Raw genomic sequence first — 115,343 nt, 5'->3', positions numbered from 1 at the left:
TTCGGCGACGCTCTGCTGGACCGCGCACGCGAGTCGGCGCCCGGTTCTGACCACCAGCTGGCGTTCGTCAATGCGCTGTGCGCATCGGTGCTCTCCCCCAACCACATCGCTGTGCTCTCGACGCTGTTGGACAACGAACCCGACGCGGTGAACATGCCGGGCCTGGTGATCGACACGGACTTGCGCTGGCGCATCGTCACCGCGTTGGCCACTGCAGGCGTCATCGACGCGGACGGCCCCGAATCACCGTTCATCGACGCGGAGGCCGAACGCGATCCGACGGCTGCGGGTGGGCGGCATGCCGCGCAGGCCGCGGCGGCGCGGCCCCAGTTGGCGGTGAAGGAAGCCGACTGGCAGGAGGTCATGGAGGACGACACCCTTGCCAACGTCACCGCTCGGTCGATCACCATCGGCTTCGTGCGTCCGGGGCAGGAAGAACTGCTGAAGCCGTTCCGCGACAAGTACTTCAGCGCCATCTCCGGTGTCTGGCAACGGCGGTCGAGCGAGGTGGCGCAGACCGTCGTCGTCGGGCTGTATCCGTCATGGGACATCAGCCAGGAGGGGTTGGACGCCGCCGACAGGTTCCTGTCCGACCCAGACGTGCCGCCGCCGCTACGCCGGCTGGTGCTGGAAGGCCGCGCCGGGGTCGAGCGGTCCCTGCGCGCACGGGGTTTCGACGCCAGCTGACCTTCGCGACAGACCGTGTTTGTACGGCGACACGCCGCAGACCGTGAGCACTTTGCGGTCACTCGCGCGGCATTCTTTGTGGATGGCGGTCAGTCGGACGAGGCGAGCGCGGGCTGCGCGCAAGCGCAAGAAGCGGATGGCCGCCGTCGACCATGACCTGACCGCCGAGCAGTGGGCAGCCATCAAGGATGCATGGGCAGGTTGCGCTTACTGCGGGGCGACCGGCGCTGCGCTACAGCGCGATTGCGTCATGGCGATATCCCGCGGCGGGCGCTACACCATCGACAACGTCGTGCCCGCATGCGCCAAGTGCAACACCAGCAAGTGCAACGACGAAGTCACCGGGTGGATGCGCCGAAAGCGCCTCGACGAACGCAGATTCCTACAGCGATACGTCGAGATCCGTGCGGCGCTGTTGGCCGACGCCGGCTAGTGAGCGGCTGGTGAGACGCCGGCGCTCATCACCTGGACGGCCTTGATCAGGCCGGGGATGAGCTTGCCGTCTTTGAACAGCTCCGCCGCGGCGGTCACACCCTTGGGTGCGGACTCCTCAATGCCGCGGCCGCTGACTTCGCTGCCGTAGACCACCTCGATCGCGCGCTGGTCCGGCGACACCGCGAGTAGCACGGCGTTGTCCGGTGTCGGCACCTTCGCCAGGATCTGGCGAGCGGTCGCCGCGGTGTCGGCACCGAGGTCCCCGAGGTACACCGCGAAGCGTGCCTTGGCGGCGCGCGAACCGTATTTCAGCGCGTCGTCGAGAAAGACCAGATCGTTGACCGGGAACGGGTAGTGCACCGACAGCTCGCCGGGCTCGGTGACCCCGGAGATCCGGCCGCTGTTCGTGACGACCGACCCGCGGGGCAGCTCGGCGAGTTCGGTGGAACGAGCAGTTACGACGTCACCACTTGCCACTTGCGCCGCCTCCTACCGTGACGGGGTGCGAACCATGACCAGCTCCGTGACCGTGGTCCGCGGGTTCATCGGCTGCCCACAGGATCGGGTCGTGCGTCCACTTGTCGGACATCTTGTAGGTAGCCGGATGCGGGCCCTTCCGCTTTGGACCGACGACGTAGATCAAGAACATCAACACCAGCAGCACGGCCAGTGGAACCCCGCCAAGGAGGGAATGAGTAAGTGCTGTGCTCACGCGCAAACCGTATCAGTCATGCGTCAGGCCGCACCTTCGCCCAGATACCTAACCCATGCCGGGTCGAGTTCCTTGACGCTCGACAGCAGTCGCCAATGCTGGCCCTTCGGCGGCACCGGCACCGAACGCAGCGACCAGCCGAGTTCGGAGAGCAAACGGTCGGCCTTGCGGTGGTTGCACGTCGAGCAGGCCGCCACACAGTTCTCCCATGAATGTTCGCCGCCGCGACTGCGTGGCACCACATGGTCGACGGTGGCGGCCTTGCCGCCGCAATAGGCGCACCGGAACCGGTCGCGGTGCATCAGCGCTGCCCTGGTCATCGGGATGCGCGCACGGTAAGGCACTCGGACGTAGGACCGCAGCCGGATGACCGAGGGCACCACGATGGAGCGACTGGCGGAGTGGATGACGGGGCCGCCCGGATCGTCGTGGACCACGTCGGCTTTTCCGCACATCAGCATGATGACCGCCCGCCGCATGGGCAGAGCGGTCAACGGTTCGTACGTGGAGTTCAGCAGGAGTACCCGCCGCCGGCCCCACAGCGAGCCTTCCCTGGTACTGGGCGGATGGGTTTCGACACTGTGCAGAACGCGCGACTGCGAATGCGGCACGGCGGGCCCGGACAAGCCCGCTGCGGCGTCGTGAAGCCGGTGGCCAGCCCTCTTGGACGGGCCTTTCTTGCGATGCGCCATACGTCCTCCGTCGGACAGTCCACCACGGATTCCTGTCAATCGCACGACAATTCTGCACGTGTTCGCTGGTCAGTCCAATGAACATCGGGTGACGCGACCGGCTGGGCAGCGCTTTGTGGCGGCAGGACACAATGGTGGAGTGACTCAGCCCCAGCGGTCGTTCTACGACGAAGTCGGTGGCCATGACACGTTCCGAACCCTCGTGTCGCGGTTCTACCAGTTGGTGCGCGAGGACGAGATCCTGCTTCCGCTGTATCCCGAAGAAGACCTCGACGGCGCCGAGGTGCGGCTGAGGATGTTCCTCGAGCAGTATTGGGGCGGGCCGCGGACCTACTCCGATCAGCGCGGTCATCCGAGGCTGCGCATGCGGCACGCGCCGTTTCAAATCGGCTACCTCGAGCGCGACGCATGGCTGCGCTGCATGCACACCGCCGTCGCGGAGATCGACTCACAGACGCTGGACGACGAGCATCGCGCCGAGCTGCTGGCCTACCTGGAGATGGCCGCGCACTCGATGGTCAACTCACCCTTCTGACGAGCGGGCCAAGCTGCGGTGAACGCGCCGTTCCTTCGACGGTGCGACCGCGCCGCTGACGTAGATTGGCGGCGATGAGTCAGGACGTAAGCGCCCGTGATCCTTGGTGGTCGCACGCGCTGTTTTATCAGGTCTATCCGCGGTCGTTCTACGACAGCAACGGTGACGGTCTCGGTGATCTCGACGGTGTGATCGCCAAACTGGACTACCTCGAGGCACTCGGCATCGACGCGATCTGGCTGAACCCGGTCATGGTGTCGCCGATGGCCGACAACGGCTATGACGTGGCCGACCCCCGCGACGTCGACCCGATGTTCGGCGGCATCGGAGCGCTGGACCGGCTGACAGAAGCCGCGCACGCCGCGGGAATCAAGGTGACGATGGATCTGGTGCCGAACCACACCAGCTCGGCGCACCCCTGGTTCCAGGCGGCGTTGGCCGCCAGCCCCGGCAGCGATCAGCGCGAGCGCTACATCTTCCGCGACGGCACCGGCCCCGGCGGTGTTCATCCCCCGAACAACTGGGTGTCGATCTTCGGGGGGCCGGCGTGGACGCGCGTCGTCGAAGCCGACGGCAATCCCGGGCAGTGGTACCTGCACCTCTTCGACGCCGAACAGCCGGACCTGAATTGGGACAACCCGGAGGTCTTCGATGATCTCGAGAAGACGCTGAGGTTCTGGCTCGAGCGTGGCATCGACGGGTTCCGCATCGATGTCGCACACGGGATGGCCAAGCCACCGGGACTGCCCGACATGGAGCACCTCAAGGCCGAAGTGCTGCTGGCCGACATGGACGACGACCCGCGGTTCAACAACGACGGCGTGCACGACATCCACCGGCAGATCCGCGGGGTGTTCGACGATTACGACAACTCGGTCGCCATCGGCGAGGTCTGGGTGTACGACAACGAACAGTTCTCGCAGTACGTGCGGGCCGATGAGCTGCATCTGGCCTTCAACTTCCGGTTGCTTCGCGCGGAGTTCGATGCCACCGACATCCGTCACGCCATCGAGAACTCGCTTGCCGCAGCGCATCTCGTGGATGCGACGCCGAGCTGGACGCTGGCCAATCACGATGTCGACCGTGAACCGACCCGCTACGGCGGCGGCGCTGTCGGTCTGGACCGTGCCAAGGCGATGACGCTGGCGATGCTGGCACTACCCGGTGCGGTGTTCATCTACAACGGCGAAGAGCTGGGCCTGCCCAACGTCGACCTGCCCGACGAGGCGCTGCGCGATCCGGTGTGGGAGCGCTCAGGTCACACGCGGCGCGGCCGCGACGCCAGCCGGGTGCCGATGCCGTGGGAGGGCGACGCACCGCCGTTCGGCTTTTCGGGCAGTTCTGACACTTGGCTGCCGCTGCCCGAGGATTGGGCGACGTTGACGGTCGAGAAGCAGGACGGTGATCCGGCGTCGACGCTGACGTTGTACCGGCGAGCGATCGAATTGCGACGGGATCGAGCCGAATTCGACGGTCCGACGATCGAATGGCTCGACTCCCCCGCCGACACGTTGGCGTTCCGGAACAGCGGGGGCTTGGTATGCGTGCTCAATGCCGGCGCCGACGCGATAGCGCTGCCCGACGATGAGGTGTTGTTGTCGAGTGCTGAACTGGTGGGAGGCAAGCTGCCGCCGAACGCCGCCGCTTGGCTGGTCTAGTTTTCTGCGAAGAGGCTGTTACCGCAGGACCAATGCTGGGTCGCCACGCCGCCGAAAAACCGAACCGAAGCGTGCGTCGACGCGCAACCATGTCGGAAGCGCACGCACTCGCACGATCTCGTCGCCCCCGACGGCATCACCCGATTGCGGCAGGAAACCCATTGCGGTCAAGGCAAATACACAGCGCATCGGTATACCGACGCTGGCGTCGCCGGCGATGACCGCGACTACCTCCTGGTCCAGCAGCGACACGGGTGGACCATGCGAGCTGGAATGCTCCTTGGCGAGCGCCATTCCTCGCTGCGCCAGATCGAGCATGACACCGGCGGGCACGTCGTCGAGGTGCTCGAAGCCCGATTCCGGCGGCAACGCACCGCGCCACGCGGAGTCCATCGCGAAGCCCGTCTCGACATATCCGTTGGCATCCATCGCGATCAGACCCGCGGCCAACGCGTCGGCGCCCACGGACAGGTCGGCAGGCTTGACTTCACCGGCCACCACACGACTGGCCAGCACGTCGAATCCGGTCGACACCCAGGCCGTGACCAGCCCGCCTTCGCGCTCACGCAACCGGATCACCGCCGCGTCGTCCAGCCGCAGGGCGCGCTCGACGAACGTCGCGAGGTCGTCGCGATCAGAGGTGTTGTCGAGCCAAATACCGCGCTCGGGTCGAGTCATCTCAACCATTGCTGCAAATACGCCTTCTGACCATCCGAAAGTCGTTGCAGTCTCTGTTCTTTGATATGTACGGCGGCCAGCTGGGTATCGGCGATCACTGCGGGTTTCGAGTCGGGCGACGCCCCGAACGGCCGCACTTCGTACCCGATGGTGAAATCGACGGACCGCACCTTCTTCGTCCACATCGTCACCTGCAAGGGCGAATCGATCAATCGCACCTGCGCCTTGTAGGAGATGTGCACGTCCGCGATCAGCAGGCCGATGGTGTCGATTTCAGGGCCGAACGGCTCACGCAGAAACGGGATCCGGGCCTCTTCGAGAAGGGTGACCATAGTCGCGTGGTTGACGTGCTGATACATGTCGATGTCCGACCAACGGACGTGCACGGGCGCTACAAAGCCATGTGTCACCCGGACGTCCCCGTCCCACTCGTCCGAGTCATGCTGCGAATCTGGCGGGCGGCCACCGACAGGGTGGCCAGGTCGAGTTCTCCGCCCTCGTAGATCTCGGCGAGCGTGCGCCGCGCACGGCCGACGCGCGAACTGTTGGTCGACTCCCACTCGGCGATCTTCTCCTCGCCGGTCTCGTCGGGCTCGCCCACGGCCAGCACATCGAAGCACAACGCGCGTAGCGAACCGTAGATATCGTCGCGAATCGCCAACCGCGCCAGAGAATGCCAGCGGTCATCGCGTTCGAGCCGTGACACCGCCGTCAGCAGGCTGTCGGTGTTGAAGTGATCCATCAACGCGAAGTACGTGTCCGCGACCTCGGCCGGTTCGCGGTCGACTATGTCCGCGATGTCGATGACGTCGAGCAGGCTGTACTGGTACAGCCCCGTCGCGATCATGTACGCCAGGTCGGAAGGCACTCCCTGCGAACTGAACTCGCCGGCCTCCTTGGTCACGATCGCCTGGTCGTCGCCGCGGAGCCACTCCGACATGCGCGGAGTCAACGCGGCGACTTTGGCCGCGAACCGATTGATCTCGGCGCCGACCGCCAGCGGTTGCGGCCGATAATTGAGCAGCCAGCGCCCGCCCCGGTCGATGAGCCGCCGCAGATCCAGTGTCATCCGGTCCGATACCACCACCGACACCCCGTTTTCGCTGGCGGCGCGGATCTCACGCAACACCTTGCCGATCCGGAAGATGGCGTCGGTCGCCGCATAGCTTCGGACCGCGTCCACCGGCCCCACACCGACGTCTTCGGCGACCCGGTAGGCGTAGCTGATGCCGCTGGTGTCGACGAGGTCGTTCACCAGCATCGTGGTGACGATCTCCCGACGCAGCTGGTGCGTACGGATGTCGGCGCCGAACTCCTCGCGAAGCCTGACCGGGAAGTACAGCGGCAGGCGGGCAGCGAATGCGTCCTGATCGGGCAGGTCGCTGGCGAGCACGTCGTCCTTGAGAGCGAGTTTGACGTGAGCCATCAGCGTCGCGAGTTCCGGTGAAGTCAAGCCGATTCCGATTTCGGAGCGGCGACTGATCTCCTTCTCGGATGGCAGCGCCTCGAGTTCCCGGTTCAGCCCGCGATCGTGGGCGAAGTCCTTGATCATGCGTGCGTGGACGGGGAGCAGACTGGCCGAGTTCGCGCGGCTGGTGCCCAACAGATCGTTCTGATCGACGTTGTCCTTGAGCACCAGACGACCGACCTCGTCCGTCATCGACAGCAGCAGTTCAGTGCGGTCCTCGGGACTGACCTTGCCCGCGGTGACGAGTGAATCGATCAGGATTTTGATGTTGACCTCGTGGTCGGAGCAGTCGACGCCCGCCGAGTTGTCCAACGCGTCGGTGTTGATCCGGCCACCTGCGAGATCGAATTCGACCCGCCCCAGTGATGTCACGCCGAGGTTGCCACCTTCGCCGATCACCTTGGCGCGCACCTGATTTCCGTTGACCCGCACGGGATCGTTGGCGCGATCGCCGACGTCGGCATCGGACTCCGTTTCGGCCTTGATGTAAGTGCCGATGCCGCCGTTGAACAGCAGATCCGCAGGCGCCATCAGGATCGCCTTCATCAGCGCCGGCGGCGTGAGTTCCTCCACGCCGTCCTCGATGCCCAGTGCCGTGCGGGCCTGCGGGCTGATCGGGATGGCCTTCTGTTCCCTGCTGTACACGCCGCCGCCCTCGCTGATCAGCGAGGCGTTGTAGTCCTCCCAGCTGGACCGCGGCAGTTCAAAGAGCCGCTTGCGCTCGTCCCACGACGTCGCCGCGTCGGGGTTCGGGTCGATGAAGATGTGCCGATGGTCAAACGCGGCGAGCAGTCGAATGTGCTTGGACAGCAGCATCCCGTTACCGAAGACGTCGCCGCTCATGTCTCCGACGCCGACGACGGTGAAATCCTCGGACTGGGTGTCGACGCCCATCTCTTTGAAATGCCGTTTGACCGATTCCCACGCACCTTTGGCGGTGATACCCATCGCCTTATGGTCGTAGCCCACCGAGCCGCCCGACGCGAAGGCGTCGCCGAGCCAGAATCCGTAGGACAGAGCCACCTCGTTGGCGATGTCCGAGAACGTCGCGGTGCCCTTGTCGGCGGCGACTACGAGATAGGCGTCGTCACCGTCCCTGCGCACCACGTCGGCCGGCGTCACGACCGCCCCGGTGACCTTGTCGACGTTGTCGGTGACGTCGAGCAGACCGGAGATGAAGAGTCGGTAGCACGCCACGCCCTCGTTGCGCTGAGCGTCACGGTCGGCGGCGGCGTCGCCGGTGGCCGGGGGCGGGTTCTTGACGACGAACCCCCCCTTGGCGCCGACCGGCACGATGACGGCGTTCTTCACCGCCTGAGCCTTTACGAGACCGAGGATCTCGGTGCGGAAGTCCTCCCTGCGATCCGACCAGCGCAGTCCGCCGCGGGCCACATGCCCGAAGCGGAGATGCACGCCCTCGACGCGCGGCGAGTACACGAAGATCTCGAATCTGGGTCGCGGCAGCGGCAGTTCGTCGATAAGGCCGGGGTTCAGCTTGAAGGACAGGACGTTTCGTGCGCGTGCCGACTCCTGCCGCGTGACGAAGTAGTTGGTTCGCAGCGTGGCCTGAATCATCGACGCGAACGCGCGCAGGACGCGGTCGGTGTCGAGGCTGACCAAGGCGTCGATGTCGGCGGCGACTGCTGCTGCGGCGGCCTGGGCGTCGCGTCGTCGCGGCGCGTCGTCCGTCGGGGAGATCGGACTGAACAGCGCCTCGAACAGCTCGACCAGCGACCGCGCCGTCGCGGCGTTGTCGTTGATGACGCTCTCGATGTGCGACTGGCTGTACGGAAAACCCGCCTGCTTCAAATACTTTGCATAGCTGCGCACAACGGCTACCTGCTGCCAGGTGAGGCCGGCCCGCAGGACGAGCTCGTTGAACCGGTCGATCTCGGCGCGGCCGTGCCAGATCGCGGTCACCGCATCGGCGAAGCGCATCTGGGCGGCATCGCGTTCAGGGCCCGGCGGCACCTCCGGCACGGAACTGTGCGGCGACATCTTGAATTGATAGATCCAGACCGGCAAGCCGTCGGGTCGGGTCACGGTGAACGGCCGCTCCTCGAGCACCACGACACCCATTGACTGCAACATCGGCAGTAGGGCACTCAGGGACGCGGACTGCCCACCGAGATACAGGGTGAGCTGCGCGATGTGTTCCTCGACGGCGTCCAGGAGAACTGGCTTGATCGAATTATCCTGCAACTCTTCGATGATGGCGATGTCGTTGATCGCTTCATGCGGCGCAAAGGCCTGTCTGTAGGACTCCGAGAACGCCGACGCATAGTGCGCTGCCTTGGCTTGGTCGATGGAACCGGTCTTGACCGCACCGGTCAGCAGGTCACCCCACGTGCGAGCCGCCTCGGTCAGCAGACCCTGAATGCGGGTTTCGTTCTCCAGCGAGGCGTCGATGTCCGCCGGACGCGAGCCATCGGGCATGCGTACCGTGAAATGTACAACGGCCCAGGGGGATTCGCTGACACGCGCGGTGTATTCGATGCTTACCCCGCCGAGCTCGCGGACCAGGATGTTCTGCATCTCCAGCCGCACGTCGGTGGTGTAGCGGTCACGGGGCAGGTACACCAGACACGAGACGAAATGGGCGAGCGAATCGGCCCGCATGAACAGCAGGGTGCGGCGCCGCGACCCGAGGTCGACGACCGCCTTGACCATGTCGAGCAGTGCCCGTGCCGACAGCGCGAACAACTCCGAGCGGGGGATGGTCTGGATGATGTCGAGCAGCAACTGGCCCGGATGACTCGGATCGCGCTGCGACAACGCCAACGCCTCGCGCACTCGGCCGGAAATCAGCGGTATTTCAAGCACGTTGGCATTGGTCGCCGCGACGGTGAACAGGCCGACGAAACGGTGTTCTATCACCGACGGACCCAACTGCTCGCGTACGACGACGATGTAGGGGTACGCGCCGTAGCGAAGGTAGCTGGGGATGGTCGCCTGGGCCAGCGCAAGCAGCTCGTCGCTGTGCGTCAGCTGCGGCAGCACATCTTGGCGCAGCCGGAGCACGCCGAGCCGGCTCGCCGGGTCCACCGCAGAGCGACCATTGTCAACGGAGCAGCGTTGGTAGCCGAGCAGCACGAAGTGCCCGTCGGCGAGCCAACGCAGTAGCGCTGCAACGTCTTTGCGATCCCGCCCGGGGAATCGGCCGTTGTGGTCGTTGTCGAGTTCGAACGCCAGCTGGTGCATCGAGGCACCCATCGCGCTGGAGTCCAGCGCGACCTGTCGTGCATCGGCCAGGACGCCGGGCAGCAACTGGGCGACCTGGGTGAGCGCGCCGCTGTCCGCGGCTTGGCCGAGTTGAACATGGATCCAAGACTCATCGACGCCTTCACGAGACGCCGCCGGGTCGGCGGACGGCCGGACGTCCAGCAGTTCGCCGTGCGGGCTTCGGCGCACTCGGAAGACGGGGTTCATGATCGCCGTGTACGAGACGCCGAATCGGTGTAGCAGCACTGCCACCGAATCCATCACCATCGGGCTGAAATCAGTGACGACCTGCATCGCCGGACCGAATCCCGTCGGGTCATCCCCGCCGTACACCGCGACCCGGGTTTCGCCGGCCGCCCGACGCTGCCCCAGGCGATGATGCGCGGTCACCAGCGCCGGGCCCATCATCTGGCGCGACGACATGTCTACCGGCAGGGTCAGCGACGCGTCGGATGCGGGGGCATCGTGGGGTCCGCGGTAGGTGTCGAGATAGGCGTGCGCGAGCCGCGCGACGTCTTCCGGGCTCAGCGCGTGAGGTGCTGAAGGTCCGGCGCGACCGGGACCAGAATCAGCTGGCCCGCCGATGGCTCCCGGATTCACCGACATGCCACGCTCCTCGCCTGTACCCGTGGACCGCCCGTCATTGGACGTCGTCGCCGGCTCGACGAGCAGGCGACCACGTGGTCCGCACGATGGACACTAGTCTCGCGTGAGGCGGCGGTGGGTCACCCTGTGCGGACGTGCCGCGTCGGCACCGAGCCGCTCGACCTTGTTCTCCTCGTAGCCGCCGAAGTTGCCCTCGAACCAGAACCACTTGGCTTCGTTGTCGTCGTCGCCCTCCCACGCCAGGATGTGCGTGCAGGTGCGGTCGAGGAACCAACGATCGTGCGAGATCACGACTGCACAGCCGGGGAAATTCTCCAGCGCGTTCTCGAGCGAGGACAGCGTTTCGACGTCGAGATCGTTGGTCGGCTCGTCGAGCAGGATCAGGTTGCCGCCCTCTTTCAGGGTGAGCGCGAGGTTGAGCCGGTTGCGTTCACCGCCCGACAGCACGCCGGCGGGTTTCTGCTGATCCGGACCCTTGAAACCGAACGCCGAGACATACGCCCTGGACGGGATCTCGTTCTGCCCGACCTCGATGTAGTCCAGCTTGTCGGAAACCACTTCCCACACGGTCTTCTTTGGGTCGATGCCGCCACGGCTCTGGTCGACGTAGCTGAGCTTGACCGTCTCGCCGACCTTCACGGTGCCGCTGTCCGGCTGCTCGAGACCGACGATGGTCTTGAACAGCGTGGTCTTCCCGACCCCGTTGGGGCCGATGACGCCCACGATTCCGTTGCGCGGAAGAGTGAACGACAGGTCCTTGATGAGGGTGCGTCCCTCGAACCCCTTGTCGAGATGCTCCACCTCGACGACCACGTTGCCGAGGCGCGGGCCAACCGGGATCTGAATTTCCTCGAAGTCGAGCTTGCGGGTCTTCTCAGCCTCGGTGACCATCTCTTCGTAGCGCCCGAGGCGGGCCTTGTTCTTGGCCTGCCGCGCCTTGGCGCCAGACCGGACCCAGGCCAGCTCCTCCTGCAGTCGCTTCTGGAGCTTGGCATCCTTGCGACCCTGAACTGCGACGCGCTCAGCCTTCTTCTCCAGATAAGTGGAGTAGTTGCCCTCGTACGGGTAAGCGCGTCCGCGGTCGAGCTCGAGGATCCACTCCGCGACGTTGTCCAGGAAGTAACGGTCGTGGGTGACGGCCAGGATGGCGCCCTTGTAGCTGGCGAGGTGCTGTTCGAGCCACAGAACGCTCTCGGCGTCGAGGTGGTTGGTCGGCTCGTCGAGCAGCAGCAGGTCGGGCTTTGACAGCAGCAGCTTGCACAGCGCCACCCGTCGCTTCTCGCCACCGGACAGGTGGGTGACGGGCTCGTCGGCCGGCGGGCAGCGCAGCGCGTCCATCGCCTGTTCAAGCTGGGAGTCGATGTCCCACGCGTCGGCGGCGTCGAGCTCCTCCTGGAGCTTGCCCATCTCCTCCATCAGCTCATCGCTGTAGTCGGTGGCCATCAGCTCGGCGACCTCGTTGTAGCGGTTGAGCTTGGCCTTGATCGCAACGCCTTCTTCGACGTTCTCGCGGACCGTCTTGGTCTCGTCGAGTTCCGGCTCCTGCATCAGGATGCCGACCGTCGCACCCGGTTGTAGCAGCGCGTCGCCGTTGTTGGGGGTGTCGAGCCCGGCCATGATCCGCAAGACGCTCGACTTGCCAGCCCCGTTAGGACCGACAACGCCGATCTTCGCGCCTGGAAGGAAGTTCAGACTGACGTCGTCAAGGATGACCTTGTCGCCGTGCGCCTTGCGGACCTTCCGCATCGAATAGATGAATTCGGCCATGCCGTGGTGTTGCCTTTCAAAAGAGGGTCGAGTCGTTCTCGATACTTCAAGCCGCCGACCATCCTAGGCGTGGCCCCTACGGTCGAGCCGACCGTGTGCCTGCGGCTACGCCGACAGTGGCAGCTCCCGGCCTGACTCGTCGGCGGCGCCATCATCGCTGGCGTCGGAGGTTTCGTCGGCAAGTTCGGTGACCTGCGCGTCGGCCGGTTGTCTGGCCCGGTCGATGCGGGCGGTGCAGCGGGCCAGATCTGGACCGACGGATGTCGCCCGTACCTCGACCGACGAGCGCCGGTTGCCGTCACGGTCCTCGTACTCGCTGGTGTAGACGTGTCCGACGACGATCACCGGATCGCCCTTCACGAGACCGGCGCTGGCACCGGCGACCGCGCGCCCCCAGCAGGTCACCGTCACGAACAACGAGTTACCCGGCTCCCATGTTCCTTCGGCGGTGCGGCGGCGGGAATTGCTGGCGACGCGGAACCTGACCATCTCCTGCTCGCCGACCTGGCGGTGGATCGGATCGGTGACGATATTGCCGACGATGTGAAACGGCGTCTCGAACATGTTGCTTCCTTTCATTACGTGCGACGGCCGGCGACCCGGCGCGTCGGTGACACCCCCATTGACCGTCGGGCCGCCGACATCGAGGCTGCGGAAGCGTTGACGCCGCCAAGCGGCTGTGGATGAGTCCGTGGTTGTGGATAGCCGGCGCCTCAGCCGCGGATGAAGCCCTTGTTGCGCATCAAAAAGTCGGCGAGAAACCCGTCATGCGGGATGTGCGGGGCACTGAACCACGTGGGAAACCGACCGCTGTAGACATTCGGGATCGTCGGCTCGTCGACAAGGTCGCTCACCAGCTGCTCGTCCTCGGTGATCGCGGTGACCACCAGCGATCGGCGCAGCGGTTCGAGTCCATCGTCGCGCGCCCACGTCGACACCCACACGCACGGGAACGCCAGTTCGGTGTTCAACCTGACAACATCGGGGCGCGGGAGCAGGTGAACAGCAGGGCGCAGGGCGGCGGTCCCGTCACCGAGATCGGCGACCACCTGGTCGGCGCCCAGCAGGGCCGTCGTCCCGGCGGCGCGAACGCCGAGGAACTGCGCGATCCTTCGCGCGGCGGCCGTCGACATCACCGGGAGCACAGCCGCCTCGTCGCTGATCGACAGCGGAACCAGCGTCGAGAGCCGTTCCGCAATCGCGTCGGCCACCGCCGCGGCGTCACCCTCGACCAACACCGCGGTGGCGTTGACGCACGCCGTTCCGCCGAATGTGCAAATCGACTCGACGATCATCTCGAGGTGTTCGCGCCAGTCCTGATCGGCGGTCACCAGGATCTTCGCCCGCCCGGGTCCGTTCACCAAGACCGACGGATCCAAGGCGTACTTGTCGACCACGTCCTGGTCGCCGTAGACCATCGCAAGGTCCGCCGCCCGAATGATCTCGTCGGCACCCGCGTAGTCGGTAGGCAGATAACAGACGTCTTCCGCGCGAAATCCACTCTCGCGCAAAGCGGCGATCAATCGCTGTCCGGTGAAAGGTTCGCGACGCGATGGTCGCACCGCCACTCGGTATCCCAACGCAAGCGCCTGTGGCCAAAGTCCGTGCACCCCTGGGGCGTTGCCCGACGCGTGCACCGCGAACACCTCGCCGCGGCGAGCCCACACTGCGCCGCCGCCGTGGATCGCATGCTGGTCACGTTCGGCGCCACGTGGCTGGGCCGCGCGCACCGATTCGTCCACGGCGGTCACCTGGTCCGCCACGCTGCGCGCGCCCGCACGCGTCACCGCGATCGGCAGACCCGACACCCGGCTGGCCATGTCGACGTAGCCCTCGAAGTCAAGCCCGGCGATCTCATCGGACAGGAACATCGTCGCCGCGCGAGCCAGTGCCGCATCGCGCGCGGCGGCGGTCAGCGGCCGCGTCTTGCGTAGTGCGTTGACGGTGCGCGCCACATAGAGCGGTGGCGCGACGGTGATCTCGGCGACCGGGGAGCCGGAGATGTCGGTGATCAATTCGCGCTTGCGGGTTCGGTATTCGCCGCCGGGCCCCAGGGCGTCGAGGACGGTCACGGTCAGTACACGCCCTCGACGACCACTTCTCCTTCGAAGGTCGCCACCGGCGCGACCTCGCTCAGCGAATCCCCGATCTGGCCGGACAATCCCGGCATGCGAGTCGCGGTGTCGCGTTCGAGATTGTTCGGGATGAACATGCCCTTGCTGACGTGGTTCATCACCACCTGACCGCGCTGCCCCTTCCCCACCCGTTCGCCGGTGTCGGGGTCGACCACCCAGAACACGATGTAGGGCGCACGGGGGTGGAACACGAACTGGCCATCCGGTGCCGAGCGGGTGAGCGCCTGCGACAGGATCATCGTGCTGCCGAACGCCATCGTGATCGTGGTCTGCGGGAAGATGTCTCGCAGCAACTCCAGTGTGTCGACGTCGACATGCGCGCCACTGAGCAGTACATAGCGGATGCGCTCGTTGACCAGATCCACGAGACGGTCGTTGCGCGCGATGGCGTCGAACAGCGGCGGCGACGTGTGCAGATTGGCGACGTTCTGGGTCTGCAGGATGAACTTCGCCTGTTCGAGGACATGGTCGACGTACATCGACACCTCGGCGACGGCACCCCGTGCGGCGAGCTTCTTCACCCAGCGCGGATCAAGGTCGACGCCGTGAAATGCCGCTCCCAACCGCCGCGAAACCTCACGCGAGAAGTAGCCGACGCCGTGCGGACCGCTCGGCATCAGGCAAGCCAATCCTCTGCCGGCCACGAAGCCGCCCGTCGCGAAATCCTGGACCTGCCAACGGGTTACCTGCTCAACCCAGTCGGGCAGCTGCGCGGTGCGCTTCGGCGCCCCGGTGGTTCCGCCCGATTCGAAGATCAGCGGGACCGGCGCCGGGTCGCCATACCCGCGCGGGATCAGATCCTCCACAGGGGCATCGCGGAGTTCAGGGAGCAGGTTCGGAAACCTGCGAAGATCGCCGAAGGTCGTGACCTCGGTCAGCGGGTCGAAGTCCAGGTCCTTCGCCGCCCTTAGCCAGAACGCGCAGCCGGTGTCGTCACCGAAATGCCATGCGATCGCGGCGCGCAAAAACGCGTCCGGGTCCTCGACGGGTCGGTCGCGCGGAACGTCCAGCAACGAGAAGTCGACACCGGTCACGGCATCAATAGTGTCACCGCTGGGCGGCATGCAGCGTGAGCATCTCGCGAATATGCGTGCGTTAACTTCCTATTCGGCAAGCGTTTACCGCGCGCGGCGGCGACGATGCCCCGTACATTGAAGCCCCATGAGCGAGGACCTGGAGTTGGTGGTGTTCGGCGCGCACCTGCGTGGTGGACCGCTGTCGCACGAACTCACGGATTTGGGCGCGCGGTGGGCCGGCGAGATCACGACGGTCCCCAGGTACCGGATGTCGGTGCTCCCGACTGACCCGCCCAAGCCCGCCGTCACCCGCGTGCCCGACGGCGCTGCGGGCGCCTCGATCATGGGTCACCGCTGGCTGCTCTCCCCGCGCTTACTCGGCTTGTTCCTCGCGGCGCTGCCCGCGCCCATGCAGCTCGGCAAGGTCGAGTTCGACGACGGCACATGGCGAACCGGATTCAGTTGCGATGCTTCTGCTGACACCGGCCCCGACATCAGTCACTATGGCAGCTGGCCCGCCGCCGTTGCGGCACGGGCCGTCTAGCGACCGCTACTGGGACGGCTCCTCGCGACGGGCAAGCTCGGCGAGCATCCTGTTGTAGGCGGCGAGGTCGGCCTCGTCGTCCCGATCGGCGGCGCGGTCCAGCCTCTTCGCGGTGCGCTCGTCGCTGCGGCGCCACTGGATCAGCAGTGCGGCCATCACGATGACGAGCGGTAACTCGCCTGCGGCCCAGGCGATTCCACCACCCAGCCGCTGATCACCGAGCAGGTCATTGTGCCAGTACAGCTGCAACGACTTGTAGAACGGCTCTCCCAGAACCGTGTTCGTGCTCATCAACACGACCCCGAAGAACGCGTGGAACGGCAGCGAGGCGAACACCATCCCGACCTTGCCCAGCGGCGGGATCGGCCGCGGGGTCGGGTCGACACCGATCACCACCCAATAGAACAGATAGCCGGTCAGAAGGAAGTGCAGATTCATCGCGAGGTGGGCGGGGTGGCTGTCCACCGCCGCGTCGAAGATGCCGCCGAAGTAGAGCCCGTAGAACCCCGCGACGAACAGGAAGGTCGCGACAAAAGGATTGGTGAGCACCCGAGACACCCGAGAGTGCAGCGCGGCGAGCAGCCACTCCCTCGGCCCCGGCGGATCATCGCGGCCAGCGGCGGGTAGCGCCCGCAACGCGAGCGTGACGGGAGCCCCGAGCACGAGCAGGATCGGCGCGAGCATCGACAGCAGCATGTGCGCGGCCATGTGCATGCTGAACATGGCCGGCATATACCTGCCGACGCCTGATGACGTGGCGAACAGGAGCACCAGGCAACCCAGGAGCCATGCCACCGTACGGCCGATCGGCCACGTGTCGCCGCGGCGCCGCAGCCTGATGACGGCGGCCACGTACACGACCGCGAACACGATGGCGGCCGTGCCGAATACCAGGTCGAAGCGCCAGTCGAACAGGATGCGGGCCAGGGTCGGTGGACCTGCGAGGTCATAGCCGATTTCGATCACCGGGATAGAGGGATTGAAGATCGGGGGCGCAGGAGGCGGTGTCCGCCCCAGCGCGACGGCGATACCGAATGTCAGGCCGAACACCACCGCTTCGGCGAGCGCGAACCTGATCAACGGAGTGCGCGCCAAAGGGTCCGCCCCGAGCGTGGCAACACCGCGACGGCGTTGCAACCAACCGAGCGCACCGAGTACGCACAGCGCCGTCGCCTTGGCCAGGATCAGCCAGCCGTACGTGGTGTCGAATAGGTCTGAGGGCTGCACCCGGACGAGAGCGTTGACGACACCGCTGAACGCCATGGCGACGAAGCACCAGAGTGCGACCGCCGAAAATCGACGCGCCGCCAGGTAGGCATGCTCGCCACCGCGCAGCGCGTGCACCAGCAGCGCCAGCAATCCGCCGGCCCAGATCGCGCCGGCCACGAGGTGGATGAGCAGGCTGTTGGTGGCCAGATCGTGAGAACCGCCAGCGGCCGAGTGACCGGTCAACCCCAACGGCAGCAGGGTGGTCAGGGCCCCGGCGAACAGCAGCGGGGTCGGCGACCAGCGCAGGACCGGGATGCTGGCGATGGTCACGCCAGCGGCGATGAAGGCGGTCCACCGCCACGCCCCGGCGGTTTCGACCAGACTTGCTACCGACCAGATCGCGGACGGATCCAAACGCGAGGAGATGGGCTGCCCGGTGACGTCGGACACGGTCAGCGGGACCAGCAACGCGGCGCAGACGGTCCACACGCCGGAGGCGAAAGTGCCGATCCGCAGCGCACGGTAGCCGCCCGCGTCGAGCACCCCGTTGGCCTGCGGGGGCACCAGGAACGCGGCGAACAGGAACGACCCGACCGCGATCACGGCGGCGATCTCCCCCGCTGCGCGGACAAACGGCAGGCCATAGGTGGTCACCGGACCCGGATCGGGCAACCCCGTCGCCGTCAGCGCATCCGTGAGGGACAGCGCGGCCAGACCCGCCGCGACCGCGCCGGCCAGCACGGCGACACCGACCAGCACCGGCCACACCGGGCCGGTGCGCACGCGGGATGCGACCGTGGTCATCTGTTCAGCGTATGGCGTGACCGTTCGCCGCCCCGCAGGCGATATCCGGATTGCGTGGTGGGCGAGCCGCTAGGCCGGTTCGGTGCGGAGGTTGCGGCGCGCGACCTCGCGCGCATAGAACTGCTCGCGGGAGAACTGCTCGACCTTGTCCATGTCGCGCAGAATGCCGCGCAACTCGTAGGCGAACGCTGTGCGTCGCTCGTCCAGATCAGCGGCCGGTGTCAGCAGATCCTGGTCGGCGACCACCTGACGAGCTGTCGCGAACAACAGGGCGGATACCGACTCATTGCTCTGTACCCGGTGCTGCGCGCTGTATTGATTGCCGAGCCCCAGCGCGCGCTTGGTCAGCGCCTTCTCGTCGATGTCGGGGGGCGACTCACGTAACACGTCCGCCACGATCTCGTACGCCTCGAAGAACGGTCGCAGCATCGCGCCGGCGATGAGTGGACGCTTGGCGCGTAGCACGCTGTCGACGTCTCCCGACGCGACGTGCGACTCCCAGTCCTGGTGCCAGGACATCTCTTCGGCCACATGCTCGCGGAACGCGGCGGAGTCGGCGAAGTAGAAGTCGAACTTCAGCAGAGCGCGCAGCCGCATCGCCTGGCTCCAAAACGCTTCCAGGCGGTCACCTTCGGCGCGCGCCGAGTACGCCAGCGCCAAGTCGACGATCGACGTTTCGAGGAACGCGTCGATGAGCGTGTTGCGGTAGAACGCCGCTTCGTGCTCGTCCTCGGGCGCGATCCGCCACACCGGCTCGCGGCCACCGTCGACACACGTGACCGGATGTCCGTTGGACAGTGCGTCGAGTGCGGCGCGCACCCCGTCGGAAGTGCGCAATCGCAACGCGCTGTTGGTCATCGGAGTTTGCTTGCGCTCCAGATAATCCAGCGCGTCCTGCAACGTGTGGTGCAGCTGATCGAGGGTCAGGGCGACACCGCGGGTGGTCAGCAGCAGCGCCGACACCAACGCGGTTGCATTGACCGGCGTTGCCCGCAGGATCCGCCACGACACCTCGAAGGCCATCTTCTGCATGGCCAGGCGTTTGGCGGCCTCGTCGGTGGCCATCGGACCGTGTGGGGCGCCGAGGTATTCACGCATCGACACCGCCGCGGGAAATCGGACGTAGATCTTGCCGTAGTTGCGTTCGCCCTGCGCCTTGATGAAGTTGTACATCCAGGACAGACCCTCGGGCGTCTTCTCGCCTCCTCGCGCGTACGCGGCGTATTCGGCGGTTTCGTGCAACTGGTCAAAGCTGATCGATACCGGCTGTAGCAGGATGTCGTCGCTGCGGCCGTCGAGATACGCGTCAGCGACGTAGGCGAGCAGACCGAGCTTGGGGGGCAACATCTTTCCAGTGCGTGAGCGGGTGCCCTCGATAGACCAGCTCAGGTTGAAGCGCTTCTCGACGATGTAGCCGACGAATTGGCGCAGCACGTATTTGTACAGCGGGTCGTCGAGCTTGCGGCGCAGGAAGATCACGCCCGAATGACGCATCAGCGGCCCCATGAACCCGAAGGACAGGTTGATGCCCGCGAAGGTGTGAACCGGTGGCAGTCGATTCTCCTGCATTGCCACCGGCACGATCACACCGTCGAGGTAAGACCGGTGGGAGAACAGCAGCACCGCGGGATGATTCTCCAGGTTGTCTCGCATCGCCTCGACTTCGGCGCGGTCGTAGTCGACGTTGGGATCGAACCCGCGGCTGAAGATGGCGCGGCCCAGCGACGGGATCAGATCGACCGAAAAGCGACTCCAGCCGGTGGAGAGCTCGTCGAGCATCTCCCCCGCCTTTTCGACGGTCGCATCCGGGATCTGTTCCAGGCCTTCGCGAAACCGAGATGAGGCCAGGATCTCCGGTTTCATCAGGCGCGGGGACTTGTATTCCGGCCCCAACAGGCGCAGCTCGACGCGTTCGATCGCCAACGCTGCGCGGCGCATCACGAATCGCGCGAATTCACGAGAGTTCTCGGCGACCGTGGTGTCGGCCCACTGCTGCCGAAGCTCTGAGACCTTCGCCGGCTCACCGGCGACCACCCGCGCGCGAGACGGATCCTTGCGCAGGATGCGGCGCTGGATAAGCTCCGGCGGCCGATAGGTGTCGCGACCCGACAGCAGCGACACCACCTTCGACCGGGTCGGTAGGCCGCCCGGCACCCAGAACACCCGCACGGGGACAACGGACCGATCCTCGTCGGCCTCGAGCTCGGCGACGAGCTGAGCGAGCACGCCAGGGGGCGGATCGTCGTGCGGCAGCCGTAACACGTCGACCTTGGCATCGGGATGCTCGCGGCGCTGCTGTTCCAGCCAGTCGTTGAGCAGTTCCTGCTCGGCCGGCGACGACACCGACGCCAGCACCAGCGAGTCGTCGGTTGCGGTGAACGGTGCGGCCTGGTCCGCGCTGAACTTCACGGCCGGCCTTTCGGCGCAGCCTTTTTCGTCGCCGCCTTCTTCACGGGGGTCTTCTTCGCCTCCGCCTTCTTGGCCGTCGATTTGGCGGCCGCTTTCTTGGCAGGGGCTTTCTTGGCGGGGGTTTTGTTCGCCGCCTTCTTCGCTGCCTTCTTGGGAGCCGCGCGACGGTACAGCTCCGGAGTGGGCAGCTCGTCCCGCGGCCAGTCCCTCAGCGTGTCGAGGTAGAGGTCGCGTACCTCGGCGATGCGCTCGGACAGGTTGTCATGAGTCCAATCGTCGACGGGGATCGGCGGATACACGACGACGTCGACGATGCCGGGATTGAACGTGCTCGAATCGCGGGCGGCGATCACCTCGGCGTTGCGAATCACGATGGGCACGATGGGGATTCCCGCCGACATCGCGATACGGAACGGGCCCTTCTTGAACGGGCCGACCTCGGTGGTGTCCAGCCGGGTGCCCTCGGGTGCGATGAGGATCGACAGCCCCTTGCGCGCGAGCTCCTCGACCTTTTTCAGTCCCTCGATCGCCTTCTGCGGATCGTCACGATCGATGAACGCCGCGTCCATGATCCTGCCCATCGTGCCGACGATGGGGTCCTTCTCGAGTTCCTTCTTGCCGACCGACGTGAAGTTGGATTCGACGAGTCTCCCGGCGATCAGCGGGTCGGCCTGGTTTCGGTGATTGAAGATGAACACCGCGGGCCGTTCGGCGGTCAGGTTCTCCCTGCCGAGCACATTGAGATCGACACCGATGGTCGTGAGAAGTGTCCGGCCGAACGTCGACGTGAAGAAGTTGACGCCGGTGCGCCGATTGCGGGTGAGCAGGCCGAGTCCGATAGCGCCTGCGGCGATCGGCATCATCGTCGCGATGCCCGCGGCGGTGCGCAGCTGCGACACCGGGCTGCTGCCACTGCGGCTGGAGAATCTCAGCACCGGCCAGCCACGTTTGGCGGCGACCGCCGCGAGCTTGCCCGCCGGGTTGGTGGGCCGCGGATTGCCGACCAGATACATCAACGCGACGTCTTCGTCACCGTCGGCGTAGAAATAGCTCTTCGCCAGGTCGACGCTGTTCTTGGCGGCGAACGCCTGCACCGCCCTGGCCTTACCCGGCCCCCAGATGATGGGCCTGAGCACCTCGCCGGTCAGCAGGCCTTGCTCGTCGGTCTCGAACTTGTTGCTCAACACGTTTTTGATGCCGAGGAACCGCGCGACCGGCTCGACCTGCACCGTCAACGCCGACGAACTGAGCACCACGGTGTGACCGCGGGCCATGTGCGCTCGGACGAGCTCACGCATCTCGGGATAGATGCGGCTCACGATCTTCTGGACGAACAGACGCTCGGCCAACTCGTCGATGTCGTCGAGGGAATTGCCACGCAGCATGCGAGCGCCCTTGCCGATGAGGTCCTCGAATTCGGAACGCCCAAGCTGGTGGTTGAGCCCGGCCTGCACCATGCCGATGAACTCCCCGACCGACATCTGGCGGCGACGAAGCCGGTCCTGCGTCATGACCACACCGGTGAAGCCGGCGACGAGCGTGCCGTCGAGATCGAAGAACGCGCCGACCTCGGGTCCGGCCGGGCTCGCCTCGATCTCGGCGACCGAGCCGGGCAGTCGCATGGTCTTGCGGATGGCCGACGATCCTTGACCGTTTCCCGAAGTCATTGCAGCGCACTTCCGTTCGGTGAGATTTGGGCAGTGTCGGGCGAGTCCGCGGAGAACGACGCCGGCTCTGCACGGCCGTCGCCGCCCAGAGCGAGGACTTCGTCGAACCCCGACAACACGCAGCGAGCCCATAGGTCCGGGTCGTTGATCGCGGCGCGATCGTAGCGCGTGGTGATGGTGCAGTACCCCGCCCGCGAGATCAGCACCACCATCATCGCCACGCCGGGCAGCGGGCCAATTCCATACTGCCGCAGGATCTTTGCTCCGGCGATGAAAGTGTCGCCCGCATAAACGGGCACGTTGCTGGCCTGCACATCGGAGTTGACGATCGAACCCGCCATCGATTCGAGCACCGAGTCAGGCAACAGGCTGATCACCGGGGCGATGGCGCCGACCATGTCGATCGCCCGCTCCTCGCGCTTGCTCGTCATCTGTGAGCGAATGTTCTTGATTCGCACCTCGGGGTCCTGCAGCCCGATCGGCGCGGCGAGATTGACTCCGGCGAAACGGTTTCCACCGGCGGGGTCGGCCTCGGAGCGCAGGTTGACGGGTACCGCCATCGGCAATGCGTCGATGGGAACGCCTTTGGCCTCGTGGTAGAGGCGCAGCGCGCCGCACAGTCCGGCCAGGTACGCGTCGTTGATCGAGCCACCCGCCGCCTTGGCCGCGCGATGCAGGTCGCCGAACTTGATGTCGATGGCCTCGCTGCGCGACGACAGGCTGCGTCGGCGCAGCACCGGCGACGGATCGGCGACCGGTCCCAGCACGCGGGCGCCGGACATCGCGTAGCCGACGACGCTGCCCAATCGCGAGACCGGGTCGCGGATCGCCTCGGTCACCACATGAGCGGCACCGGCCACCACACCCCGCGCGCGACCCGCGATCGTGCCGGGGAGACGCCGAACCCCTTGCCGCATCAAGTCGTTGGGCGAGAGGTCCTGTGGAATCGGCAATGGCGGGATCGCTCGCGGTGCGGGTTCGCGTTCGAGGTCGTAGATGTTGGCGAACATCTCCACGGCGCCGACGCCGTCGGTGATGGCGTGGCTCAGATGCATCATGATCGCAGCACCGCCGCCTTCGAGCCCCCCGATCAGCGTCGCGGTCCACAACGGCCGGGAGATGTCGAGCGGCGACTGCGCGGCGACGTCGGCGAGGTCGAGCACCTGGCGCAGGGTGCCCGGCTCGGCGATCCGGATTCGGCGGACGTGGAAGTCCAGGTTGAAATCGGGATCGATGACCCACCGCGGCGCCACCGTCGGCAGCGTGGGCGTGACGACCTTCTGCCGCAGCCGCAGCACCTTGCGTGAGGCATTGTCGAACCGTCGCCGGAACTGCTCCCAGTCCGGCTCGGCGTCCAGGATCTCCACGGTCATGATTCCCGACCGGGTGCGCGGGTTGGCCTCACCACGATGCAGGATCTGATCGAACGCGCTCAGTTCCTCCGGGAGTCCGTCGGCGTCGAGGTCCGGCACATCGCTCATTACCCGTCGCTCCCCTTCCCATAAGGCCGTTCGGTGGTCACCACGCTAGTCCGCTGCACGGTAGCGCGACGGGCCTTTAGTGGCTGTCGCGATGCGTTGACGGACTCGGCAGCTCACGGAAAGCTGCGGCGTCCAGAACTCCCAGCTGCTGACCGTTCTTGCTCGGCGAAATCCGCAGCGTGACGGATGCGCCGTGCGCGGCGGGCGGACGTAGTAGCACTCGTCGGTCTCCGGGCAGTAGGTCGAATGGCGCATGCTCCGTGCTGGGAACAGGACCGTAGACCCCTGACTCACCAAATCGGCACGGGCTTTGGCGATGCCCAGGGCCATCCATCGGTTCGCGGGATTCGGCTAGACTCCGTGCGCTGCCCCCGTGGCGCAACGGATAGCGCAGCGGATTTCTACTCCGTAGGTTGCAGGTTCGAATCCTGCCGGGGGCGCCCACTGGGGCCGGGGCTCCTCCCCACCCTGCCGCGTGTATCCCGAAGGCAAGTCCCGCTGAATGAGATTGCGCCTTGTTCCGTGTTCACCTTCCGTTCACCGTGAGCTGGACCACACCAACGGCGGGAGGAATTGCTCAATGAACGGTGCGTCTGAAGGCGTCATCCAGGCGAGTTCACGAACACGAGTGAAGTTGCCAGGGCGTCAGCGCAGAACGGCGATGTACCGGATCCTCGGCGTCGTTGTGGCCGCAATCGCCATGCTCATCGGCGCGGCGGTGCCCGCCTCGGCGGCCGAGTCGATGCGGGTGACATTCGTCCGCCACGGTGAATCCGAGGGCAACGCCTCCGGACTCATCGACACGTCGACCCCAGGCCCGGTGCTGACCCCGTTGGGTCAGCAGCAGGCTGAAGATGTGGTCGACCTACTCGGCGACAACAACTACGACGCCATCTACGCATCCACGATGGTGCGGACCCAGCTCACGGCGGCCCCGATGTCGGAGTACCTGGGCCTGCCGGTACAGGTACTGCCCGGCCTTCAGGAGATCGAGGCCGGCGTCTTCGAGGGCACCCCGGAGGCCAACGCCTCGCGTGGGTACGGGCTGTACCCGATCGGGTGGGCACTGCCTGGCGTCATTCCCCAGATCCCGGTCGACCGTTTCAACAAGGGCACCGTCATGCCGGGTACGGACGGACTCAACGGGTACGTGTTCGACGCCAGGGTCGACGGCGCACTGCAGACCATGTACGACAACGGCGACCGCAACGTGATCGTGTACTCGCACGGCGGCGCCATCATGTTCTGGACGATGATGAACGTGGAGAACCTGACCCCGATCCAGAAGCTACAGCTGCTGCAGACGGCTGCGTTGGGCAACACCGATTACGTCGTCATCGAGGGCAACAACGAAGACGGCTGGACGTTGGTCGATTGGAACGGGCAGCGGTTCAGCCCTGAACCCACGCTCGAAGCCGAAATCGCCCTTCAGCAGCGCACCTTAACGCGTCAGCTGGACGCGACCTTCAATGATGTCGCCGATGCGTTCGCCACCGGGGACGTCAGAACGATCCTGACCGCGGTCAAGGGCGGCGCCGCGGACACGCAGTTCTCGTTCGCCAAGTTCAGGCGCGCCGTCACCGCCAAGATCACCAACGAGATCGGCAAGCTGACGTCGCAACCTGCCGAGTCCGTCGACACCGGAAACACCCCGGCCGTGCACAGCCAGGTCGCCTCGGTCCCAGCGACGACCGGCAACTCGCAGACTGCGGAATCCACCGACATCGCGGCGCGCGTCTCTGCTGCCACGAGCTCGTTCGGCGCCAAGCCGCGCAGCTCCACCAAGAAGTCGGAGGCGGTCGACGCTGACGAGGCGAGCGACGGTGCCAAGTCCGTACCGGGAACGCTCGGCACGCGCCCTGCCCGCAACGGGAACCGTGGCCAGCTCTCGGGGATCAAGGACGCCATCACGAGCATCGTCCGGAAACCCGGCAAGACAGGTGAGAGCACGTCATCCGGGACGTCGGGCACCGGCACCGCCGGTGATGCCGGCGCCGACAGCGGCAGCTCCGGCTCCGGTGATGGCGACGGTGGAGGTTCGCAAAGCAACGCGGCGTGAACGAGAGCAATCGGCCCCTTGCCCGTGCAAGGGGCCGATTGTTTTTCTGCCACCTACAGTGAAGTGACTCAACCGCGACACGGGAGGGGCCTTGGTCGGTCCTGCGAACAGTGCGTCTGACGCGCCGGCGTCGATGGTGGCGCGGGTCGCGTTGATCATCAACTCGTTCGACCGCGCCGGAAAGCAGCTCCGCCTCGATGACGTGGCCGCCCACACCGGCCTGCCGCGCTCGTCGACACACCGCATCCTCAATCAACTGCACGCGACGGGGTTGCTCACCCGCGGGCCGGACGGTTATTGCCTTGCAGCGTCGTCTCTCTCGGCGAATCGCGCCGTCGATCACTCCGAGTTGCGCGGCGTCGCGTCGCCGGTGCTCAGGCGTCTTGCCGCCGACACATCCCTCGTCGTACATCTCGGCGTGCTGCTGGGAGCGGACGTCGTCTATCTCGACAAGGTCGGTGGCAGCGGCGATGTCGCGGTTCCGACCCGCGTCGCGGGCCGCACCCCCGCCCACGCCAGCGCGCTGGGCAAGGCGATGCTGGCCACACAGTCGGCCGAGGACGTCGACGCGATGCTGACCGATCCGCTCCCCAAGCGAACTCCGGCGACCATCGCCGACCTGCCCACACTGCACCGGGAGCTGGCACTGATCCGATCCCGGCACGGCCTCGCCTACGACGACCAGGAACTGGCCGCGGGCCTGTCGAGCGTCGCAGCACCCATCCGAATGGCCCACGGTGAGGTGGCCGGTCTCTCCCTCACCGGCGCGATGCCCGCCCGCTGGCTCAACCGGATGGCGCCGTTTCTCACGCGTGCGGCGAGAGGCATATCGGAGCACATCGGCAGAGCGATACCCGCAGCGCGGAACGAGACCGATTCCACGACCGTCACCGACGACATGATGTCGCGGGTGCTTCGCACCCTGTCGTCCGACGACTGGGTGTGACCCCACTACCAGATGAGGTCGTCCACGTTGAGACCCATGGCGAACCGACCGGCCACGGAAAGTACCTGTTCCACATTGCTCGATACGTGGCGTTGCGCTGTCTGCACATCGCGCCAGATTCGTTCCAGCAGAACGTGATCAACATGGGACCCAGGATTGTGGACGACCGTGCGGATCGCCGCGAGCGCCCGCTCGCACGCCATCACCTGGTCCCGACGCGCACGGAGCACCAAGTCCGCATCCGGATATCCGCCGGCACGCACGCGGTTCATCAGATCGGCTAGATTGCGTCTGATCTGAAGCATCGACAGTTCAATGTCCGCCCGCGCCACGGCGATCGGATCCAGCGGTGTCGAAGAGTCCGGCACCCGCTCGGCCAGCACTCGTTGGGCCGCTCCGAGCAGCGGAATGGTTCCGGCCAGGGTGTACACCGTCGGCTGCGGCAACCGGTCCAGCAGCTTCGTCGCAGCGTTCGGATCGAAGTTCAGCCAGCTGAACGCGCGATGTTCTGGCACGAATACGCCGGAGATGACGACATCGTCTGCGCTAATCCCCCTCAGCCCCAACCCATTCCAGGTCGGCTCGATCACGTAGTCAGCCTGCGGCACCAGCACCGCCATGAAGTCCTGGGCGGCGCCGTCAGACCCCACGCGGAGCGCCGCGGCGCTCAACCACGTCGCATAACGCGCGCCGGTGCAGCGGGCCCATCGACCGGACAGCAGGAACCCGCCGTCGACGGCCTCCAACCGTCCGGTCGGGGCGTAGGACGAGCACAGCAGCGTGCGCGGTTCGGCGCCCCAGATGTCCTGCTGCACCCTCTCGTTGCGCACCGACAACCCCCAGCTGTTCATCGCCAGCCATCCGGCCAGCCAGCCGGTCGACATACACGCCGAGGAGAGTTCACGCGTGGCGGTCAGATAGTCGTCGGGGTCACCCTCGCTCTCAAAACCGTGCGGTCGCAACAGCGCGAAGTAGCCCGTGTCCTGAAGGCGCGCGATCATGTCGGGGTCGACCGCGCTCTTTCGGTCCACCGCTGCGGCGGCCGCGGCGATCTCGGGAATCAACTCTCGAACCGAATCGAGCACCGACGGCGTCGTACTCTGCTTCACGGCTGCCTTTTTCGTGCCACGATTTCTCAATACCAGTTCGGCGCCCGCGTGGAGGTGAGTATGGCCGAGCGGACGACCGTGCCGCGCGTCGTCACCGCCATTCTCGACAAGCTGGCCAGCGAAGACGACGCACTCATGGCTGAATCACTTGTCGGGCTGCACGGTTCGATAGCCGCACACGCGATGCGTCCCGCGCGGCACGGCGGGTCGGAATTGGGTGCCGACGAGTTCGTTTCGCAGATCTGCGAACTCGCGTCCCTCGACGGATCGCTCGGGTGGCTTGCGGCGATGTTCCACGCGGCCGCCCACCACATCGCGACGCTCCCAGAGGCTGTTGTCCACGCGGTATGGGGTTCGGACCCGGAAGCGGTGGCTACCACCGCGCATCGCGGCTCGGGTGCCGTCGGGCCCGATCAGCGGCTGGCCGGCCGGTGGGAATCGGTCATCGGCGCCGGATATGCCGACTGGCTGGTGCTGCCCACGGAGAACGCCCGCCGCGTCCTCGTGCCGCGTGCCGCCGCACGGCTCGAACCGCGTCGCGAGGGTTCCGCCGTCGCTGGCGTCTGCGACGTGACGATCGCCGGTTACGTCGTCGACGACAGCCACGCGTTTGCAGGTGACCAGCGTGCCGCGGCGATCGCCATGGCCGGTGCGGCCGCGGCGGTGACAGGCTCGGCCGAGGGAGTCTGGCGCCACCACGTCGAACAGATGCGGGCTCGACTTGCCACGTCCTACAGCGGCGGCGAGTTGGCCAACGCCGCCCCTGCGCAAGTGGCCCGGGCCGCATCCGACATCGACGCGACCAGGCTCCAGATCATCGATGCGTTGCGGCGTCCGGATGCCGAAGCGGCCGACGCCCGGGCGTATTGGCAAGCGGTGGCCAGGGCGAGGGCCGCCGCCGACCACATCCTCGGCAACAGTCGCCATGCGCTCGAGCTGACCGATCCGGTCACCCGGCTGTGGCGGGACGTGCATACCGGGTGCCGACTGGCCGCCGCTCTGCTCGACGAAGCAGTGGGCGCCTGATCGGCAGAAGTACCGCCGGCCGGAGTGCCCGAAAATCGGCGATCTCGCGTACCATGCCCGGTGGGCAACAGGTTTGCTGCGAAATCGCTTCGGAGGGGCGCGCCAATGGTGGAGTCTGGCAGAAAACGCGCGGTCAAGGTCGCGATCGGCGCTGCCGCGGTGGGGGTCGCAGCCAGCGTTGGTGCCGTTGCAGTCACTCAGCCCGCATCCATCTCCGCATCCCTTCTCGACCTTGCCGCCCTCATCGTCGTCGGTAGCTCGACAAATCCCAGCGGAGAGGGCGTCGAGGACTTCTACGGCGGGAAGTTCCGCGACCCGATGTACACCGGAGCCGATGGCACGGACATCGTTCGCGTGAACTTCCGTGAGGGGCCCGCCGGCATCAAAGCAGCGCTGGACGCGAACGCCGGCGAGCAGAACGCCGTCATCTCGTCGGGCTGGGGCGCGGCGAACGCAAGTTTGCTGCTATTGACGCAGGATCCGGCCTACGCGAACACCGTCTTCATCCTGGACAACGATGTCGCCCGTCCCGACGGTGGCTTCGGCACCCGCTATCCGTGGTTCGCCCTCATCGGCGTCAACCCGATTCCGACCCCCAGCGAGGTGCCGGCTCAAGCGGCGGTGAACGTCGGCTACCAGTACGACTACAACTCGAATGCCCCGTCATACGTGCTGAATCCGTTCTCGGCGGTCAATTCGCTGGCGGCGTATCTGAACACGCGCCTGAATCAGGCCGAGATCGACCTGCCGGTCAATGCCGACGGCACGCCGTCGGTCACGTGCAACGCCAACACGTGCGCGATCACCGAGAGCGGCGCCGTGCTGGATTGTCCGGATGCACGGTGCAGCTCGCCGGGCGACCGAATCACGGCCTACGTCACGACCCGGGACAACACGACGTACGTCACCTATACGACGGACGAGCTGCCGCTGACCGCGCTGATTCGCACCTACCTCGGCGACTACGTGGCCGACGTCCTCGACCCAGTGTTGGAGCTGCTGGTCAACTTCGGCTACTACGAGGGCAACCCGATTCCGAGCGATCCGAGCGCCTATCGCCCGGGGGCGTTCCTCCCGTCGAGCGCCGACATTCGGACGACGATCGCGAAGATCCCCGAGACGATCGAGCGCACGTTCGCCGCGGTGGTGGCGCCTCTGCAGTCGAGTGATCTGCCGGCCGCCAACATCATTGAGCCGACCACCGGCATGACCGAAGCCAAGCCTTCGATCGCCGAACACGTCGAGCAGGCCGTCGAGGTGGCCGCGCAGTCGGAGTATCTGAAGCCGCAGAAGCCGAAGCTGACAAAAAGGCCTCTGCTGAACGTCGTACGGGACGGCCTCAAGGTCAAGCCCGGCAACCGCGGCGACGACGACGCCCAAGGCATCGCTGACACGACGCGGGGCGACCCGAAGGACGGCGAGGGCACCGTGCAGTCGACGGACCCGCCGCCGAGCAACCCGGGCGAAGGCGGCGACAGCGCCGGCGACGGCACCGAACCCGGCGGATCCACCGGCACCAACAACGACAACGGCGCCGCCGCGGCGGCGTGACGAGTGCCGTCGTCGCGAGATCTGCCTCGGCTGGGCCACGCTGTGGATACACTCCACGACGTGAAGACCAAGGTCGCGGCGGCAGCGGGCACCGCACTGATGGCGCTGGCACTGGCCGTCCCTGCCGATGCCGGACCACCGAGCTACGGCAGCAACGGCGTCTTCAACGTCACCACCAATCCGCGCGACGGGTGGGCGACCGCGTTCATCCCGCCGGGCCATTACCGGGTCAGTCAGGCCCCAAGCATGTTCCCGTATCAAAGTGCGCCAGGGTTCTGGTACCGCTGCCACAACTTCCCGTGCAGCCCCAGCTATCCGGGCAACGTCATCGCGTCCGGCCCCGCCCAGCGCGACGCCGCGACCTTTGTCGACATCCTGCCCACCGATGTCGCGGTAGCGCTGCACAACGTCACGCTGACGATCGCCTGACTCACAGCGGTCGGTGCGCGGTCACTAGGCTGAGCCGCGTGTCTGATCTCGTACTGGTTCACGTCGACCACCACGTCGCCGTCATCACCATCAATGACCCCGACCGCCGCAATGCGGTCACGTTCGAGATCTCAGCGGCGTTGCGCGCCGCGGTGGATGCCGCCGAAGCCAACGAAGAAGTGCACGCGGTGGTCGTCACCGGCGCCGGGAAAGCGTTCTGCGCCGGGGCGAATCTCACCGCGCTCGGCGAGGCCACCGAGGACGGCCTGCGCGTGATCTACGACGGATTCCTCGCGGTAGCCAACTGCACGCTGCCGACGATCGCCGCCGTCAACGGCGCGGCTGTCGGCGCCGGGTTGAACCTCGCACTAGCCGCCGATGTCCGCATCGCCGGTCCCCACGCGCTTTTCGATCCGCGCTTCCAGAAGCTGGGCATCCATCCCGGCGGCGGTGCCACGTGGATGCTGCAGCGCGCGGTCGGCCCGCAGGTGGCCCGCGCGTCGCTGCTGTTCGGGATGAGCTTCGACGCCGAGGCGGCAGTGCGCCACGGACTCGCGCTCAAGGTCGCCGAGGACCCCGTGGCCGCCGCGCGCGAACTCGCCGCGGGACCGGCCGCCGCGCCGCGCGAGGTGGTTCTCGCGACCAAAGCCTCGATGCGCGCTACCGCCAACCCCGGATTCATCGACAGCGACCAGCACCGCATCGCGGTGGACACGGAGTTGGGCCCGCAGGCGACGTCCATCGAATCACCGGAGTTCGCGCGCCGACTCGACGCCGCCAAGCGCCGGTGAGCTAGAGGTCCAGCAGCGCCAGCTCGGGCGCCTCGATGAGGCCGCGCAATTCGGCCAAGAATGCGGCGGCCTGCGCGCCATCGATGATGCGATGGTCAAACGCGCACGTGAGCGACATCGTCGGGCGCGCCATGACTTCTCCGTCGACGACTACGGGGCGCGGCTTCAGCGAGCCCATCCCGAGGATCGCCGCCTCCGGATAGTTGATGACCGGGACGCCGTCGTCGAGCCCGAGCGCGCCGAAGTTGGACACCGTGAACGTCGAGCCCTGCAGTTCGGTCGGCATGAGCGTGCCGGACCGCGCGTCCCGAATCAGCCGGGCGACCACGTCGGCGAGCTCGCGGGTCGTCTTGTCCTGGGCGTCCTTGACGACGGGCACCAGCAGGCCGCGCGGTGCCGCGACACCGAATCCCAGATGCACCGCGGAATGCAGATGGATCTGCGGACCTTCGGTGGTATCCACCCATGTCGCGTTGAGGTTCTGGTGGTGGGTGAGCGCAATCGTCAACAGCCGCAACGTGAGTACGAACGGTGTGATCGGCACGTCGTCACCCAACTGGTCACACATCCGGTCGCGCAGCCGCACCAGGTTCGTCCCGTCGACCTGTACGCTGGCATGAGCATCGGGTATCTCCCTGCGCGACAGCGACATTCGATGGGCCATCTCCGCCCGCACACCACGCACCGCCACCATGTCGGGGCTCGGTGCGGACCGGCCCGCCGACGCCAAGACGTCCTCGCGGGTGATGACACCGTCGGCGCCCGAGCCCACCAGCGCGTTGAGGTCGACGTTCAGCTCCGATGCCAATTTTCGCGCCGGAGGCTTCGCGCGTGGTCGGGTCGACGTGGACGGCGGGGTTCGCCTTGTTTCGTCCATCTCGTCGTCGGCGCCGTAGCCGACAAGGACAGGTTTACGCTTGGTCTCCACAACCGTCGGCGTATCCGTCTCGATACGGACTAGCACCGCACCGACATCCAGCGTTTCACCCTCGCCGCCGCCGAGCTCGGTGATCCGCCCGGCGAACGGACTCGGGATCTCCACCTCGGCCTTGTTGGTCTCGACCGTGCACAGCGTCTGGTTGAGCTCGACGGTGTCGCCGACCGCGACGCTCCAGCTCGTGATCGTCGCGTCCTCCAGCCCCTCACCGAGATCAGGAACGAGGAAGTCCCGCACCTGGGGAGTCATGGCGCCTCCAGCGTCCGCTCGACGCAATCCAGCAGCCGGTCGACGCCCGGTAGCCACAGCTTCTCCAGCCGGGCGGGCGGGAACGGGGTGTCGAATCCGGTCGCGCGCAAGACCGGTGCCTCGAGGTCGTAGAACAACTCCTCCTGGATGCGCGCCGCGAGTTCGGCACCGAAGCCCAGCGTCCGCGGCCCCTCGTGCATGACGACAGCGCGACCGGTGCGCCGCACCGATTCGGCGACCGAATCGAAGTCCAGCGGGTTCAGCGACCGCAGGTCGACGACCTCGATGCTCCAACCATGGTGCTGCGCCGCCAGTTCGGCGGCGCTGACGGCCGTGGCGACCAGGGGTCCATAGGTCACCACCGTGACATCGTCTCCGCTACGCCGGATCGCCGCACGCCCGATCGGCAGGCCCGGGGTGACGGTGTCGACGGGCTCACGTGACCAGTACCGGCGTTTGGGTTCGAGGAAGACGATCGGATCGCGGCACGTGATCGACTGTCGCAGCAGCCAGTACGCGTCGGTCGGGGTCGATGGCACCACCACCTTCAAACCCGCGGTGTGCAACCAGTAGCTCTCGGTCGACTCCGAATGGTGTTCGACGGCCCCGATCCCGCCGAACGACGGGATCCGGATGGTCACCGGCATCTCGATGTCACCGCGGGTTCGCATCCGGTACTTCGCGAGATGGCTGACGATCTGGTCGAACGCCGGCGCGGCGAACCCGTCGAATTGAATCTCCGGAACGGGTACCAAGCCGCGGATCGCCATGCCGATCGCGATGCCGATGATCGCCGACTCCGCCAGCGGAGTGTCGAAACACCTTTGCTCACCGAAGGTTTCAGTGAGTCCCTCGGTGACCCGGAAGACACCGCCGAGGGTGGCGACATCTTCGCCGAACACGAGCACACGCTCATCGGTCGCCATCGCGTCGTGCAGGGCGCGGTTGATCGCTTGGGCCATGGTCAGCGTCGGGGCGTCCGGCACGGTGGTCAGTCCCCCTACCCTTCGGGTGGGAGGTGCCCCCAACGGTCGGCGCGGTTCGTCGTCCCCGTGGAACGTCGGCCGCTCGATGATCTGAGTCATGTCAGGCCTCCTTCGCGATCTCCGCCAGCACCTGTTCTCGCTGCGCCAGCAGGTCCGGGGTGATGTCGTGGTAGACGGTGTCGAACACGTCGGTGATGTCGAAATCGTCGGCGTCGACGATCGACTCCCGCAGCTCGGCGCGTAATCGCTTCGATTTGGCGGCAACCCGCTCCTCGAGCCGCTCGCTCCACACACCTACCGACTGCAGGTACGTCCGGTAGCGCTGAATCGGGTCGCGCGCCGCCCAGTAATCGAGTTCCTCGTCGGACCGGTAACGGGTGGGGTCGTCGGAGGTGGTGTGCGGACCCATCCGATAGGTGATCGCCTCGATTAGCGTCGGGCCGCCACCGCCCCTGGCGCGTTTGGCGGCCTCGGCCGCCACGGCGTAACAGGCCAGCACGTCGTTGCCGTCGACCCGAACTCCGGGCATCCCGTAGCCGATGGCGCGGTGGGCGATGGACGGTCCGGCCTGCTGCCGGTGGACCGGGACCGAGATCGCCCAGTGGTTGTTCTGCACAACGAAGATGCATGGCGCGTTGAACACCGCCGCGAAGTTCAGCGCCTCGTGCGCGTCGCCTTCGCTGGTGGCGCCGTCGCCCATGAACGTCAAGGTCACCGAATCCTCGCCCAGCCGTTGCGCCGCCATCGCCGCGCCGACCGCATGCAGACCCTGGGTTCCGATCGGGATCGAGATCGGCGCGACGCACTTCTCGGTGAACCCGAGCCCCCCGTGCCATTTGCCGCGCCAGACCGCTCCCATCTGCGCCGGTGTGAGTCCGCGCAGCAGAAACGCGCCGATCTCTCGGTACTGCGGGAACAGCCAGTCGGTCTTGGGCAGGCAGGCTGCGGTTCCGATCTGCGCGGCCTCCTGACCGCGGCAGGATGCAAACAGTGCCAGCTCACCCTGTCGCTGCAGGTTGACGAACTCGGTGTCCAGTTCGCGGGTGACGACCATCGACTCGTAGAGCCAGGCCTGGGTCTCGGGCGGGAGGTCTCTTCGGTATCGGGACTCGGCAGTGGGCGTCCCGTCGGGAGCCACCAGCTGTATCGGGTCCAGCTCGACGCCAAGTCGTGACGTGTGCGTCCGCGGGGTCGCGTCGATCCCTGCCATACCGCCTCCTAGGGTCACTGACGGCGGGTCGCGCCGTCAGGCGACTGAGGTGCTCAGCACGGAGACGATCGGAGCAGAACCCCTGGTGGGGGGTTCGACCGCTGGCTGCCGGGGTGTGGAGCCAACGAAAACGATGCGCTCTGCTCGCCGCAGTACTGGGGCATTTACCATTATGCGCTCGCCGCGGATCAGAACCCTGCCCTCCCGATCGGGAGCGGGGACGTGTCGCCTGCGCTTAGGCGGGATTGTCCGGAACGAGGGCCATGATGCGTTCGGCCCGCCGTAACACCGGCATGTCGACCATCTGGCCGTCGAACTGGAAGACACCGCGCTGCGAGTTCGCCGCCTCGAGCACCCGACGCGCCCAGTCGACCTGTTCGTCGGTCGGCGCGTACGCGGACCGGATCACCGCGACCTGGGACGGATGGATGGCGACCTTGGCGTCGAATCCGACGGCGACAGCATCGTCGCTCTCGGCGCGCAACCCGTCGAGATTCTTGATGTCGAGATACACCGAGTCCAACGCCAGCTTTCCGAACGCCTTGGCCGCCAGCAGGCTCTGCGACCGCACATGCTTCGCCACATCGCGGTAGCTGCCGTCGGGCCAGCGATTGGCGGTACCGCCGGTGGCCGCGAAAAGATCCTCGGCACCCCACATCACGGCGAACGCATTCTCCATGCGGGCCAGCTCGTTGACTTCGATTGCCCCCAGCGGCGTCTCGATCAGCACAACCACCTCACGCGGCGCCAGATCGCGGACCTGGCGGGGTGATTCGGTTTTCGCCAGCATCACGACCGTGTAGTCGGTGCGTGCCAATGCATCGAGGTCGAGTTGATGGTCCGGCGTCGCGCTCGGGTTGATCCGGACCACCGTGCGCGCCGGATCCAGCGGGGTGTCGATCAGCGCCTGGCGCGCGGCTTCGCGATCCTTGGCGGCAACCCCGTCCTCGAGGTCGAGGATCACGACATCGGCTGCGGCGACTGCCTTCTCGAATCGTTCGGGTCGATCGGCCGGACAGAACAGCCAGCCCGGCCCGTTGTTGCCCAACGACATCAGGCTGCTCCCTCGGGCCGCTTGCGCACCATGGTCTTGCGGGACGCGGTCGCCACGATGTCGCCGTGCTGATTGCGGCCGACGTGGGAGAAGGTGACGATGCCCTCCCCCGGCCTGCTCTTCGATTCGCGCTTCTCGGTGATCTCGGTCTCGGCGTACAGCGTGTCGCCGTGGAACAGCGGCTTCGGGAACGCGACTTCACCGAAGCCGAGGTTTCCGACGATCGTGCCCTGCGTCAGCTGCGCCACCGACAACCCGACCAGAGTCGACAGCGTGAACATCGAGTTGACCAACCGCTGGTTGAACGGAGGCAGCGCATCGGAGAACGCAGCATCCAGGTGCAGCGCCTGGGTGTTCATCGTCAGCGTGGTGAACAGGACGTTGTCCGCCTCGGTGATGGTCCTCCCCGGCCGGTGCTGGTACAGCACATCGGTTTCGAACTCCTCGAACCACAGACCGCGCTGGACAATGACTTTCTTGGACTCTTCTCGTCCACTCACAGGCCGGCCTCGCGTGCGATCAGCATAAGCTGCACCTCCGTTGTGCCCTCGCCGATTTCGAGGATCTTACTGTCGCGGTAGTGACGTGCGACCGCATACTCGTTCATGAAGCCGTAGCCGCCGAACACCTGCGTGGCATCGCGGGAGTTGTCCATGGCCGCCTCGCTGGCCACCAGCTTGGCGATTGCCGCGGCCTTCTTGAACGGCTTGCCAGCCAACATCAAGGCCGCCGCGTCGTAGTACGCAGTTCGGGCGGAGTGTGCACGCGCCTCCATGCGAGCAATCTTGAACGCGATTGCCTGGTGGGCGCCGATCTTCTGACCGAACGCCTCCCGCTCCTTGGCGTACTTCACGCATTCGTCGACGCAACCCTGCGCGGCGCCGACCGACAACGCGGCGATGGCGATGCGGCCCTCGTCGAGGATGCGCAGGAAGTTGGCGTAACCGCGGCCCCGCTCACCGAGCAGGTTCTCCTGCGGTACCCGCACGTCGTCGAAACTCAGCGGGTGGGTGTCGGACGCATTCCATCCGACCTTGTTGTACGCCGGCTCTGCGGTGAAACCCGGTGTCGGCACGGGCACCAGGATCGACGAGATCTCTTTCCTACGGTCCGTTTGCCCCGTGACCGCCGTGACGGTGACGAGCTTGGTGATGTCGGTCCCCGAGTTGGTGATGAACTGCTTGGAGCCGTTGATTATCCAGTGCCCGTCGTCGAGCTTGGCCGTGGTCTTCGTCGCGCCCGCATCGGTGCCGCCACCGGCCTCGGTCAGGCCGAACGCACCGAGCGCCTTGCCGCTCGCCAGCAACGGCAGCCACTGCTGCTTCTGCTCCTCGTTGCCAAAGCGGTACACCGGCATGGCGCCCAGCGAAACTCCGGCCTCCAGCGTGACGGCCACGCTCTGATCGACCTTGCCGAGTTCCTCCAGCGCCAGGCAGAGCGCGAAGTAGTCACCGCCCATGCCGCCGTATTCCTCGGGGAACGGCAGGCCGAACAACCCCATATCGGCCATGCCGGCGACGACTTGGTACGGAAACGAGTGCTCTTCATCGTGTTTGGCGGCGACGGGCGCCACCACGCTCTGCGCGAAGTCGCGGACCGTCTTGGCCAGCTGCTCATAGTGATCGGGCAGCATGCCCGTCGCCAGAAAATCGCTCATGCCTGTTCTGCTTTCTCACTAGCGGTGATCCGGGCCAACGTCTGACCCACCTTGACTTGGTCGCCGACGGCCACGAGTAGCTCGACCACACCTGCGACCGGGGCGGTCAGTGCGTGTTCCATCTTCATGGCCTCGACGGTCACTACGACGGTTCCGGCCTCGACCGCGTCACCGGCGGAAACACCCACGGCGACAACCGACCCCGGCATTGGGCTGGTCAGCTCGGCGTCGCCGCCCAGTTCGTCGTCCGGACGCACGGGTGCTTCCCGAACCTCGTCGACGACGGCGGTGTGCCCGTGGCCGGACAGCCAGGTCCGCCCGTCGACGGCCGCGACCATGTAGTCGGTTCGCAGCCCATCCAGGGTAATCGTGAGCACGTCGCGGTCGAGAGACGCTGACAGCACGTGAGATTCACCGTCCTCGACAACCGCGGTCGCGTTCGCCGGGATCCCGGTCAGGTAGACGTGATCGGTGCGGTCACCGCAATGCAGGCGAAGCACCGTCGGCGCGGGCTCTCCAAGCCGCCATCCCGACGGCACCGCCCACAGGTCGGTGACCGGGTCGGGCCAGGCGCGCAGCCACTTGTGGGCGGCCGCGGCGATCAACTCACGGTCACTCGGCTCCGCGGACTCGAAGTCCGGCATACGGCGGTCGAGCAGACCGGTGTCGAGGTCCCCGGCGACGACGTCTGGATCAGCCAGCAGAAAACGCAAAAACTCGATGTTCGTGACGACACCGAGGACAGCGGTCTGCGACAGGGCCGTATCGAGGGCGCGAATGGCACCGGCACGGTTCTCGGCGTGCGCGATGACCTTCGACAGCATCGGGTCGTAGTCGCTACCGATCACGGTGCCGGTTTTCAGCCCGGAGTCGACGCGCACCCCGCGGCCACCGGGCTCGGCAACACCCAGCACGGTGCCGCCGGTCGGCAGGAAGCCACGGCCGGGGTCCTCGGCGTACACGCGCGCCTCGATGGCGTGCCCGGTCAAAGTGATGTCGTCCTGGCTGAACGGCAGCTTGTGCCCCGCGGCGATGAGCACCTGTTGTTCGACGAGGTCGACGCCGGTGACCATTTCGGTCACCGGGTGCTCGACCTGCAGCCGGGTGTTCATCTCCATGAAGAAGAACTCGTCCGGCCGGTCGGCGGACACGATGAACTCGACGGTGCCCGCGCCGGTGTATTGCACGCTGCGGGCCGTATCGCAGGCCGCGGCGCCGATGCGGGCGCGAGTGACCGCATCCAGAAGTGGCGAAGGCGCCTCTTCGATCACCTTCTGATGGCGGCGTTGCAGGCTGCATTCGCGTTCACCCAGATGCACCACATTGCCGAAGCCGTCGGCGAGCACCTGCACCTCGATGTGCCTCGGGTTCAACACAAACCGCTCGAGGAACAGGGTGTCGTCACCGAAGGCCGACGCGGCCTCGCGGCGCGCGCTGGTCAGCGCGGCCGCCAATTCCGTCGGTTCACGCACGACCCGCATGCCTTTGCCGCCGCCGCCCGCGGACGGCTTCACCAGGACCGGGTATCCGACCTCGTCGGCACCGGCGATCAGGTCTGCGTCGGTGAGGCCGGGCCGTGACACACCGGGAACGACGGGCACACCGAATGCCGATACCGCGGCCTTGGCGGCGATCTTGTCGCCCATCGTCTCGATCGCCCCGACGGGTGGGCCGATGAACACGATACCCGCGGATTGCAGGGCAGCAGCGAATTGTGCGTTCTCCGAGAGAAACCCGTAACCCGGGTGCACCGCCTGCGCCCCGGTGCGCCGGGCCGCCGCGACCACCGCGTCGATGTCGAGATAGCTCTCCCGGGCGGCGGCAGGCCCGATGTTCACGGCCACATCGGCTTCGGCGACGTGACGGGCGCCGGCGTCGGCGTCACTGAACACCGCGACCGAACGGATTCCCATCGCTCGCAGTGTGCGGATCACGCGGACGGCGATCTCACCGCGGTTGGCGATGAGGACTGTAGCTAATTCTTTGGCAGGCATCGTATCTACATCCGGAACACGCCGTAGGAGACCGGCTCCAGCGGAGCCTGTCCGACCACCGAAAGTGCAAGGCCGAGAACGGCTCTGGTGTCCGCAGGATCGATCACGCCGTCGTCCCACAGCCGCGCGGTCGAATAGTAGGGGTTGCCCTGATCCTCATATTGCTGACGAATTGGCGCCTTGAACTTCTCCTCATCCTCGGGAGTCATGTCGCCACGCACCGTCGCAAGCACCGAGGCGGCCTGCTCGCCACCCATCACCGAAATCCTCGCGTTCGGCCACATCCACAGAAAGCGCGGCGAATACGCCCGCCCGCACATCGAGTAGTTCCCTGCGCCGTACGAACCGCCGATCACGACGGTCAGCTTCGGCACCCTGGCGCAGGCAACCGCGGTGACCATCTTCGCGCCGTGCTTGGCGATGCCCCCGGCCTCGTAGTCACGGCCCACCATGAATCCGGAGATGTTCTGCAGGAACAACAATGGCGTACTGCGCTTGTCGCAGAGCTCGATGAAATGTGCACCCTTGAGGGCCGACTCACTGAACAACACCCCGTTGTTGGCGATGATGCCGACCGGGTGACCGTGGATATGGGCGAACCCGGTCACCAACGTGCTGCCGTACTCGGCCTTGAACTCGGCGAACTCTGCGCCGTCCACGATTCGGGTGATCACTTCGTGGACGTCGTACGGCACACGGGAGTCGACCGGCACCACGTCGTACAGTTCCGTCTGGTCGGCGACCCCGTCCACCGTCGGCCGCACATCCCACGGCAGGGGCTCGCGCGGGCCCAGCGTGCCGACGATGCGGCGCACGATGCGCAACGCGTCGCGGTCGTCGTGTGCCAAGTGGTCCGTGACACCGGAGGTTTTGGAGTGCAGATCGCCACCGCCGAGTTCTTCTGCGGTGACGACCTCGCCGGTCGCGGCCTTCACCAGCGGCGGACCGCCGAGGAAGATCGTGCCCTGATTTCGGACGATCACGGCCTCGTCGCTCATCGCCGGCACATACGCGCCACCGGCCGTGCATGAGCCGAGCACCGCAGCAATCTGCGGAATGCCCTGGGCAGACAGGTTGGCCTGGTTGTAGAAGATGCGGCCGAAGTGCTCGCGGTCCGGGAACACCTCGTCCTGACGGGGCAGGAATGCCCCGCCCGAGTCGACCAGATAGATGCACGGCAGTCGGTTCTGTCCGGCAACCTCCTGTGCGCGCAGGTGCTTCTTGACGGTGATCGGGTAGTAGGTGCCACCTTTGACGGTCGCATCGTTGGCGATGATCACGCACTCGCGTCCCGAGACGCGTCCGATGCCGGCGATCATGCCCGCACCGGGGCACTCGTCGTCGTACATTCCGTCTGCGGCAAGCGGTGTCAGTTCGAGAAATGGGCTACCGGCGTCCAAGAGGCCGTCGACGCGGTCGCGCGCCAGCAGCTTGCCCCGGCTGACGTGGCGTTCGCGGGCACGTTCGGGGCCACCGAGCGCCGCAGCGGCGAGCTTGGCGCGCAATCGACCCACCAGCTCGAGGTGCTCCTCGCGATGCGAAATCCGCGTTGTCATCGCAGAAAACCCGTTCAGTTGAGTTAATGACGACTAACTCGTGGTATGTTAGTCACGATTAACCGAAATGTCCACCAGCGCGTTTGGAGTGTGTCGATGGCCTCCACTTCGGTGCCTGATCTGGCTGCGACGCGCCGCAGCAAGGCCAAATCCGACCGCCGATCTCAATTGATCGCTGCGGCCGAACGATTGGTGGCCGAGCGGGGATATCTCGCGGTGCGACTGGAGGACATCGGCGCCGCCGCGGGCGTCAGCGGACCGGCGATCTACCGCCACTTCCCCAACAAAGAAGCACTGCTCGTCGAATTACTGGTGGGAATCAGCACGCGCCTGCTGGCCGGGGCGACCGAGGTCGTCGCGCGGGCTGACGATGCGCGGTCCGCGCTCGACGGGCTGGTCGACTTTCACCTGGACTTCGCACTCGGCGAATCGGACCTGATCCGCATCCAGGACCGCGACCTCTCGAACCTTCCACCCAACGCCAAACGGCAGGTCCGGAAAGCCCAGCGACAATATGTCGAGATCTGGGTAGATGTGTTGCGGCAGTTGAACAAGTCGGTGCGCGAAGACGAAGCCCGGCTGATGGCGCATGCGACGTTCGGCTTGCTGAATTCGACCCCGCATTCGGTAAAACCCAGTGCCACGAAAAGGGCCGAGGCCAGCGAGCGTGCCGTCCTTCGAGCAATGACGGTTGCTGCGCTGACCTCGGCCGCGGGGACCGCGAGCGGTTAATACCAGGCTCTACGGCCACCGACGGGACGTCCGACCGAACCGAGGATCCAGAAGACGGCGCCGATCACGACCAGGATGACCCCGATCGTCGTCAGAACACTGATGCCGAAGATGTAACCGAGTACCGCAAGGATGATTCCAAGGATAATCATCGTGACTCCAATTCTCTCGAGATGCCAACTGCCAGCAGGCTATTGGCTAGGTTGCGGAACGTTGCAATCCGTCACCTTCGGGTTGACGCCCGCATAGTTCAACGGGCCAACGACAACGGTCAGAGCAATGCTTCCCGCGGTCGCGCAATTGGTTGCGCCAGTTTCGAAATAACCACGCTGATACGCCGCAAAAGCGCCGATCAACAACCAGATGAGCACTAGAACGCCGAGAAGCCCACCGCCTCGCATGCTGCGCCTCCATTCTTTTTGCGCCCCAAATCGGCGCGCACGCAGCGTGTTTACCCGGCAGAAAATTCTCCCAAACCTGGGAATGGCAACGATCCGGCTACGGTTCCCGTCGCGGGGAGAAAGCTGTGGAGAGCCAGTCGCACATGGCCTTGACCAGCACGGCGCGGTTTTCCCGCTTGTCGATCTCGTGGCCGTCGTCATCGAATACCAGGTGTTCGACGGTGCGCCCACGTGCCTTCAAAGCGGTGTACATCTGCAGCGACTCGTCCGGGGGGACGTTGGTGTCGTTGGCGCCGTGGACGAGCAGCAGCGGCGCGGTCAGCGCATCCACTCGCTGCAGCGGTGACAGTTCCTCGAGCAGGTCGCGGTCGCTGACGGGATGACCGTACTTCGGGTAGGCGGCGGCGGCGATCCACGGCTCGGTGCTGCGGTACCACGTGTTCAGATCGCTCATGCCGCAAATGCTGATGCCCGCGGCAAACAGTTCGGGATGGAAGGTGAGCGCAGCCTGCGTCAGGTAGCCGCCGTATGACCAACCGCAGCATGCGATGCGATCGGGATGCGCATGACCGTTCTGGGCCAGGAAGTTCACCGCATCCGCGACATCGTCGATGGCCGCGAATCGCTTCTCTCTGTCGTCGGCATGCATGAAGGAACGGCCGAATCCTCCTGAACCGCGCACGTTCGGCAGGAAGACCGAAATGCCTGCCTCGAGCAGGGGCGGGAAGAACTCGTTGTAGCCGGGCCTGCCCTGACCTTCGGGCCCGCCGTGCAGGAACAGCATCGCGCCTATCGGCCTGATCCCGTCGGGTGGCCGGAACAGCCAGCCGGTGAGCGTCAGACCGTCACGCGCCGTAATGGTCTCCAGCGTCGGATCGGCTGACACCGGACCGAGACTCGGCTCACGGTCGACGGGCTCCCATTCGCGAGTACGGGGATCGACCAGTTCGACAGTGGCAGGCATTGACGGGCTTTCGACCGTCATCGCCAGCATCGACCCGCCGGCGCTGATGCTCAGCTCACCGGCCACCATGCCGGGTAGTGGAATCGGCGGGTATGCCGTGTAGTCGGCGAGTTCCAGTATCTGTAATTCGCTGGCACCGTTGATATTCCACAGTATTGCCACGGTAGACAGGTCGTCGCTGACGGTGAACTCGTCGAGTTCGTATCCGGGTCGCTCGGCGATGACCTGATACGCCACGCCGTCTTCGGTGGTGGTGACCTCGAGCAGCCGGGCATGTTCGGCGCCGTTCTCGCTGCGGATCAGCGCACGCACATACCCTTCGGTGCCGGTGAGCCCGGTCGCGGTCGACGGCTGATACAGCTCGTAAGACTCGCCCTCCAGACCAGCTCGCAGACGGCGCGGAACGTGGTCGTCGAGGATGATTCCCTTGTCGGTGGTCGAACCGGGATCGTAGGGCAGCAAAGCGATTTCGGTAGATCCGCGCAACATGATGAGGTCGCGGTAGCCGCGCGGCCCGACCCGCACGAGTGCGGACCCCGCCCACGCGTCGACCAGCCTGCCGCCCGACCGCCGGTCGAGCACCACGGTGATCCCGTCGGCCGGATCGATCAGACACGAGCTGCCGACACCGTCATCACCCGTCAGGATCGCCGCGACCCGGGTGCCGTCCCAACCGATCAGTTCTGCGTTGCCTTCGGCGGCTCCGGAGGGCCACTTGTCGATGCGGCGAGCGTCGCGGTCGTCGGGATCGGTTGTCACCACCCAGATCTGGCTTCGAGACCCACCCTCGGGTGCCACCTCACACGCGAGCCAGTATCCGTCCGCGGAATGCATGACCCGATTCACCGGACCCTCGACAGGCAATTCGACGTCACGAGAGGAACTTGCCCGCCAGCCACGCAGGAACCGCTGCACGGCGCGCGGGTACCCGCCGTCGTCGACTATGTGTGCGAACGCGGTGGCGTCGGGCGACATCGATGCCCCGTAGACGCGACGAACCTGCTCAGCCATCGGAACCAGAGTAAACCGAGGTCGTGGGCGGTAAACGTGGCGATCGCGACAGTGCCGGCGGACCGAACCCTTGCCTTGAGGGCAGACTGAGCGCCTGCACAGGTACCCTCGCAGCCATGAGGTGGGCATGACCGATTCACCACACCGCGGCCGTGATGAGCAGTCGGGCTCCGGCTACGGACCGAACCCGGCGCAGCCGTCCGACGGCGGCTATCAGGGCCAACCCGATCCCGCATATGCGAGCCAGGCGCCGTACGGCCCCACCTATCAGACCCCCTCAGCGCCGCCCCCGACCGAGCAGTTGCCCTACGGCTACGACCCCTACTCAACCGGCCAGTACGACCCGTACGGCGGCGGTCAGTATCCGCCCGACGGCGCCGGACAACCGCCGGACGAGCCGAAGTCACCCCGCTGGCTGTGGGTGCTGGCCGCGACGGCGGTGTTGACCGTCATCGGCCTGGTGATCGCACTGGTCGTCGTCTACGACAACAGCTCCCGTCAGGAGACCGTCGTCGCGCCGCCGCCGTCGCTGACCGAGCCCACCACGACGACCCGAACCCCGTCGACGACCACGTCGCGCACACCCTCGGCTCCGGCGACCCCGCCACCGACCCTGCCCACCGTGCCCACCACCACGGGCTCCACCCCAGCCGGTCCCACCGAGACCGTGGTCTACGACGTCACCGGTGATGGCCGGGCCATCAACATCACCTACGTGGACAACGGTGGGCTGCTGCAAACGGAGTTCAACGTCATGCTGCCGTGGAGCAAGGAAGTCCAATTGGCCGAGCCTGCAGACGCTTCCGCGAGCATCAGCATCATCAACGTCGGCCGCGAAGTGACCTGCTCGATCTCGGTCAACGGCGTCACACTCGAGCAGCGCACCGGTGCGGGCCTGACGATCTGCGCCCCGATCGGCTAGGTCGCCGGCACCCGGCCCGGCGTCTTCACCACCAGCATCGCCAGCATCCCCGCCAAGAGCACCACGACGAGGCCGCCGATGCCCGCGCGGTCGGTACCGAAGATGGCGATGAACGTCGAGAACAACACCGGAGCCAGGTAGGACACCGCTCGGCCGGTCGTGGTGTACAGACCGAAGGCGACGCCCTCTTTACCCTCGGCCGACATGCGCAGCATCAGCGTCCGGGCGGCCGACAGCGTCGGCCCGATGAACAAGCACAGCAAAAGCCCGCAAATCCAGAACGCCAGGACGCCCGACAGCGTCATCAGGATGAGACCGACCACGATCATCGACGCCAGCGAGCCGACGATCACCGGCTTGGCGCCGATCTTGTCGTCGAGGTAGCCCCCGATGATCGCGCCGATGGCGGCGATGATGCTGGCGCTCACCCCGAACAACAGCACGTCGGCCGAGGAGACGCCGTAGACCTTGACTCCGAGCACGGCGCCGAAGGCGAACACACCGGTGAGTCCGTCACGGAACACCGCGCTGGCGATCAGGTAGTAGACGACGTGGGGATCTCTGCGCCATTCGCTGCGGATTTCGGTCCACAGTTTTCGATATCCACTGAAGAAACCGCGTGCCTGGGCCGGCACCCCGACGTCCGGCTTCGGGCTGGGGACGAGGATGAGAACCGGCAGGGCGAGCAGCGCGAACCAGACGGCGGTGAAGATCATGGCGGCGCGGACGTTTTGGCCGTCGGCGCTGGGCAGATTCAACAGACCGGTGTGATCACCGTCGCCGGAAACGAATCCGAAATAGACCACCAAGAGCAAAACGACGCTACCGAAATAGCCTAAGCCGATACCGAATCCGGAGATCTGACCCGAGGTCCGGGGAGTGGACAGCTGGCGCAGCATGGCGTTGTACGGCACGCTCGCCAGGTCGTTGCACGCCGAGGTGGCAGCCACCAGGAAGAGACCCAGCGCCAAGTAGCGCCAGTCCTCGCGGACCACGCTCATCGCCACGGTGGACACGACCGACATCACGCTCAGGGCGGCCAGCGCACGCCGTCGTCGCCACGGTGTTTCAACCCACACGCCGGTGAGGGGGGCCAGCAGTGCGACGGCCAGACCGGCAGCACCCAGCGCCCACCCGAGCCAGCTCGTCGCGCTGATTTCGCCCGGCAGTCCGTCGCCTACGGCGTTGGTGAGGTAAATCGAGAACACGAACGTGACCACGACCGCGTTCAGCCCCGTCGAGCCGAAGTCCCATACCGCCCAGGAGAGGATCTGCGACCGTCGCACCGTCGGCGCGGACGACGTCAGTTCGCTCATGGGGCCTCACGATATAGTCCGGCCCATGCCAGTACCTGCTCCCAGCGAAGATGCCCGAGCCGTCGTCACCGGCGCATCGCAGAATATCGGCGAAGCTCTGGCCCTCGAGCTCGCCGCGCGCGGGCACCACCTGATCATCACCGCCCGCCGCGAAGACGTTCTGCGGACGCTGGCAGACCGGATCAGCGGCCAGTACGGCGTGACGGTCGAGGTGCGTCCCGTCGACCTCGCCGATCCCGCCGAACGCGGGAAGCTCTGTGAAGAATTGGCCGTCCGAAACATCTCGATCCTGTGCGCAAACGCGGGGACCGCGACGTTCGGACCCGTCGCGTCCCTGCCCACCGACGGCGAGCAGGCCCAGGTGCAACTCAATGTCCTTGGCGTGCACGACCTTGTGCTCGCGGTATTGCCGGGAATGGTGGCGCGCAAGGCCGGTGGGATCTTGATTTCCGGTTCCGCCGCCGGCAATTCGCCGATACCGAACAACGCCACCTATGCGGCGAGTAAGGCGTTCGTCAACACGTTCAGTGAGTCGCTGCGCGGTGAACTCAAGCGCGACGGCGTGCACGTCACGCTGCTCGCTCCCGGACCGGTGCGCGAAACGCTCCCGTCGGAGACCGAACAGTCGCTCGTCGAGAAGCTGATCCCGGACTTCTTGTGGATCTCCACCGAGTACACCGCCAAGCTGTCGCTGGATGGCTTGGAGCGCAACAAGATGCGCATCGTTCCCGGTATCACCAGCAAGGCGATGTCGGTCGGCGCCGGCTACACGCCGCGCGCGATCGTGACGCCGATCGTCGGCGCCGTCTACAAGAAGCTCGGCGGCGGCTAGCGCCTGCGGCGACGGCCCGTGCCGAAGATGCTGCGCGTGATCTCGCGGCCGATCACCGTGCCCGCCGAGCGCATCGCACTCTTGAACGCCGGACTGTCCATCACCTTCTCGAGCATCCCGGGTTCGGCAGTCCCACGACTCTTCACCTCGCCTGATGCCGTCGCTCCCCCGACGTCGACCGGAAGCGGCGGCGGCAGCTGCGGGTCGGCCGCCGGCGCGGACGGTTCTGGCGGCGCCATCCTGGCCGACAGCCGCTCATAGGCCGAGTCGCGGTCGATCGTCTGGCCGTACTCGGCCTGCAGCGGGCTGGCCTTCGAGGCCGCAGCGATCGCCTCGGGCCCGACGGTGTCCATCAGCGAGCGCGGGGCCCGCATCCTGGTCCACGCCACCGGTGTCGGTGCGCCGTGCTCCGAAAGCACGGTGACGATCGCTTCGCCGATGCCCAGCGACGTCAACGCCGTCTCCAGGTCGTAGACCTTCGTTTTCGGGTACGTGCGCACCGTCTTCGACAGCGCTTTCTGGTCATCGGGGGTGAACGCGCGAAGCGCATGCTGAACCCGCGCGCCCAACTGCGAAAGCACGGCGTTGGGCACGTCGGTCGGCAGCTGGGTGCAGAAGAACACGCCGACGCCCTTGGAGCGGATCAACTTGACGGTCTGCTCGACCTGTTCGAGGAAGGCCTTGGACGCGTCGCTGAAGAGCAGGTGGGCCTCGTCGAAGAAGAACACCAGTTTCGGCTTGTCGAGATCACCGACCTCGGGCAGCGTCGTGAAGAGATCGGCGAGCACCCACATCAGGAACGTCGAGAACATCACCGGTCGCGCCGCTTGCTCACCGACCTCGAGCAGCGTGATGACGCCGCGGCCCTGCGCATCGACGCGCATCAGGTCCTCGGGCTCGAGTTCGGGCTCACCGAAGAACGTGTCGCCACCGTCGGCCTCGAGGTTGACCAGGGCCCGGAGAATGACGCCGGCCGTGGTCTTGGACACCGCGCCGAGCGCCTTCAGTTCGGGCTTGCCCTCGTCGCCGGTGAGGAACTGGATCACCGCACGCAGATCCTTGAGGTCGAGCAGCGGCAGGCCCTTCTGGTCGGCCCAGTGAAAAATCAACCCCAGCGTGGACTCTTGGGTTTGATTGAGCCCCAACACTTTTGACAACAGAATCGGGCCGAAACTGGAGATCGTAGCCCGCACCGGGACCCCGATTCCGGCGGTGCCGAGCGACAAGAACTCCACCGGGTAGGCGGTAGGCGTCCAGTCGTCGCCGGTGTCTTTGGCGCGCTGCGCGGTCTTGTCGTTCGGCTCGCCGGGTGCACACAGGCCCGACAAGTCCCCCTTGATGTCCGCCATCAGGCAGGGCACACCGGCCGCGGACAGCTGCTCGGCCATCACCTGCAGCGATTTGGTCTTACCCGTACCGGTGGCGCCCGCGACGAGGCCGTGCCGATTGACGGTGGCCAACGGAATGCGGACCCGCGCGGTCGGATCGCAGAGGCCGTCGACGACGACCGTGCCCAGCTCCAGGGCCGGGCCCTCGAACGCGTAACCGGCGGCGATTTGTTGGGCTCCAGTGACGCTCGACGCGTTGGTCATGGTCGCAAACAGTACTGTTGAGCGCTGTGCGTGACGAACTCGTGTGGATCGACTGTGAGATGACCGGCCTCGACTTGGGGACCGACCGGCTCATCGAGATCGCGGCGCTGGTGACCGATGCCGACCTCAACATCCTGGGCGAGGGCATAGACGTCGTGATCCACGCCGACGACGAGGCACTGACGTCTATGGTCGATGTGGTCAGGGACATGCACGCCCGATCGGGCCTGACCGAGGAGGTGCGAGCGTCGACGGTCGATATGGCGGCCGCCGAAGAACTCGTCCTCGACTACATCCGCACGCACGTCAAGCAGGCCAAGACGGCTCCGCTGGCCGGCAACTCGATCGCCACCGATCGTGGGTTCATCGCGCGGGACATGCCCAAGCTCGACGACTTCCTGCACTACCGCATGATCGACGTCAGCTCGATCAAGGAACTGTGCCGGCGCTGGTATCCCCGGATCTACTTCGGCCAGCCCGAAAAGGGTCTGGCCCACCGCGCCCTAGCCGACATTCACGAGTCGATCCGCGAGCTCAAGTACTACCGTCAGACGGCTTTCGTCGCCCCGCCCGGGCCCTCGACCAGTGATATCGCCGCGATCGCCGGCCAGTTGGGCCCGCCGAACGGCGACTCTGCGGATATCGATTCGGCTGCAGAGCGCCCGAGCGGCTAGTATCGACGACGCCGCAGATGCTGCGGCGATGGTGGCTGTAGTTCAGTTGGTAGAGCACCAGGTTGTGATCCTGGCTGTCGCGGGTTCGAGTCCCGTCAGCCACCCAAACAAGTCAGGGAGCGATTCCGCTCCCTGACTTTTTTGGTCGCTCAGACGCTCGCGTTGCCCGACTTCCATTGGCTCCACGGAATGTTCCAGTCGCCAAGGCCTTCGGTGCCCGGGAGGATCGAGCCGACTGTGTTGTTTATCTCCACGATGTCGCCGCGCTTGGAGTTGTTGTAGAACCATTGCCCGTTGCTCGTGCTCACGTTGATGCACCCGTGGCTGACATTGCTGTAGCCCTGGCTACCCACCGACCACGGTGCGGCGTGCACATAAATGCCGCTGTAGGAGATCTGGGTGGCCCAGTCGACCTCGGTGCGGTAGCCGTTGGGTGAGTTCGTCGGCACGCCGTAGGTCGAGGAATCCATCACCATGTGGGAGCGGCGGTCACCGACGATGTAGGTGCCGTTGTTGGTCGGCGTGCTGTTCTTGCCCATCGAGACGGGCATGGTCTTGATGACCTCGCCGTTGCGCGTCACCGTCATCGTCTTGGTGTTGTCGTCGATGCGGGTGATTACCTCGTCGCCGATGGAGAAGTGCGTGGTGATGTTCTCCTGGCCGAACAGACCGTCGCCCAAGTCGACGCCGTAGGTGTTGACCGCCACCTCGACTTTGGTGCCCGGCTTCCAGTAATTCGCGGGCCGCCAACGTACTTCGCGGTTGTTCAGCCAATAGAAGGCGCCTTCGACAGGCGGCGTGGTCGTGATCTTGATGGCCTGCTGGGCGGCCAGGCGGTTCGGAATGTTCTCGTCGAACTGAACGGCCACCGGCTGACCGATACCGACGACCTCGCCCTCGCTGGGCACCACATAGGCCATCGTGAGGTTCTCCGGCGAGTGCGTCTCGAACGTCATCTGCCGGGAGGTGGCACCGCCCAAGCCGAGCGCCTCAGCTGTCAGCGTGTAGCGCTTGTTGTAACCGAGGGGCTCGGCGGTAGCCCACTGGAGGCCGTCCTTACTCAGCTTGCCCTGCACGGGCTCACCGTCTTCATTGACCATGGAGACCGCGCCGAGCACGCCGTCTTCGGCGCCGACGGTCACCGGCGACGCCGCGCTGACCCCCACGTCCCCGTCCTTGACCGTCGAGGCCAACTTGGGAAGGAGCAGGTCACCGAACGGTGTGCCTTTGTCGGCGATGACCTGAGGCTGCGGCGGCGCGGAGCTGCTACTACACGCCGACAGCCCAAGCGCGATTGCGGGAATGAGCGCGATGACGGTCAGCCATCGACGATTGCGACGCGGACCGGCCACGGATCTGACCTGCCACATTGTTTGCTCCACCTCACGAATAGAAGAATCTCTGGGAATAGTCTAAGGGCATCGACGACCCGCGGCGCGACGACAGCGTCGCTCTCCAGCGGCGGGCGAGTAACGATTTCGCGCGCGCCGCGCGGCCTGTTATCGTCTCACACGCAGCGCCGTTAGCTCAGTTGGTAGAGCAGCTGACTCTTAATCAGCGGGTCCGGGGTTCGAAACCCTGACGGCGCACCAGTGAATCCCTGTCGCGGCCTGGTGCCGCAAGCGCCGGCGTCGTCAGTCGGATTCCAGTCGGACGAGTAAACAGTCGTCCGTGAAGGTGCCCGACGGCGTGTAACCCCGCAGTGTTTCGACAAGGACGTCGAGCGACGAATCGCGCAGCCGGGTGAACAGGTCTTTGAACTCCGTCGGGGACAACGGACGGCCGTCGACGCAGGCATCCTCATAGGCACCGTCGCTATAGAGGAGGATGCGGCAGCCCGGCGACACCGGGTAGCTGCGCGAGGCGTAGACGGCATCATCGAACATCCCGAGAGGTTTTCCACCGGTGGACAACTGGGTGCTGGTGGCATCGGGACCAACGGCAATCGCCGGGGGTGCACCCGCGCTGGCGTAGCGAAGCGTGCGCGAGGACAACTCGTACACCCCGAACCACATCGTCAGGTAGTTCCCGTCGTGCTCGTCCATCTTGAAGAGCTGGTTGAGTTCGGCCAGCACCTGATCAGGGGCCAGCAGTGTGCTTGTGGGCAGGGAGCCCGAGCGCAACAGATTGTGCACCGACACCGACAACAGTGCCGGGCCGATACCGTGCCCGGAGACGTCGATCAGGTAGGCGATCAGGTGATCGTCGTCAACCCACCGATAGTCGAAGCTGTCCCCACCAAGCTGCTGGGATGGCAGGTAGCGCGAGGACACTCGTACCGGTCCTTCCAGTTCACCCGGCAGGATCGACGAGACATAGGCTGATGCGCTGTCCAGGCCCGCGGTAAGGAGAGCGGTGCTGTGACGGATCTCCTCGTTGGCCTGCTCCAGCGCGACCGTTCGGTCGTAGACCCGTTGTTCAAGTTCGGAGTAGACCTGCACGTTTTCCATGGCGATCGACGTCGCATCGGCTAGGGCCTGCAGTAGGGAGACCTCCTGCTCGGAGGGCTGCCGCGGACGCGCCCAGTAGTTGCCGATCGCCCCGATCGGTTCGAGCTTGCGGATGGGAACCATCACCAGGCTCTTCACGAATGTGGGCCGGTACGCCTCGTGGGGTACGCGGGCATCGCTGTAGATATCCGGGATCACCGCCGATTCGCGGTTGAGCATCGCCCAGCCGCTGACACAGGCCTCCAGGGGAAACCGGCTGCCCTTCCACAGCGGGGCGATCGCATCCTCGTCGGCGTAGTAGCACTTGTCATCGTCGCGCAACACGAAACTTGCGCCGTCGCAGCCGGTGAGTTCGCGAGCCGCGGTACGGACAATGCGCTGCACCTCCGGCAGGCTTCGTGCCAGCGACAGTTCCTGGACCGCTTGCACCAATCGCGCCATCCCACGGGCATAGTCGGTGTCGTTGAATTCGCCGCTCTCGGTGACCAACCTGACCGGAAAAGTCTGAGCCTCCATGCCGCCCCCCTCACTGACCCACCAGATGGAGTCATTCGCCGGGTAATCGGCGCCTGGCGCCGTCAACACTCCAATGTTGCATAAACGGCGAGGCTCCACGGCAATACTCCCGCAACGCCGCATTCCGCACCGCGTATCGCGGAGGCCGTTCCTCGGTCTACCACATTCGGACGGTTGCGGCTTTCGTTTGCGTAAATATCCAGCACCCTTCCAAGCTTGCCCGCGACATGTGTGCTGGAAATTACAGAAATCCAGTGATCCTCGGGCGTGCGCAGCGCAGATGATCGTTGCGGAGGTAACCCTTTCCACAGGCTTCCCCGGTTTAAGCTGCCAAAAGAGTGGCAATGATGCTAGAGTCCGCGTTAGCTGACGACGAGGGCACCGGCCCATGGTTCACAGCGGGAACCGAAGGACAGGGAATTAGCTGATGGCGCAGATTGGCGCAGCGTTCGGAGCTGGTGCGCACGGCGCGCACGGCGACGACGACGTAACTGGACAGGGCCCGGTCGCGGTGTACAACTGCAGCCGTATCGGCCGTGTCGCCAATCCGCCGAGCTCGTGGTTCTCGGACCTGTTCCGCTCCGGCCGCCGGCGCTGAACTGAGCAGCCTCAGCGCCTGATACGGCGCACGACGAGCACGATCACCACAGTTCCCACACCTGCCAGCGAGATGGCCACCGGCGGCTTCTTGACGAACTGGATCAACCCGGCCTTGAGGTCGTCCGCCAGCCGACGCGGGTTGGCACGCTCAGCCAGGGAGTCGACCGTCAGCGCCAGCTGGTCGCGAGCCTGGTCGATCTCCTGCTTGATGGTGTCGGGGTCGCGGTCCGCCACATCCATCTCCCATACGCGTCAAGCCCTGCTCCAACTCCGGTGCCTTGCGGAACTACCCTAGATCAGCTCGCATCAATCGAAGTGCACCGGTCCATGAGAGGGGATCCGCTCACGTGTCACAGACTCCGCGACTCGAGGTGGGCGACAAAGCCCCCGCGTTCAGCCTGCCTGACGCCGACGGCAACACCGTCAAGCTCTCCGACTACAAGGGGCGCAAGGTCATCGTGTACTTCTACCCTGCCGCCTCCACACCGGGTTGCACCAAGCAGGCGTGCGACTTCCGGGACAGCCTCGGCGAACTCAACGGAGCCGGACTCGACGTGATCGGCATCTCCCCCGACAAGCCCGAGAAGCTGGCCAAGTTCCGCGACAAGGAGAAGCTGACCTTCCCGCTGCTGTCCGATCCCGACCGCGAGGTCCTCACGGCGTGGGGCGCCTACGGCGAGAAGATGATGTACGGCAAAACCGTTCAGGGCGTTATTCGTTCGACGTTCGTGGTCGACGAGAAGGGCAAGATCGCCGAGGCGCAGTACAACGTCCGCGCCACCGGTCACGTGGCCAAGCTACGTCGCGACCTTTCCGTCTGAACCCAGGTTCGCCAGCAGCAGCGCCTCGGCGGTGGCAGCACGCTCGAGCACCCCGAGGTCCAGACTCTCGTTGACGCTGTGCGCCTGTGTTGCGGGGTCTTCCACGCCGGTGACCAGGATTGTGGCCGATGGGAACGCCTCGGCGAACTCGGCGATGAACGGAATGGACCCACCGATACCCGTGTCGACGGGCTCGGCGCCCCAAGCCCGCCGGAACGCCGCGCGGGCAACGTCATAGACGGCTCCGGTGGCGTCGATGGCGTACGGCTGGCCGACGTCGCCGGGGGTGACGGTCACCTGCGCCCCCCATGGCGCGTTCTGCTCCAAGTGACGGGTCAGGGCCGCAAGGTGCTCCTCCGCGTCGCCGCCCGGTGCGACACGCATGCTGACCTTCGCCCGCGCCCGCGGAATCAACGTGTTCGACGCCTTGTCGATCGGCGTGGTGTCGATACCGATCACCGTGATCGCCGGTTTGGCCCAAAGTCGTTGCGGCACCGACCCGGAACCGATTTCGCGGACCCCGTCCAACAGGCCGGCCTCCGCGCGCACCCGCGCCGGTGGGTAGTCGACGTCCGCAGCGGCAGCTTCGTGCAATCCCTCGACGGCGACGTTGCCCTCATCGTCATGCAGACTGGCCAGCAGCCGCACCAGGGCCGTCAGCGCATCGGGGGCGACGCCACCCCACAACCCCGAGTGCAGGCCGTGATCCAACGTCGCGACCTCGACCACGCAGTCGGCCAGACCCCGTAGCGACACCGTCAGCGAGGGCACCTCGGTGCTCCAGTTGTCCGAGTCGGCGATGACGATCACGTCGGACGCCAGCGTCTCACGGTGTGCGGCCAGCAGTCGGGACAGCGATGGCGAGCCCGATTCCTCCTCCCCCTCGACGAACACCGTGACGCCGACGGGCGGGTTGCCACGGTGGGCCCGGAAAGCCGCCAGATGCGTTGCGATGCCGGCCTTGTCGTCGGCCGTGCCGCGTCCGTAGAGGCGTCCGTCGCGCTCGGTGGGCTCGAACGGAGGCGAGTTCCACTGCGTGTGGTCACCCTCGGGCTGAACGTCGTGGTGGGCATAGAGCAACACGGTGGGCGCTCCCGGCGGCGCCGGATGCCTGGCGATGACTGCGGGGGCGCCGCCCTCGCTGACGATCTGCACATTCTTGAAGCCCGCGTCCGACAACAGCTTTACCACTGCATCGGCGCTGCGCTGTACTTCACCACGACGGGCCGGATCGGCCCACACCGATTCGATACGCACGAGGTCTTCCAAGTCGCGGCGCACCGACGGCAACACGTCGCGCACCTGCTGCACGAGATCGCTCACCCTTCGAGGCTAGCTGGTCGCCAATCCTTGGTGAGCAAACGCAGATTGGCCCGTTAGGTTTGCGACTCCAATATGACGACCGCTGCCGCAGTGTCACCCTCGTGGGTCATCGACACGTGAATGATCACGTCCTTCAGGTGTTCGCCGATAGCGCCGGTGAGGCGCACCTTGGGCCGGCCCCACATGTCGGTGACGACCTCGATGTCGCGGTGAATGCCCTCCGGCAGCATCGGCCGCTTGGCGAACCGCGACCCCGACCACGCCTTGATCACCGCCTCCTTGGCGGCCCAGCGCGCCGCCAGGTGCCGCGCCGCCGACGAGCTCTTGTCGGCGGCGTCACGCCGCTCGCCGGGCGTGAACGTCTCCGCGAACACCGTTCCCGGCTGGTCCACCTGTCCGGCGAAGTCGGGAATGGAGACGAGATCGATCCCCACACCCACTACCGCCATGCGCAAGAACCTATCTCACTGCCCTGAGAGCAGGTACACATCGTCCTCACCGAGGCGCGAAGACTCGTCCAGCAGCATTGCTGCTTCCTGCCGCTTCTCCGCGGCGTCTCCGCCGAATCGCCGGTCGGCCGGCTTCTCGTACAGCGGCCGCCCACCCGCGATCGCCGACGCCAGCCGCAGCTGTCCGGCCAGCACACGGGCGTCAGCCCTGCGCTTGTAATCTTCACGCTCATCGGGACTCAGCGCCGCGATGAACGCCTGCGGATGCACCAGCGCCACCAGTCCGGACACGTGACCGAAGCCGAGGCTGGTGATCAGACCGGCCTTCAACGGGAACTTGTCGCCGAACTTGAGGCTGTCGCGCAGCCAGACGAGGTGTCCAGCTCCGGCGACTTCGTCGTCGACGCAGTCCAGGCTGCGGTTCGGAGGGATGACGCCGTCGCGCAGGATCTGGCACAGCCCCATCATCTGGAATGCCGCGGCACCACCCTTGGAGTGGCCGGTCAGGCTCTTCTGTGACACCACGAAGAGTGGCGCGCCGGGCGACCGGCCCATCGAATCCGCGAGACGCTCGTGCAACTCGGTCTCGTTCGGGTCGTTGGCCAGCGTCGAGGTGTCGTGCTTGGACACCACTGCGATGTCGTCGGCACCTACACCCAGCTTCGCCAGCGAACGTGCCAACTGCGATCCCTTGCCGCCACGACCGGCTGCCAGCGCACCGAGCCCAGGCGCGGGGATCGACGTGTGCACCCCGTCACCGAAGGACGACACGTAGGCCACAACGGACAACACCGGCAGACCCATCTTCAGCGCGAGGTCACCGCGGGCGAGCAGGATCGTCCCGCCGCCCTGTCCCTCGACGAACCCGAGCCGACGACGGTCGTTGGCGCGCGAGAACTTCGAGTCGCTGATGCCCTTGGCCCGCATCACCTCGGTGTCGGCAGTGGCCGACATGTCACCGAATCCGATGATGGCCTCCAGCGTCAGGTCGTCGTAACCGCCGGCAACCACGAACTCGGCCTTACCGAGGCGGATCTTGTCCACACCTTCTTCGACTGAGATCGCCGCGGTGGCGCACGCGCCCACCGGGTGGATCATCGAGCCGTAGCTGCCGATGTAGGACTGAACCACATGTCCGGCAATGACATTCGGCAGAACCTCCTGCAAAATGTCGTTCGGCTTGTTCCGGCCGAGCAAGTTGCCGTGGTACATGGTCTGCATCGACGTCATGCCACCCATGCCGGTGCCCTGCGTGCTGGCCACCAGGCTGGGGTGGACCCAGCGCATCAGCTCGGTCGGGGTGAATCCCGCGGACAGGAAGGCATCGACGGTGGTGACGAGGTTCCACAGCGCCAGCCGGTCGATCGACGACACCATGTCCGCGGGGACGCCGTAGACCATCGGATCAAAGCCCGTCGGGATCTGCGCGCCGACCGTACGGGACAGCTTTGTCTTGCGCGGCACCCGAATCTCGGTGCCCGCCTTGCGGGTCACCTGCCAGTCACTGCTGTCCGGCACCGGAGCGATGACCGTGTGCTCCGGATCGAATTCCACGAACGGCCGAGCCTCGGCCTCCGACGACACGATGAACGTGAAGTCCTTGTCGAGGAAGACCGAAACCATGATCGGTGAAGCGTGATCCGGATCGATCGCGCCGTCGTCGACGAACTCGCGGATGCCGACCCGCTCGATGACCGCGTCGTGATAACGCTCCACCAGCTCGCCCTCGTCGACCAACTCGCCGGTCTGGACGTCATACCAACCCGGGGTGGGATCGTCCTCCCACTTGACCAGGCCGGTGGTCCACGCGAGCTCCAGCACGCCGGCGGCCGACAGCTCGTTGTCGACCTCCATCTCGAGGCGGGTGCGAGACGAGCCGTAGGGTCCGAGCTCGGCGCCGCCGACTATCACCACCAGATCGGCGGGGTCGACGTCGAGGTCGTCCCATTCCGGCGGCGGCGCGGCCCGGTAGCCACGCGGCGGGGACGGCAGCGCGCGGATCGTGCCGGCATCGTGGCCGTCGGCGTCGTCGCTCTCGGCTCCGCCGGTCGCCTGCTCGTCGCGCGCGTTGGCGGCCAACTCGGCCAGGTCCAGTTCGACCTCGGCCAATCCGCCGGTCAGGTCGGCCTGCAGCGGCTCGCGCGCAGCGGCCACCTTCGACTCGATGTCGCACAGGTCGAGCAACATCTTCGCCATCTCGTCGGTGGTATAGGTCGTCACTCCGGCTTCTTCCACGGCGTCGACGATGGCGTCGTTGTGACCCATCAGTCCGGTGCCCTTGGTCCAGCCGATCAACGCGTGCGCCAGCGAAACCCGCTGTGCCCACGATGATTCGGCCTTCCACCGGGTCACCAACGCATCGAGCGCGGACTTGGATTCGCCGTAGGCACCGTCACCGCCGAACATCCCGCGGTTGGGCGAGCCCGGCAGCACCACGTGCATCCGCGCCGCGATGTCACGTTCCGCGCCGACGTGCGACAGCCCGCCGATCAGCCGCTGAACGGCCCACAGCAAGACCTTCATCTCCATCTCGGCGCGCGATCCCGCATCCGACAGGTCGCCCGCCACTCGCGGCGCTGCGAACGGGAACAGAAGCGTTGGTGTCAAAGCATCCTTGAGGTGAATGGACTTCGGCCCAAGACTTTCGCTCTGTTCCGTACCGACCCACTCGACGAGCGCGTCGATATCGCTGTAGGACGCCATGTTGGCGGGCACGACCCACAACTTGGCTTCGAACCTGGCGTTGTTCCGGTACAGATCGCGGTAGAACGCCAGCCGGGTGTCGTCGAGCTTGGACGTGGTCGCGATGACCGTCGCCCCGCCGTCGAGGAGTTGGGCCACCACGGATGCCGCGATGGAGCCCTTCGATGCGCCGGTCACCACCGCGATCTCGTCGGTGTAGCTCCCCTTGCCCGGGTTCTCCGCGCCTGCGGCCGCGCGGCCGTACAGCGACGCGTGAATGTTGCGGCCCGCCGCCAGCGCCTTGCCCTGCCACCAGGTGGCCTGGGTGCCGACGATGTGGCCGGCGCCTTCGAACCGCTCGGAAAGACGCTGCCAGTCGGCGTCGATCTCGCCCTCGTCCAGCAACCAGAACCTGGCCAGATCCTCACGTGCGCTGGCCCAGCGGTCGTCGAACACCACTGCCTTGCGGCTGTCGAACGTCGGGGCGACCAAACGTGGCCAGTCCGAACCCAATTCGGCAGTTACCAGATCGATGAGCTCCGCATCCGTCGCGTCCGGCGCGCTGACCGGGGTGTCCAGGCCGAGCTGACCCAGGATCAGGCGGGCCGCCGAAGCGAGTACACCGTTGGGTCCGGTCACCTGCTGGGCAAACTCTCCGAGTGCCGCCGAGTCCACGACACCGCCACCGCCACCTGCGGCAGCGGGCAGCGTGACGGCGACACCGTGCCGTGCACCCACCGCCGACACCGCGGCGTCGATGACTTTGTCGACGGAAGCCGCGTCCGCAAGCGCGCCTGCGTGCAACCCACCCAATTCACCACCGCGCACGCTGGAACCCTCGCGGGTGCCCAGCGCCACCTCGACCGTGACGTGCTTGACCCAGCCGTCACCAAGTTCCCAGGTCTTCTTGACCCGCTCGGCGATGTATGCCGGCCGCTTGCCCGACGGCCCGAGGACCGTACGAAGCTGGTCGTTGATGGCGTCGGAAAGCACTGGGCCATAAGGCTTGTACGTACGGGCCAGCTTGGTGACCTGACCCTTCAGCCCAGCGAGGTCGGCGTCTGCGGCGCCGTCGATGGCACCCAGATTCAGCTCCGAGCCGAGGTCGACGAGCAGCTGGTTGCGCCGCGATGACGCACCGTCGGTGATCGACTCGATGGAGTCCAGCGGCTCGATCTGATCGATGCGCATCTTCGCCGACAGCGCGATCAACGCCGTCGTGGCGTCGGCCGCGTCGTAGACCAGATCCTCCGGGCGCGGGCCACCCGAGGGTGCCGCTGGAGCCGCGGCAGGGGCGGGCGCGGCCTCGACCGGCGGCGCGGACTCCGCGGGCGCGGGCGCCGCGTCGGCACCGTCGTCCGCATCGAGATCCGGCTCGGGGTCGGTGTCCGTGGCGAACAGCACCGCGGCGTCGCGCTCCGAGTTCAGCACCTCGGTCGTGTTGTGTGAGTACTCCGGGAGCTTGAGCGTGTTGGTCGCCAGCCCCGCGACGGTCGGCGCGGATTTCACACCGATCTCCACGAACCGCTCGATGCCCAGACCGCCCGCGGCCTCCTCGATGAAGAGCAGGTCCTGCGTCTCGATCCAGCGCACCGGGCTGGCGAATTGCCATGCCAGCAGCTCGATCACGACCTTGCGCATCAGCTCGCTCGGCTTCTCGTTCCGCCAGGTGTCGTAGTCGGCCAAGATCTCGTCGAGCGGCTCGGCGGGCACCAGATCGCGGATCTCCTGAATGAAATCCTTGTCGAGTGTGAACGGCCGCGGCACCAGGTTCGGGATGTATTTGCCGACGATCAGGTCGGGATCCGCGCCGCGCGGCATCACGCGCTCGAGCGAGCGACGGAAGTCGGCGACGCCGACCCGCAGCACCGAGGAGTGGAACGGCACGTCGATTCCGGGCACCAGAATGAATGACCGCTTGCCGCCGCTGATCTCGCGACGCTTCTCGACTTCCTCCTCCAGCACCTCCAGGCCGCGGACCGTACCGGCGATGGCGTACTGCGAGCCACGCAGGTTGAAGTTCACGATCTGCAGGAATTCACCGGTGCGCTCGGAGATCTCATCGATGAAGCCGGGGACGTCGTCGTCGTCGAGATCGATCTGCGACGGCCGGATGGCAGCCAGCCGGTAGTTGGACCGGCCGAGGTGGTCGCGCGGAACAATGTCGTGCATCTTGCTGCCGCGGTGAAACACCACCTCCAGCAGTGCGTCCAGTTCGTAGACACCGCTGACACAGGCCAGGGCGGTGTACTCGCCGACGGAGTGGCCGCAAGCCAGCGCCCCCTCGACGAACGCGCCCTGTTCCCGCATCTCGGCGACCTGGGCGGCCGCCACAGTCGCCATCGCGACCTGGGTGAACTGCGTAAGGAACAGCACGCCGTCGGGATGGTGGTAGTGCACACCGCTGGCGATCAGGCTGGTCGGGTTGTCCCGCACCACGTGCAGCACCGAGAAGCCCAGGGTCTCGCGGGTGAACTTGTCGGCGGTGTCCCACACCTTGCGCGCGGCTTTGGACCTGGAGCGAACCTCCATGCCCATGCCTTTGTGCTGGATGCCCTGGCCGGGGAACGCATAGACCGTCTTCGGGGCGGCCAGTTGCGCCGTGGCCGACATCACAAGCTCGTTGTTGACGCGCGCGGCGACCTCGACGATCTCTGCGCCACGATCGATTCCGACACGGTCGACGCGGAAGTCGATGTCGTCGCCGGGCAGCACCATGCCGAGGAATCGCGACGTCCAGCCGACCACACGGGCCGGCGGGGCGGCCTTGCCGTCGGTGGCGGTCACCACGTGCTGCGCGGCGGCCGACAGCCACATGCCGTGCACGATGGGCGATTTCAGGCCGGCCAGCAGCGCGGCCGCCCTGTCGGTGTGGATCGGGTTGTGATCACCGGACACCACCGCGAAGGCACGCATGTCGGTCGGCGCGGCGACGGTGACGTCACGACGGCGGCGACGCGGAGTCTCGGTCGCGTTGTCGGTGATCGCACCGCCGGCGCGCGGCGGGTCGCTGAGTTCGACGGCGCCCGTGCGACCGCGGATCGCAAACCGCTCTTCGAGTTTCGCCAGGGTGGTGCCGTCGGCGTCGGTGACGTCGACTGTCACTGGGACAACGCGTCCGTACTCGGTGTCGAAGGCGGCCGAACTTGTTGCGGTGACCGTCAATTGGGCAGCCGTCTTGGGCATCGGAGCGAGCAGGTGGGCGGCATGGTCCAGGTGCACCAAACTCAGCAGGCCCTCGATTACGGGGATTCCGTCGTCGGTGACCGCGGCCCCGATGGCCGCGAAAACCGCGGGCCAGCAATGGCCGACGAGTGCGTCCGGCACCAGCGTGAGACCGGGCGCCAACGGCGCCCCGAAGGTCGCGGTGACGCCGGTGTGGTCGGCGACCTCCTCCGGATCCCATTCGACGGAGACCGACGCAGTGTTGTCGTGCACCGGCGGCAGCGCGTCGGGGCCGTCGACACCGGCGGCGATCGCAAGGACCGAACGCATCGCCTTCGAGGCGTCCTCGACAGTCACGACCGGCATGCCGCCGTTGACGGTGCAGGACGGCAGAGTGAAGCGGATGTCGATCCAGATGTCGCTCAGCGGGACGCTCAGGGTGACTACACCGTCGGCGTTCAGTTCGAGCCGTGCGCCGGTGGACGGGTGTGTGGCACTGCGGTTTTCGTTGGCCTGCCACTCATCCGGCGCGCCGATGCGGTGTACCGGATTGATAGCGGTACGGCCTGCCCACAGCACGTCGGGCGAATCGAGTACGACCGCGAGGGCACCGGTGACGTCCTCACGGGCCTGGCGGCGAGACACCACCGGCGTCGGCTCGGCGCCCGAGGCGACCAGCGCGTCGATCGACGCCTGCTCGAAGCGGTCCAGCAGTTCGCCGACCGGCTCGTCGACCCGCGTGATCCCGGCGACCGCCTGCGTGCCGGGGATGATGCACACCTCGTCGGCGGTGTAGCGCGCGTCGTGGGCCTGCCACAACGAGTCGCTGCGCCACCAGCGGCGTACGTCCTTGTCGATGACCGGCACGAAGTTGACGGGCTTGCCCGGCGTCTTGCACAGCGTGATGAAGAACGGCACGTCGGCGGGGTGCAGCTTCAGGGTCCCCGCATCCGGGTAGCGCTGCAGCAGCTGATCGATCGCGGTCGGCGGATCCTCAAGCAGCGCTTGGCCTTCGGCAGTGTCCGCGAAGAGCGTCTCGATCGGGCCGGAGTCCTGCGGATGAAGTCGCGCCTCGGTTCGCTTGAGCATGTCGGCGAACCGGTCCCGCCATGTGTCGGCGATCCACGGGCTGCCCGGCGTTGCGGTGTCGGCGGTGCTGTCGCCGTCGCCGATCGCCAGCTCGACGTAACGGTTCAGCCACTGCAGGTAGGTCATGCCGCTGACGTCGCCGAAGTAGGGCTTGGCCGTGTTGGCCATCGCCGCGATAAGCTCGTCACGACGGGCCGCCACGGCATCCGCGTCGCCGGCGACCTCGTCGAGCAACCTGCCACATCGAGACGCGGCATTGTCGATCTCGTGAATGTCGGCGCCCAGCTGGCTACGGCTGGAAGCCATGCCGCCGTTGGCTTTTCCGGCGCTGATCCAGTGATCGGTGCCGGTCGTCTCGACCAGCATCTGCTTGACGGCCGGCGAGGTGGTGGCCTCCAGGGTCGCCATGGCCGCGGTGCCGACGAGAATTCCGTCGACCGGCATTTCGGGGAAGCCGTAGGCCTTGGCCCATGCGCCCGACAGGTACTCGGCCGCCCGTTCGGGCGTACCGATGCCGCCGCCGACACAGATGGTGATGTTGGACAGCTTGCGCAGATCCGCGTAGGTCGCCAGCAGCAGGTCGTCGAGGTCCTCCCACGAGTGATGACCACCTGCGCGTCCGCCCTCGATGTGGACGATGACGTCCTTGCCGGGGACCTCGGCGGCGATGTTGATGACCGACTTGATCTGGCCGACCGTGCCCGGTTTGAACACGACGTGGCTGAGGCCCACGGTGTTCAGCTCGTCGATCAGCTCGACGGCTTCCTCGAGATCGGGAATGCCCGCGCTGACCACAACGCCGTCGATGGGAGCACCGGACTGGCGAGCCTTCTGCACCAACCGCTTGCCGCCGACCTGAAGCTTCCACAGATAGGGATCCAGGAACAGCGTGTTGAACTGCACCGCGCGGCCCGGCTCGAGCAGGTTGGTGAGCTCGGCGATGCGGTCGGAGAAGATCTCCTCGGTGACCTGACCGCCACCGGCCAGCTCGGCCCAGTGGCCGGCGTTGGCGGCCGCGGCGACGATCTTGGCGTCGACGGTCGTGGGCGTCATACCCGCCAGCAGGATCGGCGAGCGTCCGGTCAGGCGGGTGAACTTGGTGGACAGCTTCACGGAGCCGTCGGGCAGCTTGACCGTGGTCGGCGCGAAGCTGGACCACGGGGGCAGCACCTCGGGCTCGGCGCCGACGGTGAACAGGTTGCGCTGACCGGCGCGGGTGGCCGCGGGCACGATTCCGACGCCCAGACCCCGGATGACGGGAGCGGTGAGGCGAGTCACGGTATCGGCCGGGCCCAGGTCGACGATCCATTTGGCACCCGACTCGTGCAGCCGCTCGATCTCGGCCACCCAGTCGATGGGACGGACGAAGATCGCCTCGGTCATCTCATGCGCCATCGCGGCGTCGATGCCGCACCTGGCGGCCCAGCCCTCGACGACCGCGACGCCGTCGGCCAGCCGCGGGGTATGGAAGCCGACCTCGACCTGCACTCCGTGGAATTCGGGTGCGAACACCGCTCCGCCGCGGAGCTTGTTCTTGCGCTCGGCTTCTTCCCGTTCCGTGATCTTGCTGCAGTAGAGCTCGAATCGGCCCAGTTGCTCCGGCGTCCCGGTGATGACCACGGAGCGCCTGCCGTTGCGAATCGACAGCACCGGCGGAAGCACGGTGCGGACATCCGTACTGAATTCCTCGAGCAGCTCGCGCATGCGTTCGGGGTCGACGTTGGTCACCGACACCATCGGCGTCTTGTTGCCGCGACCGACCATGCCCCGTCGTCGGGACATCAACGAACCGGCGGCGCCGATCAGTTGCAGCAGCGCCAGGAGCTCGGCGTCCTTGGTGCCTTTGGCCCGCAGCGATTCGCAGGCCATGATGCCCTGGGAGTGGCCCGCCATCGCGACCGGCGGGGTGTTGTACAGATCCAGGCCCTGCCTGGTGAGCGCGCGGATGGCGGCCATTTGAGCGAGCAGGATGCCGGGGCCCGAGATCGCCGCGGTGACAAGTTGTTTGGTGGCGGGCAGCGACTCCTCGGCGGCCAGGGCCCGCACCCACTGCATCGGCTCGAAGCCGATCGGCCGCACGACCACCAGCTCGCGAGCGACGGGCTGCAGCAGCAGCTCGGCCTCGCCAACCACTTCACTGAGCTCGGACTCGATGCCAGCCGAGCTGACCAGCTCTTCGAGGTTCTCCAGCCACGCGGCGCCCTGCCCACCGAACGCGACGGCGTAGGGCTCACCGGCGTTCAACCGATCGACGAGCGCATGCGCGGAGGGGCGGGCTCCCGGGCGCTCCGTGGTTGACTCTGCTGGCACCCGGTGCTGCTCGTTGATCGTCACGTCTTGATTTCTCCCTCGGTGCTATCTGCGCTTATCGCTCGTCGTCTGTGGTGGCTGTGGCGTCGCTAGAAGCTGTCTGGTCCGCGCTCCCCTGCGGGGACCATGCGATTCGGCGTCGAATCCCGACTTGTTCATCCGGTCCAGCGGACATCCCAGCCGTACTAAGAGTGTCATAAGAGACGACACCATTTTCGCGCCCGAAATGGTTACTAGCGAGTTCTACGCACGGGTAACCGGTTATGAGATAACGCGCGCCTTCGAACCGGCCTCAGCTATCCGGGACAAACGTCCTGTTGGCGGGTGGTTACGGTCGAGTAGGCGCAACAGCGCTGATCAAGGCGGTATTGTTATCGAATCGTTATCTAAATTTTTTGGCGGTGTCCACCTGCGGCATTGCGGCGCGCAGAGTCGACAACTGGACATGATTTGTCTTGTCAGCGAGCCCGGCCACCACAGAAAGTTTGCTGACTCTACTTACTGACCGGTAAGGTTTAATCCCACTGTCCGTATTGCGGCTTGAGTATGTGGTTGATGTCGACCCCAACGCCTCCGACGGAGCGCTTGTCGATCTCCACCTGGTGCAGATGGGCCGCCGGATGGGCGATCTTGCCGGGCGATCCCCAGTTGTGCTGCCAGTACCACGCGCCAAGCCCATCCTGGGCGGCCCACTCGATGGTCTTCGAGTTGGCGTAGACGCCGGTGCGCTGATGCCCCAGCACTGCCTCCCAGCCCCGCAGATACGGCGCGACCTGCTGCTTGTACTGCTCGTACGACGGATCGTCGTCGATCGACGTGTAGATCGGCGATCCGTAGGAACCACCGGCGGCGACGTGCAACTCCCATCCCCGCTTGGCGTGCGCGACACCGGCGTTCTGCCCGCCGAGCCAGTCGGCAGTGTCCTGCTTGCCGTACTGGTAGCAGGACACGATCTTCAGACCATTTTGATAGAGGTCACGCGCTTCGGCGATCTGGATCGGCTTACCCAGCATCCAGGCACCCCCCGGCCTGCGGTCGGAGACGTACCGAATGGCGCCCAACGCGCCCGACGCCCGGATGTCTCTGGCGCTGATCACCCCGGCTGCATAGTCGAGCAGGACGCCCAACGGCGCTGCCGAAGCCGTGACGGGAGCAGCCGCGGACACCAGCGTCTGCAGGCCTGCGCCGGCGGCAAGCGCGGCGGGCAACACGGCGGCACCTTTCAGCACGTCGCGCCGGGAAATTGACACGTGCCACAGAGTACGACAGCAACATCACTTTTCACGACAGCGCCACTGGTCACACCTGCATCAAGATTTACTGTCACGGCAAGGTAGCCGAGCGAACACGAGCAGGTGTGAAATCGGCGATGAACTGCGGCGCGAACATTCCGATTCCTACGATTGACCATGCCCTCGGACACGATCAGCGCTGGATCTGCTGTGAACGTCCCCGGGGGCGTGCGAGACCCGCAGGTAGAGCTGATCGGCGTCCGGAAGGAGTTCGGCGGCGGCGTCGTGGCTGTCGAGAACGCCGACCTCACAGTCGCGGACGGCGAGCTGTTCGCGATCCTCGGCCCCTCCGGATCCGGAAAGACCACCGTCCTGCGCATGATCGCGGGATTCGAGCAGCCCACGTCCGGGACGATCAGGCTTGGCGGCGCCGACGTCACCGCCGTGGGCGCGCGACACCGCGACGTCAACACCGTGTTCCAGGAGTACGCACTGTTCCCGCACATGACCGTCGCGCAGAACGTCGAGTACGGCCTGAAGGTGCGCGGGGTCCCCAAGGCCGAGCGCAGACGTCGTACTAGCGACGAACTCGACTTGGTCCGGCTCACCGAGCATGCGTCCCGACGCCCGCAGCAGTTGTCGGGCGGGCAACGTCAGCGCGTGGCGCTCGCACGCGCACTGGTCGGACGGCCACGGGTGCTGCTGCTCGACGAGCCGCTCGGGGCGCTGGACCTCAAGCTGCGCGAGCAGATGCAGATCGAACTCAAGGAAATCCAGCGCGAAGTCGGCATCACGTTCGTCATCGTCACTCACGACCAGGACGAGGCGCTGAGCCTCTGCGATCGGCTCGCGGTGTTCAATCACGGGCGCATCGAGCAGGTCGGTCCGTCGCGCGAGGTCTACGAGAACCCGGTCAACAGATTCGTGGCCGATTTCGTCGGCAGCTCGAACGTGCTCGTCGGCGCCGTCGCTGAAGCACTCGTCGGACGTTGCGGAACGTTCGTGGTACGGCCTGAGCGTATCGGCGTCTTCGCGGCCGACACCGACTCGGTGCCCGGCGTGCGCACGGTCGCGGCCACGGTGTCCGAGCTGATCTACGCCGGTCCCACCACCAGGATCACCGCGCACACGCAGGTCGGCGTCGACCTCACCGCCACGGTCCTCACTGCCAGCACTTGGCTTCCGCCCGACCTACACCACGGCAGTCCAATCACCTTGGCCTGGCCAGAAAAAGCTGTACACGCCCTGATGAACGAGGAGTAGCGAATGCCGTCCAGGAGACGACTCAGTCTTGTGCTCGCCGCGTGCACCGCCCTCGTGCTGGCCGGCATCACCGGGTGCTCCGACCAACCTGGCAGAGACGCACCGCCGCCGCAGCTGGAGCCGATTGGGGCGGTCGGCGACGGCGAGGGCGAACTCAACCTGATCGCATGGGCGGGCTACGCCGAGGACGGTTCGAACGACAGCAGCGCCGACTGGGTGACGCCGTTTGAGCGACAGACCGGTTGTCAGGTCAACGTGAAGGTCGGCAACACCTCCGACGAGATGGTGCAGCTGATGCGCAGCGGCCAGTACGACGGCGTGTCCGCGTCCGGCGACGCGACGTTGCGGTTGATCTACGCCGGCGATGTCGCCCCGATGAACACCGATCTCGTACCGAACTACGCCTCCATTTCGTCGTTTCTTAAAGACAAACCGTGGAATTCGGTGGACGGCAAGATGTATGGGATCCCGCACGGCTGGGGCGCCAATCTGCTGATGTACAACATCGAGGTCGTTCGTGATGCTCCGAACTCATGGGCGGCGGTATTCGACGACGCGGACAAGTACAAGGGCAGGGTCACCGCGTACGACTCCCCCATCTACATTGCCGACGCGGCGCTGTACCTGTCCAAATCGAAGCCTGAACTCGGTATCAAGGATCCGTACTCGCTGACGCCCGAACAGCTCGACGCGGCAACCGAATTGCTCAAGAAGCAGCGGGAGAACATCGGCGAGTACTGGTCGGACTACACCAAGGAGGTGCAGGCGTTCGAATCCGGCACCTCGGTCATCGGTACGACATGGCAGGTCATCGCGAACACGATCGGCTCGGAGAACAGGGTGCAGGTCAACACCGTTCTGCCCAAAGAGGGTTCAACGGGGTGGTCGGACACCTGGATGATCTCGTCGAAGGCCGCGCATCCCAACTGCATGTACAAGTGGATGAATTGGATCTCCTCCCCGGAGATCAATGCCCAAGTCGCCGAGTTCTTCGGTGAGGCACCGGCCAACACCGAAGCGTGCCAGTACACCGTCGAACCGGACTTCTGCGACATCTACCACGCCACCGATGAGGACTTCGCCGCCAAGATCCATTACTGGACCACACCGCAGAAGAACTGCGTGGACGGCAGCGGGGAAAACTGCACGGCCTACAACGAGTGGGTCGACAAGTGGCAGCAGATCAAGGGGTGATGTTGCGCGGTGATGAGCGCTCGCGCGAAGAACAGACAAGTTGCGCCGCTGCGGCCGTCTCACCGACGGCGTATCAGCCTCGGCTTCCTGCTCGCGCCACCCTTGGCCTGGCTGGTGATCGCATATCTCGGATCCCTTGCCGTGCTTCTAGTTTCGTCCTTCTGGAGCACGGATGCCTTCACCGGCGCGGTGGTGCACTCGTTCACCTTCGACAACATCGCGCGGGTGGCGACCGACGAGCTTTTCCGTACAGCCGCGGTGCGCACCCTATCGGTGGCGCTGACCGTCACCGTGATCTGCGCCGTGCTCGCCGTGCCGCTGGCTTTCTACATGGCCAAGGTCGCGTCACCACGGGTACGGCTTGCGCTGGTGGTCGCGGTGACCACCCCGCTGTGGGCCAGCTATCTGGTCAAGGCGTACGCGTGGCGCATGCTTCTTTCCCCCGAAGGTCCACTGGTCTGGGCGACCGAATACACACCCGGGTACGGCCTGGCTGCCACCATCGTGACGCTGACCTACCTTTGGCTGCCCTACATGGTCCTCCCGGTGTTCGTGGCGTTCTCCCGGGTCCCGGACTCGCTGCTCGACGCGAGCGCCGACCTCGGCGCCTCCGACATGTCCACCCTCCGAATGGTGCTGGCGCCGTTGGTGTTTCCAGGTATCGCTGCGGGATCGATCTTCACCTTTTCGCTGTCGCTCGGTGACTACATCGCGGTGACGATCGTCGGTGGCAAGACTCAATTGCTGGGCAATATCATCTACGGCCAACTCGTCACCGCCAACAACCAACCACTCGCCGCCGCGTTGTCGATCATCCCGCTGCTGGCGATCGTGGCCTACCTGTTGGCGATGCGGCGCACGGGCGCACTGGAGAACATCTGATGCTGTCGAACACCGCCCGCCGCCTCGTCCGGGGTTGGACGCTGGTCGTGTTGCTGTTCCTCTATGCACCACTGCTCCTTGTGGTGATCAATGCGTTCAACACCTCCCGCACATTCGCTTTTCCCCCGACGGGATTCACGCTGCACTGGTGGTCGGACGCCTGGAACAGCCACGGCATGTGGCAGTCACTCGTGAACTCGGCTGTCGTCGGTCTCGGCGCAACGGTCATCGCGCTGGTGCTGGGCACGATGGCAGCGGTTGCAGTGCAGCGTTACGACTTCTTCGGCAAGCATGTGGTGAGTCTGCTTGTGGTACTACCGATCACGCTGCCGGGGATCGTCACCGGTATTGCATTGAATGCGACCTTCACATCCGCACTCGGCATCTCTCTGGGCATGGCCACCGTCATCATCGGGCACGCGACGTTCTGCATCGTGATCGTCTTCAACAACACTCAGGCGCGGCTGCGGCGGATGGGAAGGAGCCTGGAAGACGCCTCGGCCGACCTCGGCGCGTCGCCGTGGCAGACCTTCCGTTACGTGACCTTCCCGATGATGCGGGGTTCGGTGGTCGCGGGTGCGGTGCTGGCGTTCGCCCTGTCCTTCGACGAGATCGTCGTCACGACGTTCACGGCAGGCCCGACCGTCCAGACACTCCCGATCTGGATTTTCGGAAACCTGTTCCGCCCCAACCAGGCACCCGTGATCAATGTCGTTGCCGCCGCACTGACCATTGTCGCAATAATTCCGGTGTGGCTGGCGCAGCGCTTCGGCGGAGATCCCGCCGTCAGCCGGGTGTAGTGCCGGCACACCGGCGCAGCAGCTCACTCAGTAAGCCGCCGGCTGGGTGGCCAGTCGCGGCCGTCTCCAATTGCCGCCGCAGCGACTCCTCCATGCGAATCGACAAGACGTGGCCCCATAGCTCGCGGTAGTCCCTGGCCATCTGCCCCATTTCGTCGAGCTCGAGCGGCTTGGGCCGATGGTCCTTCCCGAACTTCGCCTCGACGGAATCACCAAGCGTCCGGACGAAGCCGCTGACCAGTCCATCGGCCGCGTCCCGGGACGACTCGTAGATTCGCAGCAGCGCGCGGACGTAGAGCAGCTGATCGGAAGTGCGGCCCAGGATCTCGGCGATCGACGGGTCGATGACGACGACGCTGTCGGCGCGCGCCTCGGCGAAGCCGAGTTCGATCAACTTTCGCGCCGCCTCACTGTCGGGATCGATGCGGACGGCACGGGGCCCCGGGATCGGCTCACCGTCTGAAGTCCGCTCATCGTCCGCGTCGGATGGGGATACGTCGTTCGGCGTGGGCCCTAACAGGGCGCGCTGGATACCCAGGATGTCGGCCAGATCGGCGCCTTGGCGCATGCTCGCAAAGAACTCGGCGATGTGGGCGGAGTTGAAGCCGCGGCGAAGCAGCTGGTTGATGGTGCGCAACTGCGACAGGTGGTAGTCGTCGTAGAACGCCGAACGGCCGACGCGCCGGGGCGCGTCGAGCAGTCCGCGTTCGCGGTAGGCGCGGATATTGCGGGCACTGACGCCGGATATCCGCGCGAGTTCTTCGAGACGGTACTCAGCCAACGAAACGCGCCCCGATCGACATCGGGGCGCGGAGTAGCCGTGGACCGCGACGGTTCATCACTCCACTCTAGCGCGCCCATGCAGATTTAGCGAATGGTTAGCTAACAATGAAACGAGCATCCAGCTAATGCCATAGCGGGCTGTTATCTGCATATTTACCGCTGTGGTAATTTTCAGACATATTTGAATACACATCCGTAGCCAACTTTGTCAGGCGAGGTTGGCCGATCGGGTGAGTGATTTCACCGCTGACCGATTGGCTTCCTGAGCTGTCGTTGCGGGAGGATGAATTTGGCAGACATTAAGACAAATCGGCGGTAGTGAGGTTTCGGCGTGCGTCCCTGGATCGTGTGGACCACCGGACTCTTCGCCTATATCGTCGCCGTTCTCGACCGCACCACGCTCGGGGTTTCCGGCCTTGACGCGGCCGACCGATTCACAGCAAGCCCCACCCTCTTGTCAGCGTTTGTGGTGCTGCAGGTCGTCGTTTACGCGGGCGCGCAGGTTCCGGCCGGGCTACTGCTCGATCGGTTCGGTTCCAAAACGCTGATCGTTGCGGGTGCCACCCTGATGGCGTCGGGCCAACTGGCGTTGGCGTTCACCGAATCCCTGCCGGTCGCCATCGGTGCGCGTGCGGTTGTGGGACTGGGTGACGCGTTCACCTTCATCTCGGTACTGCGCCTGGTTCCGCATTGGTTCAGCCCCCGGCAGGTGCCGCTTGTCACGCAGCTGACCGGGATCTGCGGCCAGCTCGGCCAGGTGCTGTCCGCCATCCCGTTCTTCGCCCTGCTCGCCGGCTCGGGCTGGACCACCGCCTACGTCTCGGTGGCCGCACTGGGAGTGCTGTCGATCGTGCTCACCATGCTGCTGGTCCAGGACACTCCCGGGGGCCGCATGGTGGAAGCCGAAGCCACGTCGCTGCGCGAAACGCTGGTCAGCGTGAAAACGGTGTGGCTGCGACCGGGGACCCGGTTGGGCTTCTTCACACATATGGGCACGCAGTTCTCGGTGACGGTGTTTGCACTGATGTGGGGTGTGCCGTATCTGACTGTGGCTCAGGGTCTTTCGGCAACCATCGCAGGCACCCTGCTGACTCTGTCGGTGGTTGCCGCGATCTCCTCCGGCATTCTGGTCGGCATCTTCACCGGACGTCATCCGAACCGCAGGTCGCGGCTGGTGCTGTGCATCATCGCCAGCAACGCCATCGTCTGGTCCGTGGTGTTGGCGCTGCCCGACCGGGCGCCGCTGTGGCTACTGGTGGTGCTCGTGGTGGTCATTTCGGTAGGCGGCCCCGGATCGATGGTCGGGTTCGACTTCGCCCGAACCTTCAATCCGGGGGCTACGCTCGGCACCGCGTCGGGCATGGTCAACATGGGTGGTTTCATCGCGTCGCTGTTGGTCATGCAGTTCATGGGCGTCATCCTCGACGCGGTCGGCGACATCTCGTTCGAGTCGTTTCGGTTGGCGTGGACGGTTCAGTACGCCATCTGGGCGCTTGCGGTGGTGGGCATCCTCATCACCCGCCGCAAGGCACGCGCCGTGATGCGGGCGGAGAACGTGGGCCCACAGCTTGCTACGGGACGGATGCTGATCGAGGGGTTCGAGCCGCACGCCGCGAAACCCCGCTAGCTAGCGGTCGTTTTTCAGCGCCTTGGCGATGTCCGCGGCGGCATGTCGATGGCCGGCAACCTCATAGCCGATCACCGTTACCAGGGGAGCCAGCGTGACGACCAGAAGGCAGTTCGCCATCGAGAAGCCCGCCGCCGCCAACCACACCGCAACCCCGAGCACTGCCGCTGTGATGACCAGAAGCACGAGGTGGAACAACGCAATCTTCCGGACGATCACGAAATAGAGCGTGTAGATCGAAATGACGTACAACCCCACCGGCAGCGCCACGGCCAAGACCGTCTCAACGGAACTCAACTTGGAGTGATGCTCGATGTAATACGCGGCGACATGCAAACCGGCACCCGTCGCCACGATCGCGCCGAACATCACGATCGGCAGGTAGCCGAACCAGAACGACCTCTCGCGGTGCACACGCAACAACTCCGCCTGTGGCACCACGAAGTACGACCACCACATCCCGAACGTCAGCCCGATGCCGGCCACCACCACGAACGCGGCGTCGTACGACCAGCCCTGCGCACTGACCACGGCCGACAGCGACGCCACCGTCCCGACTACACCCTCGCCGAGCGCGATGATCGCCAGCAGGCCGTAGCGTTCGGCGATGTGATGGGCGTGCCATGGGGTGCCCCCGGCGCGGTATTCGGCGATGATCGGCCCCAGCGTCTCCACTCCGATCAGCACCGCCACCATGGCGAACGTCACCGGGATCGACTTGTGCACCAGCGCGCCGGCGATCCAGCCGAACTGCGCCACGGTGACCCACAGCGCGTACGTGAGGCAGGCCGAACGCCGTGCCGGGTCCTGCTTGGCCGCTCGCAACCACTGCCCTACCAACGCGATTCGCATGATCACGTAGCCCGCCACCATCACCCGGCTGTCGACGTACTCACCGTGTTCGATCGAGGCGAACATCGGCGGGAAACCGAGCGCCATGTGATGACGACGCCGACCATCTGCAGCATCGTCATCAGCCGGTAAACCCAGTCGTCGGTGTCGTAGGCAGAGGCGAACCAGCTGAAGTTGATCCAGGCCCAGCACACCGCGAACGTGGCGAGCACGAACCCCAGCAGACCCGCGACGACGTGGTTCTCGGCCAGCATGTGAGCGAACTCGTTGGCGGCGATGCCGAACGCGATGACGAACGTCAGGTCGAACAGCAGCTCGAGCGGCGTAGCGGACCGATGCATTTCATCGGGATCCCGACCGGCCATCCGTCGGACCCGGTGCTGGATCGTGATCGGTTGCTGCTCGTCGCTCATGGCTACATTTCACCGCATCCGTTGGCGGGGCACCGCACGACATCGGTGAGATATGGAGTAGCGCACTACTCACGCCCTGGCGGGTACCGGGATCCACGATCGAAACGTGGACCAGTTCTCAGTGAGCCTGCTCGGCGACTTCGCGGTGTACCACGGAGATCGGCACGTCACGCTGCCTCCGGCCTCTCAACGGCTCGTCGCGCTCGTCGCGATGAAGCGCAAACCTGTGCACCGCCTCTGGGTGTGCGCCAAGCTCTGGCCAAACGTCCATATCCCCAAAGCCGTCGCGAGCCTGCGATCGGCGCTGTGGCGCCTGCGGCCCGTCGGCGCCGCGCCCCTGCTGCTGGTGGATCCGCAATACCTTCAGCTCTCTGAGGACGTCTACGTCGATTTCCACCACTCGGTCGATCTCACCGAGCAGTTGCTCGACGGCGATGCCGACGCACAGCTGATGGCCGACTTGCTTCCGCTGCTTCGAGCGGGCGACCTCCTCGACCGGTGGTTCGAGCAGTGGGTCATCAGCGATCGCGACCACTACCACCTCAAGCGCAAGACGGCGCTGCAGCTGATCGCCGACCGGTGCGCCGCCGAACCGAGGACATCATGAACGCGTTCTGGGTGGTGGGCATCTCGGTCTGCATTCCGCTCGCCGCGGTCGGCCTCTACAGCCTGCAGGCACGCCTGGAGCGGTGGGACCACGACCGGCATGCAGAAGACTGACGGTCGACCGCGGAGCGGGTGCGTCCTACCGTGGAGTGGGTGGATCAACTTTCCGACGACATCGCCGCATTTCTCTCCGAGGGAACCCGCACGGGCATGTTGGGGTACCTGGCCTCCGACGGTCGACCTCTGGTGGCGCCGGTCTGGTTTGTCGTGGACAAGGGCGAGCTGGCCTTCAACACCGGCAAGGACACCGCCAAGGGTCGAGCCATCGCTCGTGATCCGCGGGTCGTGATGTGCGTCGACGACCCGCATCCGCCGTATTCCTTCGTCCAGATCCAAGGCATCGCGCAGATCAGCGAGGATCCCCAGGACCTACTCGACATCGCCACCCGCACCGGTGGCCGCTATATGGGCGCGGATCGGGCAGAGGAGTACGGGCGTCGCAATGGGGTGCCCGGCGAGCTCGTCGTCCGCGTCAGACCGACGAAGGTGCGCCACGCTTTCGACCTCGCGAACTGACCGGGGCACCAGCGCACCGCGATGCGGTTGTCCGCAGTGACAAGATGTGACGCATGAGCGCAAGGCGGGGCCCCGACGCCGTCGCCGTCGTCTTGGCAGCCGGTCTGGGAACCCGGGTCGGCGCCGACGGTAACAAGGCCTACCTGCGGATCGCCGGCCGCTCCATGGTGGCGTGGTCAATCGACACCCTGACACGAGTGCCCGAGATCGCTCGTACCGTGCTGGTGTTCCGGCGCGGAGAGTACGAATTGGCCAGAGATACACTGCAGCGGGAAGTGCCAACGGCCACAGTCGAGTTCGTCGAGGGCGGCGACACCAGGCACGCGTCGGAGTCCAATGTGCTGCGGTACCTGGCAGCCGACATCGACTCCGGGGCGGTCGACGTCGTCATCATCCACGACGCCGCCCGGCCGGTCGCCGGACCGGAATTGTTCGTCACCGCACTGTCGGTCGCCCGCGAGTTCGGTGGCGCCATCCCCGCAATACCGATTGCGGATGTGATTCGCACCAACGGCCATGACGTCGAAGTGATGGGAGGCTCGGCAGCATTGGTGCGCGTCCAGACCCCCCAGGCGTTTCGCGCTGCGACGCTGTTGCAGGCGTATCGCGCGGCCGAACGCGAATCGTTCGAGGGCACCGACACATCGTCGTGTGTCGAGGCATTCTCCGATCTCGAGGTCCGCACCTTCCGCGGCGAGCAACGCAACCTCAAGGTGACCTACGCCGCGGACGTCGCCGTCGCCGAATGCCTTCTCACGCGCCGCTAGGCCGGCTCGCGAGTATCGCCTCGACGAACTCCGCGTCCTCGGGCAGTTCGGCGCGGAACGCATCGGGATCGCCTTCGACGAAGGTGACCGGCACCGCGGCATCGTTGGCCGCCGCGATCTCGTCGAAGTCCTCGGACGCGCCCCGTTCGAGCAGTCCGGCCAACGCGTCGACGGTGAAACCGCGTGGATATTGGACGGCGCGCAACACCGACCGATCGACGGTGGCGGTGATCGACCCACTTCCGTCGACGGCCTTGACGCTGTCGGTCACCGCCAGTGCCGGCATCACGACTGCGCCCCCAGCGCGCATACCTTCGACCACACGGGCGACAAGGTTGGCCGGCGCCAACGGGCTGGCGATGTCGTGGACGAGCACATGGCTCGTCGAGAACGACGCTCGCCGAAGGTATTCCAGCGCCGCACCGAGACAGTCGGCTCGCTGAGCCAACCCACCTACCGGCTCGACACACACATCTGCCAGATCTTCGGACGCAAGAGCGGTGCGCACGTCAGCGGCAAGCGATACCGCGGCGGCGACGATGACGCGGTCAGGCTCGGCCACGGCGCCGAGCATCGATCGGACGATTCGAGCCAGGGGTGGCTGAGTTGCCAGCGGCAGGAACGCGGCCGCCGGGTTGCTCGCGACCGAATCCGGTAGCGGCACAACGACCGAAAGCTCCACGTCGGGTGCGCCGCTAGACCGGATCGAACGCGGAGATCAGCCAACGGTCGTCGACCTTCTGCAGGCCGACCTTGACGCTACTCGCCGCGAACGCGCCGTCCGGATTCTCTTTGCTGGTGGTCGTTTGGTTGATGAACAGCAGCACCGTCGCGGAGTCGGGCTGTATCTCGGAGACCGCGGCCCTGACGACGGCGGCGACGGTTTTGACCTGTTTCTCCTTGGCGGCCGGCGTCACGATCTTTTCGGTGAAATCCGTGTAGTACGAGAGGAAGTCACCGGTCAGATTCGACTTGGCTGTCGCGAAGTCCTTGTCCAGCGTGTCCGGCGAGTACGACAGTAAAGCGATCGTGCCGGTCTTCGCGGCCTCCAGTGCGACGTTCGCCGCGTCCGCGTTGATCTGCTGGTCTACTCGGTATTGGTAGACGTACAGCCAGCCGGCGACCCCCGCGGAGACAACCAGTGCGGCCGCGACGAGAATGGCGCCGATATTGCGGCGGATCATCCCGCGGTCGCGTCGCGCGGGCTCGGCGTCCTCCTCGGGGGATTCCGCGATATCGCCGCTCGATTCCTCTGCGACTTCGCCGGACTCAGTGATCTCAACGGCCTCGCTGCTCTTCTCAGCGGTGGGCACGTCCTTCTCTTCGGCGCTCACGGTACGAACTCGACTTTCGCCATCTTGATCTGACCACTGTCGACCCGCTCGAGGTTCACCGATAGGCGCCACGCACGCGGCTCCTGTTGAGCGCCCGAGGCATTGGTGACCCGCGAGGTGGCCGCAACCAGCGCGACGGCCGAGGTCGGGGTCATCGATTCCACGGCGACGGCGGTGACGGTGACGTCCGTGATCACCTTGGAATCCTGGGCCACCTTGACGAAATCGGCCGCCTGTTCTTCGAAGTCGGTCTTGAACTGGCCGGTCGTATTCTCGATGATGCGCTCGACGTCGGCCTGGGCATTGTTGAAGTCCAACGACATCAGCGTCACGACGCTCTGCCTGCCGGCCGCTTGAAACTCCGCGTCGAGCTGTCGAAGGTCCTCCGCCTTCCGGTGCTCGATGACCATGAGCACGCTGGCGGTGATCAATGCCGCGGTGCAGAGGACCGCGAGTGTCATCGCGACGACCTTGACTATGAGCCCCCACCGGCGGCCCCTCGGCGCGGCTTCGGATTCGTAGTCAGCGACATCGTCGGTCTGCGCCGGGACCGACCCGGCATCGGACGGCGCCTCCGCCGCCGATTCGGCAACGTCGTCGGCGTCCGCCTCCGCTTTGGCTCTGGCCTCGGCTTCCTGCGCTTCGCGGCGCAACCGGATCGCCTTCGCCTTAGCGCGCGCTGCGGCCGCAGCGGCTTCGGCCTCGGCCGCCTCGGCTTCGGCCTCCTCGGCCAGTGTCAGCGCATCGCCGCTAGTGCCGTCCGCCTCCTGTGGCGGTTCCTCGGCGCGATGATCAGTGTCGGTCGCCGACGCACGGCGCCTGAATGACGGCACAGCGACCTCCTTGTCCGTATGTCCCACTACTCACGAGAATGCCATTTTCTTTTATTGCGTATCGCCGCGACGATACCTTCCGCACACAGGCCGGACCAACGCCGCCCTTCCTGCGGAAATGCTATTTACACGCTGTGCACGCGCTCAGCTGTGCAGCTTCTTCAAGTCGTCCTTCACCACCTTGCCGGTGGCGTTCAACGGCAGCTTGTCGAGGAACTCTACATACCGGGGCACCTTGAAACCCGCCATTCGTCCGCGGCTCCACTCGATGACGTCGTCGCTGCTTATCGCTCCCGCGCCGCTCTTCGTCACGATGAACGCCTTGCCCACCTGACCCATCCGCTCGTCCGGCACACCGATCACCGCGGCCTGCGCGATCGCCGGATGCTCGAGCAGAAAGCCCTCGATCTCGGCGGGATAGGCGTTGAATCCGCCGACGATGTACATGTCCTTCTTGCGACCGACGATCCGCAGCCGTCCGGCAGCGTCGAGGGTGCCCAGATCGCCGGTGTGCAGCCACCCGTCGCGATCGATCGCCTCGGCGGTGGCGACGGGGTCATCGAGGTATCCCTGCATGACGTTGTAGCCGCGCACCAAGACCTCGCCGTCGTCGGCGATGCGCACCTCGCCGCCCTCGCACGGAAGACCTGCCGTAGTTGCGACGTCCTCGGGTGAATCCCCCGGCCGTGACAGCGTGACGTTGCCCGCTTCGGTGAGCCCGTAGCCCGTCATCAGCGACTGGAAGGGCAGGTCGTCGCGGATGCGCCTGATGAGTTCGACCGGGATGTCCGCGGCGCCCGTCACTGCGGCCCGCAACGTGGCGAGCTTGGACTTGTCAGCGACCGTGAGCAACGAGTGGTACAGCGTCGGCGGGCCGGGCAGCATCGTAATACGTTCGGCCTCAACGAGTTCCACCACACGATCGAGGTCGAACACCGACAGCGGCACCATAGTCGCGCCGCGCAGGAACGACGCGACCAAACCGGCCTTCAACCCGAAGGTGTGGAAGTACGGGTTGATCATCAGGTAGCGGTCACCTTCACGGAGGTCGGCCAGCGTGGCCCACTCCTCGTAGGCTCGTAGCGTCTGCAGATGATTCATCCTGGCGCCCTTGGGCCTGCCGGTCGTGCCCGACGTGAAGATGATGTCGGAGATGTCGTCTCCGCTGACGTGACGGTGCAGAGGTGAACCGGAGGACAGAAAGCCGGATTTCAGATCGATGGCCGGTACACCGTCGGGCGCGCCGTAGTCCTGGTCCAGGAAGCCCTTCTGCACCATGACCGCCTTGGCTCCACTGCGGACGATGATGTCAGCTGCCTCGTCGGCCTTGAACCGTGTGTTCACCGGGACCAGCACCGCGCCAGCAGTCATGATCCCGAACGCGGCGATCATCCACTCCGCGGAATTGGGCGCCCAGATCGCTATCCGATCGCCCTTGTCGATGCCGAAATCCGCGAAGGCACCTGCCGCGCAACGAATCCGATCGACGACCTCAGTGAAGGTGAGGCGCAGCGGACCGTCGACAACCGCTTCCGCGTCGCCGAACCGGTCCGCCGCGCTCAAGACCATCTCGGGGATGGTCTGAAAAAGCTGCTTACCCGTCACACGGTGACGAGGCGACTGAGGTTGCCGCCCATGATCTTCGCCTGATCCTCCATGGAGAGGTGCTCGAGCGCGGTCACATAGTGGGTCGGCTCCGCGAGCCCTTCCGGGTGCGGCCAGTCCGAGCCGTAGAGCACCTGGTCGACGCCGATCAGGTTGATCAGGTCGTCGATGCCCTCCTCGTAGAACGGGCTGACGAAGATGCGGTTCTTGATCTCCTCGATCGGGTTACCGGGGAAGGCTTCCGGCGCCTTCTTGTAGACCTCGGCCATCGAGTCCAGAAGCGGGAACATCCACTTCGAACCCGCCTCGACGATGCCCACCTTCAGCTTCGGGAACCGGAACAGCGCGCCGTGAATCACCCAGGAGGCCACCGCATCCTGGATCGGACGCCACTCGTTGAGGATGGACATGGCGTTCGTCTGGAACGGCAGCATCTCCTGCGCGGCGCCATCCCACTCCGAGGTGTAGCGGGAGTAACCGCTGTCGCTTGAGTGCATGCCGACGAAGACGTCGTACTCGACGCACTTCTGCCAGAACGGGTCGAACTCGGGCAGAGCGAACGACCGCGGCCCGCGGAAGCCGGGCACCGGCGCCGGGCGGATCAGGATGGCACGAGCACCGCGCTTGACCGCCCAATCCAGCTCCTCGATCGCCTTTTCGACGATGGGCAGCGTGATCACCGGGGTGGTGAAGATGCGGTTCTTGTAGTTGAAGCCCCACACCTCGTGCAGCCACTCGTTGAGCGCGTGGATGATGACGTGGATGGCGACCGGGTCGTCGGACAGGCGCTCCTCGATCAGGCTGGCCAGCGTCGGGAACATCAGCGAGCGGTCCAAGCCCAACTCGTCCATCTTCTCCAGGCGCGGAGCGGGTTCGAAGAACGCCGGAATGGCGCGCATCGGCTCACCGAACAGCTCGCGCTTGCTCTTGCCGTCGGGATTCCCGAACTTGAAGTACTCCTCCCAGGCCCCCGGCTTGGCGACCACGGAGAAGGTGGGATTGGGGATGTAGTTGCTGATCACGCCCTTGAGCGCGATCTTGGTACGCCCATTGATCTCGACGTACTGGACGATGTCCTTGTACTCCTTGGGGAGGTACTTCGTCATCGCCTCGGGCGGCTCGTAGAGATGGTTGTCCGCATCGAACAGCGGAAACGGAATGTCGACCCGGTGCGACAGCTGGCCCATGAAAGACTCCTTATCCTCTGACGAGAATCCTATTCTCCTAGCGCGATGGTAACAAGGTTTTCGCCGCAGTGGTAATGACGTTACCGGCGGGTGGTCTGCCGCTCACGCCTGCAATGACTGCCGGACGCGAAACTTCTGCACCTTGCCACTCGCAGTACGCGGAAAGTCATCCACCCGGTGCAACTCCTCAGGCCACTTCTGTACCGCGACACCCTGCGCCTTGAAGTGCTCGCGCACCTCGTCCAGCGTCGGCATCTCCCGATCGTCGCGAACCCGCAGCACCGCGGCCGCGCGCTCACCCAGGCGGTCATCGGGCACCGCCACCACCACGGCCTCTGCGACCGCCGGCATTCCCAGCAGGACCTCCTCGACCTCCAGCGCGCTGATGTTCTCGCCACCTCGGATGATCACGTCGGCCTTGCGATCGGTGATCGTGAGGTAACCGTCCTCGTCGAGGACACCGACATCACCGGTGCGGTACCAGCCGTCGGCGTCGAACGCGCTCGCTGTCAGCGCCTCGTCGGTGTAGCCGAGGCACAGGTCTGGACCCCGGCTGAAGATCTCGCCGTCGGGGCCGAGCCGGATCTCCACCCCGGGCCGCACGTCGCCGTCGGTGAACAGCCGCTTGTCCTCCGGCGCGCTGCGGCGCGACCCGGTGATCGACGGGTGCTCGGTACTGCCGTAGGAACGGAAGACGAACATTCCGAGATCGGCCAGGCGCCGGGTCACGGCGGCCGGAACCGTCGAGCCGCCCAACCCGACCGTCGTGAAGTGGCGCACGTGGTCCGGCGTGCAGTCCGGATGGTCGAGCACGCTCGTGACGAAGTAAGGCGGCCCGCCGCCGATCGACAATCCGTCGCGCTCGATGAGTTCGAGTACCCGGCCCGGGTCCCACACGTCACAAAGATCGATGGGCGCTCCTTCGAGCACCGGGATGAGAAACGCGCCGAGCATCCCGATGAAGTGCCCCACCGGGGTCGCCGTCAACTGCCTGACGCGGTCGGGCGGGTAGTTCTCGAGAAGCTGACGCGTTTCGAAACTGAGGGTCTGGTGGCTGTGGATGACGCCCTTCGGATTGCTCGTGGTACCCGAGGTGAAGGCGATCAGCGCCGGGCTGGCGGGGTCCGCCGCGATGGTGCCCGGCATGGGCTGGTCGGCAAGAAGGTCGTCGAACGTATCGCCGACCAGCCCGACGATCGGCACATCGGCACAAAGGTCGGCCTGAAATGTCATGCGGCCGAACTCGGCGGTGGTGATGAAAACCTTCGGCCGTGCCGTCGTCATGATGTGACCGAGTTCTTTGCGCCCGTAGAAGTGCACGATCGGCACGACCACCCCACCCAGGAATGTGGCGGCCCAGAACGCCGCAGCGGCCTCCATCCAGTTGGGCAACTGGATGGCGACGACGTCGCCTGCACCCACGCCGCGCGACCGAAGTCCTGCGGCCAGCCTGCGGGCCTGGGTCTCGACGTCACCAAACGTGCCGGCGTACGGGCGCACGGCGGAGTGCACATGAAAGGCAGTCGCAGGATTGGCCGCCAGTCCGCCGGCCACCAGATCCCCGAGTGTTTCCTGTGTCCACCAACCTTCGGCGACGTACCGTTTCGTCAGGTACTCAGGGATTTTTCGCATGTATTCGGCTGCACCTCCGTGTTTGGCCCGATGCTATTCTCCGCTAGAGAGAATGCCAATACCGGGAATGGAGAACGCTAGATGGTCGACCTCGAGCTGGACGACGGGCTGGCGGTCATCACCATCGACCGGCTGCATGCGCGCAACGCCATTTCCCTGGAGACGATGGACCAGCTGGAGAAGGCGCTCGACAGCGCCGACGGTGCACGGGCGCTCGTCATCACCGGCGCCGGTGACCGCGCCTTCGTCTCGGGCGGCGACCTCAAGGAACTCAGCGCACTGCGCACCGAGCTCGACGCCTCGGCGATGGCTTTTCGAATGCGGACCATCTGTGACCGGATCGCCGGCTTTCCCGGGCCGACGATCGCGGCATTGAACGGGCACGCACTGGGTGGGGGGGCCGAGTTCGCGGTGTCTGCGGACATCCGGGTCGCCGCCGACGACATCAAGATCGGATTCAACCAGGTGGCGCTGGAGATCATGCCTGCGTGGGGCGGAGCCGAACGTCTCGTCGCGCTGGTCGGTTACAGCCAGGCGTTGCTGCTGGCGGGCAGCGGCACCATCATCGGTGCATCGGAGGCCGAACGGTTGGGGCTGGTGGACCGCGTCATCCCGCGGGCATCGTTCGACAGCGGCTGGCGTGATCTCGCCCGCGCAATGGCCGGCCGCCCGGCAGGAGAGATCAAGCGCGTCATGAAGGGCGCGACGACCACGGAGGCTGTCGCAGCCTTTGCGCGCCTGTGGGTTTCAGACGAACACTGGTCAGCCGCCGACAAAGTGATGAAGCGCGATAAGTAGATCGTGTTTAGAGCGCGAGCAGACGCGTAGACCCCTAAAAGTAGACCGCCTTGGGGGTCTACGAGTCTGCTCGCCGTCGAACCTTAACCGCCCAGCACCCGGATCGGGTCGCTACCGTCCCAGTCGATCGCGGCATCGCGGACGAATTTACCCATGCCGGAAGTGATTTCGTTGTCTTCCATGATCTCGATGACGGTGGCGGGACTATTCGGCGGCTCGAGATAGGCGAACCGTGTTCCGACGTTCTCGTCTCCGAGCCAGACCACCGGCCAGCCGGCATCACGCACAGATGCCATCGTCGCGTCGAAATCATCCGTCCAGTACGCGAGTTGGTGGTAGCCAGGACCACTGGCCGCGAGAAATTCGGTGTAGATGCTCGGGGTGCTGTCCTCTTGCTGGATCAGCTCGATCTGCATCTCCCCGCTGTTGGCCAGCGCCATCGAGATCGTGACCTCACACGGGTCGCCGCGATAGGACGCTCGTATCGGAATGCCGCGCATGACGAAGAACGGGCCGACACCCAGGTCGATCCACGGGCCGAGCGCTGCATCGAGATCCTCGACGATGTAACCGATCTGCCGGATCGGTCCGGGCAGGATCATGACTGCGGGATCACCGTGACACCGGACTGCACCCGCGCGATGTGCGTGGTCCGGCGCGCGATGCGCCATCCGTCGGGAGTGCGGGCGAGTTCGTCGTCGTAATGGCCAAGGGCCTCAACCCAAGTGGCCGGATCGTCGGGAACCGCCTGCAGATGCGCGAAGACGTAGGACCTGGCCGTGGCGCGATCGCCGTCGACAGTGATCGTGAAGTTGGACAGCCGGTGGTAGGTGGGCCCCATCGAGCTGTGGAGCTGCTCCATCAATCCGCTGATGGCATCGACACCCGAATACCGACCGACCTCGCCATAGTCACAGTCGACATCCTCTGTCCAGCAGGTGCGCAACAACGGCCAGTCCTTGAAATCGATTCCTGTGGCGTAGCGGATCAGAACGTCGGCGATCTGCGCTTTGTCGGCATCCACACGGGCAGGCTAACCCGTCGGGTCTGCGTCGGCCACCACCGCAGCCTCCCCCACCACCGCCCACATCCATGATCGGACGTCACGCCGACCCATCGGCACATAGGGTGATGACGTGCGGCGTTGGCGCGGCGATCCGGTCGATCGCGTGCTGGTTGCGGCGTTGGAACTCGAACTTCCGCCCGCCGTGTTCAAGACGTGTCCGTGGCAGCCTCGGGAGCTCATCGACACCGGCCTGCGGCAATGGTTGAGGTGTTGCGCCGCGGCGCTGCGCGACGATCAGGTCATCGGGATGCCATCTCACGCCGTTGACGAGGCATGGCACGGCCTGATCCTGTGCACCGTCCGGTACGCCGCGTTCTGCGAAAGGGCGTACGGCCGGTTCCTTCATCACCATCCCGAGGGCGGGGCACCCGCGGGCGCCCTCGCCGATTCGGCGGATGAACAACTGCGCAGGACGGTGATCGCCTGGTCGATGGTGGCGCAGCCGGGTGAGCATTGTGTGCTGTGGGACCTCGATCGGTGTGTCGGGGTAGATCAGCCGTGGGGCATGGATCTCGCGACGGTGGCGGCGGTCGAGGCCGACATCTCTCGGGTCATGTCGAGAGGCGGCAACGGCTGATGCGGACATTGTTCTCTCTAGACGAGAACGCCATTTCCGATTATGGTCACTCCGTGTCCACCCAGAAAGCGCTCGCACCGGAGATCTCCACGTGGCCCGACGAGAACCCGCAGCTGATCGGCAGTCGCTGCGGTGCGTGCGGAGCGACGACGTTTCCCATCCAGCAACGCTGCCCGCGGTGCAGCAGCGGCGAGATGTCAGATGTTCATCTACCCCGTCGCGGCACCCTGGTGGCCTGGACAACCCAGGGCTTTCCGCCCGGCGCACCCTACAAGGGTCCTGCGGGCAAGGACTTCGTGCCGTTCGGCGTCGGCCTGGTACAGCTCGATGATGTGATTCGGGTCGAGGGCCGGCTCACCGAAAACGACCCGCAGAAGCTGGAATTCGGCATGGAGGTCGAGCTGACCATGGTGCCGTTCACCACCGACGACGAGGGCAACGAGATCATCACCTTCGCCTTCCAGCCGGTCTAGAGAGGAAGCCAACGTTATGACGAATGACGTCGCCATCATCGGGGTGGGCCTCCACCCGTTCGGCCGGTTCGACAAGACGGCCATGGAGATGGGCGCCGAAGCGATCCAGCTCGCCCTCACCGACGCGGGTGTCGACTGGAAGGACATCCAGTTCGGCTTCGGCGGCAGCTACGAGGTGTCCAATCCCGACGCTGTCACCCGCCTGGTGGGGCTGACCGGCATCACGTTCACCAACGTGTTCAACGCCTGCGCCACCGCGGCGTCGGCCATTCAGCAGACGGCGGACACCATTCGCCTCGGCAAATACGACATCGGGATCGCCATCGGGTTGGACAAGCATCCCCGCGGCGCTTTCACCGACGACCCCGCCAAGCTGGCCCTACCCCAGTGGTATGCCGAGAACGGCCAGTTCGTCACCACCAAATTCTTCGGCATCAAGGCCAACCACTACATCCACAAGCACGGCATCTCACAGGAGACCCTGGCCCGGGTGGCCAACAAGAACTTCCGCAATGGCGCGCTGAACCCGAACGCGTTCCGCCGCAAGGAGATCTCGGTCGACGAGATCCTCAACTCCGCGGTGCTGAACTACCCGCTCACCCAGTACATGTTCTGCGCCCCGGACGAGGGGGCGGCCGCGGTGATCATGTGCCGCGGGGACATCGCACATAAGTTCACCGACAAGCCGGTGTTCGTGCGCGCCAGCGAGATCCGGACGCGCACCTTTGGTGCCTACGAGGTACACGCCACCTGTGCGCCTCTTGACGAGGACCCTTCGCCGACGGTGTACGCCGCCAAAGCCGCCTACGAGGCGGCCGGCATCGGTCCCGACGACGTCGACATCGCACAGTTACAGGACACCGACGCGGGCGCCGAGGTGATCCACATGGCCGAGACCGGACTCTGCGCGGACGGCGAACAGGAGAAGCTGCTGGCCGACGGCGCCACCGAGATCCACGGCACCATTCCGATCAACACCGACGGCGGTCTGATCGCCAACGGCGAACCCATCGGCGCCTCTGGTCTGCGGCAGGTCCACGAGTTGGTGCGCCAGCTTCGCGGCGAGGCGGGCGACCGGCAGGTTCCCGGGGAGCCGAAGGTTGGTTTGGCGCAGGTCTACGGCGCGCCGGGTACCGCCTCGGCGACGATTCTTTCGGTCTGAGCCAGATCGAGCATTCGGCCCACCGTGCGAAAACATGATTCTAAAATTCGGGGAATGAAGTTTCCGGCGACACCCCGCGTTTGCACGCCGACAGCGTTGCTCAGGCTCGCTGCGGCTACCGTACTGGCGGCTTCGGGCGTCGTAGCGGCGAGCGTGCCGGCGACGGCTCAGGCTCCGTTACACAACGTGAAATACACGGTGTTCGCCGAGGGGCCTGCGTACGTGAAGATCTACTACCGCGACGTCGACCCACCGAACTGGGCCGATTACAGCCACAACCCCTACGCCTACACCCCGAAGGTCGAGGCCGACGTAGGACCCAATCAGCAATGGAATCTCGATGTGCAGCTGGCAAATCCGGACGAATGGGCGATGGTCGTTGCGCAAGGCGAACCCGGCCTGACCCCCAATGTCCATTGCATCCTCGCGGTGGACGGCGTCGTCGTCGCGACGGATCAACGGCCCAAGGGCGCGCTCTGCTCAATCCGCAACTGGTGAATACTGATTCACTCGTCCGTCGGAAGCGGCTCGCCCTCCAGGCGGCGGATCCATTGCTCGCAGTACGCGAACGTCTCGGCGTGGCCGGTGGTCATGCCGAGCGCGCGTTCCATCACCAGCCCCTGGGACACGCTCGTCGCGAACACCGTCCACACCACTGGCGGAACGTCGTCGGATGCGACGCCGTACCGGTCCAGCGCTGCCGCGATCGCCGCATCCTGTTCAGCCCGGAATCGTTCGGCGTGGTAGACGATCTCGGCACGCAGCGCCTTGCGGTGATTCGCCAGGCCCATGAATTCCATCGTGAGCCTCGTCGCCTCGGGCTGCGTACTGAACCTCCACAGCGCCCACAACGGCTGCGGCGACTTCAGCGCCGTCTGCAGCACACTGAGGCCGGTTTCGGCCATCCGACGGAACACCGCGAGGAAGAGATCCTCCATGGTGCGGAAGTAGTAGTGGACGAGCTGGGGTTTGAGCCCCGCCTTCTCGGCGACCCGGCGCGACGTTACCGCGGCGTAGCCCTCGTCGAGAAGCAGCTGCTCGGCGGCATCGAGGAGCACACCGCGGTTCTTCGCCTCCGGCGCCCCGATCCTTCGCGTCCCCCCACGACCCTCGGCCATGGCATCAGTCCTCTTTCCCGACGTCGCGTGTTGCAACACGCCGATCGTAATGGCGACCAGCCGCGCGTCCTTGACCCCGACCTTAACGCCATGCTAAGCAGGTGCTCAGCATATTCGGTTAGCCGGCTCGCCCACCGGGCCGTTCCGGTCATAGCCACGACTCAGGTAAGCGCCGGGCATGGAGGGCTCACAAGACGATGACCACAGATTTCGACTCGGTCGACTACTTCACCGATCCGTCGTTGGTGCCCGACCCACATCCGTACTACGACCATGTACGCAGCAAGGATCCGGTGTGCTGTCCGATCAACAACGGCGTGCTCGCGGTGACCGGCTGGGAAGCGGCGAACTCCGTCTATAAGGACACCGAGAACTACTCGTCCTGCGTCGCGGTCATGGGGCCCTTCACGCCGATGCCGTTCACGCCGGAGGGCGACGACATCTGCGCGCAGCTCGAGGAGCACCGCACCGAGATCATCATGCACGAGCACATGGTCACGATGGATCCGCCACATCACACCGACGCGCGGTCGGTTCTGTCGCGCCTACTGACGCCGAAGCGCCTCAAGGAGAACGAGGACTTCATGTGGCGACTCGCCGACCGCCACATCGACGAATTCATCGCCGCGGGCCACTGCGAGTTCCTCAATGCCTACGCCAAGCCGTTCTCGCTTCTGGTGGTCGCCGACCTGCTCGGCGTGCCCGAAGAGGACCACGAGGACTTTCGTCAGGCGTTCGGCGCCCAAGGCGAGGGAACCAACATCGGCAGCCTCGACCACGAAGTGATCGCCGTGAACCCGCTCGCATGGGCCGACGAGAAGTTCTCGCATTACATCGAGGAACGCCGAGAGAACCCGCGCGACGACGTGCTCACCTCGATTGCGACCGCGAAGTATCCCGACGGTTCGACCCCCGAGGTGGTCGATGTGGTGCGGACCGCGACGTTCCTGTTCGCAGCCGGCCAGGAGACGACCGCCAAGCTGCTCGGCGCGGCGATGCGGGTGCTCAGCGACCGGCCCGACATTCAGCAGCAGCTGCGTGACGACCGCACGCTCATCCCGGTGTTCGTCGAGGAGTGCCTGCGGATGGACAGCCCGGTGAAGAGCGTGTTCCGGATGGCCCGCAAGACAACGACACTCGGCGACACCCCGGTGCCCGCGGGAACCACGGTGATGGTGAGTCCCGGTGCCGCCAACCGCGACCCTGCCCGCTTCGAGAATCCGCACGAGTTCTCCCTCGACCGCAAGAACGTTCGCGAGCACATCGCGTTCAGCCGCGGCATCCACTCCTGCCCGGGCGCGCCCCTGGCGCGTGTGGAGGGCCGGGTATCGATCGAGCGCATCTTGGACCGGATGGCCGACATCACCGTCAGCGAGGAGAAGCACGGACCGATCGACGCGCGCCGTTACGAGTACGAGCCGACGTTCATCCTGCGCGGACTGACCGAGATCAACATCGAGTTCACGCCCGTCGGCTAGGAACCGGCCGGAGCGGGACGCAACTGTTCGCCGCTTTCCCATCTGGGGAAGCCGTCCTCGCGCGTGACGCAACTGAGGAACATGCCGTCGGGCGCCTGGGCGACCTCGCCGTCGTAGCCGGCGCAGTCACTCATGTAGTCCTTGATTCCGCGCATTTCGGGTGACCGGAACCAGCGCGGTTCGTAGCGCCTCGGCGTCCCGCAGAACACCAGTCGTCCCCACGACGTCACACCGAACGAGTAGTACTTGGTTTGATTGCAGTACGAGCCCAGCACCACGCCCGGCTGGATACCCGGAACGCAGCTGGGCTCGTCGCATTGGGTCGGTCCTGCGGACGCCACGGGCGGCGCGATGATTGAACCGGCGGTCAGGGCTGCAGCAAGCACTGCGATGGTGGATCGCACCCGATCATTCTCACATGTGCGGGAATCAAATTCTCGCTTTCGAAGAGGATCGCTACCGGCCAAGATAGGCTCTAGAGTCATGCGTGGACACAAAATCGCCGCTGGCGCACTAGCAGCACTGACCGTCGCCGCGACCCTCAGCGGCACTCCAACGGCCCGCGCATCGGACTTCGGCGTCGAACTGAACGGCACCTACCATTACCACGCGAACGGCGACATCGCGCTGGTCAACGATGTCAAAAAGCAGATGCCGACCATCGACGAGACGTGGACGCTGTCTTCCAGTTGTGTCAGCCCCGTCGAATGTGAAGGTACGGCAACGAGTTCGGCGGGTTGGACCGCCCGGTTGTGGTACGGCTATCCGAACACCTACTGGGTGGTCGACCGCATCATTCCCGAGTGGCAATTCTGCCCCGGCGGCGGCGTCGCTCCCGGTGAGCAGAGGTTTCAGTTCTCCGGCGTCGACGTGGTGGCCGAGGAAGCCAACAAGAGGATCACGAATTTCCTGGTGGGCCGCCAGCGCACGATCAGCCCCAGCGGCTCGTGCGGCACCAACAAGCCCCTCGTCATCGAGACACCGATGAAGCTGGAGCAGATTGCCTAGGGGCTAGCGCCTAATCAGATCGGCAGCAGGTCTTTCCACGTCTTGGGCGCGTGCCCGGTGGCAACATTCGTCAGCGTCTGCACCTGTCCGTCGGGTGTCACGAACTGACCGGTGTCCGGGTCGTAGGGCACCGCGGCGACGGATGGTCCGCCGGATTCATTGCCGCGGAACGCACTCGGTGTAACCGGCGCTCCACCGCCGTGTGGCACCTCCGTTGACGGCGCGGGTGCGACAGCGCCGGCCGGGGCGGCCGGGATCGGGACACCGTTCACCGAATTGCCCGCCGGCGGTGGCGGCAGGGGTGCAGGTGACGGCGGCGGTGGCGGCATCGGCGGCGCCGCCGGGGGCGGTGCGATCGGCGTGTACAGCGGATTTGGGACACCGGGAGGCGTCCCCGACGGCACGGCGCCCGGAGGCAGGGGTGTCCCCTCGAGCGGTGCGTAGATCCGTTCTTGGAAGTCGACTCGGTCGTCGAGCGGGAAGCCTTGCGCAATGATGTTGGGGTCGATCGGATATGGCCCTGTCGAATGAGGACGGAGGGCAATGGGCTTGTAACCCTCGGGGTCGTTGCAGAGTTCAACGGTTGGAGCACGCTTACCCGGGTGCGCCATGCACGGATAGTTTCGGGCACCGCGCACGCCGATCGGCGAGTCTTGGGGCAATTTGCAGTACAGATCATCCGGCGTGTCGATGGTCGTGGTGTCCGCGGGTGAACGCCACTGGGATGGCGGCAGGAAGCCGACCGTGCACGGCACCGGATCGGAGACGGTGAGCGAGAAGTCGCTCAGCGCATACCCGGTGGGGTTGTTCTTGCCCAGACCAAAGCCCTGCTGGGCGGCCAGCGCATTGGGGAAAACCACCAGCAGCTGCTCGATCGAGGGGTTATACGTGACGAGGATCTGCCCTAGCGTGGTCAGGTTCGCCAGCAGGATGGGCAGCGTCGGCTTGATCTGGTTGAGCAGCGCCGAGACCTCTTGTGCGAAGCCAGGTCCCTGCTGCAAGAGCGCCCGTATCTGAGGATCGTTTTGCGCGAGCTGGGCGGTGACCCCTTCCAGGCTGCGCGCCCACGTCCGGATGGAGTCGGCTGTCTCGGCCTGCGATTCCAGCAGCGGACCACTGTCGTCAATCAAACCGCGCGACTCGTCGGACACGCTGTTGAGTTGCTCGGACAGCGTCGCGCCGGAGTCGATCAGCGAGCCGAAATCGGGCCCCGCGCCGTTGAACGCCTTGAACGTCTCATCGAGCAGATCGGAGATCCTGTCGCCGGGGATGCTGTCAACCAGCTCGCTGACCTGATCCAGCATCGGGCCGACCTGCTGCGGGATCGTGCTGTCGGACACCGGGATTCGTGAGCCGTCCTGGAGGTATGGACCGGAATCGATGCGTGGCCGCAGGTCCACGTACTGCTCGCCGACTGCCGACACGCTGAGTACGTATGCCTCGAGATCCGCGGGGACCTTCGGCGACGTATTGAGCGACAGCACCGCTTCCGCACCGTTCTCGGTGAGCTCTACCGATTTCACCTTGCCGATCTGCACACCGCGGTACGTCACGTTGGCGAAGCGGTAGAGACCGCCTGCGGCAGGGAGTTCCAGCGTGACGGTCAGCCGGCCCACGTTGAGCAGTGTCGGCAACTGCATATAGGCAAACAGCATCACCGTCACACCGACGATCGACGCGATCGTGAAGATGATCAGCTGGTTGCGGACGAAGCGGGTCAGCATCAGCCACCTCCACCCGTCGGCGGCGCCGGCAATTCAGCTCCCACCGGCGGCCCTGGCAATTCAGCTCCCGCCGGCGGTGCCGGCAATTCAGCAGGAGCCGATCCGGAAGGCGCTTCCGCGCCGAAGGGACCGGCGAAGATCTGCGAGCCGTCGAGCTTTGGGGCAGGTCCGAATTGCGGCCTGGCCGCAGGCGGCGGAACCATCGGTAGCACCGGCCCGAACATGTTGTTGATCTGCGCTCCCGAAGCCGCATCGGGCGCGGGCGGCAGGTCGCTTGGCGGCGGCGCGACGCCCACCATGATCGGGTCGTAGGCGTAGTTCAGGAAATACGGATCGCCCGGCGCGGGAATGAGCTTGGCGTTCTGATCGCCCCATCGGGTGCCGAGCAGGATTCCGCGCTTGAAACGCGGGTAAGTCAGGTCGAACGTGGCCATGAGATTGATGTAGTCACCCTTGGCGATCTTGTCGGCGAATGCCGGGCCGTACGGAAACGCCGTCGCGAAGATCAACGCCTGACTGAGATCGGGGCCGATGTCGGCGAGCGATTTGAGTGCCGGTTCGAGGCCTTGCAAATTTTTCACCAGATCGTCGCCGGCATCGTTGACCAACTGGGTGGCAGTGTCGCTGAAGGTCCCCAGTTTTTGCAGCGCCGTGGTGAGGTTCGGTCGCTCCTTCACCAGCACGTCTATCGCGGGCGGAATCTCTCTGAGTGCCCGATCGATCACGTCGCGTTGACTCGCGAATTTGCCGGCCACGCGGTTGAGTTGCTTGACGGACTCGATGATGTTGTCGCGCTGGGCATCCAGCGTTCCCACGAAATCGTTGAGCTGGGTGAGCAGTTCACGGATCTGTGGCTCCCGCCCCGATAGCGCAGCGCTGAAGTTGTGGATGACATCGCCGATCTGCCCAAGCCCGCCCGCGTTGACGATGGTCGACAGAGACGACAGTGTCTGCTCGGTGGTCGGATAGGTCGATGACTGGTTCAGCGGAAGGGTGGAACCGGGTTGCAGGCGACCGCTCGGCGGTTCGCCCAGCGGTGGATTCAGTGCGAGATGCATTGAACCCAGGAGGCTCGTCTGCCCGACGGAGGCGACCGCGTTCTCCGCTATGACAACGTCGGGCTTGACCGACACCTCGACGTTCGCGTGCCATGCGTCGACGGTCATCTTCCCTACGCTGCCGACGATGACGTCGTTGACCATCACCGGCGAATTCGACTCGAGCGTGGCCACATTCGGGACCTGCACCGTGTACTGCACCGAGTCAGGACCACGGCCGACTGCACCGGGCAGCGGCAGCGAGTTGATCCCCTGGTAGGCACAGCCTGTCATCGCTGCGGCCAGGCAGCACCCCGAGGCAAGCATTGCCTTCACACGGCGACGGATCATGATGGCGGCGTCCCTTCCGCAGGCAGCAACGGACCCGGTGGCGGCGGGACAGCCGCGCTTGGTGGGAGCAGCATGTTCTGAACCGACGGCGTCCCCGGGCCGGTCTGGATGTTGGGCGGCCCTGGAATCGGCGCGCCTGGATACAGCGCGGGCGACGGTATCGCGGGCACTTCGTCGTGCCCGTATAGGCCCGGCGGCATGGCGGGTAGTCCGACTCCTCCGTATCCGGGCGGCGGTGCCACATCTCCGGCACCCGTGTATGCCGAGACCGCTGGTCGAGGCTCGGGTGGATCACCCGGCCCGGTACCGCCCGGCGCAAGCTTGGGGTCTGTGTAAATGAGGTTTTCCGGTTTGGCGCTCGGTCGCAGGTACGGATTGATCGGCAGTGGCAGGTTGTTGAAGTTCAGCAGTCTCAGCGCCGGACCGAGGTACTGCTCGCAGAGTTTCGCCGTCTCGGGTGCCGTGGTGTTGGCGACGCCGCCAATCATGCCGCAGATGAAGTACACCGGGTTCGAAAAGTTGACGAAAGAGAAGGCCCCACTCACGCCGCCGGTCGGCGGGTAGTAGATGTTCAGATAGTTTGCGATGGCATTGGGCGCCACATGCAGGACATTCTCCAAGGGCAGCCGACTGTCGACCAGGTTTTGTGTGACAGCCGCCAGGCTTCTGATCTGCTCAGCGGTCTGTTCGCGACTGCCCGCGACGAACCGCTGCACCTCCCCGATCGCGACAGACAGATCCGACAGCGCAGCGTCCAGATCCGACCTGCTGTTGTCCACCACGCTGGTCAGGCTGGCCAGGCGGTTCTGGAACAGGACGATCTGCCGCTTGCTGTCGCGCAACGCGCTGACGAAGACCTGCAGGTTCTTGATGATGTCTACGATGTTGCCGCTGCCTTCGGCGAAGATCCTTGCGACACCTGATAATTCGGCAAGCGTCGATCTAAGCTTCTCGCCGTTGCCGTCCATCGCATTGGCGGCGCTGTCGATGAACCTGCCGATGGAAGTGTCGGTTACCGCGCCCTGCGAGCCGGGCTTGGGACCCAGTTCGGTTGCCAGCCGCATCAATTGGGTTTTGACCTCATCCCACTCGACTGGGACCGCGGTCCGGTCACTGGGAATCACCGCACCGTCGGCCATCGTGGGCCCGTCACCCTCGCGATATGCCGGCGTGAGCTGCACATACCGTGCGGCGATCAGATTCTGCGCGACGATCACCGCTTTGGCGCCCGCAGGCACCGGCACGTCGCGGTCGACCTCCAGGATCAGCTTGGTCTGCGTGCCCTCGGGTTGGATGCTCTCGATTCTGCCGACCTCGACACCGGATACCCGCACCTCGTCACCCGGATAAATGGCGGTCGCCGTGGGGAAATACGCGGTGATGGTCTTGGGTCCAAAGAAGACCTGGCGCACCAGGAACGCGGCTCCGGCCACCAGCACCACGGCGAGCAGCGCGGCGACCCATGTCGCGAGGCGCTTACGGGTTGCCATCATCGGGGAGATCTCCTGGTTGTGGAAGCCCGTTGACGGGGAACGGAAGTTGCGCGCGCGGACCGGCGGTGTCCGGCGGTTGCCCGATGTTTTCGCCGTTCCTGAAGCCGAACGCGTAGTCCAGGAACGGCTGCAGCAGCTGCGCCGGTTGGATGTTGGGTACAAGCGCGTTGTAGTAGGCGCCGTTGGCGACGATCTCGCCCTGGGTCACCTCGTACTTGCGCAACCCCGCGAGGGCCTTGGTGATGTTGTCGCGGTTCTTCTCCAGCATCTGGTTGACCGCGTTCATCTTCTCCAGCGCCGGCGCGAGTTCCTGTTCGTTCTCGGCGACGAGACCGGTGAGATTGCGCGACAGGGCCGACGTGTTAGCCAGTAGGTCGACGATCGCCTGACGCCGATCGTTGAGCACACCGAGCAGGTCGTTGGCGTTGAGGATCAACGCGTTGACCTGCTGACTGCGCTCCGACAGGATTCCCGTGACATCGCCTGCGGTTTTCAGCAGCTCGGCCAGGCTGTCATTGCGGCCGTTGAGCGATTTCGACACCCGCGACAGGCCGTCGAATGTCGGCCCCAATTCCGGAGCCACCTGGTCGAGCGTCTGGGCCAACGTGTCCAATGACTGGTTCAGAGAGTCGGTTTCAGTTCCCGCAGTGTTGGAAGTCAGCTCGCTGACCGCGTCGGTCAACGAATACGGCGACGACGTCCTGGTGACCGGGATGGTCTGGTTCGGTGACAATGTGCCGCTGCCGTCGGACTCCAACGCAAGCACGCGCTCGCCGAGCAGCGTGCCGGTGCGGATGTGCGCGGTGGTGTCCGAGCCGAGCGCATACTTGCCGTCGATCGTGAAACCAACCAGTGCCTCGCCATTCTCGAGTTCGATCGACGACACCGAGCCGACCTTGATTCCTGAGACCGTCACGTCGTTACCTGCGGCCAGACCGCCGGCCTCGGTGAATACCGCTTGATAACGGAGGGCGGTGGCCCACGAGTACAGGCGTTCGGGCTGCAGCCCGATGACGATCACCAGGATGATCAGCACCACGCCGATGAAGCCGGCCCTGATGAGAGCGGATCCGCGGTACTTGTTCATTCGTCCCGACACCTCCCCGTTTCTTGCCTGATCCAGGGGAACTGCACAGTACGGCCCTCAAGATCGCTTGCCCGGAAAGTGATTCCGCAGATGTAGTAGGGGAAGAACGCGCCGTAGGAGCCGACTCGGGCCAGCTTGCGATAGATGTCAGGCAGCCGCTGCAGCGTCGCGTCGAAGGTGGCTTTGTCGGCGTCCAGATATTCGGCGAGCCGCTTCACTTGGTCGACGGTGCCGTCCAGTGGGGGTCGCGCTCGACCTAGGAGGTCGGACAGTGACGCGGTGCCGTTGTCGAGTGCCGTGATGGCGTCACCAATCGGGTCACGATCCTCGGAGAGGCCGCGCACGAGCTGTTCGAGCTTGTCGATGGCCTCGGTGAATTGGTCCCCGTCGTCGGACAGCGTTTTCAGCGTCGTCCTTAGTTCGTCGATGAGTTGCTCGATCACAGCGTTGTTGTCTGCCAGCGCATTCGAGAACGACGACGCCCTGGAGAACAGCGATTCGATGGTGCCGCCCTGGCCCTGCAGTATCTGCAGTAGTGACGCCGAGAGCGCATTGACGTCCTGCGGGTTGAGGCCTTGGATGACCGGCTTCAGACCACCGAGTAGCAGGTCGAGGTCCAGCGCGGGCGCCGTGCGGTCGATGGGAATCGTTGCGCCCGCGGGCATGATCCTTGTCGATCCGGGTGCGTCGACGAGTTCGAGGTAGCGGTCACCCACCAAATTCAGATACTTGATCTGCGCCTTGGTGCCGTCTGTCAGCTTGATGTCGCGACCGGCGTCGAATTTCACCCGCACATTGCGATCGGCATCCAAGGACACCTCCTGCACCGTGCCCACCCGGATGCCCGCTACCCGGACGGTGTCCCCGGTTTCCAGTCGGGACGCGTCATCGAATACTGCGGAGTAGTCGTTGGTCGAACCGGTCCGCACTTCGGCGAAGGTGGCAAACAGGAACGCGGTCAGCAGCACCATGACGATCGCGAAGATCCCGAACTTGATGAATGTGCCCCGCATGCGCGTCACCCCGGCATTCCGATCATCGCACTGTTGCGGGGCGGTCCCGGGATGGGACCGAACAGCCACTGCTTGAGTCCATCGGAGTTGAGCAAGATCCCCTGGTTCCCATACTTGAACGGATTCGAGCCGGAATCTGAGACGAGGAACGGCACCCGGAACTCAGGCGGGACGTCGGGAAGACCCAACTCCTTGCAGAAGGACCGGCCTCCAGTGGAAGCCGCGACCTTGGGTAGGTCCTCGGGCCAGCGATAGCGCTCGGTCCCCAGCGTGAGACCGGCATTGAACAGGATGTGCGAATACTGAAAGTTCCCGGCATTCACGAAGGGGACGAGGGCGCCGATTCCGCAGGCCAGCATCTCGTGGTACTCGCCGAGCAGTGATGTGGTCGGCACGAGAACGTGCAGAAGGTCCGTCAGGGCCTGTCGGTTGCCGCCGATCACATCGTTGCCGATATCGGCCAAACCGATTGAGCTGATGAGAAATTCGTCGAGAGCCTGCTGTTCCTCGACGATGGAATTGCTGAGCTTGATCGAATTGTCGAAGGTTCCGATCAGGTCGGGCGCGGCGTCGCCGTAGGCGGTGAACGCCGGGACCGACGCTTCGATGTCGCGCGATAGATTCGGCAGGCTCTGATTGATCTTGGCCAGGAATGCGTTGAAGTCTTCAAGACTGCGGCCGATCTTCTCGCCGCGGCCGTCGAACGCCGTCGCGACCGCGCCGAGGGTCTCGTTGAGTTTCGCGGGGTCGATCTTGTCCAGGACGGTGACGAGGCGCTGAAAGACAGTATTGATCTCAGTGGTGACGTGCCGACCCTCGATCACCTGTCCCCCGTGCAGTCTCTGCGTTTCAGGGTTCGATGGAGGGAGGAGATCGACGAACTTGGCGCCGAACACCGTCGTCGACGTGATGTCCACACCGACGTTCGAGGGAATCAGATGCAGCTGAGACGGATTCATGTCCAGCTTCAGGACGGCCTGCCCGTCTGGCCTCGTCGCGATAGAGGCGACCCTGCCAACCTCCACGCCGCGCATCTTCACCTTCGCGTCGGGGTTCATGACGAGACCCGCACGATCCGAGATCACCGTTACCGGAACGGTCTCAGTGAACGAGCCTCGGAAGAGCCCGATCGCCAAGGCGAATACGACGACGATCGCGACGAGTCCGGCCAGGCCGGCCAATGCGCGCGCGGTGATCGAATTCATGGCTGCAAGTCGCTTATCCGGAGAGGTTGAAGTTGCCGTTGGAACCGTAGATGGACAGCGACACCAGCAGCGTCACCGAGACGACGACGATCAGACTGGTGCGAACCGCGTTGCCCACTGCGACGCCGACACCGGAGGGCCCGCCGGTGGCGAAGTAGCCGAAGTAGGTATGGATCAACAGGATCGTGATCGCCATCAAGATCGCCTGCAGGAATGACCACAGAAGGTCGATCGGGTTGAGGAACGTGTCGAAGTAGTGGTCATAAAGCCCGCCGGACTGACCGAACAACACCACCGTCGTGAACTGGGAGGCCACGAAGCTCAAGATGACCGCGATCGAGTACAGCGGCGTGATCGCGATCATGCCCGCGATGATGCGCGTGCTCACCAGATACTCGACCGGCCGGATCGCCATCGCTTCCAGCGCGTCGATCTCCTCGTTGATCCGCATCGCACCCAACTGAGCGGTCACCCCGGCACCGAAAGTGGCCGCCAGCCCGATTCCCGCCACCACCGGCGCGGCGATACGCACGTTTATGAAGGCCGACAGGAATCCGGTCAGCGCCTCGATCCCGATGTTGCCCAGCGAGGAATAGCCCTGTACCGCCAGGGTCCCACCGGCGGCCAACGTCAAGAATCCGACGATCACGACGGTACCGCCGATCATCGCCAACGTCCCTGCGCCCATGGAGATCTCGGCAATCAACCGGATGACCTCCTTGCGGTAGTGCACGAAGGCATGTGGAGTCCCGCCCAGCGACTTCGCATAAAAGATCATGTGGTCGCCAATGCCGCCCAACCACTCCACCGGGCGGCGGGCCGCGGTCGAGGCCCGCGGAAACCTGGACTTGAGAACCGTTGATGTGCCCATCCGCTACCCCGTCGTCATCCGGATGCCGATGGCTGTGACGAGCACGTTGATCACGAACAGCGCCATGAACGCATAGACCACGGTCTCGTTGACGGCGTTGCCTACCGCTTTGGCACCACCACCAGTGATGCTCAACCCCCGGTAACAGGCGACCAGTCCAGCGATCAAACCGAACAGGAGGGCCTTCACACACGAGATGATGACCTCGGGCACCCCGGTCAGAAGCGTGATACCGGCCGCGAACGCCCCCGGGTTCACGTCCTGGATGAACACCGAGAACGAATAGCCACCCAGGATTCCGATGACCACCACAAAGCTGTTGAGCAGCAACGCGACCAGACCCGCGGCCAGCATCCGCGGTGTCACCAACCGCTGCACTGGGTTGATACCCAGTACCTCCATCGCCTCGATCTCCTCGCGGATGGTTCGCGACCCCAGGTCCGCACAGATCGCCGTCGAACCCGCCCCCGCCACGATGAGCACTGTCACAAGCGGACCGATCTGCGTCACCGCACCGAATGCCGCACCTGCGCCCGACAGATCAGCCGCACCCAGCTCACGCAGAAGAATGTTGAGCGTGAAGCTGACCAGCACCGTGAACGGGATCGCCACGAGCAACGTCGGCACCAAAGCGACCCGTGCGATGAACCAGCATTGGTCTAGAAACTCACGCCACTGAAACGGCCTGCGGAACACGAATCGCACCGCATCAGCCGACATGGCAAAAAGACCGCCGACAGCCTGCATCGGGCCTGCAAAGCTGCTCAGCTGAGGCAACCCAGGCGACCACCGATCTGGCCCGCTACCCCGCGCGATAGGTGGCTCCTCCCACGATGGTCACTGCTGATACCCCCGCCGACCGAAAGACATTGTGCACCAAGTTGATCTGTGTCCCGCACAGATCCTCCCGACGACAGTCGTCCCGTCGGATTCGATGAGTTATAGCCCCCCGCAGCCCCTCGGTGAATCCGACACCTTCATAGCCGATCGCGCCGATGCCCGCGCAGGAACCGCTAATTTCGGGGGATGACCCCCTGCTGCGCGGCACCTGGGTGTCGATCGAAGTGACGTACGGCATTTGGGCTGTATTCCTGGCCTCTCTCGATGTCTAGGTGACGGCCCCGGCCGTCTTCAGCTCGATGATCCGATCCCAATCCAATCCGAGTTCCAGCAAGACTTCGTCAGTTTGCTCCGCAAACCCCGGAGCGGGGCCGGTTTGGGGTGGACTCATATCGAACTGCACCGGATTCGCGACCAATTCGAGTTCACCTGCGGTCACCAGGTACTCGTTGGCGCGGATCTGCGCGTCCTCGACCGCCTGCAGGGTGTCCTGCACTGGGGCCCACGGCCCTAGTAGCGTTGCGAACCTTTCACTCCACTCAGGAAGAGTCCGCTTCTGCATCGCCTCGCTGAGGATCTCGTTGGCCGCCGCGGTGTTCTCCGCGATGGACTCGGCGGTCGCGAAGCGCGGATCATCGGCGAGTTCGTCGAGATCCATGTGCTTGCAGACGTCGGCCCAGAATTTGGTGGGCTGCATCATCACGAAGGAGATGTAGCGCTCGTCTGCGGTCGGATACAGACCGACCAGCGGGTTGAAGGGCGAACCCTGCGTCCCAGGGGGGAAGGCTTCCATCCGCTGACCGAGGTGCTTGGTCAACGCCACGGTGTGTCCGAGCGACCAGAGGCCGCTACCCAAAAGTGACACGTCCACCACCGATGTCTCACCGGTCCGCTCCCGCTTGAGCAGCGCCGCGGCGATGCCGCCCGCGAGGTTGGTGCCCGAGATGGTGTCGCCGTAGGCGGGGCCCGGCGGTCCGACCATGCCCGGTGTCCCCGGTGGGGTGATGGTGGCCGCAGTACCCGCCCGGCACCAGAACGCGGTCATGTCGTAGCCGCCCTTGACCGACTCCTCGCCGCGCGGCCCCAGCGCACTACCCCTGGCGTAGATGATCTTGGGGTTGACGGCGCGAATGTCCTCGACATCGATGCCGAACTTCTTTCGATGTCCCGGCAAAAAGCTCGTGAGGAACACGTCAGCGCGCTGGGCCAGTTCCAGCAGCACCTCTTTGCCATCGGGCACCGACATGTCGAGACCGATGCTGCGCTTGCCGCGGTTGGCGTGTTCGATGTTGGGGTTGGGATCGCCCTCGACCCGCAGCAGCCCGGTCTGGCGCAAGCCGCGCTGCGGATCGCCGGTCACGGCGTGCTCGACTTTGATGACGTCGGCGCCCCATTCGCGTAGCACGGCGCCTGCCGACGGCACGAAGCCGTACATTGCGACCTCGAGGACGCGGATCCCGTCGAGTGGTCCGCTCATTGGCCTCTCCTATTCGCGCAAGCGTCCCCCGCAAGCGGGCGGTACCCCCACATCAGCCGCTCACCACCGTCGCGAACGTCTTCGACTCGAGGAACTCCTCGAGCCCCGCGGTGCCCATCTCGCGTCCGATGCCCGACTGTTTGTAGCCGCCGAACGGACTGTCGGGGCTGAAGTAGTTACCCCCGTTGATCGAGAACGTGCCCGTCCGAATGCGGCGGGCCAGCGCGAGCGCACGGTCCTGGCCGCCAAACACGGCGCCGGACAACCCGTAGATCGAATTGTTGGCGATTCGCACCGCGTCGTCGTCGTTGTCGTAGGCGATGACCACGAGGACCGGGCCGAACACCTCTTCCTGAGCGATCTCGCTGTCGGGGTCCACGTCGGTCAGCAGCGTCGGGGTGTAGAAGAAACCCGGGTCGACCTTCTCGCCTCCGGTGACCAAGGTGGCGCCCGCCTCAACGGCGCGCTGCACCATACCGTCGACCTTGTCGCGCTGTTTGTCGCTGATCAGCGGACCCATGTAAGTACCGGGGTCGGCTGGGTTGCCATAGCGCACCAGCGCGAAATTGTTCTTGATCATCTCGACGATCTCGTCGTGACGACTCCTCGGCACCAACAGCCTCGACGTCAGCGCGCAACCCTGACCGGCGTGAGTGACCATGCTGAAGGCCGAGAACAGCGCCGCGGTGTTGAAGTCGGCATCGTCGAGCACAATCGCCGCCGACTTGCCGCCGAGTTCCAGGAACACCCTCTTGAGGGTGTCGCTGGCCGCCGACATGATCCGCCGGCCGGTCGGTGTGGAACCGGTGAAGGTGACCATGTCGACATCGGGGCTGGTGGTCAGCGCGGCACCGACCTCGGGATCGGCGCCACTGAGGACGTTGACGACGCCGGCGGGGATGTCAGTGTGGTTGGCGATCAGCTCCCCCAGCGCCAGGGTGATGAGCGGGGTGTCGGGCGCGGACTTCAGGATCACCGTGCAGCCCGCGGCGAGTGCGGGCGCGAGCTTGGCCAGTGCCAGCTGGGTCGGATAGTTGTACGCGATGATCGCCGCGACGACGCCGCCGGCCTCCTTCTCCACCCAACGGTGGTGCTGCATGCCCCGGCTTTCGATGTTTCCGAGGTCTTCGGTCATCGGGTAGGTCTTCAACAGGTCTGCGTAATAGCGGACGATCGCGATCGGCTGGTCCAGTTGAGCGCCCTGGCACAACGCTTCGGTCGCGCCGACCTCGGCGATGGTCAGCGCGGCGAGTTCGTCGCGGTGGTCGACCAGCGCCTGGTGCAGCTGTTCGAGGCAGCGAATCCGCAATTCGGTGTTGGTCGACCAGTCGGTCTCGTCGAAGGCGCGGCGCGCGGCGCCCACCGCCGCTTGGGCGTCGCCAACGGTGGCGTCCGGTGCATGGCCGAGCATCTCGCCGGTGGCCGGGTTGAGGGTGGGAAACGTCCGAGACGTATCGAGTAACTGGCCGTCTATCAGCAGCCGCCGATCGGCGCCGCGTATGGCGGTGTCGGTGGCTGAGCCATTACCCGAGATGGTCGTTTCCTGCATCATCCTCCTCAGCACACAGCCCGATGTGATGGAAACTTCATTCTCATCACCGGCGAATCATACATTCGTAGCAAGAGAACTCAAGGAAAAGCCTAGAACTGTCACTGCCTGCACCTAACGGTGCGACAATCGTCGACGAAACGTCTCACCAGTGCGAATCTGACCTCTACCGTGTCTTGCGGGATTGTTGCGCACGAGAGTACGGTTCTCATAATCGGAAGGACGATTCTTAATGCTTGACCGGCAGGTGTGGAGTTGAAGAACGCTGTCGTGACCGGAGGCGGCTCCGGCATCGGGCACGCAGTGGCGCACCGGTTGCGTGCCGACGGCATGAACGTGGCGATCCTGGACCTCAATCCGTCGGACGCTGACAACTCGTACGTCGCCGACGTCACCGACCGCGCTCAGGTCGACGCCGCCCTCGACGCTGTGCGCGCCCAGCTCGGTCCGGTGACGGTTCTGGTGAACGCCGCGGGGCTGGAGAAGTTCAAGCGATTCACCGACATCTCGTTCGAGGAGTGGCAGCGGGTCGTCGACGTGAACCTCAACGGGGTCTTTCACTGCATCCAGGCGGTGTTGCCCGACATGATCGAGGCCGGCTGGGGGCGCATCGTCAACATCTCGTCGTCGAGCACGCATTCCGGCCAGCCGTTCATGTCCCCGTATGTCGCGGCCAAGTCGGCGGTCAACGGACTCACCAAGTCGCTGGCCCTGGAGTACGGTCCCAGCGGAATCACGGTGAACGCGGTGCCCCCCGGCTTCATCGACACGCCGATGCTGCGGAAGTCTGAAGAGCGCGGCTACCTGACGGTCCAGCAGACCATCGAGTCGACGCCGGTGCGGCGCATCGGCAGGCCCGAGGACATCGCGGCCGCCTGCGCGTTCCTGATCTCCGAAGAGGCGGGCTACATCACCGGTCAGATCCTGGGCGTCAACGGCGGCCGGAACACGTAATCAAACCAGCCAGATTGAAAGGACGTTTCAGTGGGACGAGTACAGGGCAAGGTCGCATTCGTCACCGGCGCGGGCCGCGGACAGGGGCGCAGTCACGCCATCCGGTTGGCCGAAGAGGGCGCCGACATCATCGCCGTCGACCGATGTGAAGATTTCGCGACTGTTGGCTACCCGATGGCCACACCGGAGGACCTGGAGGAGACGGCGCAGTTCGTCGAGAAGACGGGACAGCGCGTCGTCACCGCGCAGGTCGATGTGAGTGACGCCGCGCAGCTGAAGCACGCGCTGGAAGCGGGTGTTTCGGAGCTCGGCGGGCTCGACATCGTCGTCACGTCGGCCGGAATCGCCGGCATGAAGGGCTCGGGTGACATGGCTGCCTGGGTAGACGTGATGAACACCAATCTGATCGGCACCCTGAACGCCATTCACGTGGCGATTCCGCACCTCCGCGAAGGTGCTTCGATCATCGCGACCGGATCCACCGCGGCGTTGATGGACGTCGGTAAGAACGACAACCCGGGCGCCGACCCGGGTGGCGCCGCGTATCTCCACTCGAAGCGGCTGCTGTCGCAGTATGTCCACAACCTCGCAGCGGAACTCGCGCCACGAGGCATCCGGGCTAACGTCATTCACCCGACCAACTGCAACACTCCGATGTTGCAAAGCGAGCCGATGTACAAGTCGTTCCGCCCCGACCTCGAGCACCCCACGAAGGCGGACGCCGAACCCGTGTTCTACGTGCAGCAGGCGATGAAGGTGCCCTGGATCGAACCCGAGGACATCAGCAACATGGTCCTGTTCCTGGCATCGGACGAGGCCCGATACGTCACCGGCACCCAGCAACGCGTCGACGCCGGCGGATACCTGAAGTGGTACGACTACCACATCTGACAAGGGGACATCGTGAAGGTTTTCGTCGACTCGGGGCGCTGCCAGGGCCACACGCTGTGCTCGATGATCGCGCCAGATTCCTTCGAGCTCAGCGATATTGACGGCACCGCCTCGCCGGTGCACGAGGTGGTGCCGCCCGACCAGGAGGACGCGGTACGAGAAGCCGTGCAGTCGTGCCCCGAGCAGGCCATCTCGATCGAAGAGTGACAGTGGCAATTCAGCCACCAAAAGTGCAGGGAGACAGGTCTTGAGTGTCGACGACATCCGCGCCGCCGACAACGAGCGGAAGAAGAACCGGTATCACTTCGACCGGCACACTCCGGAGTATCGGCTGCAGTTCGAGAAGATCACCGAGGAGATGCAGTCCAGATGCCCGATGGCCTGGACCGATGTCTACGACGGACATTGGGTCGCCGCCGACAGCAAGCACGTGTTCGAGTTGGCGCGCTGTCCGGTGGTGTCCAACGATCACGACATCAACGGAGAGCGCAAGGGCTATCAGGGAATAACGATCCCGAAGGCGCAACGAGCCACGGTCGTGCGGGGCGGCATCCTCGAGATGGACGAGCCTGAGCACAGCATCTACCGCGGTGCGTTGAACCCCTACCTCTCCCCTGCCGCGGTCCGGCGATGGCAACCGTTCGTCGACGAGATCACCCGGGCGGCCCTCGACGAGAAGATCGAGTCGGGCCGCATCGACTTCGTCGACGACCTGGCCAACATCGTGCCCGCCGTGCTGACGCTGGCGATGATGGGCATCGAGCTGAAGAAGTGGCCGGTCTACAGCGAGCCCGCGCACCTCTCGGTATCCACCCCGGAGCATTCGCCCGACGCCGCCCGCGTCGCCGAGATGAACCGCCAGATGGGTATCGACATGATCACCACGATGATGGAGGTCCGCGAGAACCCGCGGCCCGGGTTGATCAACGCACTGCTGCAATTGCGTATCGACGGTGAACCGGCCCCTGACCTGGAGATCCTCGGCAACCTCGGGTTGATCATCGGCGGCGGCTTCGACACCACCACCGCGCTCACCGCGCACTCGCTGGAGTGGCTGTCGGAGAACCCGGACCAGCGCGAGCTGCTCAGCCGCGAACGCGACACCTTACTGAACCCGGCCACCGAGGAGTTCCTGCGCTTCTACACGCCCGCACCGGGCGACGGTCGCACCTTCGCCGACGATGTCGAGGTCGAGGGTACGAGGTTCAAAGAAGGCGAGCGACTTTGGATTTCGTGGGCCATGGCCAACCGCGACCCGTCGGTCTTCGAGGAGCCCAACGAGCTCATCATGGACCGGAAGGGCAACCGCCACTTCAGCTTCGGTATCGGTGTGCACCGTTGCGTGGGCTCCAACGTCGCCCGCACGGTTTTCAAGTCGATGCTGACCGCTGTGCTCGACCGCATGCCCGACTACGTTTGTGACCCCGAGGGGACCGAGCACTACGAGACCATAGGTGTCATCCAGGGCATGAAGCACCTTCCCGCGACGTTCACGCCGGGCAAGCCACTGGGTCCGGGACTGGACGAGACGCTGGAGAAACTTCAGCGGATCTGCGATGAACAGCAGCCGGCCCGACCCATCACCGAACACAAGGACGCTGTCGTCATCGACTGATCGGAACCGAGATTTGCTACAAGATGGTTTGATAGGCACCGGCGAACGGAATTGGGAGGACGCGATGAAATCCGTCAAGGTCCTGGCCGCGGTGGCCGCCGCCGTCCTCCTGACGCTGGCAACGGTGGTCGCGCCACCAGCGAACGCCTTCTGGAATTACGGCAACTACGATCTTCAGACCAACAGGTACGAGCGGGCGTCGTGGTTCTGGTTCGTCGCGCGATGCGGCGCCGGAGAACCGGATTGCAGGTACATCAGCGCGGCGCCGCGGCTGAAGTTCTACAACTACTATCAGGGAAATGCCTACCTGGCCAATGGCCAGTGGACGTTGAAGGTCGACGTATCCGACGGTCTGCAGTGTCTTCCCGGTTACGCCATGCCCACCCACGAAACCTATGTGTGGGACGACACCTCGTTGACCGGCACAATCACCTCGAACTACGACGTCGGCTGCTTCAATGGCCCGCCCGGACAGCAGTTCTGGACGTTCAGACTGCAGCGCCTCTAGTGATTTCGGTGCGCTGACGACCGGGCAGCGATCGTATGCGCACCGAAATCACAGGTTGTAGCGCTGCCGAATTCCGTTGAAGCGAGCCCACATCTGCGCGACGCGCTCGGCGGCGGTGACGGTCGCAGAGTCAGGTGGCAGCGCATCGACCAGCTGCGCGCGCTTGACCACCCGGGTGTGCAACTCGGCCGGCTCGCCCGCCAGCATGTGCCGGTACGTGATGTTGCCCCGCTCGAATCCCTGCGTGTCGACCCAGTTGTGATATCCCGGATCGTCGTGCGCCAGGACCAGCCGGACCTTGCCGTCGCCGTCCACCGCGGTGCGGCTCGGCGTGTAACTCACCGGCCGGTAGAGGTAGTCCATGCTGTTGAAGAACACGCCCATGTTGGTGAACATCCACAAGCCGTCATGCGCGTCGAACTCGATGATGAGCGCTTCGTCGGCGGCCAGTACCCAATGCATATTGGTCGCGGCGCGACCGCGTTTCGCATCGGCGGCGATCGCGCCGGCGGCCGGGAAGCGGTTGGGATTCGCGGCGTCCACCCCGCCGTAGCGGAACGGGAACTCCGGCCAGTCGTCCATCAGGCCGGTGACGAAGTCACCCGCCCAGCCCATCGCGTCGATCATCGACTCAGGAGTCGCCGGAGGCTTGGGAGTAGCCATGTCGACTCGTTCTATTTGCAGGCGAGCCGGCCGCTCCTCCCAGGAGTCGAAACCCTGGCGGATGAACAACTTGCGCGACCCCGCCGTGGTGGGCAGCCAATTCGCGCCACGCTGTTCGCCGCCGACGTGAATCTCGAAACTGCCGTCGGGTTCGGCGGTGAGCTCGTGGCCGAACAGATTGGCCTCCGGCACGTCTCCGAATGGTTCGTGGAGTACGCCAGGACCGTCAGGGCGCGGCCCCTGCACGGTGATGTTGAGAAATCGTGCGGTGCCGCGGTTGCCGACGACGCGATACGTCGACTCGCCGTCGATCCACGCCTGCTGATAGACGAAGTCGGCGCAGTCGCCGCCGAGCTTGCGCGTGGGATTGCAGAACGCATGAATCGCCGGATAACGAGGGTCCCTGGTCTCCAGCCCCAGATCGAAGGCCTGGCCGAGGTTCTGGGTCAGGAACCGGAAGCCGTCGGCCCGCTGCAGACCCGAGGTGGGGTTCAGATCCTTGAAGACCCGTGCGCCGGCGACCTTGAGACGTTCGCAGAAGTCGATCCACGCGGCGTGCAGCGCGGCGTCATCAGAACCGTCTCCAAGCGCCATCGTTATCCCCTACGCGCCAAGTCGCTTCAGCATTGTCGATACCGTTTCGCAGCCGCGACGTGCCGCGTCGAGACGGCCCTCGGCCTCGATTCGCGGACCGATCAGCTCCAGATCGAAGCCATGGCGGTAGCCGCCGGCGAGTACCTGCCGGATGAACGGCTCGATCGGGATCGTCCCGTCGCCCGGGACGGCGCGGGCCGGTAGTGCCCGGTCACCGAGGACGTAGTCGCTGAGCTGAATTTGCAGCGTCCGCGGCAGCGCGCGTTCGACGAGACCGACGAGGTCGGCTTCCGCCCAGCAGTGGAACAGGTCGATACAGACACCGATGCCCGCCATCTCGGCGAGGGTGACCGTGTCGCGCAGCGTGTGCGCGATGTGGATGTCCGCGTAGAGAGCGGAGGCGTTTTCGATGGCGAGTGTCACACCGGCCTGCTCCGCCACCCGCACACACGGGGCGACCCCCGCGCAGAAGCGTTCGGCGGCCTGACCCCAGTTCAATTCGCCGCGACCGCCCGTCAACATGTACACCACGCGGGTTCCGAGAGCGGCGGCGGTCTCGATGACGCGGGACAACCGGTCGCCGGACTCGAACAGGTGATACACCGTGTCGACCGAGTAGCCGTGTCGCTCGATGAGTTGCGCCAGTTGCGGTTCATCGAGTTGGGAGTCGATCAGGCTCAGCCGGGTGAGTCCGAGGGTGGTCCACATCGAATGTTGCTCGGCGACAGGCGTGCCGAGAAACGTCACACTGTGCACCGATAGCCGACTATGCACGCTTACCTCCGCTGTTCGATTGCGACGCCGAATCGATCACGGAAAGGCCGGAATTCCTCATGCAATGCCTCGAGATCGGCACCGATGTCGGTGAGGAGTTTGGTCGAATAGCGGAACTTCCCGTGCCGGTCGCCGGGATTGTTCTCCAGGTAGGCGCGCATCTCCGTTCGGGCATCGGTGCTCATGGTCTGGCCGCGGAATTCGTAGTAACGGCCGACGGTGCCGACAGGGTCGGCGAGAAAGTCGGTGTAGCGCACGTGCAGGATCCGGGGATCGTCGGTGAGCGGGTTGGTCATGGTGTTGGCGATGCTTGCCCGCGTCAGCTCGAGATGCATTTTCGCCGCCTGCTGTAGGTCGATCGGGCCGACGATGCCTTCGAGGATGTCGGCCATCATCATCGTGCGCGAGGCGGCGACCTGCACGGGGTCTCGGTGCAGCCACAGCAGGGTCGCGTCCGGATAGCAGTTGAAGAACTCCCGCAGACGAAAGCCGTGGAACCCCTTCAGAACCCACTGCTTGCGCGGGCGTCCGTACTGGAACTGTTGCAGCATCGCCCTATGGATGCGGTACTGCGCGGCATCGTCGGTGGGCAGACCCCCGACCACCGTCTGCATCGGAACCCGCCACCACGCGGTCGGTGTCATGACGCGGAAGTCGAAGGCCCAGGTGCGTTCGTCCTCGGGCAATCCGTCGCCGAGCATGTCGTTGTAGGGATGGCTGTGCAGCCATTTCGGCATCTGTGCGTTGATCTCGCGCCAGTCGGCATCGGCGCGCGCCCGGCGAGGGTCGTCATCGCCGGCGATTCCGGGTGGCGGGGACGGATACATCACCTCCCAGAACCGCAGAGCGCGCGCGTCGGGATCCACCGACATCAGGGCGTGCATCAGGGTCGTGCCCGAGCGCGGTTCGCCGGTCACGAACATGGGCCGCTCGATCACTTCGTCGGCGATCGAATACCGGTTTCGGTCCTCGAAGAACTCCAGTCGTGAGGTGAGCAGCCAGTGACAAACGTCCTCGGCCCGCCCCCTACCGTCGGCGTCCAAGCCGATGCCCTTGAGAAGGTCGACGGCCGTGGCGAATCGCTGCGGCAGCGTGGCGTCGCCGTAGTCCGTCAATCCAGTGTGGGCCTGCGCCCGGCTCAACATGTCCGTCGCGTCGAGCGCGCCACTCACCGGACGTCTCCGCACAGGCGCATCAGTTCGTCCTCGACGTCGCGAACGTTCTCCGCGGACGCGGCGGAGTGCGAGAGTCCGGCCATACCGCCATAGTCCAGGATCTTGGGCACGCGAAGACCCGCGTCGACATAGTTCTTGATCTTCTGCGCCACCTGCTTCGGCGTGCCGTGTGGGACAACCGCGAGGATTGATTCGGGCTCGACCCGGTCGAGAAACTCGACGACGCGCTCGCGGGTCAGTGTCGCGGGGTCGATGTCCTGGTAGCCACGCCAGTGCTCCCCCATCGGGTGTTCGAAGCCGAGGCTGCGCAGGAGCTCGGCGGATACCTGCAGCAGGAACGCCTTGACGAGCGGCGCGTCCACGATCTGAGCGAGGGTGGCGGCGTCGCGGCCGATCAAGCAGACCTGGATATAGCACGGCGTGATCGCCATCGGATCGCGGCCGGCGCGCTCCGCCGAAGCCCTTACGGTGGCGAGCTTTTGGGCGTAGTCGTCGGGATCCCAGGCGCCGGTGGGCCACCACCCGTCGGCGTAGCGGCCGACGATCTCCAAGGTTCGCGGCCCGCTTGCCCCGATCCAGATCGGCGGGGTGGCACCCTGATACGGCTCGGTGTCGAGCCGGGCGTGGCGCAGGTGGTAGAACTGCCCGTCGAAATCGACCGGGCCGTCGCTGTCCCAAAGCAGCCGGATGACGTGCAGCGCCTCTTCGAATCGGCTGACCGGTTTGGCGAAGTCGAACCCGTAGGGCACGGTGTTCTCGGTCTCGCCACTGCCCAGGCCGAGCACGAATCGGCCCTTGGCGAGATGGTCGATGGTGAGCGCGCTCTGTGCAAGCAGTGCCGGATGACGGCGCACGGTATCGATCACGCTGGTGACCAGCGGTACGTTCTCGGTCAGCACTGCCGCCGCCGCGGCCACCGCCATGGCGTCGAGGTGGCGGTGCGGCGACGGAGAAACCGTTGCCAGGTCGGTGAATTCAGGAGTCCAGATCGAGTCGGGCCAGAAGCTGACCATGTGATCGGGCAACCAGATCGAGTGGTAACGGCCGCTGTCGAGCTGCGTCAGTACCGAGAGATCCAGCGGAAGTGTGGTGCGCAGGTACGCAGCGGGCTGGACCTTCACAGCCAACACCTTCTCCGGCGAGCAGACACAAAACTGCCCCAATTGGGCCGAAAATGGGCACTTTTGCGTCTGCTCACGACAAGAATACAGACCTTCACAGCCAGCCGATCTCACGCAGGAACGGCTGGGTGTGGGCGATACGGCCGGTCAGGGTTTTCGGATCGCCCGTGCACAACACGAAGGCCGTCTGCGTGATGAGCTCGATGTCCTCGGTGTCGGTTTTCGCCAGGTCGAGCGCGCCCGCGCCTTCGGTGGCGACGGGGTTGGACGGTGCTGCGGCGTTCACGGCGATGCCGTCGTCGTACAGCTCGGCCGCAAGGCTTTTCGTCAACCGGTTGAGCGCAGCCTTCACTGTGCCGTAAATGCCGAAACCCGCCTCGCGATCGAACGCGGAGAACGGCGGTCCGTCAGGCAGATCGCCGCCGACGGATGTCACGTTCAGGACCCACCCCCGCTTCCGCTCGCGCATTGCGGGTATCGCCATTTGGGTGAGGTGCAGTGGGGCCAGCACGTGCATTTCCAGCATCAGACGCACGCGACGTTCGGGGAACTCGTCGAGTGGCCGCAGGAACGTGACGGCCGCGTTGTTCACGAGAATGTCGGGAGCGCCGATCTTCTCCACGACTTCGTTGAACATCCGTTCGCGGTCCTCGGGTTTGGCGAGGTCGGCGGCGACGGTGATCGCCGAGCCGCCCGATTGTTCGATTTCCGCCAGCGTCTGGCTCAGGGAGCCTTGATATTTCGGGTCGGGTTCGGCGGTGCGTGCGGTGAGGGCGACGGTGGCCCCCTCTGCGGCCAATCGCTTCGCGATCGCCTTCCCCAACCCACGGCTGGTGCCGGTGACCAGGGCCACCTTGCCGTCACACGTCATCGTGGCCTCCTAAGTACGCGCAATACCTGCGAGCTTGTCGGCGAACTTCGCCTCGGCGGCTTCCCGCAGCCGCAGCAGGTGCTCGGACGGGAACGCGTCCGGTGCAGGCTTGACGTCCTTGAGTAACAGCCGCGCCAGGGTCACCTTGTGCACCTCGGTCGGCCCGTCGGCAAGCCCGAGCACGAACGACTCCGTCATGTACTGCACGAACGGCATCTCATGGGAGGTGCCCAGCGATCCGTGCAGTTGCAGGGCGCGTGCCGAGACGTCATGCAGCACCTTCTGCATCATCGCCTTCACCGCCGAGATATCGCCGCGTACGGCCTTATAGTCGTTGTATTTGTCGATCTTCCAGGCAGTTTGGAGAGTCAGCAGACGGTAGGCCTCGATTTCCATCCACGAGTCGGCGATCATCTCCTGCACCATCTGCTTGTCGGCGAGCAGCTCTCCCTGCGTGTACCGCGAGACGGCCCGCTCGATCAGCATGTCGAAGATCCGCCGCACGAGTCCGACTGTGCGCATGGCGTGGTGGATGCGGCCGCCGCCCAGCCGGGTCTGCGCCACCACGAACGCACCACCGCGAGGACCGAGCATGTGGTCGGCGGGTACCCGGACGTTCTCGTACCGCACGTAGCCTTCGCGTCCGCCGCCTGGCGGCTGGTAGCCGAGGCCGACGTCGCGCAGCACGTTGATGCCGGGGGTGTCTCCGGGCACGACGAACATCGAATAGCGTTGGTACGGCGGCGCGTCGGGATCGGTCATCGCCATCACGATGATGAACGACGCCATCGATGCGAACGAGGAATACCACTTCTCGCCTTTGATCACCCAGTGATCGCCGTCTTGCACTGCCGTGGTGGTGAACACCTTGGGGTCGGCACCGCCCTGCGGCTCGGTCATCGAGAAGCACGACACGATCCGGTTGTCCAACAGCGGCTCGAGATACCGTTCCTTGAGTTCCGTTGTGCCGTAGTGCGCGAGAATCTCACTGTTCCCGGAGTCGGGCGCCTGGGATCCGAACACTATCGGTGCGCATTCCGATCGTCCGAGAATCTCGTTGAGCAGCGCGAGTTTCACCTGTCCGTAGCCGGGTCCGCCGAGATGCGGGCCGAGGTGGGTGGCCCACAGCCCGCGCTCTTTGACGATCTCCTGCAGTGGCGGGATCAGCGCTTGGCGCACGGGGTCATTGAGGTCGTGCGACTCCTTGACCACGTAGTCGATGGGCTCGCATTCCTCGCGGACGAACTGCTCGACCCAGGCCAGCTGCTCCGTCCATTCGGGATCGGTGGAGAAGTCCCACGCCACTATCGAATACCGCCCTTCCGTACCGCGATCACTTCGGTCGCCGCCGCGCCTCGGCTTCGTCTGTGGCGTGGCTGAGCACCTGGTTGCGATTCTCGAGCTCCAGTGCCGCGCCCAAACCCGTCGCGTCGGTGTTGACCTGAAGCGCGCGTTTTGTCAGCTGAGTGCCGAACGGCGGCAGGTCCGCGATGGCTTGGGCGAGTTCGAGTGCCCGCGGCATCAGCTGCTCCGGCTCGACCACTTGGCTCACCAGACCGCGCCGGTCGGCTTCGGCCGCCGGTACCGTCCGACCCGTCATCATCCAGTCAGCGGCGACACTCGTTCCGACGATCCGGGGCAGGTGGTAGCTCATGCCCATTTCGGCGCCGGACAGTCCGAGCAGAATCGCACCGTTGCCGAACGTCGCGGACGTCGAGCAGATCCGGATGTCGGACGACAGGCACAGCGCGAAGCCCGCGCCCACGCACGGGCCGTTCACCGCCGCGATGACGGGCTGTGGCAGATTCCAGATCGCCTGAGGCAGAGCGGCCATCGCTTCCTGGAACCGCAACCGGTCGATCGCGGGATCGGAGGCCTCCAGCGCCTGCGGCGCGAAGTTGCGGACGTCGATCCCCGAACAGAATCCACGCCCCTGTCCGGTGATCACGACGGCATGGACCGATGCGTCGGAGCCGATGGCGGCGAGCGCCGCAATCAACTCGTCGCGCATCGCCTCGTTGATCGCGTTGAGCTGTTTGGGCCGATTGAGTTGCAGCAGAACAACGCCGACGTGGGGCCGGTCGATGAGCAGCGTCGCCGGGTGGGTTCGGGTGGGAGCGGAATCGGTCACTTATCAGCGCCGCGGCAGACCGAGCACCTGCTGCGCGATGATGTTGCGCTGGATCTCGGACGTGCCGCCTGCGATGGTGCCGCCGAAGCTGCGCGCGTAGCGCTCGAACCAGCCGACGAAATAGTGGTCGAGGTTCATGTGTTCGTAGGGACCCGTGGTCGATGGGTGGGTGAGGCCCTCGGCTCCAGCCGCGGTCAACGCGTTCTCGAACGCCTGGCGTTCGGCTTCAGAACCGAAGAGTTTCAGCACCGACACCGACGCGGTGTCCATCTCGCCGCGCGCGGCGCGGGCCAGCGCCGCCGAACCCATCGCACGCAGCGCCTGATAGTCCATGATCGTCGTCGCGTACTGGTCGCGCTCCAGCTCGGTGCGCGGCCGGAAATCAGCGATCATGTTGTCGATCCGATCGGCGAAGCCGAGCCACATCATGGTGCGTTCGTGGCCCAGGGAGCCATTGGCGACCGCCCAGCCGCCGTTCAACGGGCCGACGAGGTTCTCGGCCGGCACCTTTGCGTCGGTGAAGAACACCTCGTTGAAGTCGAGGTTGTCCACACCGCACATGTCGGCGAAGGGCCGGCACACCACACCGGGAGTGTCGGTCGGGACGATCAGCACGCTGATGCCCTTGTGTTTGGGGGCATCGGGATCGGTGCGCACGAACGTCAACAGGAAGTCGGCGTCGTGTGCGCCGGACGTCCAAACCTTCTGACCGTTGACCACGAAGTGGTCGCCCTCGGCGACCGCTCGTGTGCGCAACGACGCCAGGTCGGACCCCGCACTCGGCTCGCTCATCCCGAGGGAGGCCGTCATCTCGCCGCGCAACACCGGCACCGCCCAACGATGCTTCTGCTCATCGGAACCGAAGGAGATCAACGACGCCGCAACGATATTCACGCCCTGCGGGTTGAAGCTGTGGTAAATCCGCCGTCGGCACAGTTCGTCGAGGTGGACGAACTGTTGCAGCACTGTTGCGTTGCGGCCGCCGAACTCCGGCGGCTGGGAGGG

Annotated in this window: 100 protein-coding genes, 3 tRNA genes and 2 pseudogenes (2 of these 105 only partly in view); 40 read left to right on the top strand and 65 right to left on the bottom strand. The window is 65.4% G+C overall.

Features of this window, described 5'->3' with window-relative positions; translation table 11 throughout:
- Nucleotides 1–687, top strand: partial view of an aminopeptidase N gene (pepN, locus tag G6N36_RS28915; RefSeq protein WP_163690210.1) — the final stretch only. Its footprint begins 1,899 nt before the window's first position; 687 of the gene's 2,586 nt are visible here — the last part of the coding sequence; the start codon falls outside the window, past its left edge; it ends in the stop codon at nt 685–687.
- Between the two features lie 82 nt (nt 688–769).
- A complete protein-coding gene (locus tag G6N36_RS28910; protein ID WP_179964888.1) occupies nt 770–1,120 on the top strand; it encodes an HNH endonuclease in 351 nt (116 codons plus the stop codon).
- On the opposite strand, the gene G6N36_RS28905 is transcribed toward G6N36_RS28910, so the two are convergent.
- Genes G6N36_RS28905 through G6N36_RS28895 form a run of 3 tightly spaced genes read right to left on the bottom strand, consistent with a single transcriptional unit; the run spans nt 1,117 to nt 2,526 of the window.
- Entirely contained in the window at nt 1,117–1,599 is a 483-nt protein-coding gene (locus G6N36_RS28905) for a DUF5130 domain-containing protein (protein ID WP_163690209.1), read from the bottom strand. The genes G6N36_RS28910 and G6N36_RS28905 overlap by 4 nt on opposite strands.
- Nucleotides 1,586–1,834 carry an aa3-type cytochrome oxidase subunit CtaJ gene (gene ctaJ / locus G6N36_RS28900; protein WP_163690208.1) on the bottom strand — a complete coding sequence of 83 codons (249 nt, stop codon included), beginning with the start codon at nt 1,832–1,834 and terminating at the stop codon, nt 1,586–1,588. The genes G6N36_RS28905 and ctaJ overlap by 14 nt, the downstream gene beginning before the upstream one ends.
- A gap of 23 nt (nt 1,835–1,857) precedes the next feature.
- Nucleotides 1,858–2,526, bottom strand: coding sequence for an HNH endonuclease (locus G6N36_RS28895; RefSeq protein ID WP_163690207.1), 669 nt, complete (start codon nt 2,524–2,526; stop codon nt 1,858–1,860).
- 139 nt (nt 2,527–2,665) lie between these two features.
- On the opposite strand from G6N36_RS28895, the gene G6N36_RS28890 reads away from it, so the two are divergent.
- Both G6N36_RS28890 and G6N36_RS28885 read left to right on the top strand, forming a co-directional pair.
- Complete coding sequence (locus tag G6N36_RS28890; protein ID WP_163690206.1) at nt 2,666–3,061, top strand: globin; 396 nt, start codon at nt 2,666–2,668, stop codon at nt 3,059–3,061.
- A gap of 74 nt (nt 3,062–3,135) precedes the next feature.
- A complete protein-coding gene (locus tag G6N36_RS28885) occupies nt 3,136–4,719 on the top strand; it encodes a glycoside hydrolase family 13 protein (protein ID WP_163690205.1) in 1,584 nt (527 codons plus the stop codon).
- A gap of 18 nt (nt 4,720–4,737) precedes the next feature.
- Here the strand turns inward: G6N36_RS28885 and G6N36_RS28880 are convergent, their stop codons facing one another.
- From G6N36_RS28880 to G6N36_RS28850, 7 genes are all read right to left on the bottom strand, one after another.
- Nucleotides 4,738–5,397, bottom strand: coding sequence for a DUF8010 domain-containing protein (locus tag G6N36_RS28880; RefSeq protein ID WP_163690204.1), 660 nt, complete (start codon nt 5,395–5,397; stop codon nt 4,738–4,740).
- Nucleotides 5,394–5,756: an acyl-CoA thioesterase gene (locus G6N36_RS28875; RefSeq protein WP_372512367.1), complete on the bottom strand. Its 363-nt coding sequence runs from the start codon at nt 5,754–5,756 to the stop codon at nt 5,394–5,396. Before G6N36_RS28875 ends, G6N36_RS28880 begins: the two co-directional genes overlap by 4 nt.
- Nucleotides 5,757–5,803: 47 nt before the next feature.
- The gene (locus G6N36_RS28870) at nt 5,804–10,693 is read right to left on the bottom strand and encodes an NAD-glutamate dehydrogenase (protein ID WP_163690202.1); all 4,890 of its coding nucleotides are present in this window, start codon (nt 10,691–10,693) and stop codon (nt 5,804–5,806) included.
- Between the two features lie 93 nt (nt 10,694–10,786).
- Nucleotides 10,787–12,460 carry an energy-dependent translational throttle protein EttA gene (gene ettA / locus G6N36_RS28865; protein ID WP_163690201.1) on the bottom strand — a complete coding sequence of 558 codons (1,674 nt, stop codon included), beginning with the start codon at nt 12,458–12,460 and terminating at the stop codon, nt 10,787–10,789.
- Nucleotides 12,461–12,565: 105 nt separating this feature from the next.
- The gene (gene ssb / locus G6N36_RS28860; RefSeq protein ID WP_163690200.1) at nt 12,566–13,024 is read right to left on the bottom strand and encodes a single-stranded DNA-binding protein; all 459 of its coding nucleotides are present in this window, start codon (nt 13,022–13,024) and stop codon (nt 12,566–12,568) included.
- A gap of 149 nt (nt 13,025–13,173) precedes the next feature.
- Nucleotides 13,174–14,532, bottom strand: coding sequence for an aldehyde dehydrogenase family protein (locus G6N36_RS28855; protein WP_163690199.1), 1,359 nt, complete (start codon nt 14,530–14,532; stop codon nt 13,174–13,176).
- Nucleotides 14,533–14,534: 2 nt separating this feature from the next.
- Nucleotides 14,535–15,659, bottom strand: a complete 1,125-nt coding sequence (locus tag G6N36_RS28850) for an acyl-CoA synthetase family protein (RefSeq protein ID WP_276067887.1) — start codon at nt 15,657–15,659, stop codon at nt 14,535–14,537.
- A 112-nt stretch (nt 15,660–15,771) separates the two neighbouring features.
- Here G6N36_RS28850 and G6N36_RS28845 point away from each other — a divergent pair.
- Nucleotides 15,772–16,155: pseudogene (locus tag G6N36_RS28845) on the top strand (allophanate hydrolase-related protein); the annotation flags it as partial.
- 6 nt (nt 16,156–16,161) lie between these two features.
- Here G6N36_RS28845 and G6N36_RS28840 read toward each other — a convergent pair.
- The 4 genes from G6N36_RS28840 to G6N36_RS28825 form a co-directional block, all read right to left on the bottom strand.
- The gene (locus G6N36_RS28840) at nt 16,162–18,168 is read right to left on the bottom strand and encodes a bifunctional copper resistance protein CopD/cytochrome c oxidase assembly protein (RefSeq protein WP_163690197.1); all 2,007 of its coding nucleotides are present in this window, start codon (nt 18,166–18,168) and stop codon (nt 16,162–16,164) included.
- Nucleotides 18,169–18,237: 69 nt separating this feature from the next.
- On the bottom strand, nt 18,238–20,577 hold the full coding sequence (locus G6N36_RS28835) for a glycerol-3-phosphate 1-O-acyltransferase (protein ID WP_163690196.1): 2,340 nt from the start codon (nt 20,575–20,577) through the stop codon (nt 18,238–18,240).
- Nucleotides 20,574–22,244 (bottom strand): HAD-IB family hydrolase/lysophospholipid acyltransferase family protein, encoded by a 1,671-nt coding sequence (locus G6N36_RS28830; RefSeq protein ID WP_163690195.1) that lies wholly within the window; start codon nt 22,242–22,244, stop codon nt 20,574–20,576. Before G6N36_RS28830 ends, G6N36_RS28835 begins: the two co-directional genes overlap by 4 nt.
- Entirely contained in the window at nt 22,241–23,725 is a 1,485-nt protein-coding gene (locus G6N36_RS28825) for a wax ester/triacylglycerol synthase family O-acyltransferase (protein ID WP_163690194.1), read from the bottom strand. The genes G6N36_RS28830 and G6N36_RS28825 overlap by 4 nt, the downstream gene beginning before the upstream one ends.
- 367 nt (nt 23,726–24,092) lie before the next feature.
- Between G6N36_RS28825 and G6N36_RS28820 the strand changes: the two genes are divergently transcribed.
- The 3 genes from G6N36_RS28820 (at nt 24,093) to G6N36_RS30460 (ending at nt 26,730) form a co-directional block, all read left to right on the top strand.
- A tRNA-Arg gene (locus G6N36_RS28820) sits at nt 24,093–24,165 on the top strand.
- A gap of 140 nt (nt 24,166–24,305) precedes the next feature.
- Nucleotides 24,306–25,784 carry a histidine phosphatase family protein gene (locus tag G6N36_RS28815; RefSeq protein WP_163690193.1) on the top strand — a complete coding sequence of 493 codons (1,479 nt, stop codon included), beginning with the start codon at nt 24,306–24,308 and terminating at the stop codon, nt 25,782–25,784.
- A 91-nt stretch (nt 25,785–25,875) separates the two neighbouring features.
- On the top strand, nt 25,876–26,730 hold the full coding sequence (locus G6N36_RS30460; protein WP_163690192.1) for an IclR family transcriptional regulator: 855 nt from the start codon (nt 25,876–25,878) through the stop codon (nt 26,728–26,730).
- A gap of 5 nt (nt 26,731–26,735) precedes the next feature.
- Here the strand turns inward: G6N36_RS30460 and G6N36_RS28805 are convergent, their stop codons facing one another.
- Nucleotides 26,736–27,839 (bottom strand): acyl-CoA dehydrogenase family protein, encoded by a 1,104-nt coding sequence (locus G6N36_RS28805; protein WP_163690191.1) that lies wholly within the window; start codon nt 27,837–27,839, stop codon nt 26,736–26,738.
- Nucleotides 27,840–27,899: 60 nt separating this feature from the next.
- On the opposite strand from G6N36_RS28805, the gene G6N36_RS28800 reads away from it, so the two are divergent.
- The 4 genes from G6N36_RS28800 to G6N36_RS28785 all read left to right on the top strand — a co-directional run bounded on the left by G6N36_RS28800 (nt 27,900) and on the right by G6N36_RS28785 (nt 31,636).
- Nucleotides 27,900–28,865: an acyl-CoA dehydrogenase family protein gene (locus G6N36_RS28800; protein ID WP_163690190.1), complete on the top strand. Its 966-nt coding sequence runs from the start codon at nt 27,900–27,902 to the stop codon at nt 28,863–28,865.
- Nucleotides 28,866–28,970: 105 nt separating this feature from the next.
- Nucleotides 28,971–30,416 carry a PE-PPE domain-containing protein gene (locus G6N36_RS28795; protein WP_163690189.1) on the top strand — a complete coding sequence of 482 codons (1,446 nt, stop codon included), beginning with the start codon at nt 28,971–28,973 and terminating at the stop codon, nt 30,414–30,416.
- A gap of 99 nt (nt 30,417–30,515) precedes the next feature.
- Complete coding sequence (locus G6N36_RS28790) at nt 30,516–30,845, top strand: hypothetical protein (RefSeq protein ID WP_163690970.1); 330 nt, start codon at nt 30,516–30,518, stop codon at nt 30,843–30,845.
- Between the two features lie 38 nt (nt 30,846–30,883).
- Nucleotides 30,884–31,636, top strand: a complete 753-nt coding sequence (locus tag G6N36_RS28785) for an enoyl-CoA hydratase (RefSeq protein ID WP_163690188.1) — start codon at nt 30,884–30,886, stop codon at nt 31,634–31,636.
- A gap of 1 nt (nt 31,637) precedes the next feature.
- Here G6N36_RS28785 and G6N36_RS28780 read toward each other — a convergent pair whose 3' ends face one another.
- The 8 genes from G6N36_RS28780 to G6N36_RS28745 form a co-directional block, all read right to left on the bottom strand.
- Nucleotides 31,638–32,822, bottom strand: a complete 1,185-nt coding sequence (locus G6N36_RS28780) for a dihydrolipoamide acetyltransferase family protein (protein WP_163690187.1) — start codon at nt 32,820–32,822, stop codon at nt 31,638–31,640.
- Nucleotides 32,819–33,907 (bottom strand): alpha-ketoacid dehydrogenase subunit beta, encoded by a 1,089-nt coding sequence (locus G6N36_RS28775; protein WP_163690186.1) that lies wholly within the window; start codon nt 33,905–33,907, stop codon nt 32,819–32,821. Before G6N36_RS28775 ends, G6N36_RS28780 begins: the two co-directional genes overlap by 4 nt.
- Nucleotide 33,908: 1 nt before the next feature.
- The gene (pdhA, locus tag G6N36_RS28770) at nt 33,909–35,018 is read right to left on the bottom strand and encodes a pyruvate dehydrogenase (acetyl-transferring) E1 component subunit alpha (RefSeq protein WP_163690185.1); all 1,110 of its coding nucleotides are present in this window, start codon (nt 35,016–35,018) and stop codon (nt 33,909–33,911) included.
- 235 nt (nt 35,019–35,253) lie between these two features.
- Entirely contained in the window at nt 35,254–36,072 is an 819-nt protein-coding gene (locus G6N36_RS28765; protein ID WP_163690184.1) for an HpcH/HpaI aldolase/citrate lyase family protein, read from the bottom strand.
- The gene (locus G6N36_RS28760) at nt 36,072–36,572 is read right to left on the bottom strand and encodes a MaoC family dehydratase (protein ID WP_163690183.1); all 501 of its coding nucleotides are present in this window, start codon (nt 36,570–36,572) and stop codon (nt 36,072–36,074) included. The genes G6N36_RS28765 and G6N36_RS28760 overlap by 1 nt, the downstream gene beginning before the upstream one ends.
- Nucleotides 36,569–37,729 carry an acyl-CoA dehydrogenase family protein gene (locus tag G6N36_RS28755; RefSeq protein ID WP_163690182.1) on the bottom strand — a complete coding sequence of 387 codons (1,161 nt, stop codon included), beginning with the start codon at nt 37,727–37,729 and terminating at the stop codon, nt 36,569–36,571. The genes G6N36_RS28760 and G6N36_RS28755 overlap by 4 nt, the downstream gene beginning before the upstream one ends.
- Nucleotides 37,726–39,723: an acetyl/propionyl/methylcrotonyl-CoA carboxylase subunit alpha gene (locus G6N36_RS28750; protein ID WP_163690181.1), complete on the bottom strand. Its 1,998-nt coding sequence runs from the start codon at nt 39,721–39,723 to the stop codon at nt 37,726–37,728. The genes G6N36_RS28755 and G6N36_RS28750 overlap by 4 nt, the downstream gene beginning before the upstream one ends.
- Nucleotides 39,724–39,728: 5 nt before the next feature.
- Entirely contained in the window at nt 39,729–41,279 is a 1,551-nt protein-coding gene (locus tag G6N36_RS28745; protein ID WP_163690180.1) for a carboxyl transferase domain-containing protein, read from the bottom strand.
- 96 nt (nt 41,280–41,375) lie between these two features.
- Here G6N36_RS28745 and G6N36_RS28740 point away from each other — a divergent pair, with 96 nt between their 5' ends.
- Nucleotides 41,376–42,011 (top strand): SACE_7040 family transcriptional regulator, encoded by a 636-nt coding sequence (locus tag G6N36_RS28740; RefSeq protein WP_163690179.1) that lies wholly within the window; start codon nt 41,376–41,378, stop codon nt 42,009–42,011.
- On the opposite strand, the gene G6N36_RS29490 is transcribed toward G6N36_RS28740, so the two are convergent.
- The 3 genes from G6N36_RS29490 to G6N36_RS28730 form a co-directional block, all read right to left on the bottom strand.
- Nucleotides 42,008–42,163: a DUF6131 family protein gene (locus tag G6N36_RS29490; RefSeq protein ID WP_170311149.1), complete on the bottom strand. Its 156-nt coding sequence runs from the start codon at nt 42,161–42,163 to the stop codon at nt 42,008–42,010. The two genes, G6N36_RS28740 and G6N36_RS29490, sit on opposite strands and share 4 nt — an antisense overlap.
- A gap of 39 nt (nt 42,164–42,202) precedes the next feature.
- Entirely contained in the window at nt 42,203–42,412 is a 210-nt protein-coding gene (locus G6N36_RS30040) for a hypothetical protein (RefSeq protein WP_163690178.1), read from the bottom strand.
- 97 nt (nt 42,413–42,509) lie between these two features.
- Nucleotides 42,510–44,387 carry an alpha/beta hydrolase family protein gene (locus G6N36_RS28730; RefSeq protein ID WP_163690177.1) on the bottom strand — a complete coding sequence of 626 codons (1,878 nt, stop codon included), beginning with the start codon at nt 44,385–44,387 and terminating at the stop codon, nt 42,510–42,512.
- A 127-nt stretch (nt 44,388–44,514) separates the two neighbouring features.
- Here G6N36_RS28730 and G6N36_RS28725 point away from each other — a divergent pair, with 127 nt between their 5' ends.
- Complete coding sequence (locus G6N36_RS28725; protein ID WP_163690176.1) at nt 44,515–45,309, top strand: MmpS family transport accessory protein; 795 nt, start codon at nt 44,515–44,517, stop codon at nt 45,307–45,309.
- Here the strand turns inward: G6N36_RS28725 and G6N36_RS28720 are convergent.
- Entirely contained in the window at nt 45,306–46,625 is a 1,320-nt protein-coding gene (locus tag G6N36_RS28720; protein ID WP_163690175.1) for an MFS transporter, read from the bottom strand. The two genes, G6N36_RS28725 and G6N36_RS28720, sit on opposite strands and share 4 nt — an antisense overlap.
- A gap of 25 nt (nt 46,626–46,650) precedes the next feature.
- Here G6N36_RS28720 and cmrA point away from each other — a divergent pair, with 25 nt between their 5' ends.
- Entirely contained in the window at nt 46,651–47,457 is an 807-nt protein-coding gene (cmrA, locus tag G6N36_RS28715; RefSeq protein ID WP_163690174.1) for a mycolate reductase, read from the top strand.
- Here the strand turns inward: cmrA and G6N36_RS28710 are convergent.
- On the bottom strand, nt 47,454–49,049 hold the full coding sequence (locus G6N36_RS28710; RefSeq protein ID WP_163690173.1) for a helicase HerA-like domain-containing protein: 1,596 nt from the start codon (nt 49,047–49,049) through the stop codon (nt 47,454–47,456). The genes cmrA and G6N36_RS28710 overlap by 4 nt on opposite strands.
- A 26-nt stretch (nt 49,050–49,075) precedes the next feature.
- Between G6N36_RS28710 and orn the strand changes: the two genes are divergently transcribed.
- Nucleotides 49,076–49,723: an oligoribonuclease gene (gene orn, locus G6N36_RS28705; protein ID WP_083125776.1), complete on the top strand. Its 648-nt coding sequence runs from the start codon at nt 49,076–49,078 to the stop codon at nt 49,721–49,723.
- A gap of 31 nt (nt 49,724–49,754) precedes the next feature.
- Nucleotides 49,755–49,827 (top strand) — tRNA-His (locus tag G6N36_RS28700).
- Between the two features lie 45 nt (nt 49,828–49,872).
- On the opposite strand, the gene G6N36_RS28695 is transcribed toward G6N36_RS28700, so the two are convergent.
- On the bottom strand, nt 49,873–51,093 hold the full coding sequence (locus G6N36_RS28695; RefSeq protein ID WP_163690172.1) for a L,D-transpeptidase: 1,221 nt from the start codon (nt 51,091–51,093) through the stop codon (nt 49,873–49,875).
- 146 nt (nt 51,094–51,239) lie between these two features.
- On the opposite strand from G6N36_RS28695, the gene G6N36_RS28690 reads away from it, so the two are divergent.
- Nucleotides 51,240–51,315, top strand: a tRNA-Lys gene (locus G6N36_RS28690).
- 42 nt (nt 51,316–51,357) lie between these two features.
- Here the strand turns inward: G6N36_RS28690 and G6N36_RS28685 are convergent.
- A complete protein-coding gene (locus G6N36_RS28685; protein WP_163690171.1) occupies nt 51,358–52,689 on the bottom strand; it encodes a PP2C family protein-serine/threonine phosphatase in 1,332 nt (443 codons plus the stop codon).
- Nucleotides 52,690–53,116: 427 nt separating this feature from the next.
- Here G6N36_RS28685 and G6N36_RS29485 point away from each other — a divergent pair, with 427 nt between their 5' ends.
- Nucleotides 53,117–53,287, top strand: coding sequence for a hypothetical protein (locus tag G6N36_RS29485; RefSeq protein ID WP_170311148.1), 171 nt, complete (start codon nt 53,117–53,119; stop codon nt 53,285–53,287).
- Nucleotides 53,288–53,298: 11 nt separating this feature from the next.
- On the opposite strand, the gene G6N36_RS28680 is transcribed toward G6N36_RS29485, so the two are convergent.
- Entirely contained in the window at nt 53,299–53,523 is a 225-nt protein-coding gene (locus G6N36_RS28680; protein WP_163690170.1) for a DUF3618 domain-containing protein, read from the bottom strand.
- 113 nt (nt 53,524–53,636) lie between these two features.
- On the opposite strand from G6N36_RS28680, the gene bcp reads away from it, so the two are divergent.
- Nucleotides 53,637–54,110 carry a thioredoxin-dependent thiol peroxidase gene (gene bcp / locus G6N36_RS28675; protein WP_163690169.1) on the top strand — a complete coding sequence of 158 codons (474 nt, stop codon included), beginning with the start codon at nt 53,637–53,639 and terminating at the stop codon, nt 54,108–54,110.
- On the opposite strand, the gene G6N36_RS28670 is transcribed toward bcp, so the two are convergent.
- From G6N36_RS28670 to G6N36_RS28655, 4 genes are all read right to left on the bottom strand, one after another.
- Entirely contained in the window at nt 54,087–55,433 is a 1,347-nt protein-coding gene (locus tag G6N36_RS28670) for a dipeptidase (protein ID WP_163690168.1), read from the bottom strand. The genes bcp and G6N36_RS28670 overlap by 24 nt on opposite strands.
- A gap of 53 nt (nt 55,434–55,486) precedes the next feature.
- Nucleotides 55,487–55,882 carry a holo-ACP synthase AcpS gene (acpS, locus tag G6N36_RS28665; RefSeq protein WP_163690167.1) on the bottom strand — a complete coding sequence of 132 codons (396 nt, stop codon included), beginning with the start codon at nt 55,880–55,882 and terminating at the stop codon, nt 55,487–55,489.
- Nucleotides 55,883–55,897: 15 nt separating this feature from the next.
- Nucleotides 55,898–65,152 (bottom strand): type I polyketide synthase, encoded by a 9,255-nt coding sequence (locus G6N36_RS28660; RefSeq protein ID WP_163690166.1) that lies wholly within the window; start codon nt 65,150–65,152, stop codon nt 55,898–55,900.
- A 491-nt stretch (nt 65,153–65,643) separates the two neighbouring features.
- Nucleotides 65,644–66,378 carry a DUF1906 domain-containing protein gene (locus G6N36_RS28655; RefSeq protein ID WP_163690165.1) on the bottom strand — a complete coding sequence of 245 codons (735 nt, stop codon included), beginning with the start codon at nt 66,376–66,378 and terminating at the stop codon, nt 65,644–65,646.
- A gap of 159 nt (nt 66,379–66,537) precedes the next feature.
- On the opposite strand from G6N36_RS28655, the gene G6N36_RS28650 reads away from it, so the two are divergent.
- The 4 genes from G6N36_RS28650 to G6N36_RS28635 are packed head-to-tail and all read left to right on the top strand — an operon-like array spanning nt 66,538 to nt 70,499.
- Nucleotides 66,538–67,623: an ABC transporter ATP-binding protein gene (locus G6N36_RS28650; RefSeq protein WP_163690164.1), complete on the top strand. Its 1,086-nt coding sequence runs from the start codon at nt 66,538–66,540 to the stop codon at nt 67,621–67,623.
- Between the two features lie 3 nt (nt 67,624–67,626).
- Nucleotides 67,627–68,817: an ABC transporter substrate-binding protein gene (locus G6N36_RS28645; protein WP_163690163.1), complete on the top strand. Its 1,191-nt coding sequence runs from the start codon at nt 67,627–67,629 to the stop codon at nt 68,815–68,817.
- A 12-nt stretch (nt 68,818–68,829) separates the two neighbouring features.
- Nucleotides 68,830–69,699: an ABC transporter permease gene (locus tag G6N36_RS28640; RefSeq protein WP_179964887.1), complete on the top strand. Its 870-nt coding sequence runs from the start codon at nt 68,830–68,832 to the stop codon at nt 69,697–69,699.
- Complete coding sequence (locus tag G6N36_RS28635) at nt 69,699–70,499, top strand: ABC transporter permease (protein WP_163690162.1); 801 nt, start codon at nt 69,699–69,701, stop codon at nt 70,497–70,499. The genes G6N36_RS28640 and G6N36_RS28635 overlap by 1 nt, the downstream gene beginning before the upstream one ends.
- Here G6N36_RS28635 and G6N36_RS28630 read toward each other — a convergent pair.
- A complete protein-coding gene (locus G6N36_RS28630) occupies nt 70,486–71,280 on the bottom strand; it encodes a MerR family transcriptional regulator (protein ID WP_163690161.1) in 795 nt (264 codons plus the stop codon). The two genes, G6N36_RS28635 and G6N36_RS28630, sit on opposite strands and share 14 nt — an antisense overlap.
- 333 nt (nt 71,281–71,613) lie before the next feature.
- Here G6N36_RS28630 and G6N36_RS28625 point away from each other — a divergent pair, with 333 nt between their 5' ends.
- Entirely contained in the window at nt 71,614–72,909 is a 1,296-nt protein-coding gene (locus G6N36_RS28625; protein WP_163690160.1) for an MFS transporter, read from the top strand.
- On the opposite strand, the pseudogene G6N36_RS28620 reads toward G6N36_RS28625, so the two are convergent.
- Nucleotides 72,910–74,174 (bottom strand): annotated as a pseudogene (locus G6N36_RS28620) (low temperature requirement protein A).
- A 106-nt stretch (nt 74,175–74,280) separates the two neighbouring features.
- Here G6N36_RS28620 and G6N36_RS28615 point away from each other — a divergent pair.
- From G6N36_RS28615 to G6N36_RS28605, 3 genes are all read left to right on the top strand, one after another.
- Nucleotides 74,281–74,781 (top strand): AfsR/SARP family transcriptional regulator, encoded by a 501-nt coding sequence (locus G6N36_RS28615; protein ID WP_163690159.1) that lies wholly within the window; start codon nt 74,281–74,283, stop codon nt 74,779–74,781.
- A gap of 152 nt (nt 74,782–74,933) precedes the next feature.
- Nucleotides 74,934–75,356: a PPOX class F420-dependent oxidoreductase gene (locus G6N36_RS28610; protein ID WP_163690158.1), complete on the top strand. Its 423-nt coding sequence runs from the start codon at nt 74,934–74,936 to the stop codon at nt 75,354–75,356.
- Between the two features lie 53 nt (nt 75,357–75,409).
- Nucleotides 75,410–76,123: an IspD/TarI family cytidylyltransferase gene (locus G6N36_RS28605; protein WP_163690157.1), complete on the top strand. Its 714-nt coding sequence runs from the start codon at nt 75,410–75,412 to the stop codon at nt 76,121–76,123.
- Here G6N36_RS28605 and G6N36_RS28600 read toward each other — a convergent pair.
- The 6 genes from G6N36_RS28600 to G6N36_RS28575 form a co-directional block, all read right to left on the bottom strand.
- The gene (locus G6N36_RS28600; protein WP_163690156.1) at nt 76,110–76,805 is read right to left on the bottom strand and encodes an IspD/TarI family cytidylyltransferase; all 696 of its coding nucleotides are present in this window, start codon (nt 76,803–76,805) and stop codon (nt 76,110–76,112) included. The genes G6N36_RS28605 and G6N36_RS28600 overlap by 14 nt on opposite strands.
- 13 nt (nt 76,806–76,818) lie before the next feature.
- Nucleotides 76,819–77,457 carry a hypothetical protein gene (locus tag G6N36_RS28595; protein ID WP_163690155.1) on the bottom strand — a complete coding sequence of 213 codons (639 nt, stop codon included), beginning with the start codon at nt 77,455–77,457 and terminating at the stop codon, nt 76,819–76,821.
- Nucleotides 77,454–78,290 carry an Rv1363c family protein gene (locus G6N36_RS28590; protein ID WP_163690154.1) on the bottom strand — a complete coding sequence of 279 codons (837 nt, stop codon included), beginning with the start codon at nt 78,288–78,290 and terminating at the stop codon, nt 77,454–77,456. Before G6N36_RS28590 ends, G6N36_RS28595 begins: the two co-directional genes overlap by 4 nt.
- Nucleotides 78,291–78,434: 144 nt before the next feature.
- Complete coding sequence (locus tag G6N36_RS28585; protein WP_163690153.1) at nt 78,435–79,895, bottom strand: FadD3 family acyl-CoA ligase; 1,461 nt, start codon at nt 79,893–79,895, stop codon at nt 78,435–78,437.
- Nucleotides 79,892–81,082: an amidohydrolase family protein gene (locus tag G6N36_RS28580; RefSeq protein ID WP_163690152.1), complete on the bottom strand. Its 1,191-nt coding sequence runs from the start codon at nt 81,080–81,082 to the stop codon at nt 79,892–79,894. Before G6N36_RS28580 ends, G6N36_RS28585 begins: the two co-directional genes overlap by 4 nt.
- A 102-nt stretch (nt 81,083–81,184) precedes the next feature.
- The gene (locus tag G6N36_RS28575; protein ID WP_163690151.1) at nt 81,185–82,714 is read right to left on the bottom strand and encodes an AMP-binding protein; all 1,530 of its coding nucleotides are present in this window, start codon (nt 82,712–82,714) and stop codon (nt 81,185–81,187) included.
- 81 nt (nt 82,715–82,795) lie between these two features.
- Between G6N36_RS28575 and G6N36_RS28570 the strand changes: the two genes are divergently transcribed.
- Nucleotides 82,796–83,512: an enoyl-CoA hydratase/isomerase family protein gene (locus tag G6N36_RS28570; RefSeq protein ID WP_163690150.1), complete on the top strand. Its 717-nt coding sequence runs from the start codon at nt 82,796–82,798 to the stop codon at nt 83,510–83,512.
- Nucleotides 83,513–83,595: 83 nt separating this feature from the next.
- On the opposite strand, the gene G6N36_RS28565 is transcribed toward G6N36_RS28570, so the two are convergent.
- The gene (locus G6N36_RS28565) at nt 83,596–84,114 is read right to left on the bottom strand and encodes a VOC family protein (protein ID WP_163690149.1); all 519 of its coding nucleotides are present in this window, start codon (nt 84,112–84,114) and stop codon (nt 83,596–83,598) included.
- On the bottom strand, nt 84,111–84,536 hold the full coding sequence (locus G6N36_RS28560) for a nuclear transport factor 2 family protein (protein WP_163690148.1): 426 nt from the start codon (nt 84,534–84,536) through the stop codon (nt 84,111–84,113). The genes G6N36_RS28565 and G6N36_RS28560 overlap by 4 nt, the downstream gene beginning before the upstream one ends.
- Before the next feature lie 112 nt (nt 84,537–84,648).
- Here G6N36_RS28560 and G6N36_RS28555 point away from each other — a divergent pair, with 112 nt between their 5' ends.
- From G6N36_RS28555 to G6N36_RS28540, 4 genes are read left to right on the top strand one after another with little or no spacing between them, the layout of a single operon-like run.
- A complete protein-coding gene (locus tag G6N36_RS28555) occupies nt 84,649–85,155 on the top strand; it encodes a UCP032817 domain-containing protein (protein ID WP_163690147.1) in 507 nt (168 codons plus the stop codon).
- The gene (locus G6N36_RS28550; RefSeq protein WP_235690200.1) at nt 85,155–85,628 is read left to right on the top strand and encodes a Zn-ribbon domain-containing OB-fold protein; all 474 of its coding nucleotides are present in this window, start codon (nt 85,155–85,157) and stop codon (nt 85,626–85,628) included. Before G6N36_RS28555 ends, G6N36_RS28550 begins: the two co-directional genes overlap by 1 nt.
- Nucleotides 85,629–85,644: 16 nt before the next feature.
- A complete protein-coding gene (locus G6N36_RS28545) occupies nt 85,645–86,790 on the top strand; it encodes a thiolase family protein (protein WP_163690145.1) in 1,146 nt (381 codons plus the stop codon).
- Between the two features lie 54 nt (nt 86,791–86,844).
- On the top strand, nt 86,845–87,288 hold the full coding sequence (locus G6N36_RS28540; RefSeq protein ID WP_163690144.1) for an Rv2576c family protein: 444 nt from the start codon (nt 86,845–86,847) through the stop codon (nt 87,286–87,288).
- Between the two features lie 8 nt (nt 87,289–87,296).
- On the opposite strand, the gene G6N36_RS28535 is transcribed toward G6N36_RS28540, so the two are convergent.
- A complete protein-coding gene (locus G6N36_RS28535; protein ID WP_163690143.1) occupies nt 87,297–87,908 on the bottom strand; it encodes a TetR/AcrR family transcriptional regulator in 612 nt (203 codons plus the stop codon).
- Between the two features lie 197 nt (nt 87,909–88,105).
- Between G6N36_RS28535 and G6N36_RS28530 the strand changes: the two genes are divergently transcribed.
- On the top strand, nt 88,106–89,386 hold the full coding sequence (locus G6N36_RS28530) for a cytochrome P450 (RefSeq protein WP_163690142.1): 1,281 nt from the start codon (nt 88,106–88,108) through the stop codon (nt 89,384–89,386).
- Here G6N36_RS28530 and G6N36_RS28525 read toward each other — a convergent pair.
- A complete protein-coding gene (locus G6N36_RS28525) occupies nt 89,383–89,790 on the bottom strand; it encodes a hypothetical protein (RefSeq protein WP_163690141.1) in 408 nt (135 codons plus the stop codon). The genes G6N36_RS28530 and G6N36_RS28525 overlap by 4 nt on opposite strands.
- A gap of 79 nt (nt 89,791–89,869) precedes the next feature.
- Between G6N36_RS28525 and G6N36_RS28520 the strand changes: the two genes are divergently transcribed.
- Nucleotides 89,870–90,394, top strand: coding sequence for an Rv2253/PknI dimerization domain-containing protein (locus G6N36_RS28520; protein ID WP_163690140.1), 525 nt, complete (start codon nt 89,870–89,872; stop codon nt 90,392–90,394).
- 14 nt (nt 90,395–90,408) lie between these two features.
- Here G6N36_RS28520 and G6N36_RS28515 read toward each other — a convergent pair whose 3' ends face one another.
- The 10 genes from G6N36_RS28515 to G6N36_RS28470 form a co-directional block, all read right to left on the bottom strand.
- Complete coding sequence (locus G6N36_RS28515) at nt 90,409–92,118, bottom strand: MCE family protein (protein ID WP_163690139.1); 1,710 nt, start codon at nt 92,116–92,118, stop codon at nt 90,409–90,411.
- The gene (locus G6N36_RS28510) at nt 92,118–93,506 is read right to left on the bottom strand and encodes an MCE family protein (protein ID WP_163690138.1); all 1,389 of its coding nucleotides are present in this window, start codon (nt 93,504–93,506) and stop codon (nt 92,118–92,120) included. The genes G6N36_RS28515 and G6N36_RS28510 overlap by 1 nt, the downstream gene beginning before the upstream one ends.
- Nucleotides 93,503–94,999 (bottom strand): MCE family protein, encoded by a 1,497-nt coding sequence (locus tag G6N36_RS28505; RefSeq protein WP_163690137.1) that lies wholly within the window; start codon nt 94,997–94,999, stop codon nt 93,503–93,505. Before G6N36_RS28505 ends, G6N36_RS28510 begins: the two co-directional genes overlap by 4 nt.
- Nucleotides 94,983–96,086, bottom strand: coding sequence for an MCE family protein (locus G6N36_RS28500; protein WP_163690136.1), 1,104 nt, complete (start codon nt 96,084–96,086; stop codon nt 94,983–94,985). Before G6N36_RS28500 ends, G6N36_RS28505 begins: the two co-directional genes overlap by 17 nt.
- Nucleotides 96,083–97,108 carry an MCE family protein gene (locus tag G6N36_RS28495; protein WP_163690135.1) on the bottom strand — a complete coding sequence of 342 codons (1,026 nt, stop codon included), beginning with the start codon at nt 97,106–97,108 and terminating at the stop codon, nt 96,083–96,085. The genes G6N36_RS28500 and G6N36_RS28495 overlap by 4 nt, the downstream gene beginning before the upstream one ends.
- Nucleotides 97,105–98,304, bottom strand: coding sequence for an MCE family protein (locus G6N36_RS28490; protein WP_163690134.1), 1,200 nt, complete (start codon nt 98,302–98,304; stop codon nt 97,105–97,107). The genes G6N36_RS28495 and G6N36_RS28490 overlap by 4 nt, the downstream gene beginning before the upstream one ends.
- A gap of 13 nt (nt 98,305–98,317) precedes the next feature.
- Nucleotides 98,318–99,175: an MlaE family ABC transporter permease gene (locus tag G6N36_RS28485; protein ID WP_163690133.1), complete on the bottom strand. Its 858-nt coding sequence runs from the start codon at nt 99,173–99,175 to the stop codon at nt 98,318–98,320.
- A gap of 3 nt (nt 99,176–99,178) precedes the next feature.
- On the bottom strand, nt 99,179–99,991 hold the full coding sequence (locus tag G6N36_RS28480) for an MlaE family ABC transporter permease (protein WP_163690968.1): 813 nt from the start codon (nt 99,989–99,991) through the stop codon (nt 99,179–99,181).
- Nucleotides 99,992–100,283: 292 nt separating this feature from the next.
- Complete coding sequence (locus G6N36_RS28475) at nt 100,284–101,492, bottom strand: CaiB/BaiF CoA transferase family protein (protein ID WP_163690132.1); 1,209 nt, start codon at nt 101,490–101,492, stop codon at nt 100,284–100,286.
- A 52-nt stretch (nt 101,493–101,544) separates the two neighbouring features.
- Nucleotides 101,545–103,041: an aldehyde dehydrogenase family protein gene (locus G6N36_RS28470; RefSeq protein WP_163690967.1), complete on the bottom strand. Its 1,497-nt coding sequence runs from the start codon at nt 103,039–103,041 to the stop codon at nt 101,545–101,547.
- A 255-nt stretch (nt 103,042–103,296) separates the two neighbouring features.
- Between G6N36_RS28470 and G6N36_RS28465 the strand changes: the two genes are divergently transcribed.
- From G6N36_RS28465 to G6N36_RS28445, 5 genes are all read left to right on the top strand, one after another.
- Complete coding sequence (locus G6N36_RS28465; protein WP_163690131.1) at nt 103,297–103,995, top strand: SDR family NAD(P)-dependent oxidoreductase; 699 nt, start codon at nt 103,297–103,299, stop codon at nt 103,993–103,995.
- A gap of 30 nt (nt 103,996–104,025) precedes the next feature.
- Nucleotides 104,026–104,886 (top strand): mycofactocin-coupled SDR family oxidoreductase, encoded by an 861-nt coding sequence (locus G6N36_RS28460; RefSeq protein ID WP_163690130.1) that lies wholly within the window; start codon nt 104,026–104,028, stop codon nt 104,884–104,886.
- A gap of 12 nt (nt 104,887–104,898) precedes the next feature.
- Entirely contained in the window at nt 104,899–105,093 is a 195-nt protein-coding gene (locus tag G6N36_RS28455) for a ferredoxin (protein WP_083125735.1), read from the top strand.
- A gap of 40 nt (nt 105,094–105,133) precedes the next feature.
- Complete coding sequence (locus G6N36_RS28450; RefSeq protein ID WP_163690129.1) at nt 105,134–106,501, top strand: cytochrome P450; 1,368 nt, start codon at nt 105,134–105,136, stop codon at nt 106,499–106,501.
- Nucleotides 106,502–106,565: 64 nt separating this feature from the next.
- On the top strand, nt 106,566–107,009 hold the full coding sequence (locus G6N36_RS28445) for a hypothetical protein (protein WP_163690128.1): 444 nt from the start codon (nt 106,566–106,568) through the stop codon (nt 107,007–107,009).
- 48 nt (nt 107,010–107,057) lie between these two features.
- Here G6N36_RS28445 and G6N36_RS28440 read toward each other — a convergent pair whose 3' ends face one another.
- The 8 genes from G6N36_RS28440 to G6N36_RS28405 all read right to left on the bottom strand — a co-directional run.
- Complete coding sequence (locus G6N36_RS28440) at nt 107,058–108,266, bottom strand: DUF1214 domain-containing protein (protein WP_163690127.1); 1,209 nt, start codon at nt 108,264–108,266, stop codon at nt 107,058–107,060.
- Nucleotides 108,267–108,275: 9 nt separating this feature from the next.
- Nucleotides 108,276–109,040, bottom strand: coding sequence for a sugar phosphate isomerase/epimerase family protein (locus tag G6N36_RS28435; RefSeq protein WP_163690126.1), 765 nt, complete (start codon nt 109,038–109,040; stop codon nt 108,276–108,278).
- 2 nt (nt 109,041–109,042) lie between these two features.
- Nucleotides 109,043–110,212, bottom strand: a complete 1,170-nt coding sequence (locus G6N36_RS28430) for a sulfotransferase family protein (RefSeq protein WP_163690125.1) — start codon at nt 110,210–110,212, stop codon at nt 109,043–109,045.
- Nucleotides 110,209–111,336 carry an LLM class flavin-dependent oxidoreductase gene (locus G6N36_RS28425; RefSeq protein WP_163690124.1) on the bottom strand — a complete coding sequence of 376 codons (1,128 nt, stop codon included), beginning with the start codon at nt 111,334–111,336 and terminating at the stop codon, nt 110,209–110,211. The genes G6N36_RS28430 and G6N36_RS28425 overlap by 4 nt, the downstream gene beginning before the upstream one ends.
- 94 nt (nt 111,337–111,430) lie before the next feature.
- Nucleotides 111,431–112,207, bottom strand: coding sequence for an SDR family NAD(P)-dependent oxidoreductase (locus G6N36_RS28420; RefSeq protein WP_163690123.1), 777 nt, complete (start codon nt 112,205–112,207; stop codon nt 111,431–111,433).
- Nucleotides 112,208–112,216: 9 nt separating this feature from the next.
- Nucleotides 112,217–113,512 carry an acyl-CoA dehydrogenase family protein gene (locus G6N36_RS28415; protein ID WP_163690122.1) on the bottom strand — a complete coding sequence of 432 codons (1,296 nt, stop codon included), beginning with the start codon at nt 113,510–113,512 and terminating at the stop codon, nt 112,217–112,219.
- 28 nt (nt 113,513–113,540) lie between these two features.
- On the bottom strand, nt 113,541–114,338 hold the full coding sequence (locus G6N36_RS28410; RefSeq protein WP_372512361.1) for an enoyl-CoA hydratase/isomerase family protein: 798 nt from the start codon (nt 114,336–114,338) through the stop codon (nt 113,541–113,543).
- A 3-nt stretch (nt 114,339–114,341) separates the two neighbouring features.
- Nucleotides 114,342–115,343, bottom strand: partial view of an acyl-CoA dehydrogenase family protein gene (locus G6N36_RS28405; RefSeq protein WP_163690121.1) — the 3' portion only. The gene runs 174 nt beyond the window's last position; the window shows 1,002 of its 1,176 coding nt (coding positions 175–1,176); its start codon lies off the right edge, out of view; it ends in the stop codon at nt 114,342–114,344.

The sequence above is a fragment of the Mycolicibacterium gadium genome (assembly GCF_010728925.1).
GTDB lineage: Bacteria > Actinomycetota > Actinomycetes > Mycobacteriales > Mycobacteriaceae > Mycobacterium > Mycobacterium gadium.
The sequence above is the reverse complement of the archived record's forward strand: the minus strand, read 5'-3'. Positions and strand labels throughout refer to the sequence as shown.

Excerpts from the sequence above, each read along its gene's own strand:
- G6N36_RS29485 (WP_170311148.1), top strand. The coding sequence starts at position 53,117 with ATGGCGCAGATTGGCGCAGCGTTCGGAGCTGGTGCGCACGGCGCGCAC.
- ettA (WP_163690201.1), bottom strand. The coding sequence starts at position 12,460 with ATGGCCGAATTCATCTATTCGATGCGGAAGGTCCGCAAGGCGCACGGC.
- G6N36_RS28445 (WP_163690128.1), top strand. The coding sequence starts at position 106,566 with ATGAAATCCGTCAAGGTCCTGGCCGCGGTGGCCGCCGCCGTCCTCCTG.
- G6N36_RS28420 (WP_163690123.1), bottom strand. The coding sequence starts at position 112,207 with ATGACGTGTGACGGCAAGGTGGCCCTGGTCACCGGCACCAGCCGTGGG.
- G6N36_RS28710 (WP_163690173.1), bottom strand. The coding sequence starts at position 49,049 with ATGACCAACGCGTCGAGCGTCACTGGAGCCCAACAAATCGCCGCCGGT.
- G6N36_RS28880 (WP_163690204.1), bottom strand. The coding sequence starts at position 5,397 with ATGACTCGACCCGAGCGCGGTATTTGGCTCGACAACACCTCTGATCGC.
- G6N36_RS28500 (WP_163690136.1), bottom strand. The coding sequence starts at position 96,086 with ATGAACAAGTACCGCGGATCCGCTCTCATCAGGGCCGGCTTCATCGGC.
- G6N36_RS28740 (WP_163690179.1), top strand. The coding sequence starts at position 41,376 with ATGGCCTCCACTTCGGTGCCTGATCTGGCTGCGACGCGCCGCAGCAAG.
- G6N36_RS28490 (WP_163690134.1), bottom strand. The coding sequence starts at position 98,304 with ATGAATTCGATCACCGCGCGCGCATTGGCCGGCCTGGCCGGACTCGTC.
- G6N36_RS28720 (WP_163690175.1), bottom strand. The coding sequence starts at position 46,625 with ATGAGCGAACTGACGTCGTCCGCGCCGACGGTGCGACGGTCGCAGATC.
- G6N36_RS28730 (WP_163690177.1), bottom strand. The coding sequence starts at position 44,387 with ATGGCTGAGCAGGTTCGTCGCGTCTACGGGGCATCGATGTCGCCCGAC.
- G6N36_RS28775 (WP_163690186.1), bottom strand. The coding sequence starts at position 33,907 with ATGACTCAGATCATCGAGCGGCCGACGTTCCACGGGGACGACGAACCG.
- G6N36_RS28780 (WP_163690187.1), bottom strand. The coding sequence starts at position 32,822 with ATGACTCCCCAGGTGCGGGACTTCCTCGTTCCTGATCTCGGTGAGGGG.
- G6N36_RS28505 (WP_163690137.1), bottom strand. The coding sequence starts at position 94,999 with ATGATGGCAACCCGTAAGCGCCTCGCGACATGGGTCGCCGCGCTGCTC.
- G6N36_RS28840 (WP_163690197.1), bottom strand. The coding sequence starts at position 18,168 with ATGACCACGGTCGCATCCCGCGTGCGCACCGGCCCGGTGTGGCCGGTG.
- G6N36_RS28520 (WP_163690140.1), top strand. The coding sequence starts at position 89,870 with ATGCGTGGACACAAAATCGCCGCTGGCGCACTAGCAGCACTGACCGTC.
- G6N36_RS28545 (WP_163690145.1), top strand. The coding sequence starts at position 85,645 with ATGACGAATGACGTCGCCATCATCGGGGTGGGCCTCCACCCGTTCGGC.
- G6N36_RS28540 (WP_163690144.1), top strand. The coding sequence starts at position 86,845 with ATGAAGTTTCCGGCGACACCCCGCGTTTGCACGCCGACAGCGTTGCTC.
- G6N36_RS28790 (WP_163690970.1), top strand. The coding sequence starts at position 30,516 with ATGGCGCTGGCACTGGCCGTCCCTGCCGATGCCGGACCACCGAGCTAC.
- G6N36_RS29490 (WP_170311149.1), bottom strand. The coding sequence starts at position 42,163 with ATGATTATCCTTGGAATCATCCTTGCGGTACTCGGTTACATCTTCGGC.
- G6N36_RS28650 (WP_163690164.1), top strand. The coding sequence starts at position 66,538 with ATGCCCTCGGACACGATCAGCGCTGGATCTGCTGTGAACGTCCCCGGG.
- pdhA (WP_163690185.1), bottom strand. The coding sequence starts at position 35,018 with ATGGCAGGGATCGACGCGACCCCGCGGACGCACACGTCACGACTTGGC.
- G6N36_RS28725 (WP_163690176.1), top strand. The coding sequence starts at position 44,515 with ATGACCGATTCACCACACCGCGGCCGTGATGAGCAGTCGGGCTCCGGC.
- G6N36_RS28580 (WP_163690152.1), bottom strand. The coding sequence starts at position 81,082 with ATGGGCCAGCTGTCGCACCGGGTCGACATTCCGTTTCCGCTGTTCGAT.
- G6N36_RS28575 (WP_163690151.1), bottom strand. The coding sequence starts at position 82,714 with ATGCGAAAAATCCCTGAGTACCTGACGAAACGGTACGTCGCCGAAGGT.
- cmrA (WP_163690174.1), top strand. The coding sequence starts at position 46,651 with ATGCCAGTACCTGCTCCCAGCGAAGATGCCCGAGCCGTCGTCACCGGC.
- G6N36_RS28830 (WP_163690195.1), bottom strand. The coding sequence starts at position 22,244 with ATGACTTCGGGAAACGGTCAAGGATCGTCGGCCATCCGCAAGACCATG.
- G6N36_RS28485 (WP_163690133.1), bottom strand. The coding sequence starts at position 99,175 with ATGGGCACATCAACGGTTCTCAAGTCCAGGTTTCCGCGGGCCTCGACC.
- G6N36_RS28875 (WP_372512367.1), bottom strand. The coding sequence starts at position 5,756 with ATGTATCAGCACGTCAACCACGCGACTATGGTCACCCTTCTCGAAGAG.
- G6N36_RS28910 (WP_179964888.1), top strand. The coding sequence starts at position 770 with ATGGCGGTCAGTCGGACGAGGCGAGCGCGGGCTGCGCGCAAGCGCAAG.
- G6N36_RS28685 (WP_163690171.1), bottom strand. The coding sequence starts at position 52,689 with ATGGAGGCTCAGACTTTTCCGGTCAGGTTGGTCACCGAGAGCGGCGAA.
- G6N36_RS28765 (WP_163690184.1), bottom strand. The coding sequence starts at position 36,072 with ATGTCGTTGGGCAACAACGGGCCGGGCTGGCTGTTCTGTCCGGCCGAT.
- G6N36_RS28550 (WP_235690200.1), top strand. The coding sequence starts at position 85,155 with ATGCGGACATTGTTCTCTCTAGACGAGAACGCCATTTCCGATTATGGT.
- G6N36_RS28885 (WP_163690205.1), top strand. The coding sequence starts at position 3,136 with ATGAGTCAGGACGTAAGCGCCCGTGATCCTTGGTGGTCGCACGCGCTG.
- G6N36_RS28850 (WP_276067887.1), bottom strand. The coding sequence starts at position 15,659 with ATGCCGCCCAGCGGTGACACTATTGATGCCGTGACCGGTGTCGACTTC.
- G6N36_RS28795 (WP_163690189.1), top strand. The coding sequence starts at position 28,971 with ATGGTGGAGTCTGGCAGAAAACGCGCGGTCAAGGTCGCGATCGGCGCT.
- G6N36_RS28695 (WP_163690172.1), bottom strand. The coding sequence starts at position 51,093 with ATGTGGCAGGTCAGATCCGTGGCCGGTCCGCGTCGCAATCGTCGATGG.
- G6N36_RS28605 (WP_163690157.1), top strand. The coding sequence starts at position 75,410 with ATGAGCGCAAGGCGGGGCCCCGACGCCGTCGCCGTCGTCTTGGCAGCC.
- G6N36_RS30040 (WP_163690178.1), bottom strand. The coding sequence starts at position 42,412 with ATGCGAGGCGGTGGGCTTCTCGGCGTTCTAGTGCTCATCTGGTTGTTG.
- G6N36_RS28635 (WP_163690162.1), top strand. The coding sequence starts at position 69,699 with ATGCTGTCGAACACCGCCCGCCGCCTCGTCCGGGGTTGGACGCTGGTC.
- G6N36_RS28825 (WP_163690194.1), bottom strand. The coding sequence starts at position 23,725 with ATGAGCGATGTGCCGGACCTCGACGCCGACGGACTCCCGGAGGAACTG.
- G6N36_RS28515 (WP_163690139.1), bottom strand. The coding sequence starts at position 92,118 with ATGCTGACCCGCTTCGTCCGCAACCAGCTGATCATCTTCACGATCGCG.
- G6N36_RS28815 (WP_163690193.1), top strand. The coding sequence starts at position 24,306 with ATGAACGGTGCGTCTGAAGGCGTCATCCAGGCGAGTTCACGAACACGA.
- G6N36_RS28530 (WP_163690142.1), top strand. The coding sequence starts at position 88,106 with ATGACCACAGATTTCGACTCGGTCGACTACTTCACCGATCCGTCGTTG.
- ssb (WP_163690200.1), bottom strand. The coding sequence starts at position 13,024 with ATGTTCGAGACGCCGTTTCACATCGTCGGCAATATCGTCACCGATCCG.
- G6N36_RS28535 (WP_163690143.1), bottom strand. The coding sequence starts at position 87,908 with ATGGCCGAGGGTCGTGGGGGGACGCGAAGGATCGGGGCGCCGGAGGCG.
- G6N36_RS28750 (WP_163690181.1), bottom strand. The coding sequence starts at position 39,723 with ATGCCTGCCAAAGAATTAGCTACAGTCCTCATCGCCAACCGCGGTGAG.
- G6N36_RS28870 (WP_163690202.1), bottom strand. The coding sequence starts at position 10,693 with ATGTCGGTGAATCCGGGAGCCATCGGCGGGCCAGCTGATTCTGGTCCC.
- G6N36_RS28510 (WP_163690138.1), bottom strand. The coding sequence starts at position 93,506 with ATGATCCGTCGCCGTGTGAAGGCAATGCTTGCCTCGGGGTGCTGCCTG.
- acpS (WP_163690167.1), bottom strand. The coding sequence starts at position 55,882 with ATGGCGGTAGTGGGTGTGGGGATCGATCTCGTCTCCATTCCCGACTTC.
- G6N36_RS28640 (WP_179964887.1), top strand. The coding sequence starts at position 68,830 with ATGAGCGCTCGCGCGAAGAACAGACAAGTTGCGCCGCTGCGGCCGTCT.
- G6N36_RS28755 (WP_163690182.1), bottom strand. The coding sequence starts at position 37,729 with ATGAGCGATTTTCTGGCGACGGGCATGCTGCCCGATCACTATGAGCAG.
- G6N36_RS28475 (WP_163690132.1), bottom strand. The coding sequence starts at position 101,492 with ATGAGCGGACCACTCGACGGGATCCGCGTCCTCGAGGTCGCAATGTAC.
- G6N36_RS28565 (WP_163690149.1), bottom strand. The coding sequence starts at position 84,114 with ATGATCCTGCCCGGACCGATCCGGCAGATCGGTTACATCGTCGAGGAT.
- G6N36_RS28800 (WP_163690190.1), top strand. The coding sequence starts at position 27,900 with ATGGCCGAGCGGACGACCGTGCCGCGCGTCGTCACCGCCATTCTCGAC.
- G6N36_RS28440 (WP_163690127.1), bottom strand. The coding sequence starts at position 108,266 with ATGGCGCTTGGAGACGGTTCTGATGACGCCGCGCTGCACGCCGCGTGG.
- G6N36_RS28895 (WP_163690207.1), bottom strand. The coding sequence starts at position 2,526 with ATGGCGCATCGCAAGAAAGGCCCGTCCAAGAGGGCTGGCCACCGGCTT.
- G6N36_RS28745 (WP_163690180.1), bottom strand. The coding sequence starts at position 41,279 with ATGACAACGCGGATTTCGCATCGCGAGGAGCACCTCGAGCTGGTGGGT.
- G6N36_RS28470 (WP_163690967.1), bottom strand. The coding sequence starts at position 103,041 with ATGCAGGAAACGACCATCTCGGGTAATGGCTCAGCCACCGACACCGCC.
- G6N36_RS28570 (WP_163690150.1), top strand. The coding sequence starts at position 82,796 with ATGGTCGACCTCGAGCTGGACGACGGGCTGGCGGTCATCACCATCGAC.
- G6N36_RS28645 (WP_163690163.1), top strand. The coding sequence starts at position 67,627 with ATGCCGTCCAGGAGACGACTCAGTCTTGTGCTCGCCGCGTGCACCGCC.